This is a genomic window from Vibrio sp. CAU 1672 (assembly GCF_029223195.1).
In the GTDB taxonomy this organism is placed as follows: domain Bacteria; phylum Pseudomonadota; class Gammaproteobacteria; order Enterobacterales; family Vibrionaceae; genus Vibrio.
Genome location: NZ_JARHUF010000004.1, coordinates 53,710 through 169,052, shown reverse-complemented (window position 1 = coordinate 169,052; position 115,343 = coordinate 53,710). Strand labels below are relative to the sequence as shown.

At 50.5% G+C, this 115,343-nt stretch carries 99 protein-coding genes, 1 tRNA gene, 1 pseudogene and 1 riboswitch (1 of these 102 running past the window's edge); of the genes and pseudogenes, 46 read left to right on the top strand and 55 right to left on the bottom strand.

Annotated features, from left to right (window positions below; all coding sequences use genetic code 11):
- Positions 1-1,263, top strand: the 3' portion of a protein-coding gene (tolC, locus tag P2G85_RS06130) for an outer membrane channel protein TolC (protein ID WP_275863213.1). 60 nt of this gene lie to the left of the window's left edge; 1,263 of the gene's 1,323 nt are visible here — the last part of the coding sequence; the start codon falls outside the window, past its left edge; its stop codon occupies positions 1,261-1,263.
- Positions 1,264-1,373: 110 nt separating this feature from the next.
- Here the strand turns inward: tolC and hldE are convergent, their stop codons facing one another.
- The 3 genes from hldE to P2G85_RS06115 all read right to left on the bottom strand — a co-directional run bounded on the left by hldE (position 1,374) and on the right by P2G85_RS06115 (position 7,077).
- Positions 1,374-2,804 carry a bifunctional D-glycero-beta-D-manno-heptose-7-phosphate kinase/D-glycero-beta-D-manno-heptose 1-phosphate adenylyltransferase HldE gene (hldE, locus tag P2G85_RS06125; protein WP_275863212.1) on the bottom strand — a complete coding sequence of 477 codons (1,431 nt, stop codon included), beginning with the start codon at positions 2,802-2,804 and terminating at the stop codon, positions 1,374-1,376.
- Between the two features lie 46 nt (positions 2,805-2,850).
- Positions 2,851-5,706, bottom strand: coding sequence for a bifunctional [glutamate--ammonia ligase]-adenylyl-L-tyrosine phosphorylase/[glutamate--ammonia-ligase] adenylyltransferase (glnE, locus tag P2G85_RS06120; RefSeq protein ID WP_275863211.1), 2,856 nt, complete (start codon positions 5,704-5,706; stop codon positions 2,851-2,853).
- A 114-nt stretch (positions 5,707-5,820) separates the two neighbouring features.
- Positions 5,821-7,077, bottom strand: a complete 1,257-nt coding sequence (locus tag P2G85_RS06115) for a methyl-accepting chemotaxis protein (RefSeq protein ID WP_275863210.1) — start codon at positions 7,075-7,077, stop codon at positions 5,821-5,823.
- Between the two features lie 90 nt (positions 7,078-7,167).
- Between P2G85_RS06115 and P2G85_RS06110 the strand changes: the two genes are divergently transcribed.
- Positions 7,168-7,950 carry a potassium channel family protein gene (locus tag P2G85_RS06110; protein ID WP_275863209.1) on the top strand — a complete coding sequence of 261 codons (783 nt, stop codon included), beginning with the start codon at positions 7,168-7,170 and terminating at the stop codon, positions 7,948-7,950.
- Positions 7,951-7,985: 35 nt separating this feature from the next.
- Here the strand turns inward: P2G85_RS06110 and P2G85_RS06105 are convergent, their stop codons facing one another.
- Positions 7,986-9,518 carry an inorganic triphosphatase gene (locus P2G85_RS06105; RefSeq protein WP_275863208.1) on the bottom strand — a complete coding sequence of 511 codons (1,533 nt, stop codon included), beginning with the start codon at positions 9,516-9,518 and terminating at the stop codon, positions 7,986-7,988.
- A gap of 205 nt (positions 9,519-9,723) precedes the next feature.
- Between P2G85_RS06105 and P2G85_RS06100 the strand changes: the two genes are divergently transcribed.
- From P2G85_RS06100 to P2G85_RS06090, 3 genes are all read left to right on the top strand, one after another.
- The gene (locus tag P2G85_RS06100) at positions 9,724-10,404 is read left to right on the top strand and encodes a TIGR00153 family protein (RefSeq protein WP_275863207.1); all 681 of its coding nucleotides are present in this window, start codon (positions 9,724-9,726) and stop codon (positions 10,402-10,404) included.
- A 130-nt stretch (positions 10,405-10,534) separates the two neighbouring features.
- Positions 10,535-11,794: an inorganic phosphate transporter gene (locus tag P2G85_RS06095; RefSeq protein WP_275863206.1), complete on the top strand. Its 1,260-nt coding sequence runs from the start codon at positions 10,535-10,537 to the stop codon at positions 11,792-11,794.
- Between the two features lie 178 nt (positions 11,795-11,972).
- The gene (locus P2G85_RS06090) at positions 11,973-12,584 is read left to right on the top strand and encodes a TIGR04211 family SH3 domain-containing protein (RefSeq protein WP_275863205.1); all 612 of its coding nucleotides are present in this window, start codon (positions 11,973-11,975) and stop codon (positions 12,582-12,584) included.
- 67 nt (positions 12,585-12,651) lie between these two features.
- Here the strand turns inward: P2G85_RS06090 and P2G85_RS06085 are convergent, their stop codons facing one another.
- Both P2G85_RS06085 and P2G85_RS06080 read right to left on the bottom strand, forming a co-directional pair.
- Positions 12,652-13,278 (bottom strand): general secretion pathway protein GspB, encoded by a 627-nt coding sequence (locus P2G85_RS06085; protein ID WP_275863204.1) that lies wholly within the window; start codon positions 13,276-13,278, stop codon positions 12,652-12,654.
- Complete coding sequence (locus P2G85_RS06080; protein ID WP_275863203.1) at positions 13,278-14,900, bottom strand: ExeA family protein; 1,623 nt, start codon at positions 14,898-14,900, stop codon at positions 13,278-13,280. The genes P2G85_RS06085 and P2G85_RS06080 overlap by 1 nt, the downstream gene beginning before the upstream one ends.
- A 215-nt stretch (positions 14,901-15,115) precedes the next feature.
- Between P2G85_RS06080 and P2G85_RS06075 the strand changes: the two genes are divergently transcribed.
- Positions 15,116-16,336 carry a multifunctional CCA addition/repair protein gene (locus P2G85_RS06075; RefSeq protein ID WP_275863202.1) on the top strand — a complete coding sequence of 407 codons (1,221 nt, stop codon included), beginning with the start codon at positions 15,116-15,118 and terminating at the stop codon, positions 16,334-16,336.
- A 52-nt stretch (positions 16,337-16,388) separates the two neighbouring features.
- On the opposite strand, the gene P2G85_RS06070 is transcribed toward P2G85_RS06075, so the two are convergent.
- The 3 genes from P2G85_RS06070 to folB are packed head-to-tail and all read right to left on the bottom strand — an operon-like array spanning position 16,389 to position 18,047.
- Complete coding sequence (locus P2G85_RS06070) at positions 16,389-17,192, bottom strand: undecaprenyl-diphosphate phosphatase (protein ID WP_275863201.1); 804 nt, start codon at positions 17,190-17,192, stop codon at positions 16,389-16,391.
- Between the two features lie 16 nt (positions 17,193-17,208).
- Positions 17,209-17,691, bottom strand: a complete 483-nt coding sequence (gene folK / locus P2G85_RS06065; protein WP_275863200.1) for a 2-amino-4-hydroxy-6-hydroxymethyldihydropteridine diphosphokinase — start codon at positions 17,689-17,691, stop codon at positions 17,209-17,211.
- Positions 17,688-18,047, bottom strand: coding sequence for a bifunctional dihydroneopterin aldolase/7,8-dihydroneopterin epimerase (gene folB / locus P2G85_RS06060; RefSeq protein ID WP_275863199.1), 360 nt, complete (start codon positions 18,045-18,047; stop codon positions 17,688-17,690). Before folB ends, folK begins: the two co-directional genes overlap by 4 nt.
- Positions 18,048-18,250: 203 nt before the next feature.
- Between folB and plsY the strand changes: the two genes are divergently transcribed.
- Positions 18,251-18,847, top strand: a complete 597-nt coding sequence (plsY, locus tag P2G85_RS06055; RefSeq protein WP_275863198.1) for a glycerol-3-phosphate 1-O-acyltransferase PlsY — start codon at positions 18,251-18,253, stop codon at positions 18,845-18,847.
- Positions 18,848-18,868: 21 nt separating this feature from the next.
- Here plsY and P2G85_RS06050 read toward each other — a convergent pair whose 3' ends face one another.
- Positions 18,869-19,684, bottom strand: coding sequence for an alpha/beta fold hydrolase (locus tag P2G85_RS06050; RefSeq protein ID WP_275863197.1), 816 nt, complete (start codon positions 19,682-19,684; stop codon positions 18,869-18,871).
- Positions 19,685-19,862: 178 nt separating this feature from the next.
- Positions 19,863-20,879 carry a tRNA (adenosine(37)-N6)-threonylcarbamoyltransferase complex transferase subunit TsaD gene (gene tsaD / locus P2G85_RS06045; RefSeq protein WP_275863196.1) on the bottom strand — a complete coding sequence of 339 codons (1,017 nt, stop codon included), beginning with the start codon at positions 20,877-20,879 and terminating at the stop codon, positions 19,863-19,865.
- A gap of 229 nt (positions 20,880-21,108) precedes the next feature.
- On the opposite strand from tsaD, the gene rpsU reads away from it, so the two are divergent.
- The 10 genes from rpsU to P2G85_RS05995 all read left to right on the top strand — a co-directional run bounded on the left by rpsU (position 21,109) and on the right by P2G85_RS05995 (position 32,524).
- Positions 21,109-21,324, top strand: coding sequence for a 30S ribosomal protein S21 (gene rpsU, locus P2G85_RS06040; protein WP_001145625.1), 216 nt, complete (start codon positions 21,109-21,111; stop codon positions 21,322-21,324).
- A gap of 29 nt (positions 21,325-21,353) precedes the next feature.
- Positions 21,354-21,797, top strand: coding sequence for a GatB/YqeY domain-containing protein (locus P2G85_RS06035; protein WP_275863195.1), 444 nt, complete (start codon positions 21,354-21,356; stop codon positions 21,795-21,797).
- Between the two features lie 105 nt (positions 21,798-21,902).
- Positions 21,903-23,669 (top strand): DNA primase, encoded by a 1,767-nt coding sequence (gene dnaG, locus P2G85_RS06030; protein ID WP_275863194.1) that lies wholly within the window; start codon positions 21,903-21,905, stop codon positions 23,667-23,669.
- A gap of 99 nt (positions 23,670-23,768) precedes the next feature.
- Positions 23,769-25,637, top strand: a complete 1,869-nt coding sequence (gene rpoD / locus P2G85_RS06025; RefSeq protein WP_275863193.1) for an RNA polymerase sigma factor RpoD — start codon at positions 23,769-23,771, stop codon at positions 25,635-25,637.
- A 146-nt stretch (positions 25,638-25,783) separates the two neighbouring features.
- Positions 25,784-25,859, top strand: a tRNA-Ile gene (locus P2G85_RS06020).
- A 954-nt stretch (positions 25,860-26,813) separates the two neighbouring features.
- Positions 26,814-27,674 (top strand): endonuclease/exonuclease/phosphatase family protein, encoded by an 861-nt coding sequence (locus P2G85_RS06015; protein ID WP_275863192.1) that lies wholly within the window; start codon positions 26,814-26,816, stop codon positions 27,672-27,674.
- Positions 27,675-28,308: 634 nt separating this feature from the next.
- Positions 28,309-29,697, top strand: a complete 1,389-nt coding sequence (locus P2G85_RS06010) for a PTS transporter subunit EIIC (protein ID WP_275863191.1) — start codon at positions 28,309-28,311, stop codon at positions 29,695-29,697.
- Between the two features lie 338 nt (positions 29,698-30,035).
- Positions 30,036-31,043, top strand: coding sequence for a permease (locus tag P2G85_RS06005; protein ID WP_275863190.1), 1,008 nt, complete (start codon positions 30,036-30,038; stop codon positions 31,041-31,043).
- 9 nt (positions 31,044-31,052) lie between these two features.
- On the top strand, positions 31,053-31,289 hold the full coding sequence (locus P2G85_RS06000) for a thioredoxin family protein (protein WP_275863189.1): 237 nt from the start codon (positions 31,053-31,055) through the stop codon (positions 31,287-31,289).
- 185 nt (positions 31,290-31,474) lie between these two features.
- Positions 31,475-32,524 (top strand): DUF4382 domain-containing protein, encoded by a 1,050-nt coding sequence (locus P2G85_RS05995; RefSeq protein ID WP_275863188.1) that lies wholly within the window; start codon positions 31,475-31,477, stop codon positions 32,522-32,524.
- Positions 32,525-32,595: 71 nt separating this feature from the next.
- On the opposite strand, the gene P2G85_RS05990 is transcribed toward P2G85_RS05995, so the two are convergent.
- Complete coding sequence (locus P2G85_RS05990; protein WP_275863187.1) at positions 32,596-33,315, bottom strand: SIMPL domain-containing protein; 720 nt, start codon at positions 33,313-33,315, stop codon at positions 32,596-32,598.
- A gap of 489 nt (positions 33,316-33,804) precedes the next feature.
- On the opposite strand from P2G85_RS05990, the gene P2G85_RS05985 reads away from it, so the two are divergent.
- Positions 33,805-34,842, top strand: coding sequence for a TRAP transporter substrate-binding protein (locus P2G85_RS05985; protein WP_275863283.1), 1,038 nt, complete (start codon positions 33,805-33,807; stop codon positions 34,840-34,842).
- Between the two features lie 76 nt (positions 34,843-34,918).
- On the opposite strand, the gene P2G85_RS05980 is transcribed toward P2G85_RS05985, so the two are convergent.
- The 8 genes and pseudogenes from P2G85_RS05980 to P2G85_RS05950 form a co-directional block, all read right to left on the bottom strand.
- The gene (locus tag P2G85_RS05980) at positions 34,919-36,097 is read right to left on the bottom strand and encodes a sodium:proton antiporter (protein ID WP_275863186.1); all 1,179 of its coding nucleotides are present in this window, start codon (positions 36,095-36,097) and stop codon (positions 34,919-34,921) included.
- Between the two features lie 222 nt (positions 36,098-36,319).
- The gene (locus P2G85_RS05975; protein WP_275863185.1) at positions 36,320-39,073 is read right to left on the bottom strand and encodes a cation-transporting P-type ATPase; all 2,754 of its coding nucleotides are present in this window, start codon (positions 39,071-39,073) and stop codon (positions 36,320-36,322) included.
- A gap of 462 nt (positions 39,074-39,535) precedes the next feature.
- Positions 39,536-39,679: a hypothetical protein gene (locus P2G85_RS05970; RefSeq protein ID WP_275863184.1), complete on the bottom strand. Its 144-nt coding sequence runs from the start codon at positions 39,677-39,679 to the stop codon at positions 39,536-39,538.
- A 1,064-nt stretch (positions 39,680-40,743) separates the two neighbouring features.
- Positions 40,744-41,511, bottom strand: a complete 768-nt coding sequence (locus P2G85_RS05965; protein WP_275863183.1) for a hypothetical protein — start codon at positions 41,509-41,511, stop codon at positions 40,744-40,746.
- Between the two features lie 153 nt (positions 41,512-41,664).
- Positions 41,665-41,754: pseudogene (locus P2G85_RS21495) on the bottom strand (serine recombinase); the annotation flags it as partial.
- Positions 41,755-41,820: 66 nt separating this feature from the next.
- A complete protein-coding gene (locus tag P2G85_RS05960) occupies positions 41,821-42,351 on the bottom strand; it encodes a GNAT family protein (RefSeq protein WP_275863182.1) in 531 nt (176 codons plus the stop codon).
- 473 nt (positions 42,352-42,824) lie between these two features.
- Positions 42,825-44,657 carry a glutamine--fructose-6-phosphate transaminase (isomerizing) gene (gene glmS, locus P2G85_RS05955; protein ID WP_275863181.1) on the bottom strand — a complete coding sequence of 611 codons (1,833 nt, stop codon included), beginning with the start codon at positions 44,655-44,657 and terminating at the stop codon, positions 42,825-42,827.
- A gap of 114 nt (positions 44,658-44,771) precedes the next feature.
- The gene (locus P2G85_RS05950; protein WP_275863180.1) at positions 44,772-45,533 is read right to left on the bottom strand and encodes a DeoR family transcriptional regulator; all 762 of its coding nucleotides are present in this window, start codon (positions 45,531-45,533) and stop codon (positions 44,772-44,774) included.
- A 432-nt stretch (positions 45,534-45,965) separates the two neighbouring features.
- Between P2G85_RS05950 and pykF the strand changes: the two genes are divergently transcribed.
- Entirely contained in the window at positions 45,966-47,378 is a 1,413-nt protein-coding gene (pykF, locus tag P2G85_RS05945; RefSeq protein ID WP_275863179.1) for a pyruvate kinase PykF, read from the top strand.
- A gap of 142 nt (positions 47,379-47,520) precedes the next feature.
- Here pykF and P2G85_RS05940 read toward each other — a convergent pair whose 3' ends face one another.
- The 8 genes from P2G85_RS05940 to P2G85_RS05905 form a co-directional block, all read right to left on the bottom strand.
- Positions 47,521-49,401, bottom strand: a complete 1,881-nt coding sequence (locus tag P2G85_RS05940) for a diguanylate cyclase (protein WP_275863178.1) — start codon at positions 49,399-49,401, stop codon at positions 47,521-47,523.
- 112 nt (positions 49,402-49,513) lie between these two features.
- Positions 49,514-50,008, bottom strand: coding sequence for an acetolactate synthase small subunit (ilvN, locus tag P2G85_RS05935; RefSeq protein ID WP_275863177.1), 495 nt, complete (start codon positions 50,006-50,008; stop codon positions 49,514-49,516).
- A gap of 1 nt (position 50,009) precedes the next feature.
- Positions 50,010-51,734: an acetolactate synthase 3 large subunit gene (locus P2G85_RS05930; RefSeq protein WP_275863176.1), complete on the bottom strand. Its 1,725-nt coding sequence runs from the start codon at positions 51,732-51,734 to the stop codon at positions 50,010-50,012.
- Between the two features lie 449 nt (positions 51,735-52,183).
- Positions 52,184-53,992, bottom strand: coding sequence for a long-chain fatty acid--CoA ligase (locus P2G85_RS05925; RefSeq protein ID WP_275863175.1), 1,809 nt, complete (start codon positions 53,990-53,992; stop codon positions 52,184-52,186).
- 295 nt (positions 53,993-54,287) lie between these two features.
- Positions 54,288-55,247 (bottom strand): transcriptional regulator LeuO, encoded by a 960-nt coding sequence (gene leuO / locus P2G85_RS05920; protein ID WP_275863174.1) that lies wholly within the window; start codon positions 55,245-55,247, stop codon positions 54,288-54,290.
- A 515-nt stretch (positions 55,248-55,762) separates the two neighbouring features.
- On the bottom strand, positions 55,763-56,812 hold the full coding sequence (locus tag P2G85_RS05915; RefSeq protein WP_275863173.1) for an MJ1255/VC2487 family glycosyltransferase: 1,050 nt from the start codon (positions 56,810-56,812) through the stop codon (positions 55,763-55,765).
- A gap of 3 nt (positions 56,813-56,815) precedes the next feature.
- A complete protein-coding gene (locus P2G85_RS05910) occupies positions 56,816-57,364 on the bottom strand; it encodes a phosphatase PAP2 family protein (protein ID WP_275863172.1) in 549 nt (182 codons plus the stop codon).
- A gap of 119 nt (positions 57,365-57,483) precedes the next feature.
- Entirely contained in the window at positions 57,484-58,272 is a 789-nt protein-coding gene (locus P2G85_RS05905) for an SH3 domain-containing protein (protein ID WP_275863171.1), read from the bottom strand.
- Between the two features lie 527 nt (positions 58,273-58,799).
- Here P2G85_RS05905 and leuA point away from each other — a divergent pair.
- The 5 genes from leuA to P2G85_RS05880 all read left to right on the top strand — a co-directional run bounded on the left by leuA (position 58,800) and on the right by P2G85_RS05880 (position 64,538).
- Positions 58,800-60,347 carry a 2-isopropylmalate synthase gene (gene leuA / locus P2G85_RS05900; protein WP_275863170.1) on the top strand — a complete coding sequence of 516 codons (1,548 nt, stop codon included), beginning with the start codon at positions 58,800-58,802 and terminating at the stop codon, positions 60,345-60,347.
- Between the two features lie 78 nt (positions 60,348-60,425).
- On the top strand, positions 60,426-61,517 hold the full coding sequence (leuB, locus tag P2G85_RS05895) for a 3-isopropylmalate dehydrogenase (protein WP_275863169.1): 1,092 nt from the start codon (positions 60,426-60,428) through the stop codon (positions 61,515-61,517).
- 72 nt (positions 61,518-61,589) lie between these two features.
- Positions 61,590-63,008, top strand: coding sequence for a 3-isopropylmalate dehydratase large subunit (gene leuC, locus P2G85_RS05890; protein WP_275863168.1), 1,419 nt, complete (start codon positions 61,590-61,592; stop codon positions 63,006-63,008).
- Between the two features lie 12 nt (positions 63,009-63,020).
- Positions 63,021-63,623 (top strand): 3-isopropylmalate dehydratase small subunit, encoded by a 603-nt coding sequence (leuD, locus tag P2G85_RS05885; RefSeq protein ID WP_275863167.1) that lies wholly within the window; start codon positions 63,021-63,023, stop codon positions 63,621-63,623.
- Positions 63,624-63,755: 132 nt separating this feature from the next.
- A complete protein-coding gene (locus tag P2G85_RS05880) occupies positions 63,756-64,538 on the top strand; it encodes a DUF547 domain-containing protein (protein ID WP_275863166.1) in 783 nt (260 codons plus the stop codon).
- A gap of 117 nt (positions 64,539-64,655) precedes the next feature.
- On the opposite strand, the gene djlA is transcribed toward P2G85_RS05880, so the two are convergent.
- The gene (djlA, locus tag P2G85_RS05875; RefSeq protein ID WP_275863165.1) at positions 64,656-65,516 is read right to left on the bottom strand and encodes a co-chaperone DjlA; all 861 of its coding nucleotides are present in this window, start codon (positions 65,514-65,516) and stop codon (positions 64,656-64,658) included.
- A 273-nt stretch (positions 65,517-65,789) separates the two neighbouring features.
- Here djlA and lptD point away from each other — a divergent pair, with 273 nt between their 5' ends.
- The 6 genes from lptD (at position 65,790) to apaH (ending at position 72,547) form a co-directional block, all read left to right on the top strand.
- A complete protein-coding gene (gene lptD / locus P2G85_RS05870) occupies positions 65,790-68,135 on the top strand; it encodes an LPS assembly protein LptD (RefSeq protein ID WP_275863164.1) in 2,346 nt (781 codons plus the stop codon).
- Between the two features lie 63 nt (positions 68,136-68,198).
- Positions 68,199-69,482, top strand: coding sequence for a peptidylprolyl isomerase SurA (gene surA, locus P2G85_RS05865; RefSeq protein ID WP_275863163.1), 1,284 nt, complete (start codon positions 68,199-68,201; stop codon positions 69,480-69,482).
- On the top strand, positions 69,472-70,470 hold the full coding sequence (gene pdxA / locus P2G85_RS05860; RefSeq protein WP_275863282.1) for a 4-hydroxythreonine-4-phosphate dehydrogenase PdxA: 999 nt from the start codon (positions 69,472-69,474) through the stop codon (positions 70,468-70,470). Before surA ends, pdxA begins: the two co-directional genes overlap by 11 nt.
- Complete coding sequence (rsmA, locus tag P2G85_RS05855) at positions 70,467-71,273, top strand: 16S rRNA (adenine(1518)-N(6)/adenine(1519)-N(6))-dimethyltransferase RsmA (RefSeq protein ID WP_275863162.1); 807 nt, start codon at positions 70,467-70,469, stop codon at positions 71,271-71,273. The genes pdxA and rsmA overlap by 4 nt, the downstream gene beginning before the upstream one ends.
- Before the next feature lie 74 nt (positions 71,274-71,347).
- Positions 71,348-71,728 carry a Co2+/Mg2+ efflux protein ApaG gene (gene apaG / locus P2G85_RS05850; RefSeq protein WP_275863161.1) on the top strand — a complete coding sequence of 127 codons (381 nt, stop codon included), beginning with the start codon at positions 71,348-71,350 and terminating at the stop codon, positions 71,726-71,728.
- A 12-nt stretch (positions 71,729-71,740) separates the two neighbouring features.
- A complete protein-coding gene (gene apaH / locus P2G85_RS05845; protein WP_275863160.1) occupies positions 71,741-72,547 on the top strand; it encodes a bis(5'-nucleosyl)-tetraphosphatase (symmetrical) ApaH in 807 nt (268 codons plus the stop codon).
- 156 nt (positions 72,548-72,703) lie between these two features.
- On the opposite strand, the gene folA is transcribed toward apaH, so the two are convergent.
- The 7 genes from folA to rplU form a co-directional block, all read right to left on the bottom strand.
- On the bottom strand, positions 72,704-73,183 hold the full coding sequence (gene folA / locus P2G85_RS05840; RefSeq protein ID WP_275863159.1) for a type 3 dihydrofolate reductase: 480 nt from the start codon (positions 73,181-73,183) through the stop codon (positions 72,704-72,706).
- Between the two features lie 9 nt (positions 73,184-73,192).
- On the bottom strand, positions 73,193-73,666 hold the full coding sequence (locus P2G85_RS05835) for a threonine/serine exporter family protein (protein WP_275863158.1): 474 nt from the start codon (positions 73,664-73,666) through the stop codon (positions 73,193-73,195).
- The gene (locus tag P2G85_RS05830) at positions 73,663-74,433 is read right to left on the bottom strand and encodes a threonine/serine exporter ThrE family protein (RefSeq protein ID WP_275863157.1); all 771 of its coding nucleotides are present in this window, start codon (positions 74,431-74,433) and stop codon (positions 73,663-73,665) included. Before P2G85_RS05830 ends, P2G85_RS05835 begins: the two co-directional genes overlap by 4 nt.
- Positions 74,434-74,545: 112 nt before the next feature.
- The gene (locus P2G85_RS05825; RefSeq protein WP_275863281.1) at positions 74,546-75,544 is read right to left on the bottom strand and encodes an FUSC family protein; all 999 of its coding nucleotides are present in this window, start codon (positions 75,542-75,544) and stop codon (positions 74,546-74,548) included.
- A 196-nt stretch (positions 75,545-75,740) separates the two neighbouring features.
- A complete protein-coding gene (gene cgtA / locus P2G85_RS05820; RefSeq protein ID WP_275863156.1) occupies positions 75,741-76,913 on the bottom strand; it encodes an Obg family GTPase CgtA in 1,173 nt (390 codons plus the stop codon).
- A 232-nt stretch (positions 76,914-77,145) separates the two neighbouring features.
- Positions 77,146-77,403, bottom strand: a complete 258-nt coding sequence (rpmA, locus tag P2G85_RS05815; protein ID WP_021706852.1) for a 50S ribosomal protein L27 — start codon at positions 77,401-77,403, stop codon at positions 77,146-77,148.
- A 20-nt stretch (positions 77,404-77,423) separates the two neighbouring features.
- Positions 77,424-77,735, bottom strand: a complete 312-nt coding sequence (gene rplU, locus P2G85_RS05810; protein WP_000271393.1) for a 50S ribosomal protein L21 — start codon at positions 77,733-77,735, stop codon at positions 77,424-77,426.
- A gap of 257 nt (positions 77,736-77,992) precedes the next feature.
- Here rplU and ispB point away from each other — a divergent pair, with 257 nt between their 5' ends.
- Positions 77,993-78,964 (top strand): octaprenyl diphosphate synthase, encoded by a 972-nt coding sequence (gene ispB / locus P2G85_RS05805; RefSeq protein WP_275863155.1) that lies wholly within the window; start codon positions 77,993-77,995, stop codon positions 78,962-78,964.
- Positions 78,965-79,010: 46 nt separating this feature from the next.
- Here the strand turns inward: ispB and P2G85_RS05800 are convergent, their stop codons facing one another.
- Both P2G85_RS05800 and mdh read right to left on the bottom strand, forming a co-directional pair.
- On the bottom strand, positions 79,011-79,202 hold the full coding sequence (locus P2G85_RS05800; RefSeq protein ID WP_275863154.1) for a hypothetical protein: 192 nt from the start codon (positions 79,200-79,202) through the stop codon (positions 79,011-79,013).
- A gap of 116 nt (positions 79,203-79,318) precedes the next feature.
- A complete protein-coding gene (gene mdh, locus P2G85_RS05795; RefSeq protein WP_275863153.1) occupies positions 79,319-80,254 on the bottom strand; it encodes a malate dehydrogenase in 936 nt (311 codons plus the stop codon).
- Between the two features lie 367 nt (positions 80,255-80,621).
- On the opposite strand from mdh, the gene argR reads away from it, so the two are divergent.
- The 4 genes from argR to P2G85_RS05775 all read left to right on the top strand — a co-directional run bounded on the left by argR (position 80,622) and on the right by P2G85_RS05775 (position 85,804).
- The gene (gene argR, locus P2G85_RS05790) at positions 80,622-81,092 is read left to right on the top strand and encodes a transcriptional regulator ArgR (protein WP_275863152.1); all 471 of its coding nucleotides are present in this window, start codon (positions 80,622-80,624) and stop codon (positions 81,090-81,092) included.
- 383 nt (positions 81,093-81,475) lie between these two features.
- A complete protein-coding gene (locus tag P2G85_RS05785) occupies positions 81,476-82,444 on the top strand; it encodes a TAXI family TRAP transporter solute-binding subunit (RefSeq protein ID WP_275863151.1) in 969 nt (322 codons plus the stop codon).
- A gap of 298 nt (positions 82,445-82,742) precedes the next feature.
- A complete protein-coding gene (locus P2G85_RS05780; RefSeq protein WP_275863150.1) occupies positions 82,743-85,322 on the top strand; it encodes a TRAP transporter permease in 2,580 nt (859 codons plus the stop codon).
- Between the two features lie 44 nt (positions 85,323-85,366).
- Positions 85,367-85,804: a universal stress protein gene (locus tag P2G85_RS05775; protein WP_275863149.1), complete on the top strand. Its 438-nt coding sequence runs from the start codon at positions 85,367-85,369 to the stop codon at positions 85,802-85,804.
- 73 nt (positions 85,805-85,877) lie between these two features.
- Here P2G85_RS05775 and thiQ read toward each other — a convergent pair whose 3' ends face one another.
- From thiQ to mpl, 5 genes are all read right to left on the bottom strand, one after another.
- Entirely contained in the window at positions 85,878-86,582 is a 705-nt protein-coding gene (gene thiQ, locus P2G85_RS05770) for a thiamine ABC transporter ATP-binding protein (RefSeq protein ID WP_275863148.1), read from the bottom strand.
- The gene (gene thiP, locus P2G85_RS05765; RefSeq protein ID WP_275863147.1) at positions 86,576-88,168 is read right to left on the bottom strand and encodes a thiamine/thiamine pyrophosphate ABC transporter permease ThiP; all 1,593 of its coding nucleotides are present in this window, start codon (positions 88,166-88,168) and stop codon (positions 86,576-86,578) included. Before thiP ends, thiQ begins: the two co-directional genes overlap by 7 nt.
- A 13-nt stretch (positions 88,169-88,181) precedes the next feature.
- Positions 88,182-89,171 carry a thiamine ABC transporter substrate binding subunit gene (gene thiB / locus P2G85_RS05760; protein ID WP_275863146.1) on the bottom strand — a complete coding sequence of 330 codons (990 nt, stop codon included), beginning with the start codon at positions 89,169-89,171 and terminating at the stop codon, positions 88,182-88,184.
- 73 nt (positions 89,172-89,244) lie between these two features.
- Positions 89,245-89,391: riboswitch (TPP riboswitch) on the bottom strand.
- 67 nt (positions 89,392-89,458) lie between these two features.
- Positions 89,459-90,079, bottom strand: a complete 621-nt coding sequence (locus tag P2G85_RS05755) for a flavin prenyltransferase UbiX (protein ID WP_275863145.1) — start codon at positions 90,077-90,079, stop codon at positions 89,459-89,461.
- Position 90,080: 1 nt separating this feature from the next.
- Positions 90,081-91,454: a UDP-N-acetylmuramate:L-alanyl-gamma-D-glutamyl-meso-diaminopimelate ligase gene (mpl, locus tag P2G85_RS05750; RefSeq protein ID WP_275863144.1), complete on the bottom strand. Its 1,374-nt coding sequence runs from the start codon at positions 91,452-91,454 to the stop codon at positions 90,081-90,083.
- Between the two features lie 313 nt (positions 91,455-91,767).
- On the opposite strand from mpl, the gene fbp reads away from it, so the two are divergent.
- Entirely contained in the window at positions 91,768-92,784 is a 1,017-nt protein-coding gene (fbp, locus tag P2G85_RS05745; protein WP_275863143.1) for a class 1 fructose-bisphosphatase, read from the top strand.
- A 127-nt stretch (positions 92,785-92,911) separates the two neighbouring features.
- Positions 92,912-93,442, top strand: coding sequence for an inorganic diphosphatase (ppa, locus tag P2G85_RS05740; RefSeq protein ID WP_275863142.1), 531 nt, complete (start codon positions 92,912-92,914; stop codon positions 93,440-93,442).
- An 80-nt stretch (positions 93,443-93,522) separates the two neighbouring features.
- Here the strand turns inward: ppa and P2G85_RS05735 are convergent, their stop codons facing one another.
- The 5 genes from P2G85_RS05735 to P2G85_RS05715 all read right to left on the bottom strand — a co-directional run bounded on the left by P2G85_RS05735 (position 93,523) and on the right by P2G85_RS05715 (position 100,191).
- Entirely contained in the window at positions 93,523-93,885 is a 363-nt protein-coding gene (locus P2G85_RS05735; RefSeq protein ID WP_275863141.1) for a DUF2799 domain-containing protein, read from the bottom strand.
- A 28-nt stretch (positions 93,886-93,913) separates the two neighbouring features.
- A complete protein-coding gene (locus tag P2G85_RS05730; RefSeq protein WP_275863140.1) occupies positions 93,914-94,252 on the bottom strand; it encodes a DUF2799 domain-containing protein in 339 nt (112 codons plus the stop codon).
- Between the two features lie 63 nt (positions 94,253-94,315).
- Positions 94,316-94,663, bottom strand: coding sequence for a gamma-glutamylcyclotransferase (locus P2G85_RS05725; protein ID WP_275863139.1), 348 nt, complete (start codon positions 94,661-94,663; stop codon positions 94,316-94,318).
- 48 nt (positions 94,664-94,711) lie between these two features.
- Positions 94,712-98,485, bottom strand: coding sequence for a translocation/assembly module TamB domain-containing protein (locus P2G85_RS05720; protein WP_275863138.1), 3,774 nt, complete (start codon positions 98,483-98,485; stop codon positions 94,712-94,714).
- On the bottom strand, positions 98,482-100,191 hold the full coding sequence (locus P2G85_RS05715) for an autotransporter assembly complex family protein (protein WP_275863137.1): 1,710 nt from the start codon (positions 100,189-100,191) through the stop codon (positions 98,482-98,484). The genes P2G85_RS05720 and P2G85_RS05715 overlap by 4 nt, the downstream gene beginning before the upstream one ends.
- A 168-nt stretch (positions 100,192-100,359) precedes the next feature.
- Here P2G85_RS05715 and msrA point away from each other — a divergent pair, with 168 nt between their 5' ends.
- Entirely contained in the window at positions 100,360-100,998 is a 639-nt protein-coding gene (gene msrA / locus P2G85_RS05710; RefSeq protein WP_275863136.1) for a peptide-methionine (S)-S-oxide reductase MsrA, read from the top strand.
- 43 nt (positions 100,999-101,041) lie between these two features.
- On the opposite strand, the gene P2G85_RS05705 is transcribed toward msrA, so the two are convergent.
- The gene (locus tag P2G85_RS05705; protein WP_275863135.1) at positions 101,042-101,242 is read right to left on the bottom strand and encodes a DUF1107 domain-containing protein; all 201 of its coding nucleotides are present in this window, start codon (positions 101,240-101,242) and stop codon (positions 101,042-101,044) included.
- Positions 101,243-101,442: 200 nt separating this feature from the next.
- Here P2G85_RS05705 and P2G85_RS05700 point away from each other — a divergent pair, with 200 nt between their 5' ends.
- The 7 genes from P2G85_RS05700 (at position 101,443) to P2G85_RS05670 (ending at position 106,966) form a co-directional block, all read left to right on the top strand.
- Positions 101,443-101,994 (top strand): YtfJ family protein, encoded by a 552-nt coding sequence (locus tag P2G85_RS05700; protein WP_275863134.1) that lies wholly within the window; start codon positions 101,443-101,445, stop codon positions 101,992-101,994.
- A gap of 168 nt (positions 101,995-102,162) precedes the next feature.
- Positions 102,163-102,462: a DUF2607 family protein gene (locus P2G85_RS05695; RefSeq protein WP_275863133.1), complete on the top strand. Its 300-nt coding sequence runs from the start codon at positions 102,163-102,165 to the stop codon at positions 102,460-102,462.
- Positions 102,463-102,557: 95 nt separating this feature from the next.
- Positions 102,558-103,202, top strand: a complete 645-nt coding sequence (locus tag P2G85_RS05690) for a DUF2796 domain-containing protein (RefSeq protein ID WP_275863132.1) — start codon at positions 102,558-102,560, stop codon at positions 103,200-103,202.
- A 52-nt stretch (positions 103,203-103,254) separates the two neighbouring features.
- Positions 103,255-103,983: an ABC transporter ATP-binding protein gene (locus P2G85_RS05685; protein WP_275863131.1), complete on the top strand. Its 729-nt coding sequence runs from the start codon at positions 103,255-103,257 to the stop codon at positions 103,981-103,983.
- Positions 103,980-105,239 carry an ABC transporter permease gene (locus P2G85_RS05680; RefSeq protein ID WP_275863130.1) on the top strand — a complete coding sequence of 420 codons (1,260 nt, stop codon included), beginning with the start codon at positions 103,980-103,982 and terminating at the stop codon, positions 105,237-105,239. Before P2G85_RS05685 ends, P2G85_RS05680 begins: the two co-directional genes overlap by 4 nt.
- A gap of 7 nt (positions 105,240-105,246) precedes the next feature.
- Positions 105,247-105,738: a DUF3299 domain-containing protein gene (locus P2G85_RS05675; protein WP_275863280.1), complete on the top strand. Its 492-nt coding sequence runs from the start codon at positions 105,247-105,249 to the stop codon at positions 105,736-105,738.
- Between the two features lie 325 nt (positions 105,739-106,063).
- The gene (locus tag P2G85_RS05670) at positions 106,064-106,966 is read left to right on the top strand and encodes a TIGR03899 family protein (RefSeq protein WP_275863129.1); all 903 of its coding nucleotides are present in this window, start codon (positions 106,064-106,066) and stop codon (positions 106,964-106,966) included.
- Positions 106,967-107,188: 222 nt separating this feature from the next.
- Here the strand turns inward: P2G85_RS05670 and cysC are convergent, their stop codons facing one another.
- The 5 genes from cysC to cobA all read right to left on the bottom strand — a co-directional run bounded on the left by cysC (position 107,189) and on the right by cobA (position 113,054).
- Positions 107,189-107,809: an adenylyl-sulfate kinase gene (cysC, locus tag P2G85_RS05665; RefSeq protein WP_275863128.1), complete on the bottom strand. Its 621-nt coding sequence runs from the start codon at positions 107,807-107,809 to the stop codon at positions 107,189-107,191.
- A 15-nt stretch (positions 107,810-107,824) separates the two neighbouring features.
- A complete protein-coding gene (locus P2G85_RS05660; protein ID WP_275863127.1) occupies positions 107,825-109,558 on the bottom strand; it encodes an SLC13 family permease in 1,734 nt (577 codons plus the stop codon).
- Between the two features lie 206 nt (positions 109,559-109,764).
- Complete coding sequence (gene cysN, locus P2G85_RS05655) at positions 109,765-111,195, bottom strand: sulfate adenylyltransferase subunit CysN (RefSeq protein ID WP_275863126.1); 1,431 nt, start codon at positions 111,193-111,195, stop codon at positions 109,765-109,767.
- A 20-nt stretch (positions 111,196-111,215) separates the two neighbouring features.
- Positions 111,216-112,124 carry a sulfate adenylyltransferase subunit CysD gene (gene cysD / locus P2G85_RS05650; RefSeq protein WP_275863125.1) on the bottom strand — a complete coding sequence of 303 codons (909 nt, stop codon included), beginning with the start codon at positions 112,122-112,124 and terminating at the stop codon, positions 111,216-111,218.
- Positions 112,125-112,184: 60 nt separating this feature from the next.
- Positions 112,185-113,054, bottom strand: a complete 870-nt coding sequence (gene cobA / locus P2G85_RS05645) for a uroporphyrinogen-III C-methyltransferase (RefSeq protein WP_275863124.1) — start codon at positions 113,052-113,054, stop codon at positions 112,185-112,187.
- A gap of 270 nt (positions 113,055-113,324) precedes the next feature.
- On the opposite strand from cobA, the gene P2G85_RS05640 reads away from it, so the two are divergent.
- Positions 113,325-113,900, top strand: coding sequence for a Crp/Fnr family transcriptional regulator (locus P2G85_RS05640; protein WP_275863123.1), 576 nt, complete (start codon positions 113,325-113,327; stop codon positions 113,898-113,900).
- Positions 113,901-113,953: 53 nt separating this feature from the next.
- Here P2G85_RS05640 and dbpA read toward each other — a convergent pair whose 3' ends face one another.
- On the bottom strand, positions 113,954-115,333 hold the full coding sequence (gene dbpA, locus P2G85_RS05635; protein WP_275863122.1) for an ATP-dependent RNA helicase DbpA: 1,380 nt from the start codon (positions 115,331-115,333) through the stop codon (positions 113,954-113,956).
- Positions 115,334-115,343: the final 10 nt, after the last annotated feature.

Here is a 115,343-nt window from a genome sequence, read left to right as displayed (position 1 = left end):
TGGGCAGACTCCCTTGCTGAAATTTACGACTTAGCAAAACAAAATGATCCACAATTGCTCAGCGTTGCTGCGCAGCGCGATCGTGCTTTTGAAGCAATTACTTCTAGCCGCAGTGCTCTGTTACCACAGATCAACTTAACTGCCGGTTATAACCTGACCCGCGGTGATACCGATCTGGACGCGGGCGGCAGCGTTTCCAATGATAAAAATGCCCTTTCCGCCGGCATCAACTTTTCCCAGGATTTGTACAACCGCGCATCCTGGATCACCCTTGATACGACAGAGAAATCGGCTCGTCAGGCAGATGCGGCCTACGCGGCAGCGCAGCAAGGTTTGATCCTGCGTGTTGCCCAGGCGTATTTCGAAGTACTGCGAGCACAGGACAACCTTGAGTTTGTCCGTGCCGAAAAAGCGGCCGTCGGTCGCCAGCTGGAGCAAACCAAACAGCGTTTTGAAGTAGGGCTTTCAGCAATTACTGACGTACATGACGCACAGGCCCAGTACGATGCGGTATTGGCCGATGAAGTGCTGGCAGAGAACTCACTGATCAATAACTATGAATCACTGCGCGAGATCACCGGCCAGGAGCATAAGAACCTGAACATTCTCGATACCAACCGTTTCTCAGCCAGCGCATCGAAAACCGCTGCGGAAACCCTGGTTGAAGAAGCCAAAACCAAAAACCTGAGCCTATTGTCGGCCCGTATTACCCAGGACATCGCGCGCGACAAAATCTCGCTGGCCAGCTCCGGACACTTGCCGACCCTGTCTCTTGATGGTGGTTATAACTACGCCGACACCACCAACAGCTCGAGTGATAACACCACAGATAACTTCAACATCGGCGTGAACCTGGCGGTACCGCTCTACACCGGTGGCAACATCACTTCGCAGACCAAACAAGCAGAATTTGCTTATGTTTCGGCCAGCGAAGATCTGGAAGCCCAATACCGCAGCGTCGTTAAAGACGTGCGTGCCCAGAGAAACAACATCAACGCTTCGATTGGCGCACTGAAAGCCTATGAGCAATCGGTGATCTCTGCTAAGTCTGCGCTTGAAGCCACTGAAGCCGGTTTTGATGTCGGTACCCGTACCATTGTTGATGTACTGGATACCACGCGCCGTTTGTACGATGCCAACAAGAACCTGTCGAACGCTCGTTATAACTACATTCTGAGTGAGCTGCAATTGCGTCAGGCTGTGGGCACATTGAGCGAACAAGATATTTTGGATGTCGATGCTGGCCTGAAACCGTCACGATAATTCATTCCGCTCGAAATGGGATATAAAAAACGCCGGTGTCATCAGACCCGGCGTTTTTATAGCGACAGTTTTATACCCAGCTTTTTATGCTGAACCGGATGGAAATGGGATTACCCGCGCCCGCCCTTGATCGCATCAATGATCTCGGTGGTTGAACAGCCTTCCTCAAAGTTCAGCACTTTGACTGCCCCACCAGCAGCAATCACCTCTTTCCCGCCGGCAATCTCTTCCGGTTTGTAATCCCCACCTTTGACCAGCAAACTTGGCAGCACTTCTGAAATCAAACGTTGCGGCGTGTCTTCACTAAACGGCACAACCCAGTCGACAGCGCCTAACCCCGCCAGTACCGCCATGCGGCGATCGGTTGGGTTGACCGGACGACCCGGGCCTTTAAGACGCTTAACCGACTCATCCGTGTTCACCGCCACTATCAGACGATCGCCCAGTTTGGCCGCATGATTGAGATAAGAGACATGACCGGCATGCAGAATGTCAAAACAACCATTGGTCATTACGACTTTTTCACCTTTCGCTTTGGCTTTTTTCACTGCTTCGATCAGCGCCGCTTCCGTGATCACACCATAGTCGGTATCCTGGCTGCCGTGTACCGCTTCGGCCAGTTCAATTTCTGACAACGTTGACGTTCCCAATTTACCAACGACCACACCCGCCGCCGCATTCGCCAGGGCACACGCTTCTTCAAACGACTTACCTGCGGCGACTGAGCTGGCCAGTACGGAAATGACCGTATCTCCGGCACCGGTCACGTCGTAGACTTCTTTAGCCTGAGTTGGCAGATGGAAAGGCTCCTGACCACGGCGCAGCAGTGTCATGCCATGTTCACTGCGGGTGACCAGCAGGGCTTCAAAATCAAATTCATCCACTAAAGCCAGACCTTTCTCCACCAGCTCCTGCTCCGATCTAACCTGACCGACCACATCTTCAAACTCTTTCATGTTCGGAGTCAGTAATGTGGCGCCACGGTAACGTTCAAAATCGGCCCCTTTAGGGTCAATAAATACCGGAATGTTGGCCGCGCGAGCTTTCTGGATATAAGCCTGAACATGCTCGAGTGAACCTTTCGCGTAATCAGACATGATCACCGCTTTAACGTTCGGCAGTGCCGCATCCATGCGAGAGAGTACCGGCTCCGGATCAGTGTTTTCAAACTTGTCTTCAAAGTCTAAGCGCAACAGTTGTTGGCCGCGGCTCATCACGCGCAGTTTGGTAATGGTCGGGTATTCCGGCAAGGCAACAAAATCGCATTTGACTTTTAATGCGTGCAGCGTTTCGGTCAGCACCTTGGCCGGCTCATCGATCCCCGTCAAACCAACAATGTGAGCATGGCCCCCCAGCGAGGCGATGTTCATAGCGACGTTCGCAGCTCCGCCCGGACGTTCCTCATTGTTTTCTACTTTGACAACAGGCACCGGCGCTTCTGGAGAAATACGTCCGGTGGGACCATACCAGTAACGGTCTAGCATCACATCCCCGATGATAAGCACACCTGCACTGCTGTAATCAGGTAGAATTGGTTTCATTGTTGGTCTCCGAAAATTAAATCAGGGCAAGTTTAACACAGCCCCATTAAAGCTGAACAGTTGTGAGCCATTGCTGCCAGGCTTGTTTCACCCACTCTCTTTCCGCAACAAATTTATCTTCCGCCACATCCGCGTCTAAATTAAGTAAGTTACGCCGGTGAATTTCATCACGCATTGAGGTGTAGGCACGAGTGAGCAGCATCGCCTGATCTTCATCCATCACCCCTTGTGCGATCAGGGTTTCGAAAATCCGCACATTGTCCGACCAGCGCGTCAGCTTAGGTTTACTGTGACTGTAATTGAGCACCAAGTATTGCGCGAGGAACTCAATATCCGTGATACCGCCTGCGTCTTGCTTGAGCATGAACCGACCGGCCTTTTTCCCGCCCAGGTGGTCGCGCATTTTTCCGCGCATCTCCACCACCTCGGTTTTTAATCTGGCCTCCTCTCGTGGCAGGCACAACACATCATGCCGGATACGATGAAAGGCCGTCGCCAGCGGCGTGTCGCCATAAATCATCCGCGCCCGCACCAACGCCTGATGCTCCCAGGTCCAGGCTTCCTGATGCTGATACTCATCAAACGCATCCGTCGGGCTTACTAACAACCCCGACGCACCGGAAGGACGTAAGCGAGTATCCACTTCGTACAGAATGCCTGATGCGGTGCGGGTCGAGAAAATATGAATGATACGCTGTGCCAGGCGCAGATAGAACTGACGGCCATCAATCTCTTTCTTGCCGTCGGTGTACACATTGACCGGGCAGTCATGCATAAACACGATGTCCAGATCGGAATTGTAGCCCAGCTCCCAGCCACCGACCTTACCATAGCCAAGCACCGCAAAACCTTTGCCTTCGCGATCTTTCACATGCGTCGGCTCACCGTATTTTTCAGCAACTTGCATCCAGGCCTGCTGCACCACCGCTTCAACAATCGCCTCCGCCAGATAGGTTAAGTGGTCACTCACCTTCATCACCGGCAACACACCGGCGATATCGGCCGCTGCGATGCGTAAAATGCAGATCTGTTTAAACTGGCGCAGCGCTTCCATCTGCTGCTCCATGTCGTCTTCCGGAATACGGGCCAAAAAGTCACGCAGTTCAGTCCGGTATGCATCAAGCGGGATCGGGTTGTACAACTGCTGCGGGTCGATCAGTTCATCCAATAAGATCGGATAACGTGACAACTGCTCAGAGATCATTGGACTGGCGGTACATAAGCGGACTAACTGTACCAGTGCGGCAGGGTGCTCATCTAACAGCTCCAGATAGGTAGTCCGGGTACAAATGTTATGCAGCAGATGCAGCACGCGAGGCAAACCGAATTGCGCGTCCGGATGGGCATAGATGGCATCAAACACTTTCGGCATCAGTTTGTTCAGCACTTCCCGTCCACGCGGGCCAAGGGTCTTTTTCGCCAGATCGATTTTAAACTGCATAATGACTTTAGCCATCTCAGCAGCATGCTCTGTCTGGATATCCTGCTCCAGTACATGCTCCGTCACATCTGGTTTTTTGGCCATATCCCACAGTTCATGGAAATGGCGCGCCACTGTGCTGCCTTCGTCTTCTTCATCATCACCGATCAGGCTTTCAAACACAGCATGAACCTTAGCCATGTGCTGCTGTACGTTATGCTCGAGATCTTGCCAGGATGCCAGGCCCATCGCCGTGGCCAGTTTCAGGCGTTCTGTCTCACAGTCCGGCAGGGTTTGGGTCTGCTTATCTGCCATCGCCTGCAACAGGTTCTCCAGCTGACGTAAAAAACGATATGCGGTTTGCAAATCCGTCACCGCCTGGTGAGAGAGCAGTTCCAGTTCAGCGATCGCCTGCAAAGTGACCAGTAGCCCGCGCTGGCGCAGTGACGGTTCACGCCCGCCGCGGATCAGCTGAAACACCTGAGCGATAAATTCCACTTCGCGGATGCCTCCTGCACCAAGTTTGATATTATTACTCAAACCACGACGACGCACTTCACTGCGGATCATCGATTTCATCCGGCGCAATGCCTGAACTGCACTAAAGTCGATGTAACGGCGAAACACAAACGGACGCAGCATTTGGCGCAGTTCCTGGTACTGAGGATACATTTCCCGCCCCATCACGCGCGCTTTGATCATCGCATAGCGCTCCCAGTCTCGCCCCTGCTCCTGATAGTAATCTTCCAGTGCCGCATAGCTCATCACCAGCGGGCCACTTTCGCCGAAAGGGCGTAAACGCATGTCAACCCGATAGCAAAAACCATCAAACGTCTGCTGGTCAAGCGCTTTGATGATCCGCTGGCCTAACCGGGTAAAAAACTGGGCATTAGCGATGCTGCGGCGTACCCCCTGAGTTTCACCGTTTTCCGGATAGGCAAAAATCAGGTCAATGTCAGAGGAAAAATTCAGCTCGCCACCACCCAGTTTGCCCATACCAATGATTAACATTGGCTGCGCCTCTCCCGCCGCATTGGTCGGTGTCCCCCACTCTTGGCAACACGCCTGATACTGCCATTGATAGGTCTCAAAAATCATCGCTTCCGCCAGCTGAGATAAATGACTCAACGACTCATCCAGTGTCCAGCTGCGGGTATAGTCCTTCCAGGCGATATAGACCATTTCTCGGTTACGGAACTGACGCAACACGCGGTGACCGGCCATTTCGTCATCGCATTCCGCCAACAATGCAGCCAGTCGCTGGCGGTAACCGGCTGCGCGACTCTCATCGGCCAGCATCTGCGGCAACTGCGTCGCCAACACTTCATCCCGCTGCAGGGCTTCGACAATAAACCGGCTCAGTCCGGCCACATAGTGAAACTGTTCCACATGTTCACGCGGCCATAACGGTAAGTAACCAGACTCCTGGGCGGCCTGGATGGCGGCTTCAGCGCCAGGCACCAATGACGGGGGCAGTTGCATTGTTCTTCCTTGTGATTGAAACGAGAAGTATTAGTTATACCAGAGTTGCAGCAAATAAAAACGCCCACCAGGTTAATGTGGGCGTTTTATCAATACTCTAAAATGACAACGGTTTTACACTTGGAAAGATTTAATCTTCTGATCCAGTTCGGCCGCATTATTTTGCATCATCTCTGACGTTTCCAGCAGCTCAGTCACCACCACCACCGACGCTTCAACCAGCTCTCGGACGTTGGTCAGATTCTGGCTCATCTCTTCCGCCACACTGCTCTGCTGGCCTGCCGCAGTCGCGATCTGGAAGTTCATATCATTGATTTGGTTCACCTGGCCAACAATACCGTCCAGCTCACTACCGGCATTTGATACCAGCTCAACCCCTTCCGCCGCTTCGACCACACTTTTCTCCATCAGCTCAACTGCCGATGTTGCGCTTGATTGCAACTGAGTGATCATTTCCTGAATTTCAATTGTGGCCTGCTGAGTACGCTGGGCCAGGTTACGCACTTCATCGGCCACCACGGCAAAGCCACGTCCCGCTTCTCCGGCACGCGCGGCTTCAATCGCAGCGTTGAGGGCCAGCAGGTTGGTTTGCTCCGAAATCCCCTGGATGGTGCCAACCACGCTGCCAATTGCGTCAACGCGTTCTTCAACCTGATTCACCGCATCGGCCGACGAGGAAATATCCGACGACAGCTCACTCATTTTCGCTACCGTGCTTTGCAGGAACTGTTGACCGGTTACCGCCTGAGTTGATGCCTGTTCCGTCAGGGTAGAAGCCGTTTGCGCGTGCTCCGCTACCGTCTGCACGGTTGATGACATTTCACTCATGGCCGTAGCCAGTTGATCAATTTCATTAAACTCTTCCTGGGCTGACTCTTTGGTTTCCGACATGCTGAGCGTCATCACCTCAGTCAAGGTCGAGAGCTCATCCGAAGAGTTGACCTGAGTTTTAATCACATCATGCAATTGCTGACGCGTTTTCTCCAGCTCGCGAGCCACATCCCCGTATTCATCTTTACAGTCCATCTCGAACGGGACCGAAAGGTTTTTGCTCGCCATCAGTTTAATGGCATCATTCAGGTATTGCGTTTGGCGCAGCATCACGCGCGCAGCCGCCAGTAACAAGGCCACAAACACCGCGATTAATAATACGGTCTGCCAAACCACCTGAGTCAAATACGCTTCGTAGTGCTGCTGGGCCACTTGTTCACTGTGAGAAGCCGCCAACAGGGAATCGTAAAAAGTACTCGCATCCCACAATTGCTTGCCCACGATCAAAATGGTACTGAATACCATCAACATCACCAGTTTCGGAACGAGCCGAATATCGGAAATAACCCTTTCCCACGGCTTAAATGCCAGCTTTTCCATTGTCAGTTCTCCACCGAGTCTTATATAGTCTTTATATTACGCCAACTTAACGACGCACCTTTTTAATGTGCTATTTATTTCGAGCTTCGTATGAAAAGCAATGATATCAAAGACAACGCCAGACCGATGAGCCTACTGTCACTAATCTTGTCTTTCGTCGCATTATTTGTGATCTCAGGCCTACTATTTTTACCTCTGAATCATGAAACTCGTCAGATCCTTATCGGTCTCGATTTTATTATCTGTAGTATTTTTATTGTGCAGCTCAGTATAGATTTGATCCGGGCCACAGATCGTTGGTTATATTTCAAGCGGCACTGGATCGATTTTGTGGCCAGCATCCCAATGATCGAACCTTTACGCTATGCACGCCTGTTCCATATTCTGCGCGTCGTACTGGTGTTGCGTTCTTCACAGCACGTACTACAACAACTGAGGAACAACCGCAAAGAGACCACCATCGCCACTATCCTGCTCTTGCTGGTGATCCTGATCACTCTTGGTTCAAGCATGATGCTGTTTATCGAAGGGAAAAACCCGGAAGCCAATATCCAAACCGGTGCCGATGCCTTGTGGTGGGCGTTTGTCACCATTTCCACTGTCGGCTACGGTGACCATTATCCGGTCACCGACGTAGGCAAACTGCTGGCAGTGGTCATCATTGTCTGCGGCGTCGGTATCTTCGGTATGATTTCCGGTTTGGTCACCTCTATCCTTACCTCGCCAACCCGGCAACAAGACTCACTCGAAAAGCACCGGGAGCACGTGCTGCATAAAATGCTCGAACAGCAGCAACAGATCCTCAGCCGGCTGGAAAACATTGAGAGTGAAATGGAACAGCACAATCATCGGAGCGCAAAAAAGGACCCGTAGGTCCTTTTTAATATCACTTGGTTCTGCGGGCAAGCTTACTCCTGCCAGTAAGGCTGCGCTTCAAGGCTGATCGCGCGCGTTTGGTCCATGGCGTGCAAAATAGAGCGCTCTTGACGCTGCAGCCAACGCTCCAACTGCTCTTTTTCTGCACCTTCCAGTTTGTCGCCCAGCGGCTCTAAATGCTTGAGCATCAACAGATCATCGATGCCGTGCACCAGATCGGCCCAAGGCAGGCGGAAGCTGTTGCGCTCATCAAAATCATACAAACTGGCAAAACCGATACCGGTATACAAGTTACGCAGTAGACGATAACGCTGATCAACGTACTCCTGGGCAGACAAATCACGCTCTACCGGGAAAGCTTCCATCAGCTCAGCCCAGGTGCGATCCAGTTGCTTGATGGAAAACGCCATCACGTTGCTCGACATTTTATTGCGCGCTTTGTCGTCCAAAAATGGCTGCCAGCCACGCGCCAGGATCCAGCGGCTGAGATCCAGCAACAGCCCGGTGTAGCGGGCAGAATTAAGCAAAGTCAGCACCTCTTCCCGGCGGGGTAAGCTTTCCAGTTGCTCGGTCAGTTCGGCCACCAAAAACTTACGCGCGTCCAACTTACGCAGCACATTCCCTTTATCTTCGAGCAACTCTTCCAGGTGCGCATGCTCATCCAGCCATGCCAGCTCCTCTTCCAGCCATTTCAGCTCCTGACGTAAAATCGCACTGGCACGGCGCGGTACGATACTGCCAAACACGGTCAGCGTCTGACGAATAAAGCGGATAGCATTATTGATTTCACGTAGTGCGTCTACATTGTCAGATTCGGTATACAGCTGTTCATGGTAATGCCAGTGGGACAGCGCATGTTCTAACGAATTGATCAGGCAATACTCGACCGTGTCTGCCTTGGTCGTATCGACCAGCGACAACGGTTTCACTTTACTACCGCTATAGCCGGTCGCCAGGCGATAGCCTCTCGCCGCTTTACTTAGATTGCCCAAGCGCATTCCCCCGTGTTCACACAGACTGCGCGCCAGAGTAAACAGAGCATCAGTCTGTCCGGATTTCAGCTCCAGCTCCACTTCACAAATTGGCTCCTGGATTTCCGTGCCTTCTTCGTCCTGGGCAATAACCACTCCCTGATCAAACGCCACTTCCACCTGGCTGCCATCCGGCATGCCTATCAGCCATTGCTCACGGGTAAAGTTGGTCGAAAACAGCGGCATCAACTCAGACTGCAACGTCGCCCGGTCTTTCCCGGCAGGCCAAATATCTTCAGGGTGCAGTGTCAAATCCGGTTCATTACTGGTATGCTCAGCGTTAAATTCCGGACGCTGGTGCAAACCAGCAACCACACGCCCTGCGGTTTTGACGGTCTGGACGAACACCTCATCAAAACGGCGAATCCGTAAGCCGATGTCGTGCTTTCTTAACCAATTATCCGGGGTATCAAAATAGGTGTTACCAAGCTCTCGGCAACTGTGCTGAAGCGTCTTGGTTTCAGAAATTTTGTTACGTAAAGTTTCTGAAAATTCAGGAGAAACAAAAAACTTCAGTTCTATCTCGGTTTCCATAGTTGTACCTTTCAAAGCAGATAGAAACAGGATATTGCCTATTTTCGTACACGGCAAGAAAGAAATATCGCCGTAATGATGATCTAAAACAGTTTTAATGAGCCATTTAATGCGTTACCATGCGCGCCTTTATAGCCATCGCTCAACATTTCGCCACGAAATGGTGTATGTTCTTTTTAGGTTATAGTTATTAGGTTGAATGACCATGCCAGTAAATACAATTATGGGGTTATTTGCAAAGTCCCCAATTAAGCCTTTGCAACGCCACGTTGTGTGTGTCAACGAATGTTGTTCACACCTGGTTAAGTTCTTTGAAGTCTCTTCAAAGGGTGACTGGGAAAAAGCAGCCGAAATCCGTGCACAGATTTCTCACCTGGAGAAAGAAGCGGATGTGCTGAAACGTGAAATCCGTTTAAAACTGCCTCGCGGTTTGTTTATGCCAGTCGACCGGACTGACATGCTTGAGCTTCTGACTCAACAGGACAAACTGGCTAACCTTGCAAAAGACATTGCTGGCCGCGTATATGGTCGTCAGCTTGTCATTCCTGAAGCACTCCAACCAAACTTCCTCGCTTACGTTCAACGTTGCCTTGACGCCGCGGATCAAGCGCAAAAGGTGATCAATGAACTTGATGAACTGCTAGAGACCGGCTTCAAAGGCCGTGAAGTAACACTTGTTGCTGAAATGATTCATCAGTTAGACACTATCGAAGATGATACCGACGCAATGCAGATTGAACTACGCCGACAACTGATGGCGATTGAATCTGACATGAACCCGATCGATGTCATGTTCTTATACAAGATTCTTGAATGGGTAGGTGGTATTGCCGACCAGGCGCAGCGCGTAGGTGCTCGTTTGGAAGTGATGCTATCTCGATCTTAAAACATAAGTTAACGACATAACGAAGAGCATAATGAACCCGTGTCAGATGGACGATGAATATTTTCATCGTCTTACGGTTTGGCGCGCGTAAAATTTTGTTCCGCTTGTTATAAAACAACTAGGTATTACGATGGATATCCTTGCGAACTACGGCACTGTCCTGATTATTGTTGCAGCGATTTTTGGTTTCATGATGGCGATTGGTATTGGCGCGAATGACGTGGCTAATGCGATGGGTACATCGGTGGGTTCAAAAGCGCTAACCGTAAAACAAGCTATCATCATTGCGATGATCTTCGAATTTGCGGGTGCATATCTTGCAGGTGGTGAAGTAACCGACACTATCCGTAAAGGTGTTATCGAAACATCTCTATTTGCCCATCAGCCTGACGTTCTTGTCTACGGTATGATGTCAGCGCTTCTTGCTGCTGGTACTTGGCTACTGCTTGCTTCCTACATGGGCTGGCCGGTATCAACCACTCACTCAATCATCGGTGCTATCATCGGTTTCGCCTGTGTGTCAGTCGGCACCGAGGCCGTCGACTGGGGTAGCGTAAAGGGGATTGTCGGCAGTTGGATCATTACTCCGGTGATCTCTGGCTTCTTCGCCTATGTAATTTTTGTCAGTGCACAACGCCTGATCTTTGATACGGAAAACCCGCTGTTCAATGCCAAGCGCTTTGTCCCGGTATACATGTTTATCACCACTATGGTGATCGCACTGGTAACGATTAAGAAGGGCCTGAAACACGTCGGCCTGCACCTAAGCAACGGTGAAGCATGGATGTGGTCTGCGCTGTTTTCTGCCATCGTGATGGCAGGCGGTTACTATTACATCCAGAAGAAATTTGCCAACCGCGAAGACGATCATAGCTTCAGTGGCGTTGAAGGTATTTTCAGCGTGCTGATGGTCATCACAGCATGTGCAATGGCATTTGCTCACGGCTCAAACGACGTAGCCAACGCAATTGGTCCTCTTTCTGCCGTGGTATCAACGGTTGAACACATGGGCGAAATCACCGGCAAAAGCGCCATCGCATGGTGGATTCTTCCGCTGGGTGGTTTTGGTATCGTAGTGGGCCTGGCCACACTAGGCCACAAGGTAATGGCAACCGTCGGTACCGGGATCACTGAACTAACACCAAGCCGGGGCTTTGCGGCCCAGCTTGCGACTGCGTGTACCGTTGTACTGGCATCTGGTACGGGCCTGCCTATCTCGACCACTCAAACTCTGGTCGGTGCGGTTCTCGGAGTTGGTTTTGCTCGCGGTATCGCGGCACTTAACCTGGGTGTGGTACGTAACATCGTCGCCTCTTGGGTGGTCACCCTGCCTGCTGGTGCATTGCTGGCGGTCGTGTTCTTCTACGCGATTCAGGGTGCGTTTGCGTAACGCTCCCAGTCAGTAAAATGTAAACGCTTTGTCATTATTGACTCAAACGCACAGAAAGGGAGGCTTTGCCTCCCTTCTTTGTTGCACCGAAGTTTGAAACTGCATACTATTCGACTATTTCCGGCTCCAATCAATGGGTGCCAAAGCCGTATCTAAGAAAACCGTTAAGGGATTTACTGTGAAAAAACTTATCATCACGGTTCTGTTCACATTGCTTGCCGCACCAGCAGCATTCGCAGCGGATCGTTATATTTCTGATGACCTCTTCACCTTTATGCACTCTGGCCCAAACAACACTTACCGAATCATCGGTAGCGTCAATGCGGGTTCGAAAGTGAAACAACTGCAAACCAACCGAGACACTGGCTATACGCAAGTTAGCGATGAGCGCGGCCGTACCGGCTGGGTGCAAAGCAAGTTCGTTACTAAACAAGAAAGCATGGCCATTCGCCTGCCTCGCGTCGAGAAAGAACTGGCGGAAGTCAAAGCACAACTGGCGAATGCCCGTACAACGGCCGATGCAGAAAAGGCCGGGCTGGCCGATTCACTGGAAACACGTAACCAGCAAATTTCTGATCTGGAAAGCAAGTACTCTGAGATCAGCAACCAGCTGACTTCTGTGCAAACAGAAAACCGTGAACTACGTGCTAAACTGGATACCCAGAAAGACGACATGCTCCTCAAGTACTTCACCTACGGTGGTGGGGTTGCCGGTTTAGGCCTGCTATTTGGTTTGATCCTTCCACACATCATTCCGCGCAGGAAAAAATCACCAGCAGGCTGGGCGTAAGCTCCCTGACTACTAAGAAACAACAAAGAAAAAGGCCACAAATTGTGGCCTTTTTCTTATTGCACCGCTAGCCCTGCCACTCATACAGAGCCGGAATACGAATACGCTCGCCTTCAAACTCAACCACAACCGCTTGTGGCTGTATCTCCTGCAACACCACCACACCTTCGATCACATCGCCTTGATGGTATTCCACATTATTGATTTTCACCCATCGCCGTTTGCTGTCACTGGTGTACATGTGGGTCTGCAAATTCAGCGCCGGCAGACGCCCCTGCCAATGGTAGCTATCCCGTTCAAGATCATTCATCGCCGCCGGCGCATTATCTGAGGTTGCAGCCAGCGCATTTTCCACTTTACGTGCCAGTTCCGGAGCTAACGAAGAGAGATCTAATTCATCCAGTGATAAATCAACCTCATCGCTGTAATACGGCTTACTCGCTGCTGGCTCTCTTTCTGTCGCATCAGGAAGCTCTGCGATAGGCCAGTCACGTGAAAGCTGGGCCAAATGTGCCGGTTGTGGGTAACTCAGTTGTCTAAACGGTGATACCTCCCTGGATGGCGGCCGTGCAGGCGCCACCTCTTCAGCCGACGGCACAACATTCACCGGCAGATAGTTTAAGTGCCATGCCACCCCTAATGCGGCAGTACTGATGGGCAGCAATAATAACCCTAAATGCTTTGCTACAGACATTATGCCTCCTCACTGCTGCTGATCGCGTGTAACTGTGGTGCTTCAATTTGCACACTGCGTTGCAATCGCTGCAGAGTCCGCTGGCCAGCAATACCATCCACGCCCATTCCCTGCCAACGCTGAAACAGTTCCACTCGCTCTTGCAACGCCTGATCAAATGTCGAGGTCCCCAAAGGTGGTTCACCGACTGCTTGGGCCAATAAACCATCTAAAACCGCCACCGCCGGGCCGGTCATGTTAAGGCGCAGTGTTTCCCGCAGTGGTGCCTGCCACAGCTCAATAATGTTGCCTTGCCACATAGGCTGCAGCCACGCCGTTGGTAAGCGCAGGCGCTGTTGGCCGTTGAGAACCTCGACCTCTTCCTCCCCCAAAGCATAAAGCACCACGTAACCGACTTGCCCCTGGTAATTCAGTTCCAGAATCACTGGACGGTTTTGCTCTACCAGCTGCGTCCACGTGACCATTCTGCGTTCACAGCGCATGGTCGACTGAGGTTCAGATAAACATAAATTATCCCGCACTGAAGCCTGATATCCCCATAGGCGATACAGTTCATTGACCGCCAGGCTGGACTGGGTCTGCGCCAACAACTGGCCACGCTGTTTGGCACTGAGCTGTGTCTGCTCAACCACCTCAGCAACCACCGGTGGCGCAGCCGTAACAGTCGGTGACTCCACGGTACCGTCAAGCTTTGGCGGGAGCTGCTGAAGCGCTCCCCAGCCTACGAGAGCGGCAGCCATACACCCAATCAACGCGGTCCCCCAGGCTGGCCAGACAAACGCGCGCACGGGCTTATCTTGCTGATAAATATTAGCCTGAAACTGCATCACCTCTTCACAGGCACGCTGTACCACCTGCTTATCAAGCGCCGGGTTACCCTGGTGATAACTCAGCTGCAGCGCTTTATCACAGATCAGGTTGATCAGGCGTGGAATGCCATGGCTGTACTTCGCGATCATCTGGATTGAACTGCGGGCAAATAACTGCTGGCGGCCACCCGCGGTATGCAGGCGAAAGGCGATATAATCCGCCGTCTCTTTCTCATCCAGCGGCAACAGGTGGTAGCGGCCGGTGATCCGCTGCGCCAACTGGCGCAGTTGGGTGGTTTGCAGCAAGGTCTGCAATTCTGGCTGACCGACCAACAGTACCTTTAACAGCTTACGGGTATCGGTTTCCAGATTGGTCAGCAAACGGAGCTGCTCCAAGACCTCAGCAGACAAGTGCTGGGCTTCATCAATCACCAGCAATGTCTGCCAGCCCTGCTGATGGTTACTTAGCAGATAACGGTGAATGGCCTGGTTAAGCTGCTTCAGAGTTGCCTCTTCGGGATAACCCAGCCGGAACTCATCACAGATAGCTTCGAGCAAATCGCGGCTGGAAAAGGTCGGGTTAAGGATCAGCCCGGCTTTGGTGTTGTCGTTTAAGTTCGCCAACATGGCTTTGGCAACCGTGGTTTTGCCGGTGCCCACCTCGCCGGTCAGCATCGCAAAACCGCCCCCCTCACCCAAACCGGCCTGCAGGTGGGTGATGGCCTCTTTATGACGCTGGCTCAAATACAAATAACGCGAGTTTGGAACAATAGAAAACGGCAGCTCGACAAACCCAAAAAAGTCCTTATACATAGGATCTCCAACTCAAACCCAATCCCTACATTATAACGGGATCTCCCCAGGACGAGACAAAGTGACACCAGCAATTGTGAGCCTTTCATCCGGGACGCTAACCAAATCACACTTAGGACACGGCTTATCAGCCGCATCGCGTGAGTTGGATTTCAGGAAAAGTACCATTGCTTGCTACAATGTCCAATGCCATATCAACAATTTAAGAGGTCATCGTGCAAGTTTATTTAGTGGGTGGAGCAGTTCGCGATCAATTGCTCGGTATTGATAACTATGACAAAGATTGGGTGGTGGTCGGAACGACCCCGAACAACATGCTTGCACAAGGCTTTACTGCTGTCGGCAAGGACTTCCCGGTTTTTTTGCACCCACAAAGCAAAGAGGAGTACGCGCTGGCCCGCACTGAACGTAAATCAGGTCAGGGTTATACCGGGTTTGACTGTTTTTTTGATCCCGGAGTCACTCTGGAAGAAGACCTGCGCCGTCGCGATCTGACCATCAATGCTATGGCTATCGATGACGCCGGCATCCTGCATGATCCTTATGCTGGCCAGCAAGACCTTGCCGATAAAGTACTTCGGCATGTCTCGGAAGCCTTCATCGAAGACCCGTTGCGGGTATTACGTGTGGCACGCTTTGCCGCCAAACTGACACCACTTGGCTTTAGCATTGCTGACGAAACCATGCAGTTAATGCGTGATATGGTTCAGTCCGGGGAGCTGAGCACGCTAACCCCAGAGCGAGTTTGGCAAGAGTGGCACAAATCGTTATCGACCCCGAGGCCGGACGTATTCTTAGCGACACTACGTGACTGTAATGCACTGGCGGTAATATTACCCGAGCTGGACGCCTTGTTTGGCGTGCCCCAACCGGAAAAATGGCACCCGGAAATCGACACCGGCGTGCATACCCTGCTGGTCGCCCGTCAGGCAGCTCAGCTCAGCGCTTCGCTGCTGGTTCGCTTCGCCGCCCAGGTACACGACTTAGGCAAAGGCGTCACTCCCCCCAGCGAGTGGCCGAGCCATAAACGGCACTGTCATACCGGCCTGGCGCTCATCAAGCAGCTGTGCCAGCGGGTTCGGGTGCCGAACGAATTTCGCGATCTGGCGCTGATGGTGTGTGAACAGCACTCGAATATTCACCGCGCCGCCGAACTGAGGCCACAAACCATCATCAAAATCTTCAATAAATTTGATGTATGGCGTAAACCGCAGCGTTTGGCGGAGATCTTGCTGTGTTGCCAGGCCGATCATGCCGGCCGTCGAGGCTGTGAGCAGCAGGCCTACCCACAAGCAGAAATCATCACCCGAGCTTATCAGGCAGCGGCAGCGGTTGAGGTACAGGCCATTATCCGCGCAGGCTTCAAAGGCGCTGAAATTCGTGATGAACAGGAAAAGCGCCGGACAGAAGCAGTAAGAGTGGCACTCAACAAATAGCCAGAAAACAAAACGCCCGCTCATGGAGCGGGCGAAAATGGTTCAGGCCATGTTATGCGCTGAGCAAAAAAGCAAACAACCCCGCTCCCAGGATCAGGCGATAAATCACAAACGGGGTCATGCCCATACGTGAAATCATTTTGAGGAAAAAGTGAATACACAGGTAAGCGGCAACGAACGAAGTGAAGATACCGGTAAGCAAAAAGCCAACATGCACCGGTTCACCGCTGGTGACCAGCTTCAGGCCTAAGTAACTGCCTGCCAGAGTAATGATCGGAATCGACATCAAAAACGAAAAACGCGCCGCCGCTTCACGGGTAAAGCCGAGATACAGCGCCGCAGTGATGGTCGCACCGGAGCGGGAGGTGCCCGGGATCATCGCCAGCGCCTGAGCCACCCCGATAAACACGGCTTTTTTCCATCCAGTCTGGTATTCATCGGCATGTAACTGAGCCGTGTTGTCGACCCACCACAGCAGCAAGCCAAAGATGATCGTGGTGGTCGCAATGACATAGGCACTGCGCAGGTACACTTCAATGACGTCTTTCATCAGTAACCCAAACACACACGCCGGGATCGTGGCAATCACGATCATCCACGCCAGCTTAGCTTCTTTACTCCGCTCTCCCTGAAACAGCGAACCGAACAGGGCGCGAAACAGCGTGATCACTTCATGACGGAAATAGATCACCACTGCCGCCAGCGTGCCGACATGCACCGCTACGTCAAAAGCTAACCCCTGATCTTCCCAGCCAAGAATGGCTGACGGTAAAATCAGATGGGCGGAGCTGGAAATGGGCAAAAACTCGGTCAAGCCCTGGATCAGGGCTAGAAGAAAGGCTTCTAAATAACTCATTAAACTTACTCAAAAATCAAAAGGAAAGGAAAACTGGCCGTAAGGAATCGATGGGTTGCATAGCCTGCCAAACCTGGGCGACTGAACGGCCATCGCCGGGGATAAGTAAATCAGGCTGCAGATCATACATCGGCTTGGTTACGAAAGGATATTTGAAAATATCACTGCGAGGTAATTCCGGGTTTTGCGCCGAGACACAGTCACCAAACAGCACCACATCCAGATCCAGCGTCCGATCCTGGTACTTTTGCGCATCTTCGGCCCGTCCCCATTTGTATTCAATCTCGCGCAAGCGACGGACAAACTCATTCAGCGACAACTCCGTGTTCAGGCTGATAATAAAGTTGTAAAAATTCTGACTGCTAAATCCTATCGGTGCACATTCATATACCGGCGATACTTGCAGATCCACTCCCAGATGATGCAGCTCGCGGTAAGCCACCCGGGCATGCTTTTCTCTGTCAATATTGGTGCCGACACCGATATAGGTCGAGATCATGCCAGACCTCGCTCAATCACAACCCCCACAGCTCGCGCCTGAGGCACGGCACCCGGTTTAGCCAGGCGAATTCTTACCCAAGGCACAGCAAAACGCTGCATGATCAGCTCAGCGACTTCCTCCGCGACACGCTCGACCAGCAAAAAACGCCCCTGTTCAATATGCTCTAGTACCACCTCACTCACCTGCGCATAATCCAGCGCGTCCTGCACATTATCGCTCTGGCCGGCTGGCTGGTTGTTATGTGCCATTTCAATATCCAGCACCAGTTTCTGCTTGATTTGCTGTTCCCAGTCGTACACCCCAATCGTGGTGATCACTTCTAACTGTTCAATAAAAACTTTATCCAGAGCCATCTCTTGTCCTTCTGTTACAGAGGTCGGATACCCGCGAGGGTAAATTGATCGTAAACTTTGCTAAACCGCGACGCTTCTTTATATACAAGACATTACATATTGCAAGTTCTATCGCAAAGAGAGTTTTTTCAAAACACGATTTCGCGCTATGATAGCAAGTCAGCGGGAAATGGGCACCACATTCCAACCCACCAAGGACTTTTATGGACGCACTGGCACTGATAATGACAATGGCCGCCTATCTGCTGGGTTCGATTTCCAGCGCGGTGTTGATTTGTCGGCTGTTAAAACTGCCAGACCCACGTCAAGTCGGCTCACATAACCCGGGAGCGACCAACGTGCTGCGTATTGGCGGTAAGGGGCCAGCGTTAGCGGTATTACTGTGTGACATGCTCAAAGGCACCATTCCGGTCTGGAGCGGTTATTTTCTCGGTATCGACCCGATCATTCTGGGCGTGATTGCCATCGCCGCCTGCCTCGGCCACATGTATCCGATTTTTTTTCATTTCAAGGGTGGCAAAGGGGTCGCAACCGCACTCGGTGCTATTGCACCAATCGGCTGGGATCTGACCGGCCTGGTAATGCTCACCTGGCTGGCGGTCGCGATGCTGTTCCGCTATTCCTCTTTAGCCGCGCTTGTCACGGTATTAGTTACGCCATTTTATGCCTGGATGTTCAAGCCACAGTACACCTTACCCGTCGCGATGTTGTGCTGCCTGATCGTATTTAAACACCATCAGAACATTCGCCGCCTGCTGGCTGGTGAAGAGCCGAAAATCGGCGAAAAAAACTCGGCCTGACGCCGAGTTTGTTATTGACGCTTACGCATGAACTTTATTCAGGAAGCTGAGCAACATCTGACTGACAAACTCAGGCTGCTCTAACGAGCTGATATGGCCAGCGGCGGGGATCTCGACCAGCTCACTGCCGGTGATGCAATCGTGCATCAGATAAGACTCAAACACCGGACGCGGCTTATCTTCTCGGCCAACCGCAATCAGCGTCGGCAAAGCAAAGTTTTCCGCCGCTTCGATCATATCACGACGGCCAAACACCATTCGTCCCACACGAGCAACTTCCACAGCACGCTCGCCTTGCAAGGCTTCGAGGCGGTGCTTAAATGAGGCGACCAGCTCCGGGTTAGCCTGCTCGGCATCATTGGCAAAAAACAGCGGTACAACGGCAGCAGCGATCGGTTGTGGTACTGACTGCAACTGGCTGATGCTATCCAGCATCGCAAAGTACTTCTGATGGGTCACTTCCGGCTCCAGACCAATAAAGGTATCCATCAGCACCAGCGATTTGACCCGCTGCGGTGCCAGTGCAGCCAGTTCTGCGCCCCACATCCCGCCAACGGACAAGCCCACCACTGAGAATTGTTCAATCGCCAGATGATCCATCAACGCTAACATCTGCTGAGCGTAATCCCCCAAAGATCGAGTAGCAGCAGGCGCGGCATCCGATTCACCATGCGCCCAAAGATCCGGCACAATACACCGGTAAGACTGGCTTAACGCTTCAATTTGTGGCGCCCACATTTGGTTATCCCACAAGTAGCTGTGACCAAACAACAACACCGGACCTTCGCCTTTATCCAGGTAAGCAAGCTGCTGACCTTCAATTTCAAACTTGTTCATTGTTATATCCATTTCTTGTTCTTCCGTACAATCCTATCACTGAACCCAAGCAACACTGCTCGCATCAGTTAGGCTTTTACGCAAGGCCTTTCAATCAGATAACTAAAAATAAAGGCCTCTGATTCACAGAGACCTTTGTCATGTTGTATCTATTTCACCCCAGCAGGCGAAAATTTGATTAAGCGATCGGCGTTAGCTGGTCGATTGGCCAGCGCGGTCGCGCTTCAACCGACATATCCGCGACTTCACCATTTTTCAAACGCTGCATCCCGGCGTAAGCGATCATCGCACCATTATCGGTACAAAACTCAGTGCGTGGGTAGTACACCTCTCCACCGATTTTCTCCGCCAACTTTTCCAGCTCAGCGCGCAGGCGGCGGTTGGCACTCACACCACCGGCAATCACAATCCGCTTCATCCCGGTTTGCTCCAGTGCACGCTTACACTTGATCGCTAACGTGGCACACACCGCATCTTCAAATGCATAAGCGATATCAGCACGGGTTTGCTCATCGTCGCCATTGGCAGCAATAGTATTGGCGGTGAAGGTCTTCAAACCGGAAAAACTCATATCCAGCCCGGGCCTGTCCGTCATCGGGCGTGGGAACTTAAACCGGCCCGGGGTACCTTTTTCAGCCAGCTTAGACAGCAATGGCCCCCCGGGATAATCGAGCCCCATTAGCTTAGCGGTTTTATCAAATGCCTCACCGGCGGCATCATCGATCGATTCGCCGAGAATTTTGTACTCACCAATGCCTTTGACTTCGACCATCATCGAATGGCCACCAGACACCAACACCGCGACAAACGGGAATGGCGGTGGGTTATCTTCCAGCATCGGGGCAAGCAGGTGGCCCTCCATATGATGGACAGGCACCGCCGGCACCCCCCAGGCATACGCCACACTGCGGCCAATCGTCGCACCAACCAGTAACGCGCCCACCAGCCCCGGCCCAGCCGTATAAGCCACGCCATCAATGTCTTTCGGCGTCAGGTTCGCCGCCTTCATCGCCTCTTTGATCAGCGGAATGGTCTTCTTCACGTGATCACGAGAAGCCAACTCAGGTACCACGCCGCCGTAATCCGCGTGCAATTTCACCTGACTGTACAATTTGTGCGACAACAGGCCTTTTTCATCGTCATAAATGGCGATACCTGTTTCATCACAGGAAGTTTCAATACCGATAATGCGCATGGTTTTCTCAGTATGCTATCTATAAAAAGGAAATTTGGCGTCATATTACCTTGCCTTGTTGCGGCAAACAAATTTTGAACAGACAATAAGCGATAAAAGGCTTTACAAAACCCTGGTGATCGGATTAAAATTCCGCACCATTTTTGATCAAGCTGGTTAGAGACCAAACATTTGTGATTTGGTCTGTTGATTACCAGCGCTAACGAATAACCCCTGAGGTGAAAGGCATATGCCAGTAGTTAAAGTACGTGAAAACGAACCGTTCGACGTTGCTCTACGTCGTTTCAAGCGCTCTTGCGAAAAAGCAGGTATCCTTTCTGAAGTGCGTCGTCGTGAGCACTACGAAAAACCAACTACAGTTCGCAAACGCGCTAAAGCAGCAGCTCAAAAGCGTCACGCTAAGAAGCTAGCTCGCGAAAACGCTCGTCGCGTTCGCCTGTACTAATAACTGGACTCCGGTAAAGGAATTTAGTTATGGCTCTGATTGAACAACTCAAAGAAGAGCAAAAATCAGCGATGAAAGCCAAGGACAAACTGCGCCTTGGTACTATTCGTTTAGCTCTAGCAGCCATCAAGCAACGTGAAGTTGACGAACAGATCACTCTGGGCGATGACGACATTATTGCCGTGCTGACTAAAATGGTTAAACAGCGTCGCGATTCTGTCGCGCAATATGAAGCAGCAGGTCGTCAAGATCTTGCTGACGTGGAACAAGCCGAAATTACTGTTCTTGAGGATTTTATGCCTCAACCACTTACTGACGAGGAAGTAGCCGCATTGATTGACAACGCGATTACTGAATCCGGTGCAGCTGGCATGCAAGACATGGGCAAAGTAATGGGTGTTTTGAAACCACAGATTCAAGGCCGCGCAGATATGGGTAAAGTAAGCGGTTTAGTTCGCGCTAAGCTGGCTTAATACTCACACCCGATTGCAGCAAGCCGTGCTATCCTTTGGAACGCACGGCTTGTTTGTATCTGGATAACACATCCACACGCTTGATTTTCTTTTTTGTTAGGTTTTATGGCTGGACACATCCCCCGCAGTTTTATTGATGACCTTCTGGCTCGGCTTGATATTGTCGATATCATAGACGCACGGGTAAAACTTAAGAAAAAAGGCAAAAACTACGGCGCCTGCTGCCCCTTCCATAATGAGAAAACCCCCTCATTCAGCGTCAGCCAGGAAAAGCAGTTCTACCACTGTTTTGGCTGTGGTGCGCACGGCAACGCCATCGATTTCCTGATGGAATATGAACGGCTCGAATTTGTTGAAGCGATTGAAGAGCTGGCGTCTTACCTTGGTTTGGATGTACCACGCGAACAACGCAGTGGCGGCACTGGTCAGTTTAAATCCGGCCCACAAGCCAGCAGCAGCGAAAAGCGTAGCCTTTACGATCTGATGGCCAGCATTGCGCAGTTCTATCGCAACCAACTCAAGCAATCGGCAAGCAAAGTCGCGATTGAGTACCTGAAAGACCGTGGTCTGTCTGGCGAAATTGTGCAGAAGTTTGGCATCGGCTATGTCGCGGATGAGTGGGATTTAGTCCGTAAGAACTTCGGTCAGCACAAAGAGACCCAGGACATGCTGGTCAGCGGCGGCATGCTGATCGAAAACGACAAAGGCAACCGCTACGACCGCTTTCGCGGCCGGGTGATGTTCCCGATCCGCGATAGACGCGGGCGGGTGATCGGCTTTGGTGGCCGGGTGATTGGTGACGGCACCCCCAAATATCTCAACTCACCGGAAACGCCGATATTCCATAAAGGCAAAGAGCTGTATGGCCTTTACGAAGTGCTGCAAGCCTACCGTGAACCACCGCAGATTTTAGTAGTGGAAGGCTATATGGATGTCGTTGCACTGGCGCAATATGGCGTAGATTATTCTGTCGCCTCGCTCGGCACGTCAACCACCGGTGACCATTTGCAGGTACTGTTTCGCCAAACCGGTACTGTAGTGTGCTGTTACGACGGTGACCGGGCAGGCCGGGAAGCAGCGTGGCGCGCGATGGAAAACGCACTGCCTTACTTAACCGATGGCCGGCAGCTGAAGTTTATGTTTTTGCCCGATGGTGAAGATCCGGATTCCTTTATTCGCCAGCACGGCAAAGCCGCTTTTGAACAGCAAGTAACAAATGCGATGCCTTTATCTGAATTTATGTTCAACTCCTTAACCCAGCAAGTGGACATGAGCAGCAAAGAAGGCATGGCAAAACTGAGCACTCTCGCAGTTCCGTTGATCGATAAAGTCCCTGGCGGCACTTTACGACTATACTTGAGAGAACTACTTGGCCGTCGTCTCGGGCTGGTTGACGAACATCAATTACAACAGTTGATTTCTAAGCAAAACAAAGAGGAGCAACGCCCTCAACCGCACAAAGAAATCAAACGCACGCCAATGCGTGAGGTCATTGCGTTACTGATCCAAAATCCTCAGTACGCTAGCCTGGTACCCGACCTGACCAGTGTAAGGGAGTTATCCATACCCGGATTGAGTTTATTTGCCGATGTGCTTGATAAATGTCAAAGCCATCCCCATATAAACACAGGCCAATTGTTAGAGCATTGGCGCAATAGCCCAAATGAGACCCTTCTGTCTCGTCTTGCGAGCTGGGACATTCCGCTCGATGAAGACAATCAAGAAGAAATATTTTTAGACTCACTGGATAAAATTATTGCCCAGTGCGTAGAAAAACAAATTGAAACCCTGCAGGCCAAAGCAAGAACTGTCGGTTTATCAGCCGAAGAGAAAAGGGAGCTGCTAGCACTTATGCTAGATTTAAAAGCGTAACCCTGATTAATTAGTCAGCAACAATTTAATTTGTTATAGTAAGTGGTTTGCATTTCGCATACTGATTCCTTCACTAGATTACGAAGTTGGATACCGTCTATGGATCAAAATCCGCAGTCACAGCTAAAGTTACTTGTTATTAAAGGCAAGGAGCAAGGCTATCTGACCTACGCCGAAGTAAATGACCACCTACCTGCTGAAATCGTAGATTCAGAACAGGTAGAAGACATCATTCAGATGATCAACGACATGGGCATCAAAGTGGTAGAAACCGCGCCGGATGCCGATGACCTTGCGCTGAGTGATGACACAAACATTACCGATGAAGATGCTGCCGAAGCAGCCGCTGCTGCGCTTTCGAGTGTAGAGAGCGAAATTGGCCGTACAACCGACCCGGTGCGCATGTACATGCGCGAAATGGGTACCGTTGAACTGCTGACCCGCGAAGGCGAAATCGACATCGCAAAACGGATTGAAGATGGTATTAACCAAGTTCAATCGTCTGTTGCTGAATACCCGGGTACGATCCCATACATTCTCGAGCAGTTTGACAAAGTTCAGGCCGAGGAACTTCGCCTGACTGACCTGATTTCAGGTTTTGTCGATCCGGATGCGGATGAATCTGTTGGCCCAACCGCCACCCACATCGGCTCAGAGCTGGCAGAATCGGATCTGAAAGACGAAGACGAAACCGACATCGACGAAGAAGAAGATGAAGACGGTGATGAGTCAGATTCAGACTCAGAAGAAGACGTAGGTATTGACCCTGAGGTTGCTCTTGAGAAATTCAACCAACTGCGCAGTACTTACCAGAACCTTCAGCTGGCGATCAACGAATACGGTTCAGAAAGCCCGAAAGCAACGGTAGCCAACGAGCTGATGTTGGACGTGTTCAAAGAGTTCCGTCTGACACCGAAACAGTTCGACCATTTAGTGAATGAACTGCGCACGGCCATGGATCGCGTTCGTACCCAAGAGCGCCTGATCATGCGTGCAACCGTTGAATACGGTAAGATGCCGAAAAAATCGTTCATCGCCCTGTTCACCGGTAACGAGTCGACCGAAGCGTGGCTGGATGAAGTTCTTGCATCCGATAAGCCATACGCAGAGAAAATCAAACGTAATGAAGAAGAGATCCGCCGTTCAGTCACTAAGCTAAAAATGATTGAAGAAGAGACCTCTCTGAGCGTTCAAAACATCAAAGAGATCAGCCGTCGCATGTCTATCGGTGAAGCGAAAGCCCGCCGTGCGAAGAAAGAGATGGTAGAAGCCAACTTGCGTCTGGTTATTTCGATTGCCAAGAAATACACCAACCGTGGTCTGCAGTTCCTGGATTTGATCCAGGAAGGTAACATCGGTCTGATGAAAGCCGTGGATAAGTTTGAATACCGCCGCGGTTACAAGTTCTCGACCTACGCGACCTGGTGGATCCGTCAGGCCATTACCCGCTCTATCGCGGATCAGGCCCGTACGATCCGTATTCCGGTACACATGATCGAGACGATCAACAAACTCAACCGTATCTCACGCCAAATGCTGCAAGAGATGGGTCGTGAACCGCTACCGGAAGAACTGGCTGAACGCATGCAAATGCCGGAAGACAAGATCCGTAAGGTACTGAAGATCGCTAAAGAGCCGATCTCAATGGAAACCCCGATTGGTGATGATGAAGATTCGCATCTGGGTGATTTCATCGAAGATACCACGCTGGAACTACCGCTGGACTCTGCTACCTCAACCAGCTTGAAAGTGGCAACCAAGGATGTCCTGGCAGGCCTGACACCACGCGAAGCGAAAGTATTGCGCATGCGTTTTGGTATCGACATGAATACCGACCACACTCTGGAAGAAGTGGGCAAACAGTTTGACGTTACCCGTGAGCGTATCCGTCAGATTGAAGCGAAAGCACTGCGTAAACTGCGCCATCCAAGCCGCTCAGAAACGTTACGCAGCTTCCTCGATGAGTAATAAATGCGTCAGCAGATAGTAAAAAGGTGAGCCCAGCTCACCTTTTTTGTTATTTCTGGTGCTAAGTGGATAAAAACTAAGCGCAATTGGCCCTTTAGGTATCTAGACACCTTGCTGTGCTTCCCCTATAATCGTTGACCTATTAAGGCCCCTTAGCTCAGTGGTTAGAGCAGTCGACTCATAATCGATTGGTCCCCAGTTCAAGTCTGGGAGGGGCCACCAAATCCTGAAAGCCTGATGAGGAAACTCGTCAGGCTTTTTTCGTTCTGTTCAGGCCTGTAAGCCATCCAGGCTTGCTGTCAATAAATAGCAACCCACCAGCACCAGCGCCCCTCTCCACCGGTTGTGCATAAGGTGGCATTTTATGTCTCAGAATAGTCCTGCAGCCAAATCTAACCATAACCGCCGATACAACGAAACTTCGACGAACGACGTCAGTAACCGGATGACTCGAATCGAACTGGTCTAATTGCGCGTCCTACCATCAGAGCTAATGGGGGATCTTGTGATGCAGCAAGCGACATTATAAGCCATATAAGCCATCAACACCCCAAAGAGCGATGATCGTAACTTCAACTAAGACTTATCGATTATCCAAAGCCACAACGCTCTTGCAGTATAAAAAAACACGATGATGTATACAAACTTCAACAAGGCGGCCCCGATGCCGACTTTGAATAAGGTGGCAATAAAAGCCAGGATCGCTAGGGAAATGACAATTTTGTCAAATAACCCGATTCCTCTTTCTGATGACATAGGCTCTTTTTACTAACGGATGACTAAACTGGATATGTCCCGCGATCATACTACATAATGATCATTCGCCCTGATAAAAACTTAAGCGATTACGCAGTCATCCCCTCAACTCAGCTCCCTGCCAGACCGATCCTGCGCCAGGCTCTGCACTTCTTAGCTTCCGGGTTACCGATACACTGAATATACCGAGGCCAACCGCGCAATAATTTTCATTCAAAAAAAATAATTAAAACAAACTCATAAACACTTTACCCCTCCACCTCTCTTTTCAGCCATTTGAAGTACGTCGCAATTATTTGTGATCTGCAACAACAAGCGCATCAAAATTGCGTGATTATCATCACGGTAGAAAACTATATTTCGGATCAATAATTTACTAAACAAAATAACTAACTGCTTAATATTATCCAGAGGAAAGATATGAAATGTAAGAGCCTGCTAATTCCTTTATCTTTTGCCATAACCGCCACGGCAATGGCAGGAGGACATCGCGAACCTTATCAAGCCCAAACGAATTTGATTAATAAAGCTTATACTGAACAACAGGCACCTACGATTCGTGTTGCGACCTTCAATATGGCTGCTGCTCGTGTATCAACATTGACTGAAATTGCGCAAGCAATCAAAGCGCTAAATGCCGATATTGTGGCAATCCAGGAAGTTGACGTATTAACCGGCCGCAGCGGCAGTGTTGATCAGCCGAAACAACTGGCCAAGCTGACCGGGCTTAATATTGAGTTTGGCCGTGCGATTGATTTTGACGGCGGTCAGTATGGCCTGGCCATCGCTTCAAAACACCCTATCCTGAAAACTGACATCACTCAGCTTCCTTCCGGTAATCGTGAACAGCGGATCGCATTTGAAGCCCACATTGATGTTCCTGGGTTTGACGCGCCAATCACGGTTTTCAATGCTCATTTAGATACCAAAGAAGATCCAGCAATGCGGGTGGATCAAGTAAGAAAACTCAATGATACGGCGATTGATAGCCGCGGCATCAAAATATTGCTTGGCGATATGAACGATGTGCCCGAGTCTGCGACTTATCGGGAGCTTTCTCGCTACTGGAATAATATTACCGATGAAAACACGGACTTCCGCAGCTGGCCTGCCGGTAACCCAGAAATTCAGGTGGATTACATCATGACCAGCAAAGCACAAGTGTGGGCGATTAACGATGTAGTGGTACCGCAAAATACCGCGCCATATGCTGATATCAATTGGCCAGCGGTGACAGACCACCTTCCAATAATTGTTGACATGAAAATGATGGAGCAATAATTCCGACGGTTCCCCTGACCTGTAAATTTAAGGCACGACTTTGTCTAAGCCGTGCCTTAACCATTCACTTTCTGCTTTTATTCATACCTGTAGCATTGGCCACAATTTAAGTCACTAATGTAATGGCATTTTATTTTTAATTTGTATCCGTAATGATGCTCCATAATATTTGTCATCAATCCCCGGATGTAAATACACTAATACCGCGCTCAAGCCTGACTCTGGCAACCCCTAGGGGCTCATTTCCAGGCGATAGATCCAACGGCTTATCTGCCTTAATTTACCCAATTAAAAACAATACCTTAACCTGTTATCGCAGGCTCACCACCAGAAACCAACCAGCCACTAACTGCCGGGATATAGCCTGGCGTTAACTAGGCTAATCTTCACCGTCGCACCGCTTTTTTCGCAAACAACATTAACAAAACCGCATCAACCTGAAAGCGATCACAATTATTCGCTCTGGTTATAAAAACTCCATTTTATGTGAGGTCACTCGAATATTTTTTTATTTCACTCCTTAAAATAAACCGCAGTCGAGGGCAACATTCGACTCAGATCAAATAAATAAATTACTGAACTAATCGCTTTAATCTGTAGATTAAGCTCCATATTGAAACACGGGGGTGTAAATATGAACGTTTTCGGCACTATGCAGAAAATGGGGAAATCTCTAATGCTGCCGGTGGCATGTATGCCAGCGGCGGGGATTTTACTTGGCATCGGTGGTAACTCTGAGGTCGCAAAATTCTTACCTGAAATTGTCGCACAGATCATGACCGAGGCCGGTCTGGGTGTGTTTGCGAACATGGCGCTGCTATTCGCCATCGGTGTAGCTCTTGGCTTCACAAAAAATGATGGTGTTGCTGCACTGGCCGCTGCACTGGGTTACCTAACTATGTCTCGCGTACTTGGCGTGGTTGCTGAAGGCACCGATGTAGGTGTATTTGGTGGTGTAATCATGGGTTTAGTGGCAGCACAGCTGTTCAACAAATACCACAATATCAAACTACCGAGCTACCTGGGCTTCTTCGGTGGTAAACGCTTTGTCCCTATCGTAACGTCTCTGGCGGCGTGTATTGTTGCCGGTATCCTAGCGGTTGTTTGGCAGCCAATTGGCGCTGGTATTGCGGCGTTCTCACACTGGGCAGCTTACCAATCTCCAGAACTGGCTTTCGGCATCTACGGTTTTGTTGAGCGTTCACTTATCCCGTTCGGTCTACACCACATCTGGAACGCGCCGTTCTTCTACGAAGTTGGTTCATTCACAACAGCTGCTGGTGAAGTCGTAACTGGTGAAATCCCACGTTACCTTGCTGGTGACCCAACTGCGGGCAACCTGGCTGGTGGTTACATGTTCAAAATGTTTGGTCTGCCAGCAGCATGTCTAGCGATGTACATTACTGCTAAACCAGAGAACAAGCTAAAAGTAGCTTCTATTCTTGGCTCTGCAGCACTGACTTCATTCCTAACTGGTATCACTGAGCCAATCGAATTTGCCTTCCTGTTCGTTGCGCCAATCCTGTATGTTGCTCACGCTCTGATTGCAGCGACAGCATTCCCAGTGATGATCATGTTGGGCATCAAACACGGTACAACATTCAGCCACGGTCTGTTCGACTTCACGCTACTGTACGGCAACTCTTCAAACGGTATGCTACTGATTGCAATGGGCCTTGTATATGCAGCTATCTACTTTGTAGTGTTCACCACGCTGATCAAAGCACTGGATCTGAAAACAGTCGGTCGCGAAGAAGAAGATATGGGTGAAATGGCTGAGCTGGAAACTTCTGAGCAAGCACAACTGGTACTGGAAGCTTTCGGTGGCAAAGACAACATCGTTTCAATCGATGCATGTATCACTCGTCTACGCATGACAGTAAAAGATGAGACTAAAGTAAATCAGGAACGTCTGAAAGAACTTGGTGCCACGGCAGTTGTACGTCCATCTGAAAATAATATGCAGGCAATCTTTGGTACCCACTCAGAGATTCTGAAAGGAGAGATTGAACCTCTGCTGTAATATCCCCAAAAACAACTACATGAATGCTCCTGTAGAAGTTTGACCCCACTCCTCGGAGTGGGGTTTTTCGTTCTGGCCAGAAAATAGATGCCAGAGCGCGGTTTGCGGCGCTGCTTCACTGATTGGGAGATGCAAGCCGCTGTTAACCACGCGATACACCTAAAAAGACAATACCTGCCTCTGCCGCTTCACCAAGCAAATATATTCACCACTTCCGGCGAAACTCCCCCAAACTAACTAGAGAAGAACAACAACAACCACACCTATTCCGCCGGTTACGTGTGTTATGAAAAAACGTACGGACCATTCAGGCGAAATGTGCGGTTTGGGGAGCCGATATGTTTGAAATATTCAGCAGTTTAGCCGACTGGTTCACCTACCAGATTTTTGGTATGCAAACCGGCAGCAAGCTCGCCGCTGCCATGCATTTTTTTATCGAAGATACCAGCAAAATCATGGTGCTGCTGGTGGTGATGATTTATGTGATCGCCCTGTTTCGTGCCTCACTGAACATCGGAAAAGTGCGCCATTACTTAGCCGGAAAAAAACGTTGGTTTGGTTACCTGGCCGGCAGTTTTTTCGGCGCAATTACGCCCTTTTGCTCTTGCTCCAGTATTCCGGTATTTCTCGGTTTCACCTCCGCCGGGATCCCCCTGGGTATTACGATGGCATTCCTGATCACCTCCCCGCTGATCAACGAAATCGCGATTTTGCTCTTGTTCAGCTTACTCGGATGGAAGTTCACCCTGGTGTACCTGATCACCGGTATGCTGATCGGCGTATTAGGCGGCTGGTTGCTAGACCAACTTGGCGCAGAGCGCTGGCTACAACCACTAGCAGTTAAGGCCATGGATAAGGCGCACACCAACCCACCGGCAAGCAACTGCGGGCCTCCTTCCTCCGCTGACGGGGCTACAATGACATTATCCCTTCGCCATCAGTTCGCCAGGCAAGAGATGTATAACATTGTCGGACGAGTATGGAAATGGGTATTAATAGGTGTCGGTATCGGTGCTGGCCTGCATGGTTTTGTGCCTGACGGCTGGGTTGAAACACACTTGGGCGCAGGCCAGTGGTGGTCGGTACCGGCGTCAGTATTACTGGGCATTCCGCTTTACTCAAATACCACCGGAGTGATCCCAATTATGGAAAGCCTGCTCAAAAATGGCTTACCGGTTGGTACCACCCTGGCGTTCTGTATGAGCACGGTTGCAGCAAGTGTGCCCGAATTCGTTATGCTAAAACAGGTGATGCAATGGCGGCTGCTGGGGTTGATTTTTGCCCTGTTGCTGTTCGCATTCACGCTGATGGGCTGGATATTTAATTTGCCGTTCTGGCAGTTTTAGGAGATGAAGATGAAAGTATTTAAAGTTTTGGGTTCAGGATGTACTAACTGCGTTAAAACCGCGGAACTGATTGAACAGGTAGCCCAAGAACACGGCATTGACGTCCACGTTGATAAGGTTACCGATATGGAGGAAATCATGAATTACGATGTGTTGACCACCCCCGCCGTGGTGATGGATGGCCAGGTCATGCACTCCGGCAGCGTTCCGACACCCGATGCGGTATTAGCCTGGCTGAAAATCTGAACCCCGTCGGCATTATCCGGCCTCCCGGCAGGAACAGAGCATTAACTGCCTGTACAGATAATTCCTGCTGGGACGCCAACTTTCCCACTTTTGATAATTAACTTAATAATAACGGATAAATGACATTGCCAGGGCAAATCAATACTACCCTTTCCATACGTTTGTAAGGATTGCTCGAGGCTAATATGAAAAAAATAACTTATCCCCTACTCGCCATCTCTGGCGGTTTGTTGCTGGCTGGCTGCGGTGGCGACAGCTCATCTTCCTCGCCCGATATGACAACCTTTTCGCTTGGCGTGTCTGATGCCCCGGTTGATGATGCCAATAAAGTGGTAATGGGCTTTCAGGATGTGGTGCTGGTACCGATTGATCCGGAAACCGGTGAGCAAAACGGTGCTCATATCCTGATGGATGCACGTGAAAATGGTCAGCTCCGCCAGGTAGATTTGATGCAGTACCAGGGCAGCAATGCTGAGACCATCATCAGTGAGCAAGAGCTTGCTCCGGGTCATTACGCAATGTGCCTGTACGTCAAAGAGGGACGCCTGCTGGGCGATACTTCGACCTCATTCGTTGAAAAAACCGATGGCAGCATCAAAGGGCTGGTGGTCAATAACCAGGGCAGCTGTTATGGTTTCAAACCAGAACAAACTGATCAGGGCACACTAGTGTTTGCCAAGCCCAGTGAAGCGATTGAAATCGCAACTGGCTTCAACAGTTACATCGTCGAGTTTGATTTACGCCGCGGGCTGGCTGATCCACAAGGCCAGGATCATATGAACATGCAGCGCAACGCTGTTACTTTGGTCAATGCATCAGAATCCGGTCACATCATTGGTACGGTCAATCCCGTTCAGTACGATGCCTGTGTCGCCGACAGTGCGACCTTTAATGCGATCAATGATGTCGAGGCTGTGCATGCCATATATTTATACGCAGGTGCCATGGATCGAACCACCATGGGGGATATGGGCGCACCAGAACCGTATAACACCCCGGTGGCCATCGCCAGTGTCAACGATTCGGAAGATGAAGAAGGCAACCGCGTTTACGACTACGAATTTGGTTTCGTCGGCCCGGGTACCTATACCCTGGGCTACACCTGCACCGCGTACGTCGATACGCCGGAAAACCATGAAACCGCAGAAGACGGCTTCCTGATCTACCAGCACTACACTCCGGTTGAAGTCGTTTCAGGTGAGCATACCGAGCAAGATATCGATCCAATCCTGTAATGTTTTAACTCCGATATCGGCAATACGACACGCCGCGCCTGATAAGGCGCGGCGTGTTAGCCCGATACGCGTCAGTCCGATAAATAGTACTGAACCGTTGACACCACCCGGACTTTTTTGATTTGCGGAGTATTACTGTCCCGGCTGCTAATCGAAAACTGCCCTTGTGATGCCTGCTTGATCTTACCTAATGAACTCTGTGAATCCTTGGCAAATTTCAACGCCACCTGGCGCGCATTTTTGGTCGCCTCTTCGATCATCTCAGGTTTAACGTCATTCAACTGGGTAAAACTGTACTCAATGCGGTTCTCATAAGGATCCTGATTAAACACCACCCCTTGCTTGCCCAACTGGCCAATACTATTGATCGCCATTCGCACCACTTCCACCTCTGTACTGTAGACAGTCAGTGTCTGCGACGCCAAATAACGAAACTCCGCATCGCGCTCGCCGCCGTACTGCTGGGCTTTACGGTCGATCACTGACGGCGATGAGAGCGAAACCCGGCTGCGGTTGATGCCATGATCAGCCAAAAAGCTCATGATCAGTTCAGTTTGTTGATCGATTTGATCAAACATGGCACTCATGTCGTTGCTCGCCACGGTAAATTTGATTGGCCATATCACCGTATCAGCCGGATACTCTCTTTCCGACAGCCCTTTCACTGTCACCACTCTTTCATACGCTTTATACTGAATCGCCGTTTGCTGAATGAAAAAACCCAGCATGCCTAAGCCAATGATCACACTTAAACCCAACCAGATAGCACTCTTATTAGAAACGCCCTTCATTTATCCCCCTGAATATCACTTCCGAACCAACGCAATGTCCAAGATAGCGCAGTTTCGCCACCAAAAGCCCAATCCGGGGCACAGTTTTGCCCTCCGCTGATGCGGCAAATCTGACTACAACTAACAGGCTATGCATTGATAATTGCTGACTTCCGGCCTGGACTTGGCCTTACAACGCACCAGAGGCAAGGCAATGAAAGCACCGCCACGCGGGTTTGTTGCCGTGATTACCGCAACACTTTTTAAATGACGATTTCACACTCTCCCCCCGCCATCTATTCACTGAAATTACCCAGCCCATGCATAACAGGCAGAGGCTTCGGCTGAATACCAACGACATGCCAGCAGGTTACTCTGCTTCGTTCATCGCTACACATCAGCAGCAGCATTGATTCGTTAGCCACTTATACCGACTCTATTGATGAAATAATAACCACAACAAGGAAGCCAAACATGCTCAAGCTATTACCCCGCTTGTTCCCCAAACTGATGATGCTGCTGATCGCCCTGCTCCCCTTCCAGCTACAAGCGAAAGAGACCGTCTATCACCTGAAACTCGCCGAAACATGGGGCCCCAATACCCCGATCCTCGGTGACGCCAGTAAGAACATGGCCAGACTGGCGGAGCAGATGTCCAATGGCCGGCTCCGGATCCGCATCGATTCGGCCAACAAACACAAAGCGCCGTTTGGGGTGTTTGATATGGTCAAATCCGGCCAGTATGATCTCGGCCACTCCAGCTCTTACTACTGGAAAGGCAAAGTCCCCAACACGCTGTTTTTCTCTTCGATGCCATTTGGCATGATAGCAACCGAACAGTACGCCTGGTTTTATCGTGGCGGCGGTATGGAGCTGATGGCGCAGGTCTACGCGCCACACAATCTCCTGTCATTCCCGGGAGGAAACTCCGACATTCAGATGGGCGGGTGGTTTAAAAAGGAAATTCACTCGCTGGATGATTTACAGGGCCTGAAAATCCGTATTCCCGGTTTTGCCGGTGAAGTCATGGCAAGGGTCGGAGCCAAACCGACCAATATTGCCCCGGGCGAGCTGTATACCTCACTGGAGCGTGGCACGATAGATGCGCTGGAATGGGTGGGTCCGGCCTTTGATCTGCGCATGGGATTTCAAAAAATCGCGCCATACTACTACACCGCCTGGCATGAACCCGGGTCAGAAACCCAGTTTCTGGTCAACAAAAAAACTTGGGCGAAACTACCTGAAGACCTGCAAGTTATCCTGGAAACCGCGTTCCGTGTTGCCGCTTTCGATATGTACACTCAAGCCGTGGATGCCAATGCCAGCAGCTGGGCAACAATGCAGGCGGAGTACCCCGACATAAAGGTGCGAGATTTCCCGCCCAAAGTACTGCAGGCAATGCGACAGGCCACGACCGCTCTGCTGCAGGAACAGGCGAATAACGATCCGTTGGCCAAACAAATCATTGATTCACAGGCCAGCTATCTGAGCAAAGTACGCGCATGGACCGATATTTCTTCTAAAGCTTATTTGGACAGTGCCCAATAAACCATCTTAACCTCTACGCAATAAAAATGCCGATCACTCACGGTGATCGGCATTTTACCTTGGGGGCCAATCGACTTTATGCCTGCACCCGGACGGGCGGCTGGATCAGAGCCTCTTGCTGATGACCTTCAATCAGTCGTTTAACCAGCAGAATAAACCCTCCGGTCATCACCAGGTTCAATGCCAGAGCCAGCATAGAAATGGTAAGGACCGGCCCGCCAAATCCATAGCCGATACTGATCATGATCACCCCAGCACCAACTTCACCACGCGGGCACATCGCCAATGACAGAGCCAGACGCTCCCTAAGGCTGGCCACCTTGCGGTAACAAAACAGCGGGAACATTTTGCCTACATTGGCGATAAGGGTAATGATCAACACGTGTTTGGCAATTTCGCGGATCCCCATGGAATCCAGCCCAGCGGTGACACTGGTGTTTTCAGGCGAAATGGCTACCGGACCAAACACCTGTGGTAACGAGAGGCCCACCAGCACCATAAAGCACCCCGCGACCACGGTTGATATCTTTTCATCACGTTGGGATTCATGTTGGGACTTCATCAGACATCCCAGGACAAATGCCGGAAGTAACACTTCAAAATGCACTTTCGTTCCGAGATAGAAAAGCTCACAGCCGAACGTGATCACCACAGAGTACAGCAACACCATCGGCGCACTGGATGGGATCGCCCACTGGTGCAGATAGAGATAGCCCGCCGCCAGCATTGCAATCATCAGCAGCAGCATCAGACCCATCATCGGATTCCAGCCGACCACGAGGATCGACAGCGGGATCATCAGTAGCACCGTATCCAAGTCATCAAAAATCGCCAGTACTCTCGCTTTGGCAAATACCCACGTAGCACCCAAACCTGCCGCCGCGAGCATCGCAAACAGCACACCGGCAGAGGTAGGCGCGGCAAAACGGCCGATAATGAACAGCTCCTTCCACACCTCACTGCTGGTCCACATGGTCTGCGGAAACAACACCAGCAGAAAATAGAGAACCACACCAATCCAGGGGAAGGTCGCCGTCGTCATCGCGACGACGTAATCCCAGCCATATTGCCTTAAATTGTTTTTGTCGATCTCAAACTCTCGCCCGACGTTAATCATGATGTAGCTCAATGCTACCATGGTCAGCGCAAAGATAACTGGCTGGATGCTGGCGTAGCTGTCAATGGTCGCTGGCAAAAGCTGTGACATGATCAGGCCAGCCAATAACAAAATTGAATAGGTGATAACTTTGTACACGAATAGCTCCAAAAAAAAAGAGTAGCCACGGCTATCAATGGCTACTGCTGGGAGTAATGGCCGACCTAGCTCTGGCAGCTTGATATCATGGTCAGCCCGGCAAATAACCCTAGGAAAAACTTGGCAAAAGAACGATTGGCTTTATCTTCATCTCGCATATATCCCCCTTGTTTTCACGCTTGATTGATACTGGCATGAGGCGGTTAACCTCATGCCGGGAAGTTAGACAAACTTAATTTTGGTCAGCTCTTTCACCCCGGATAACACCAGCGTCGGCAGTGACGAAGCCAGGATAATACCTATCAGGTGGGCTGCACTCAGCGCCTGTGTGGCAAAAATAGCCTGACCCACTCCGCTATAAATCACACCAAGTGACAAGCTGGCAGAGATGGCCACCGCACCAAGCAGTTTTTTGTTGGTGAATGGATTTTTGCGATACAGCGAGCTGAACGTTCGTGAATCAAACAGGTGCCAGAGCTGAGCAAACACCAGCATCGCAAAGGCCATGGTTTGTGCATATGCCGCGCCGTGACCGGACTGCAGTGCCCAACTGAAGGCCAGGTAGCTCATGCCGCCCAGAGCCAGGCCACGAATCACAATCCGGGTACCAAGATGGTCAGCAAAGAAACTCTCATTACGCTTGCGCGGTTTACGTTCCATCAGATCTTTCTCTTCCGGTTCTACCCCCAATGCCAGTGCTGGCAGGCCGTCAGAAACCAAGTTGATCCATAAAATCATCAGCGGTGTCAGCGGCAGGATCACCGCCGGTCCCATGGCTAAAAACGCAATCAGGATCACGGAGACTTCACCTACGTTGGCCGTCAGTGCCTGGCGGATAAACTTACGCAGGTTATCGAAGATCTGGCGTCCCTGACGCACTGCTTTGACAATCGTGCTGAAGTTATCATCAAGCAGGATCAGATCACCCGAATCTTTAGCCACTGAAGTACCGGTAATGCCCATCGCGACACCAATATCCGCTCTTCGCAATGCAGGCGCGTCATTCACCCCATCCCCGGTCATGGCGGCAACTTCATTATTTTCTTGCTGAGCCTGAACAATCCGCAGTTTGTGCTCTGGGGTAACGCGGGCAAACACCGCCACTTTCGGGCAGATTTCACGCAGCTTGTCGTCACTCATTTCATCCAGCTCGGCTCCGGTGACCACCAGATCCTCTTCACTACGGATAATGCCTATTTCGCGTGCAATCGCAGCGGCGGTCAGCGCATGGTCACCGGTGATCATGACGGTACGAACGCCTGCGTCGTAACAGCTGTTCACCGCATCACGCACCTCAGGACGAGGGGGATCCATGATGCCGAACAGACCGAGGATGGTGACGTCTTTTTCCAACTCCTCATGATCTTTCTCCAGATCCGCATCTGACAGCTCACGAACGCCTACCGCAAGGGTGCGCAGTGCCTGGTGGGCAAAGTCCTGGATCGCAGCCTCATAGCTTGTAACAAGCTCTTCTGCCGGGTTGCTGGCAAGAGCCAAACTACCATCGGTAGCACATGGGGTACGTGCTACCACGGCACCGTTGACCATAAAGCCAGAGGCATTTTTCAGGACCACATCGGGCGCCCCTTTAATTGCCAGGAAGTGTTTACCATTCGCCGCTCGCACTATCACCGAAGCCATCTTACGTGCCGAGTCGAACGGGTATCGTTCCACTACACTGAATTTTCCGCTGTCGAGCAGCTCGCGCTGTTCAAGTCCTGCTTTTGCTGCCGCGACAATCAGGGCACCTTCGGTTGGGTTACCGCGCACTCTTGAATTGTCACCATCCTGAATATACTCCGCATCATTACACAGCGTCGCGACAGTCAGGCCATGCAGCATTTCCGGGCTGTCACTGACCCGGGAGGCATGGGCAACCGGCTTGAACTCACCTTGCGGTGAAAAACCTTTGCCCGTCACTTCCCAGTAGCGGCCACTGGCATCATACGCTTTCATTACCTGCATTTGGTTCTGGGTCAGGGTGCCGGTTTTATCGGAGCAGATCACGGTGGTCGAGCCCAGCGTTTCAATCGCTGATAACTGTTTCGCCAGGGCGTTGTTTTTCACCATCTGGGTCGAGCCCATCGTCAGCACGATAGAGATCACGGTTGGCAAACCTTCAGGGATCGCCGCCACCGACAGAGAAATACCAGTATTGAGGATTTCCAGCCATGGCATGCCATACATCAGGCCAATGACGCAAATCACCCCAACGATACCTAACGCGGCCACCATCAAAATTTTCGCGATGGTGTCCATCCGCTCCTGCATCGGCGTTTTGGTTTCTTCAGTATTGGCCATCATATCGGCGATATGGCCGACTTCAGTTTGCATACCGATGGCAGTGACCAGTCCTAAGCCAGTACCAGAGGTCACGATAGTGGTCATAAAGCCCATATTAACCTGATCGCCCAGCCCAATATGTTCATCGTCCAGTTTCGCGGAGGTCTTATCCACCGGCTCAGATTCACCGGTTAACGCCGCTTCATCAACCGAAAGCCGGTTGGCTTCAATAATACGTACGTCAGCCGCAAGAATATCACCGGTACTGATCTTTAAAATGTCGCCCGGCACCAGTTCTTTCGCCGGAACATCCACCCATTCGCCATCACGTCTTACCTGGGCGCTGGGCGCTGCCATTTCACGCAGCGCTTCCATGCCTTTCTGCGCCTTGAACTCCTGCCAAAACGCAATAATGGCATTAATAAAAATAATGACGGTAATCGCAACCGCATCCACCAGGTGACCGGTAAAGAAAGAAACAACCGCGCCAATGGCCAGAATAAAAATCAGCGGGTTCTTAAACTGATGTACAAACAGCTCCAGGGCTGATTTCTTATCCTGCTCCTGAATCGTATTGGCACCATACTGTTCCTGACGGTTTTTGACTTCTTCAGCAGACAAGCCCTGCTCAACCGTTGACCCCATCATCGATAAAGAGGTGTCAACCTGTTCGGTAAACCACTTTTTTGTCATTGTCTTCTCCAACTCGGATTATTGCCTGCCATTGCTTCGTTTAATGTCATGGCAGAAAATAAACATTACCTTCTTAATTACAAATTATATATTCAGGCTGAAAATATAATTTGCATTTAGAATAAATTAATTTTTATTTAAATTACCCCAAAGCAATATTATTGTAATTAGATATCGAATCAGAAAAACAGTGTTCAGAATGCTTCCTTGATCAAAATCAATTATTCGCACCACTCCATTTAAAAAGCACATTTAAATTGAAACCAAATACAAATAAGAGCCAGTTCTAACAGAATTTACACATCTACTTTTCCGAAATATTGCGAAATGTTTCACACTAAGCCATATAAATTAGAAATAGTACGGATGTAGCAATAAGCAGCACTTATTGATGAACTATGGCCACAAAAAAAGAGCGGCTATTTCTAGCTGCTCTTTTTATTAGAGGTAAACAAATGATGGTTATTCGTTACCTTCCAAGCCCATGATTAGCGCCGGATCCGCGGCATTAACACCTGTGGCTACGGTCAAACCTGCCAGCAAGATAAATAGTGCGTATTTGCCAGCAATAATCATCATACCAATTGTATTTATGATTTTATGCATAGAACTACCTCTCTAAGTAGAGAAAAGAATTAAAGGCCTATATAGCTTTTGTTATATATTATCCAAATCAGGGCAATATGTAACCATTGTCAATGTGTAAAAAATGAACTTTAAAGAAGAAGTAAGAAGGGCGTCATATTTATTTAAATGACAAAATATTCAATTACAGGCGTCCATTAATTAATAATATATTTCCCAAGCAATCATTCAAAATACAAACAAACTTAAACATATAATTTAGAATAATTCATAATTCCTGGTATTAGTTATCCCTTAATTCTTAGCGACAAATTATCTGCATTTAATTTCCAGGCTTGGCTACCTTTCCGCAACTGCTGCCAGCTGACTTTCATGATGCCATCGTGTTCAGCTGGTCTTACTGTCAATGCCTCCAGATCAACCAGCAGGTGCTTCATTCAGGATTACGTGTCCCCTTACAGCTCCCCCCCCTAAACGCTATGGCAGACGCACAGAAGGCCAATATTGTATCGTGCTACCTCAGCAGCAAACGACGCGGCGCACACAGCCCGCCCAATAACATTACCACTGATACGACGGCATGCAGCCTCAGGCCCGTCGTTCTGAATGTTCCGAATAACCCGTTAAGGTACACGCCCAGGCTGAAAACAGCCCGTTATACGCTCTTTTATAGCGGTTTCCTACAATGCTTTTTTTAGGCGAAATAACATGGAGACAAACTGGATGGGATAAAAAAGCCGAGGCACATGGCCTCGGCTTTTGCTTACTGTCGGAGGACAATAAACTTTGATCGAAACGTGCCTTTTCAAGCGATTCGTAGGCTATAAAAAGCTAAAGTTTGATCATTTTTAAGATGTACTGCTACCAGATGCACTGTGGAAATGACAATAAATTTTGCTCAATCTCTAACAAGCTTTTGGACAAAACCTTGTCAGTTACATTACTAAATTAGGATGTAACTGATTAGATGAAGTATGGGAAAGTAACGCTAACTTAACCGTACGGGAACAGTTGGCTAAAATTTGAAATGGAGCGAAACTTAGCCAACTATTTTTTATCCTTTTGAGCGACTTGCTATGTGTTGTCTAAGGGCAAATAGTGCTCCAACGTTGGGCGCTTTGCAAGACACCAGTTGCACGAACACAATCTGCAAACTCGTTACTACACAATCTTGCCCAAGGTTCAACAGTATCTGAATGATGAAAGAGTGAGCATGTGTAACTTATTTGACCACCTTGCAAGCTTGAATTTGCAAAAGAAGCAATGCATTCTGAGTCCGCTTGACAAAGATTAAAACAACTTTTCCCAGTGTCACCTAGCTCATCCTCTAAAGGTATAGTTGTGGTGTTAGCAATGAAACCACCCTCTAAGATCCAGTAGAATTCGCCATATCTTGGCTCAACACTCAACAGGCCATTATTCGGCTCCAAGTTGCAACTAACCGCATTTTGTCCATCTCCAACGTCAAACGTAGATCCAATTTCTGTCAGTGTACCAATTGGGTTAGTATGACTAGCGGAAGGACAACCAGTGGGGTATTCACCTAAATTCGCAAGAGCTTCGCAAATATGCTGGTGATTGAAATCAGCATCGGGATTTTGAGTCACCTGTGTTTGAAAAGTGCAATCTTTAACATCCCAGACACCATCAGCATTAATGTCTTCTTCTGGATCATTGATTCTGTTGGAATTAGAATCCCAACAATTAATTCCATCAAGACCATCGAGACCAACAGTACCAGACTTACCATCATCTCCCTCAAGCGGACAACCAGTAAGCAGTATGGGAGTTAGTAAAAAAAGCAATGCTTGTTTAAAAATTCTATTATTGAGTATTGAGTATTGAGTATTCATAAGCTTATCTCCAATCCGTAAGATTAAAACTATCCATCACTGTACTTATAAGCCATAACCCCTTTCACTATCAATGAGATATTTCATGAATTGATAGGTAAGTATAATTTCTATGTTATTTATAGCGTACCTGTAGTGGATTAGGGGTATGAAGCCCAATGAACGTTCAATTGCTAACTTCTTCGCCACCCGTATTGCTGTACGATCCGAAACATTGGTGAGTTTGGCGGTATCACTTCCTGATTTAGTTCCATCGAATTACGCAACAAAGCCCAAATGTGAGTTCAGCATACGTTGGCAAGTAGCTATTTAGTTGCGATTTTTCCACTCAGACTTAAGCACGCCATACTTTACAGAATCGTAGTATTTCCCTTGATAATATCGAACCTTGCGTAACACAGCTTCTTGTTTAAAACCAATTTTTGAGGCGAGTGCCATCATTCTTGGGTTACCAGACCATGTTGTCATACCCACACGCTCAATAAAATGATTCTCAAATAAATAATCAACCCAAAGAGAGATCGCTTCGGAAGCTATTCCGTTGCCCCAATATTCTGAATCATAGATAACAACACCCGCCTCAAGCCAACGAGTTCTTTCACACTCCCAGTAACTGTTTACCGTCCCTACGGGTACATTATCAAATGTTACAACTTGTAGGCTAGCCCCCTCTAGAAGTCTTTGAAACACGCCTGTTTCGAAAACTTCTATCGTTGGATGAGTGTATGGAAAATATGGTCCATTGAACTTAGTCCACTCGTCATTTGATGTGATCAATAAATACAAGACTTGTAGTTCATTGGCTCTAGCGGGACGAATTTGGACTCTACTTTCTTGCACAATTACTCCTTGTTATTGTTGTTGACCAGCTTTATAGGCCTGATTATCTGATTTATGTTGCTACCTTCTGTTATGAAACTCAATAGATATCATTCCTTGTGTGAATAACTGAGCGTTTCGAGTTAGAGTCACGGCACATTACCGTACAAATACCAAAAGTACTTATTAGATTTATTTAGTCTAGTGCCGCCTTAGCGAGATAGTACACCCTTTGGGTCTAAGAAGGTTTGGGGCAGAAGTGCTTCAGAGTGATTTTTGCAAGAACCTCTTGCAAAATTGAGGGGGTGGAGTTTGTCCAACAAGCTGTTGGACAATTGGGCAAAGGCGTGTTTGCTATAGTCGGTTCACATCACCTCTGCCAAGTGAACTGATAAAGGAAAAGTGACAAACTTAATTGTAAATGATCAGACTTAATTGGAATCGAACAAACTATATTGTCTTCCGACACTTACAACGATAATAACAGTAACAAATTACTCAACCGTCACCGCTTTTGCCAGGTTACGCGGCTGGTCAACGTCGGTTCCCTTGATCAGCGCCACATAGTAAGACAGCAGCTGCATCGGGATGGTGTAGTAGATCGCTGCAGTAATTTCACTCACGTGTGGCATGGTGATGATCTTCATGGTTTCGTCCGCTTCAAAGCCAGCGTTCTCATCGGCAAACACATACAGCAGGCCACCACGGGCACGCACTTCTTCAATGTTCGACTTCAGTTTTTCCAGCAGATCGTTGCTTGGAGCAACCACAACCACTGGCATATCGGCATCAATCAGCGCCAGCGGGCCGTGTTTCAGCTCACCGGCCGCGTACGCTTCAGCGTGAATGTAAGAGATCTCTTTCAGCTTCAACGACGCTTCCATCGCGATTGGGTAAAACTCACCACGACCAAGGAACAGGGTGTGATGCTTGTCAGCAAAATCTTCTGCCAACGCTTCAATGTCTTTTTCAAACGCCAGTGCCGCTTCAATCTGTTTTGGCAACGCGTGCAGCGCATCAACGATCTCTTGTTCTTTCTCTTGGCTGATGCGGTTTTGCTGCTTACCCAGCGCCGTGACTAACATCAGCAGGGCAGAAAGCTGAGTGGTGAACGCTTTGGTCGATGCCACACCGATTTCCACCCCCGCACGGGTCATAAAGGCAAAGTCTGACTCACGCACCAGTGAAGAGCCCGCGACGTTACAGATGGTCATCGCCGCCATGTAGCCTTTCTCTTTTGCCAGACGAAGCGCCGCCAGGGTATCAGCCGTTTCACCCGACTGAGACAGCGTGATCAACAGGCTGTTAGGACGGGTCACAAATTTGCGGTAACGGAACTCAGACGCGATCTCCACATCACAGCTGACACCGGCAATGTCTTCAAACCAGTAGCGGGCCGTCATACCGGCATTGTATGAGGTACCACAGGCTACGATCTGCACGTGTTCAACCTTACTCAGGATCTCTGCGGCATTCACTCCAATCGCTTCGGTCACTACCGAGTCGGCGGTGATACGGCCTTCCATGGTATTGATCAGCGCGGTCGGCTGCTCATAAATCTCTTTCTGCATAAAGTGGCGGTACTGGCCTTTGTCACCGGCATCATGTTCCGCGTTAGATTCTACGATTTCACGCTCAACACGCTCACCTTTCTCATCAAATACCGTCACTTCGCGACGAGTGATTTCAGCCACATCGCCCTCTTCCAGGTACATGAAGCGGCGAGTCACGTTAAGCAGTGCCAACTGGTCTGAGGCAAGGAAGTTTTCTCCGACGCCAAAGCCGATCACGATCGGGCTGCCAGAGCGTGCCACGACGATACGTGAAGGATCGTTACGATCCAGTGCAACTGTACCGTATGCCCCCTCTAGCTGCTGCGCGGTTTTTTGTACTGCTTCCAGCAAGGTTTCAGAAGTACGAAGCTCCCACTCCACCAGGTGAGCAATCACTTCAGTATCAGTCTGAGATTCAAACACGTAGCCACGCGATTGCAGTAGCTCACGCAACTCTTCGTGGTTTTCGATGATGCCGTTATGCACCACGGCGATATCGCCCGACATGTGTGGGTGGGCGTTAGCTTCCGAAGGCTCGCCGTGTGTCGCCCAGCGGGTATGGGCAATACCTGTACCGCCAATCACTTTTGCTTCTTCTACCGCATCCGCCAGTTCTTGAACTTTACCCAAGCGACGAATTCTGGTCAGGTTGCTTTCACTATCGACAATCGCTACCCCCGCCGAGTCATAGCCGCGGTATTCCAGACGACGTAAACCTTCCACCAAAATTTCAGCAACATCTCGTTGTGCAACTGCACCGACGATTCCACACATGTGTTTATCTCCGTTTATGGTTTTATGCTTCCCCGACCGCGATCTGATAAAAAGCAGCAAGCAGTGCTAAGTTGGGCTGAGGGAAGTGAATATGAAAATAGTTGTCTATTTAAATTAGGCGCAAATCACTTTTACGCCACACTGTTCGATTTTCGACTTATGGTCAGCAGACAATTCTGCATCGGTGACCAGGACATCAATCTGCTCCCACGCCAGTTCGAGGTTGGGGATCTTACGTCCGATTTTTTCCGATTCAATCATCACGATCACTTCGCGCGAAACTTCCGCCATCACCTTACTTAAGCCAACCAGTTCATTAAACGTGGTCGTGCCGCGTTCTAAATCGACGCCATCAGCACCAATAAACAGCTGATCAAAGTCATAAGCACGCAGCACAGATTCGGCGACTTTGCCCTGAAACGATTCCGAATGTGTATCCCAGGTGCCGCCGGTCATCAGCAGGGTAGGTTCACTTTCCAGTTCATTCAGGGCGTTGGCCACATGTAGTGAATTGGTCATCACCACCAGACCGCGCTTGTCATTCAGTTGCTGGATCAACGCCGCGGTGGTACTGCCACTGTCGATAACAATGCGATTATGGTCACGGATCAAGGATGCAGCCGTTTTAGCCAGATTTAGCTTTCGAGTCGAAACATTGGGCTGGAGCTCTTCATGGATGACTTCGGTCGGGATGGCAATCGCCCCGCCATATCGGCGCAGCAGCTGGCCATTTTTTTCTAATGACGCCAGATCCTTTCTGATGGTGACTTCTGAAGTCTCAAACCGCTGGGAAAGTTCATCGACGCTCACCTCTCCCTGCTCACTGACTAGGTTGGAAATCGCGTGTCTTCTTAGTTGGGTGTTTCGTTTCGACATTGTTAGTTTGAACAATAAGTTTCGATTTGAAACTTATTATAGTCAAACCGAAACTTATTCGTCCATTTATTTTGAACCAAAAAATTAATATTTCTCGATAAAACCTTGTCCTAAGACAATTCTTAGACAGTGATATTGGATTCATTCAGTGGTAGAATTCGCGACCGAAAAGAAAAAAAATTACAGAAATGACCGTTATTTTTTTGCAACTTTCTGCATATAAAGTGGAGCCAGTCACAAAAAGATAACCAAAATTGCCCAACGCTTGGTCATAAAATGACTAAACTTGGTGAAAGACTTTCAGAATCTGAAGCGTGAAAAAATAGCATTAACGGTGAAATGGCAGGCACTAAATGTCATTGTAATTCCCTCCGCTTCAGTAGTAATAACCAACTTTCAAATTGTAACTATACTTACCGGAGAGTATCTTCCATGAAAAAGACCAAAATCGTTTGTACGATTGGCCCTAAAACTGAATCTGTAGAGAAACTAACTGAACTAGTAAATGCAGGCATGAACGTAATGCGCCTGAACTTCTCTCACGGTGACTACGAAGAGCACGGCACTCGTATCGCGAACTTCCGCAAAGTAATGGAAGCTACAGGCAAACAACTGGCAATCCTTCTAGATACTAAAGGTCCAGAAATCCGTACTATCAAACTAGAAGGCGGCAACGACGTTGATCTAGTAGCTGGTCAAGAATTCACTTTCACAACTGACACTTCAGTTGTAGGTAACAAAGACAAAGTTGCAGTAACTTACGCAGGTTTCGCTTCTGACCTGAACGCTGGTAACACTATCCTGGTAGACGACGGTCTGATCGAGATGGAAGTTATCGCAACAACTGACACTGAAGTTAAGTGTAAAGTTCTTAACAACGGTGCTCTAGGCGAAAACAAAGGTGTTAACCTTCCAGGCGTTTCTGTAAACCTACCAGCTCTGTCTGAAAAAGATAAGAACGACCTTAAGTTTGGTTGTGAGCAAGGCGTTGACTTCGTAGCGGCTTCTTTCATCCGTAAAGCTTCTGACGTTCAAGAAATCCGTGACGTACTGGCTGCAAACGGCGGCGAGAACATCCACATCATCTCTAAGATCGAAAACCAAGAAGGTGTTGATAACTTCGACGAGATCCTAGAGCTTTCTGACGGCATCATGGTTGCTCGTGGTGACCTGGGTGTTGAAATCCCAGCTGAAGAAGTAATCTTCGCTCAGAAAATGATGATCGAGAAGTGTAACCGTGCACGTAAGATGGTTATCACTGCAACTCAAATGCTTGATTCTATGATCAACAACCCACGTCCTACTCGTGCGGAAGCAGGCGACGTTGCTAACGCAGTAATGGACGGTACTGACGCAGTAATGCTTTCTGGTGAAACTGCTAAAGGTAAGTACCCAGTTGAAGCAGTAACTATCATGGCTCAAATCGCTAAACGTACTGACTCTGTACTACAAGCTGAGCTAGGTTCTCGTCTGGACAGCCCACGTCTACGCATCACTGAAGCAGTATGTAAAGGCGCAGTAGACACAGCTGAGAAACTGGCTGCTCCACTGATCGTTGTTGCAACTGAAGGCGGTAAGTCTGCACGTTCAGTACGTAAGTACTTCCCAACTGCAAACATCCTGGCTCTAACTACTAACACTAAGACTGCTGCACAGCTGGTTCTGACTAAAGGTGTGACTCCAGTAGTTGTTGATTCTATCCAGAGCACTGACGCGTTCTACGTAGCGGGTAAAGAACTTGCTCTAGAATCTGGTCTGGGTAACAAAGGCGATATCGTTGTGATGGTTTCTGGTGCTCTAGTCGCTTCAGGTACAACCAACACTGCTTCTGTACACGTACTATAAGACTGAAGAATTCCATCATCAGTTAAATGAAAAAGAGGGCTTCGGCCCTCTTTTTGTTTATGTGTAGGATCAGACGGATGCTTTTACACCATAACTGCTTCTCTGCTACCTGAGAATCAAGACCTGCCCAAGCCACAAATTCTCAGGCGATGTCCGCGTAGCTCTCACACAGTGATACGCAATTTCTACCTGAGCTTTTCGACTCATACAAAGCAATATCGGCACACTTATAAGTGCGAGTTTGATTTGCAGTTAAATCACTAAAGCCGACACTGATGGTCACTGAAAGCTGTGGATGACGCTCAACCGCCTTTCTCAGCCGGTTCAACACAATCACACCCTCCTCGATATTGGTATGTGGCATGATCACCGCGAACTCTTCCCCGCCGACCCGGGCCACGAAATCAGTACTACGTACCCCTCTCGACAGCACTTCGGCCACCAGGCGGATAACATTGTCCCCTTCATCGTGGCCGCATTGATCATTAATCCGTTTGAAATGGTCAATATCAATCAGCGCAAGGCATGCCGGCGGCACCTCCGGATAACGCTCCATCATGTTGGCCTGCTGCATTAACTGCTCTTCAAATTTACGTCGGTTCCATAGTCCGGTTAAGCCGTCTTTTTCACTCAAATGGCGTAATTGCTCTTCAAGTTTTTTACGCTCGGAAATATCAACCAACGAAATGATGTAATAACTGACTTTACCCGATGTTGCCTTGATCGCTTGAATGCGCATAATGGCGGTGAAAATATGGTTGGCCTGGGTCCGGCAACGCACCTCCCCTTCCCAAGTACTTTTTTCACATAGTATCTGGCGAATTTGAGTAATATGGTTTTCATCTTCCGGTAAAAAAATCAGATTGTGCGCATGCCAGCCCTCAACACGATGATTCGCATAGCCCATCATGTTTTCAAATTCTTGGTTAACCAGCATGATCCGGTGGAAGGTATCAGTGATCACTACCGCGCTCATACCATCCAGTGCCGCGCGGGCCAGCTTGGCTTCAATACTGTAACGACGATAGTGGGTAGCTAAAGCGGTCACCGGCAGGGCAAAGATCAACATCGAGCTGAGAACAAAAAACGCCTCTTGCATCAAACCGGCGGCATCTTTCTCAGCGCGAGCCTGTAACTGGTATTCAGAGAGATCAATCAACAGGTAAAACTCTTCTCCTAGCTGAAAGTGCATATGCTGATAAACCAACAATCGCTCTTCACTCTCGATGTAGCCGGAAGGCATCTGCTCTATACGCTGCCATATTGCAGGGGATTGTTTTTTGAGATTGAACTGCGCACGTTCCGGAAGTAATTGACCATACAGCTTTCCGGAATACGGACTGGCAATATAATTGCCTTGCTTGTCCAGCATCTCGATTTGGAACCCGCTCGCAAGTGAGTAATTTAAACGCTCAGTTAAATAACGTACATCCAGATGGAAAAACAAATATCCTTTGCGCTCACCATTGACTGCAATAGGCAGCATCACCCTGAGAAAAGGGTGGTAAGGATAAGTAAACTGACCATCAGTTTGGCTCAACTCCATCGGCCAGGATCCGACCTGGAAATCTTGCAGTCCCTGGGCATACTTAAAATACAGACTAGACGATTGATCTTTCAGCTCCAAGGCTGGCTCTGCGATACCGGTGGTCACATCATAGTTAATACCGACTTTCTCATGCCCGGCTAAATCGACAAAACGCAGTTGGGAAAAACAATTCTGATTAATGGCAACCGAACTCCATACCTCTTCCAGTACAGAGAGATTGACGCGGGAGGGAGCCTGAATGTAGTCGTACAAGCTCTGGCTATGTCCGAGCAGATCACTGATTGACGCAATCTGAGCCTTGAGGTCATTATACTTATTCCCGGTATAAGCCAACTGTTGCAAGGCATCTATCGCGGTATTCTGTACATTTTCCTTCACCAACGCTTGATACTGTTGGTGATAATAGATCGCGGTAAAGGCGCTAAAAAAAAGCGTGGTCGTCAATAAAGATCCAATCAATCTCCTTATTTTCACGTTACTCCCATGCCTTATCAATCATTCAGGCCGAGATTATAGCACTAATTACTCTGCTCAAAATAAAAAAGCCACCGGTCAGGGTGGCTCATTTCAAACCATTGCCAACGATTTAGGGCTTAAGGGAACGTTCTCCGCGGGCAATTCCAACCACGCCGCTACGCGCCACTTCCACCACATCAGTCACCTCAGCAATAGCCTGGAGGAATGCATCCAGTTTTTCACTGGTGCCGGTCAGCTGCACAGTATACTGAGAAGCAGTGACATCAACGATCTGACCACGGAAAATGTCTGCGGTACGCTTTACCTCTGCCCGAGCGAATCCGCTGGCTTTCACCTTGACCATCATCAGCTCACGCTCAAGATGCTCAAACTCTGTCACTTCTTGTACTTTGAGGACATCGATCAGTTTATGCAACTGCTTCTGAATTTGTTCCAGCTGCATTTCGTCCGAGGTCGTCGTGATGTTGAGGCGCGATAACGTTTCATCATCGGTGGGTGATACCGTGAGTGATTCAATGTTATACCCCCGCTGAGAAAACAAGCCGACAACACGAGACAAAGCACCAGGTTGGTTTTCCAATAACAGTGAAATTATATGTCTCATATCAGGTACGCTCCGTTTTACTCAACCACATCTTATCCATTCCCTCGCCTTTGATTTGCATCGGGTACACATGCTCCGTTTCATCAACATTGATGTCGACAAACACCAGACGATCTTTCATATCCAGCGCTTTTTGCAGCCCGGCTTCCAGTTGGTCAGGGGTTTCTATGCGAATTCCTACGTGACCGTAGGCCTCGGCAATCGCCGCAAAATCAGGCACCGAACTCATATAAGAGTTCGAATGGCGCCCCTGATAAATGATGTCTTGCCACTGTTTGACCATACCTAAGAAACGATTATTCAAGTTAATGATTTTCACCGGGATGTCATACTGCATCGCAGTCGACAGCTCTTGGATGTTCATCTGGATGCTTCCGTCTCCCGTGACCACCACCACTTCTTCGTCGGGTTTAGCAAACTTGACCCCCATGCCGGCCGGTAGGCCGAACCCCATGGTGCCAAGACCACCGGAGTTGATCCAGCGTCGCGGTTGGTTAAACGGATAATACAACGCGGCAAACATTTGGTGCTGGCCGACGTCCGATGCGACATATGCATCACCATGAGTCAGCCGATGCAGTGTTTCAATAACTTGCTGTGGCTTGATCCGCTCCGGTGAGGTTTCATAAGCCAGGCAATTGCGATCGCGCCAAACCTGGATATCCTCCCACCATGCCGCCAACGCCTGCGGATCATTACTGCCGTCCTGCTCATCAAGTAACTGGACCATAGTGGCCAGCACCTGCTCTGCTGAGCCAACAATCGGCAGATCCACCTTAACGTTTTTCGAAATCGATGACGGGTCAATATCAATATGCATGACCTTAGCATCAGGGCAGTACTTGGCGAGGTTATTGGTGGTCCGGTCATCAAAACGCACCCCGATACCAAAAATCAGATCGGCATTGTGCATCGCCATGTTGGCTTCGTATTTACCATGCATCCCCAACATACCGAGCGAATTCTGGTGGGTACCGGGAAACGCGCCCAATCCCATCAAAGTACTGACCACCGGTAAGTTAAGCTTGTCCGATAAGGTGAGAATTTGCTCGTGGGCCCCGGCAATCACGGCACCACCACCGATATACAACACCGGCTTTTTCGCTTCCAACAGCGCTTTCAGCGCTTTTTTGATCTGCCCTTTATGTCCGTTGGTCGTCGGCTTATACGAGCGCATGGAAAGGGTTTCAGGATACTGATAAGGGAGCTTATTCAGCGGGTTCATTACATCTTTGGGTAAATCAATCACCACTGGACCTGGTCGGCCTGTCGTCGCAATATAGAACGCTTTTTTAATGGTTTCCGGAATGTCTTCTGCTTTCTTGACCAAAAAGCTGTGTTTTACCACCGGACGCGACACGCCGACGATATCACATTCCTGAAAGGCGTCATTGCCAATCAGATTATTGGGCACATTACCTGAAATCACGATCATCGGGATCGAATCCATATATGCGGTCGCGATACCGGTAATCGTATTGGTTGCCCCCGGACCGGAACACACCAGAACGACACCTGGCTTACCGGTAGCACGTGCATAGCCATCAGCCATGTGCGTCGCCGCCTGCTCATGGCGAACCAGGACGTGCCTGATCTGATCGGTTTTGGCGTGCAGTGCGTCATAGATATCGAGTACCGACCCACCCGGATAACCAAAAATTTGTTCCACATTCTCTTCGATCAGAGACTGCACTACCATCTCTGCGCCTGACAACATCGCTGTCATAGTTGCTCTCCTTACCAGTACACCTCACCGTCAGGTCAACGGTTTGGGCTGGAATTACATAGTCTAGGTCTTATTCGTAGCCTAATTCGAAAGATATCCACTTTTCGGCTATGTCTTGCGTCTGTCATAACAAAACGCAAGTTAACGAAACAAATGTAACGTTTTATTTTCACCAGGTCTAATGAGAGATTGATCGTGTTTTAAACAAGATCCTGTAAATAAGCACACTATAAGGGCTAGCCGCTGAATAAACCGCCATCAACAACATCTTGTTTAAAAACTGGACTAAAAAAAAGCATATTATTTGGTCAGACGGCCAGACCTGAGGTAGGAAATAAAACATGAAGCATGCAGGTGCCAGCAACTGGGGGAAAAGCAAAAATCCCCTGACGGCAGCGGGCTGCCTGCAGGGGATTTATTCACAAAATCGACATCAAACTCAGAGATAATCAGTGCTTAATCGGCTTATCATTGTACATTTCTTCGATTTCATCCTGATATTTATCGTTAATCACTTTACGGCGCAGTTTTTGCGTCGGGGTCAACTCACCCGCATCCATTGAGAACGCCTGTGGTAACAGTTTGAACTTCTTAACTTGCTCAAACTTAGCTAGCTCTTTTTGCAGTTCATTGACGCGTTTCTCCAGCATTTCAACCACCTCGTGGTTCTTAATCAGCTCTACCCGATCCTGGTATTTGATGTTCAGCTCTTTGGCATACTCTTCAAGAGAATCAAAGCATGGCACAATCAAGGCCGAGACAAACTTGCGCGTATCCGCGATCACCGCAATCTGTTCAATAAAGTGATCTTTACCGATCGCACCTTCGATCATCTGCGGGGCGATGTACTTACCACCGGATGTTTTCATCAACTCTTTGATCCGGTCGGTAATAAACAGATTGCCGTTCTCGTCAATATGCCCGGCATCGCCGGTTTTTAAAAAACCATGCTCATCAAAGGTTTTGGCTGTCTCTTGCGGCATCTTATAATAGCCACGCATCACCATCGGACCGCGCACCAGGATCTCATTGTTCTCGCCAATCTTCACCTGTGCACCCGGCATAGCCATACCGATCGAATCGGGATCAAAGCACTTATCATCCCAGCAAGAGATGGTGGCCATGGTTTCGGTCATGCCGTAACCCAGCTTGACGTTAATACCAATCGCGTGGAAGAAGCGACCAATGGTTTCATCCAGTTTGGCGCCACCACACGGCATAAAATTGATCTGTCCGCCCAGCAACGCACGCATTTTGCTCAGCACCAGTTTATCGGCTAAGCCATGGGCTCTACGCAGCATAAGCGACGGCTTGCGCTTATCTTGGTGACACACCGCCATTTTCGCCCCCATGTTCACCGCCCAGGTAAACAGGACCTTACGATGGATCGGCGCTCTGGAGACTTTCTCATGAATCGCAGAGAAGATCTTCTCGTAGAAACGCGGCACCGCACACATCACGGTCGGGCGCACTTCGCTCAGCGCCTCACGCACTTGCGAAGTATCTTGCAGGTAGCAGTTAGTGGCACCTTTGTAGAGTACATAGAAGGTCCAGGCACGCTCAAAAACGTGGGACAATGGCAAGAAACACAAGGACACATCCTGTTGCGATAACAGCAAACGTTGATCATGGCCTTCCAGCTGCGCGGCAATATTGGCGTAATCCAGCATCACGCCTTTCGGCTGGCCGGTGGTGCCTGAGGTATAAATCAGGGTGAACAGATCATCGGCGCACGCTTGGGCTAAGCGCGAATCAAGCTCTGGCTGCAGGCTTTCATCGGCCTGCGCCATGAACGCCTGCCAGGAGCGGGCAAACTCGTGCTCCCCCAGGTCGATCTCCTCGGACATCGCTACCACCAACTCCAACTGCTCACACTGAGCAAAAATGCTGACGGCCGCATCAAACTGAGCCTGTTCACCGACAAACAGAACTTTAACGTCCGCATCCTGAATAATATATGCCGACTGCGCTGCAGTGTTGGTCGGATAAATCGGCACCGTGACACCACGCAATTGCATTGCGGCAAAATCCGCAATCGTCCATTGCGGCATGTTATTGGAGAAAATTCCGATTTTGTCCTGAACGCCCAATCCTTGAGCCAAAAGTGCAAGTGAGAGCCTGTCCACCTGCTGACCAAACTGCTGCCAGGCAATCCCCTGCCACGCACCGTCAACTTTATGTTTGAGTGCGATGCGATGACCGCTATTGGCAATTTGCTCTCGAATACGTTTTACGATGTGAAAATCTAACTGGGCCATCTTCTACTTACCTTTAGGCTTACAGGTGTAAGCTTTTTTGAGCGCACAAGTGTAACCCCGGCACATAAAAACGCAACTGACAGGTATCAAACTTATTGAGATTAAGCGAGCACTGTCACTAATGTGGTTAGCTAACCGTTCAGACTGCTGGCTAAACGCCTAACCTAAGTACTTGTTTTGATTAAATAACCAGCAAATAAAAAGCCCCTACGGCTCGTCCTGCAGCAGGGGCAAAAATTTGTAAACGATGATTACACATTGAGCCTGCACACCCTGGCTGACCCAGACAATAACTTTATTTTACCGCCACCACTTCACCACAGGTGACCATAAGCAAATCACGCAACCAGATATGGCCTTTGTCTTTTTCACTTGATTCATGCCAGCTCAGGTAACCGCTGATTTCCTTGTTCTCAAACGGGAACTCCAAAATTTGTAACTGTTCGCTGTTAACCGCATTTTCCGCCATCCAGCGTGGGGCGATAGTGATCAGCTCTGACTGACCTACCACATACAACAAATTACTCAAACTGGAACCTTCATAATAAGCCTGGCAATCCAGCTCACGATACGCCTGTTCAGAGAAGCTGCGTTGGCCATGCACACGTGACAACTTAGCGTGTTTCTCGGTAATCAATGCGCTGGTTGTCACACTACCTTGAATGCGTGGATGGCATCTCGCCGCGATCACCACCAGTTCATCTTTGAAAATCTCTGTGCTGGAAAAGCCTTGCTCGTCAAAACGGGCATAATCGATAACAAAATCGATTTCCTGATAACGCATTCGCTCTGATAACTGACGGTCAAATTCCGCATCCAGATGCAATTGGACATTCGGCGCTTGTTGCTTGATATTGGCCATGATTCTTGGCGCAAAGCGCATATCACACGGACTGCAGATCGCCAGTTTAAACAAGCGCGTCGACGTTTCAGACTCAAACACCGAACTTGGCAACTCATTGCGGATCAGTTGCAATGCCTGGCGGATCGGGCCAAATAACTGGCGGGCGCGTTGGGTCGGCTGGATACCACGTCCCTGACGCATGAACAGCTCATCATTGAACATCACTTTCAAGCGTGCCACCGCATTACTCACTGCCGGTTGTGACATGCCAAGATTATGCGCAGCACGGGTAATATTTTGCTCTTGCATAACCGCATCAAACACGGTCAGCAGATTCAGGTCGACACCTCGCAATGTGCTCTCCATACGATAGCTGGCAATTGCGCTCATCGCATCTTTCTTGTCTAACATTTTTGTACGCCTCTCAGGTAATCATCAAAGTGCTTTTGAAACTTGTTATTGAATAAGCCACCACTGCACACGCTTAAATGTGTCGGCAGCTCCAAATACTTACGAAATAGAAAACCAAGTTTGTTGTTATATTTAGCGTCCGGATGTTTCCGGTTCGATGCGTACTATCCACGAATCAATCATGCTTTCGCAACTCGATTGACAATTAATCACTAAATTTTAGCCAATTAGGTATTTTATTCTTATATATCATTAACATAGGAAAATATAAAAAAAATATAAAACAGCTAAATGTTACTTAGCCATGAACCATTGAGATGAGTGATGACAAAAGCCTGACAAAAAACCACCCATAAACCACACCAATTAATCGAGCCAACTTCCACAAAGCGAGCGCGATATCTCTGTGCATAAATAATTCGCACAATTAAAGCGGGTATTGTTTGAGCAGTGAATAGAAATGAAACTGAGGGCATGAATATGCAGTAGGCCAGAATACGGCCCACTGCGTTTGGTTACTCTATGTGGGTTGCGTAACTCGGGAAGTCGACCTGCTCCCACAACTGGCGTGACAACATGTCCGCTGAGCCCCAGCTTCCCTGCATAATCCAGTCGACGATCGCCTGCGCCACATCCGGGTATTTAACGCTTTCAGCTTGCTGTTGTCCCAACCAGTGGCGAACGGTGGAAACGTCCAAGTGGTCCATCGTCCCTGCCAGCCCGAGCGCTTCCAGCGTCGCAACATTACTCTGTTGTTCAAACTGGCCAGCCAGTGGTTTGAGTAACAGTTTTTTCCCCAGCGACAGCGCTTCAGAAGGCAGTTCGAACCCGCCGTTAGCAATCACACCGTTACAACGATGCAGGTGGTGTTGAAAGCTGTGATAGCACAGGGGTCTGAGTTCGACATTTTCCACCCATTCAGCTTCAATCACATCTGGGTGATAACAGACAAAGTTCTGTTGAGTAAAGTGGAACAAAAGTTCACAGATGTCATTGATCGCTTCAAACGGCAGGTAAACCAACACAAACGCTTCAGTGCAATTATCCAGGGCATGAGTACGCACGATGGGTGGCAGCAGCGGCTGGTCAAAGTGGTACCAGTGCAGGCCCAGGTAATATCGGGCCGGAGCAAAATGAGCAATGACCGACTTATCAAACCAGTTAGCCCCTTTAAGCGGAACGGGATAACGAAACGCATTTTGATGACTGATGCCAATACATGCTTTGTTCTGTTTACGCGCCGCCCAGGCAGAGATTGGTTCAAAGTCATTGAGCACCAAATCGTAGCCTGAAAGATCCAAGTCGCGTACCTCTTGTACGAATTCAATCAGATTATTGTTGAGTGCCGTTTTAGCGAAATTGACCGCACCTTTCTCGGTAAAAAAGGTAAAGCCGCGCCGGGTTTGGTATTTACCAAAGGCCGCCATGGAAAAATACTTGTGCGGGTCACGACCGGAAAAAAGATAATCAACCTGGACATCCTGGGTGTTAAACGCCTCAGACATAGCCCGGGCTCGGGCAATATGGCCATTACCGGTACCTTGTACCCCATAGAGAATTCTCATCACCTACCCCCCGACCATCTCAATCGCCACAACGCCACACAGGCTGCCCAGCAAGGCCCCGACCAGAACATCAGTTAAAAAGTGCACGCCAAGCAGAATCCGTGCGGTGCCAATCAGGCTCGCCCAAACCATGGCGGCCACAGCCAAGTGGGGATAAGTGTGGCTGATGAGTACCGCCATCAAAAAACCGGCCGCAGTATGTCCCGAAGGCAAACTATAGCGATCAGAAGGGGTAATAAAGGCAGGCAACAGTGCGCTCAACTCTTCAGGACGGCGACGCTTAAAACTGTGTTTAAGCGCCCAATAGACAGGTAACTCAATGGCAAAGGCCACCAGTCCGGTCAGCATAAACCATTGGCCCTGTTGTTTATCCACTAACCACGCCAACAGGCCTAAAACCAGATAAAGATGGCCATCACCACTATGGGAAATGCTTTTACTGATGTTCGCCACCTGTTGACTAAACCGGTGGCGTAAACACAAGCTGGAAAACGCGAAGTCCAGCTTGGCAATGCTGGCTATCGGCTGGGTTAGCGTTTCAAAATCTCGCATGCGACCTTTCCTTACTTTGAACACTTTATAGTAAGCAAAGTAGGGGGGAAACGTGACAGCGACATGACGAGATGTTGGACAATTAATGACAGTGCCAGCGCAGAGCAGATGCCCTTTGACTAACTGCTGGTCGAGCCGGGTGCAGAGACATCGATGTACCAAATTTTGCGTTGCTTGCGGCAGGCTCTGAACTGGCCGGGGGTACGGTCGCCATCTTTACTGAGCTGGTAACTCAACTGGCGGCAGCGGTGCTGTCCCAGCCAGTGCCGCCTGATGAACTCCTCATTTATCAGGCCTGGCGCGGCAGAGACTTGCATCGCATGCGGCGGCGTTGACACAATGTCACGCTGTTCAATGTTAGCGCGCGCGTAATCCCGGTGAACATATCCCCTCACCACCCCTTTCTGGCCAACCAGCAACCAAGGCTGAGCCTTAGTTTGGGCGATGACATTAAACACCTCGCCCCGCTCCAGAGTGTCAATGACCTGCCCGCCCCCATTGGGTGCCGAATGGATCTTCACTGCCGACTTGGCCCGATACGGAACATCCACCAGCTTCAACTCGGGTGCAATCGCAACATCACTATTCGACAATGTCGTCATTTCAACATGCTCTATCTCGGCTGACTGAACCGTTATCAACCAACGAGCATAGGTATCGGGATCTTTACCTTTCCACTTCGGCCGCGTTTCTGACTCCAGCGCGACCAATATTTGCTTGAGAAAGGCCTCGCGGCCACTCTGGCTGAGATACAAGTCCATCTGCTCATTTAACACTAATACGTGTTGCGCATAGCTATCCGTGACCGGACGCTCAACTGGCGCGACCTGAACTTGAGATGACAGCATCTGGCACCCTGACAGGCTTACGCCGACTGGAACAAATAACGCTACAAGCCAACTTTTCACGCCACGCATAAACTCCCGCCTTACCTTTAGCAAAAAACCTTCCATATCAATAACATCATTCGCACCAGAGACGAAAGTGATTGATGCGCATAATCAATATCCAATGAGTCTTTTATGCTCTCGATCACATAAGTACTTCTTACTTTTCAAGGTAGATTTTCCAGCGGTTAGGTGTGCCTCGCGTAATGTGAAGCTCCGCAAACCCCGCTTTCTGCTCCGGCACGTGGCTGAAGAAAAGCAAATCAATATGAATAAAAAATCAACTTTAGGGTTGACGCACCGATGTGAGTGCGGTACTAATTTGTTTAACAAAACTTGTGGAACGCTTAACCAATGATGTCAGCACATTTTTCTATCCTGCTAAACCTCCTCCTGATCGTGACCAACTCGCGCGGGTAGGCTGTGGAAGAAAAATAACCACACAGATTAACAAGAACCCGCACTCAGATGCGGGTTTTTTTGTACCTGAACACCGGAAGTAAACGATTAACTGGATTGAAATACGTACAATCAGTAAGGAAGCAAACATGAACGATCAAGTCATTATATTCGACACCACACTGCGTGATGGCGAACAAGCGTTATCAGCAAGCTTGACGGTTAAAGAAAAACTGCAAATTGCCTATGCGCTTGAAAGGCTGGGCGTTGATGTCATCGAGGCCGGTTTCCCGGTCTCCTCCCCGGGGGATTTCGAGTCGGTTCGCACCATTGCGCAACACATTAAAAACAGCCGGGTTTGCGCCCTTTCGCGTGCCGTTGCGAAAGACATTGACGCCGCTGCCGAAGCGTTAAAAGTAGCCGATGCATTTCGTATTCACACCTTTATTTCCACTTCCACCGTGCACGTTCAGGACAAACTGCGCCGCAGCTACGACGACGTGGTGGAAATGGGGGTCAAAGCGGTCAAACACGCCCGTCGGTACACCGATGATGTCGAGTTCTCCTGTGAAGATGCCGGTCGCACACCGATCGATAATTTGTGCCGTATGGTCGAAGCGGCCATTGATGCCGGTGCCAGCACCATCAATATTCCGGACACCGTCGGCTACACCATCCCCAACGAGTTTGGCGGCATTATCCACACCCTGTTTAACCGGGTGCCCAACATCGATAAAGCGATCATTTCGGTACACTGCCATGACGACCTGGGCATGTCCGTCGCCAACTCGATTGCCGCCGTTCAGGCCGGCGCCCGCCAGATCGAAGGCACCATCAATGGCATCGGTGAGCGAGCCGGAAACTGCTCACTGGAAGAAGTGGCCATGATCATCAAAACGCGCCAGGAACTACTGGGCGTGCATACCGGGATCAAACACGATGAGATCCACCGCACCAGCAAACTGGTCAGCCAGCTGTGTAACATGCCGATCCAAAGCAATAAAGCCATCGTCGGTACCAACGCGTTCAGCCATTCATCAGGCATCCACCAGGATGGGATGCTGAAAAATAAAAACACCTACGAAATCATGACACCCGAGTCGATTGGCCTGAAAAATCAGGCCCTGAACCTGACCAGCCGCAGCGGCCGCGCCGCCGTGAAAAGTCACATGGACGGCATGGGCTATAAAGAAGAAGAGTACAACCTGGACGCGCTGTACGAAGACTTCCTGAAACTGGCTGACCGCAAAGGCCAGGTGTTTGATTACGATCTGGAAGCGTTAATGCACTTCTCCAATCTGCGCGAAGAAGACGACTTCTACAAACTGAACTACCTGAGCGTACAATCTGGCAGTGTGATGGCGACCACCAGCATCAAGATGCAATGTGGCGATGAGGAAACGTGTGAAGCCGCTGTCGGCAACGGCCCGGTCGATGCGCTATACCAGTGTATCTATCGCGTAACCGGCTATGACATCGTGCTGGATAAATTCGACCTGACCGCCAAAGGCGAAGGAGAAGACGGTTTGGGCCAGGCCGACATCATTGCCAACTACAAAGGCCGCAAATACCACGGTACCGGCGTTTCCACCGACATTGTCGAAGCGTCTGGCCAGGCGCTGCTGCACGTGATCAACAGCATCCACCGCGCCGATGAAATTGAAGAAATGAAACGTAAAAAAATTGCCACCGTATAGTTTCCTGAGCACCTCCCGGTGCTCAGAGCCAAAATGAAGACAAACGCAGCATAAAATTAGTTAAGTTAAAGGATTACCATGACAGACAAAGCATACAAAATTGCCGTATTGCCCGGTGACGGTATTGGCCCAGAAGTGATGGCGCAGGCTCATAAAGTGCTGGATGCAATCGAGAAAAAACACAGCATTAGCTTTCAGCGTGACGAGCACGATGTCGGCGGGATCGCCATCGACAATCACGGCTGCCCACTTCCAGAGAGCACCGTAACAGCGTGCGAAGAGTCTGACGCGGTGCTGTTCGGCTCCGTCGGTGGACCTAAATGGGAGCACTTGCCACCCAACGATCAACCAGAGCGCGGCGCGCTGCTGCCTTTGCGTAAACACTTCCAGCTGTTCTGTAACCTGCGCCCGGCGCAAATCCACTCAGGCCTGGAGGCTTTCTCACCACTGCGCGCAGACATTTCTGAGCGTGGTTTTGACATCGTGGTAGTACGCGAACTGACTGGCGGGATTTACTTTGGTCAGCCAAAAGGCCGCGAAGGTGAAGGCGCGAACGAAAAGGCGTTTGATACCGAGGTGTATCACCGTTTTGAAATCGAGCGCATCGCCAAGATCGCTTTCGAGTCAGCACGCCTGCGCCGCAAGAAAGTCTGCTCCATCGACAAAGCGAACGTACTGCAAAGCTCTATCCTGTGGCGTGAAGTGGTGGAAGAGATCGCCAAAGATTACCCGGATGTTGAGCTGTCGCACATGTACATCGACAACGCAACCATGCAGCTGATCAAAGACCCTGCACAATTCGACGTGATGCTGTGTTCCAACATCTTCGGTGACATCATCTCGGATGAATGCGCGATGATCACCGGCTCGATGGGGATGTTACCGTCCGCCAGCCTGAATGAGAGCAAATTCGGCCTGTACGAGCCAGCAGGCGGCAGCGCGCCGGACATCGCCGGCAAAAACATCGCTAACCCCGTCGCACAAATTCTTTCAGCCGCACTGATGCTGCGTTACAGCCTGGGTGAAGAAGCCGCGGCACAAGATATCGAAAGCGCGGTGTCTAAAGCACTGTCCGCCGGTGAGCTGACCGGCGATCTGGCCGGTGACAACCCGGCACTGTCGACGTCAGAGATGGGCGATAAAATCGCTGAATACATCCTGAACTCGTAACACCGACAACATTGATAATAACTATTTGCTCCTGATCAGCCGTTGTCAGGAGCTGCACACAGGATTGTGATAATGGGCAAAACACTATATCAAAAAGTCTACGACGCACACGTGGCCGTCGCAGCCGAAGGGGAAAACCCGATTCTTTATATCGACCGCCACTTGGTTCATGAAGTCACCTCACCACAGGCATTCGATGGCCTGCGTGAAAAAGGCCGTAAAGTGCGCCAGGTAGGCAAGACTTTTGCCACCATGGACCACAACGTCTCCACCACCACTAAAGACATTAACGCTTCGGGTGAGATGGCGCGCATCCAGATGGAAACGCTGTCAAAAAACTGTGAAGAGTTTGGCGTGACGCTTTACGACATCAACCACAAATACCAGGGCATTGTGCACGTCATGGGCCCAGAGCTGGGTATTACCCTACCGGGTATGACCATCGTTTGTGGTGACTCGCACACCGCTACCCACGGGGCGTTTGGTTCGCTGGCTTTTGGGATCGGTACTTCTGAAGTTGAGCATGTACTGGCGACGCAAACACTCAAACAAGCTCGCGCAAAAACGATGAAAATCGAAGTGCAAGGCAAAGTGGCACCGGGCATTACCGCTAAAGACATCGTGCTGGCAATCATCGGTAAAACCACGGCTGCTGGCGGTACCGGTTACGTCGTGGAGTTCTGTGGCGAAGCGATCACTGACCTTTCGATGGAAGGGCGGATGACCGTATGTAACATGGCGATTGAGCTCGGGGCAAAAGCCGGCTTGATTGCTCCGGATGAAATCACCTTTGAATACATCAAAGGGCGTAAGTTCTCTCCTCAAGGTGCTGATTTTGACGCAGCCGTTGAATACTGGCAAACACTGAAAACCGATGATGATGCCGAATTTGATGCCGTCGTAACGCTCAACGCAGCCGAGATCAAACCACAAGTGACGTGGGGCACCAACCCGGGCCAGGTGATCGCAGTTGACCAACCTATCCCATCGCCTGACAGCTTTGCGGATCCGGTTGAAAAAGCATCCGCAGAAAAAGCTCTGGCTTACATGGGCCTGGAAGCGGGTAAATCGCTATCAGAGTACAACGTCGATAAAGTCTTTGTTGGCTCTTGTACTAACTCACGTATTGAAGACATGCGCGCAGCCGCCGAAGTAGCCAAAGGCCGTAAAGTCGCAGCTCACGTTCAGGCACTGATCGTTCCGGGCTCGGAGCAGGTAAAAGCGCAAGCAGAAGCAGAAGGTCTGGATGTGATCTTTAAAGAAGCCGGCTTCGAGTGGCGCCTGCCAGGCTGTTCAATGTGCCTGGCGATGAACAACGACCGTTTAGGTCCACATGAGCGTTGTGCTTCTACTTCAAACCGTAACTTTGAAGGCCGCCAGGGCCGTGACGGCCGTACCCACTTAGTGAGCCCGGCAATGGCCGCCGCTGCAGCGATCGCTGGTCACTTTGTTGATATTCGTGAATTGACTTTTTTTGATAAACAGGACTAGGGGAGAACCATCATGTCAGGTTTTAAGCAACATACTGGTTTGGTTGTGCCTTTAGACGCCGCCAACGTCGATACCGATGCCATCATTCCCAAGCAGTTCCTACAAAAGGTTTCTCGCCTTGGTTTTGGTAAACACTTGTTCCATGACTGGCGCTTCTTAGATGACGCTGGCGAACAGCCAAACCCGGAATTTGTGATGAACGCGCCACGTTACCAGGGCGCGTCTATCCTGCTGGCGCGCGAAAACTTCGGCTGTGGCTCTTCGCGTGAGCACGCGCCATGGGCGCTGGCGGATTACGGCATCAAAGCGATGATTGCCCCAAGCTTCGCCGATATCTTCTACGGCAACTCAATCAACAACCAAATGGTACCGGTGCGCCTAACAGAACAAGAAGTGGATGAGATCTTCCAGTTCGTTGAAGCGAATGAAGGCGCACAAGTAGAAGTGGATTTGGAAGCGAATAAGGTTCGCGCCAACGGCAAAGAGTACTGCTTTGAAATCGATGAATTCCGTCGTCACTGCCTGCTCAATGGCTTAGACAACATTGGCTTGACGCTGCAACATGAAGACAAAATTGCCGAATATGAAGCCAACATTCCGAGTTTCCTACGCTAAAACGCTTTAGTAAATGGACAAGTAAAAGGTTGGCACTCGCCAACCTTTTTATTTTGTGAACGTAGATTAAGGAAAGAAAACAAGCACTAAACAGGTCTACACTAACATCAAAAGTTCACCAAAGGTCTCTCTATGAAGCGTCTGTTATTGCTATTGTGCACCCTATTCTCTTGCTCCGTTTTTGCTGCGCCGAAAGCCGACTTGTGGCCTTACTGGAAGCAGTCGAATGAAGCCAACCAATCGCCAATCTCCCATCAGGAATGGCAGCAACTGCTGGATAATTACCTGGTTGAGCAAGGCGAAAACACCCTGTTTCGCTACAGCAAAGTCTCTTCCGCCGACAAAACTCAGCTGAAGCAGTACCTTCAGCGCCTCGCGCAAATTGACCCGCGCCAATACAACAAAGCCGAGCAATACGCGTATTGGGTCAACCTCTACAACGCCATCACCATTGATCTGATTCTGGATAACTACCCGGTCAAATCGATCACCAAACTCGGTGGGCTATTTAGCTTTGGCCCATGGGATGAGCATGTCGTCAATATTAATGGCAAAGAGCTGACTTTGAATGATATCGAACACCGCATTCTGCGCCCGATCTGGCAAGACCCGAGAACCCACTATGCGGTTAACTGTGCAAGCTTGGGCTGCCCGAACTTACAACTCCAGGCATTCACCGCCGCCAACACCCAAGCACTGTTAGACCAGGCTGCCAGAGCGTTTATCAACAGCCGCAAAGGGGTGACCATCAAAGGGAATACGGCACGACTGTCTTCGATTTACGATTGGTTTGCCGACGATTTTGGTGGTGAAGCTCAGCTATTCAGACACATCGGGCAGTATGCGCCACAATACCAGGACTTCTCCGGACGTGTGAAATATGACTACGACTGGGACTTGAATCAAGCCGACTGATGTAATCTAGGTGCGCAGGTCACACAGCTTTCGGTCACCAATAACCCAAACGCCAAAAAGGGCACCAAGTGCCCTTTTTGAGCTTCACCGCGAAGCTATTACTTAAAACCATCGCGACTACTTGAAACCTTTGACCTTCTTGATCAGATCGTAAGCATTCTGAATTTCCTGCGATTTTTCTTTCGCCACATTCATCATTTCCGGCGGCAGACCTTTCGCCATCAATTTATCGGGATGGTGCTCGTTCATTAGTTTGCGGTAAGCACGCTTGACGGTTTTACTGTCCGCATCCGAAGCTACATCCAGAATCTTATAAGCATCGGCCAATTGATCCGCTTGTGAAGCCTGTTGCCAACCCCCACCAGAAGACTGGTATTGACCTTGATGCTGACCATGGAAGCCCCCCTGGCTTTGGAAACGAAACGCGGCTTCTTGCATATGTAAGCGTCGCTCCAGTTGCTCGGAAGAGAAACCCAAGCCCCGGGCTATCTTATGCAAGACATTTCTTTCACTGGGGTGGATTTCACCATCGGCAAACGCGGCCGAAATTTGTAACTCCAAAAAAAACTGCATTAAATCAAAACGACCGCCAGAGGAAATTTTGACCTTTGCCAGCACCTCTTCGAGCGGAAAATCACTCTGCTTGCCTTCACGAAAGGCATCTTGTGCCGCCCGGCGCTGCGCACCATGCAGGTTCATCCGGTCCATCATCGCTGACGCCAGCTGGATCTCTTCCTTAGTGACCTGCCCTTTGGCTTTAGCTAAATGCCCCATCACGGCAAACGCCGCTTTAAAAAATTCCTCCTGGCGCTGAGCCTGGCTGGGCCCCTGACCAAATCCGCCAGTGGAAAACCCGGCCTGGCTTAAACGGCGAGCCTTATCAAACTGGTGGCCAATAAACAGCCCAATCAACAAGCCAAACGGCCCGCCGAGGAGCAAACCAAAAAAGGCACCGAGAATTTTGCCAAAAATACGCATTATGTGTTCTCTATCAATGAATTTTTAACGACGACGACGGTCTTATAGTGCTGGACGCGATGATTTCCTTTATGATAATGGAATTACTTTAATTTCGGCCAGGTCATTTCACCTGTCTATCTTTTTCTTTGCAGCGATGTTCAGGCAATTATGTCTCAGCTCGCAAACGCTCTGAGATAAATGCCGTGATTGTTGATTCATCTGGCTACATCGCTAAGGTATAACAATACCCTATAGCCATCGAGTAGTAGTGACACAGGAAAGTTCAATTCAATGCAACATTTCTCCCGCACATTTTTAGCGGCCTCTATCAGTACCGCCTTGTTTGTACCCACCACTCAAGCTCAAGCGAATATCCATGATAGTGTGCAGGAAATGCCCACCACAGATCAATGCTTGGTTGATCCTACTGGTGAGGAGGACGCACTTAATCGCCCTATTATGGTTCAAGCCGATTCCTTGCAAGCGATCAACGGCGACAAAGCGATGTATTCAGGCAATGTCGAAGTCACCCAAGGAAAAAAAACCATTACCGCAGACAGTGTAACCCTGCACCAACTGGACAACGTGGTGATCGCCGAAGGAAACGTGACCTTCAACGACGGGCAAGTAAAAGCCAGCTCGGATCGTGTGGTTAACGACATCGAGCAAGACACCTTTTCGCTGGAAAACACCCAGTACCAGTTTTTGTGTCGCCAGGGCCGCGGCAGCGCCGCCTACATTGCCCGGACCGGCCAGTCAGTCTATGAACTGGAGGATGGTTCGATCACCTCCTGTCCGGAAGGCGATAATGCGTGGCGCCTGGTCGCCTCTGGCATCGATGTCGACCAGGATGAAGAAACCGCGACATTGCATCATCCTCGCTTTGAGATCCTTGATGTACCGGTGTTTTACGTCCCTTACCTGACCTTACCGATTGGCAATACCCGTAAAACCGGCTTCCTGTTCCCCTCACTGTCGTATGGCTCCAGTGATGGTATGGAAGTCGAAGTGCCATTCTACTGGAACATCGCGCCCAATTACGACTTAACGCTGACCACGCTCTACATGCAACAGCGTGGTACCAAGCTGGATTCAGATTTCCGTTACCTCACTGACGGCTGGGGAAACGGGGAAATCAAAGGCGAATACCTGTCGAACGACAGCAAGTACCAGGATGACGCACGCTGGGGCTACCAGTTTAAGCACAACGGCATTATTGACAAACAGTGGGTGGTCAAACTCGATTACTCCGAAGTCAGTGATATTGACTACTTCCGCGATCTGAGTTCAGACATTGGTAAGCGTGAAGACGGCCAACTGGTACAAGAGGGGCAAGTCCAATACCGTTCAGACTTTTGGGATGCTTCACTGACAATACGTGACTTCCAGATCCTGCTCAAAGAAGAGAACCAGCCGTATCGCCTGCTGCCGCAGTTCGATCTTAACTTTTATACCCCCTTGTGGGGACCTTACCTGAATTTCGATGTCAAAAGCCAGGTCAGCCGCTTCGACACCAGTGACACCGCCAGGCCGGATGCCACCCGGGTGCACATCGAGCCGGGGTTAACTGTCCCGATCTCGACCTCCTGGGCATCATGGATCACCGAAGCTCGCGTGTTATCCACTTACTATTCTCAGGACATTGATAAACTAACCGATGCCAGCCTGAAAAATCAGCTCGACGACAACGTTTCCCGGGTGATCCCCGAGTTACGCTCACGTGCGCAGCTGCACCTTGAGCGCGAAACCAACCTGCTTGAGGGCTATACGCAAACACTGGAGCCACAAATCCAGTACCTGTATGTCCCTGAAGAAGATCAAACCAATATTTATAACTACGACACCACATTACTGCAGACCGACTATTACGGCCTGTTCCGCAGCCGCAAATACAGCGGGATCGATAAAATCGCTTCTGCCAACCAGCTCAGCTACGGGGCAAGTACACGCTTCTTTGACCAGGGTTACAAAGAGCGGCTCAATATTTCGTTTGGCCAAATCTACTATATTGATAAGAAGACCAAGCTGAGTAATAGTGCCAACCAACCGGATGAGACAACCAACTACTCGTCATGGGCGATTGAAACTGACTTCAACTATGACGATTTCTTGTTTTACCATGGCGGAATTCAATACGATATCGACCTGAGTGCAATGCAGCTGGCTAACAGTACCCTGGAGTATCAGTTCGACGGTGGTTTTATTCAGGGCAACTACCGCTACGTGACTCGTGACTATATTGAAGACACCATTATTCTGGAAAACCTCGATACCATCACCCGTAAAGGGATTTCCCAGGCCGGTATCGTGGCCGCCTATGACATCAACCGCAACTGGTCAGCCAGCGGGCAGTATTATTATGATCTGAATGAGAAGACCGATCTGGAATGGCTCGCCGGCCTGCGTTATCAGTCAGACTGCTGGTACATCGGTTTAACCTATTCGAACCAACTGCTGGACTGGGATAACGCCATCATCGGTGCCGACGGAGCCTCACCAGAATATGAGAACAACATCAGCGTAAACTTTGGTATTCAAGGCTTTGCGACCAGCCTGCGTAAAGTGACAGCGGCGAAAGAACTGGAAGGCTCGGATAACGCGATCAAATACGGTCGTCCATTCTATCTGAACAATTAAGCAAAATAAGCGTCTTAAGCATACATACTGACGCTCATGCCAATATTAACGACGGAATTTTAGATGAAAATTTGGAAATCAATCTTATTCACTACCCTACTTTCTTGTGGCGCTGTGGCAGCCCCACAAGAGCTTGATAAGGTTGCAGTCATTGTCAACAATGGTGTTATCCTACAAAGCGATATCAACACCGCCACCAAAACCTTACAGGCCAATGCCGAGCAAAGTGGCAAAAGCCTGCCAGCAAAAGAACGGCTGCAGGAACAAGTCGTTGAAAAGCTGATCATGGATACCTTGCAAGCGCAAGAGGCTGAGCGCATTGGCGTACGAATCGATGACAACCGCCTCAACCAGGCCATCGAAGAGATCGCCCGCGAAAACAACCAGAGCGTCAGCGAGTTCTCTGCCACAGTCCAACAGCAAGGCTTAACCTACTCCGAGTTCCGTGAACAGATCCGTAAAGAGATCGCCGTCTCTGAAGCACGTAACGCACTGGTTCGTAGACGTATTAATATTTTGCCCGCCGAAGTGGACAGCTTAGCCGAACAACTGGCCAAAGAAACCAACGCCACGGTGCAATATAGAATTGCCCACATTCAGCTGCGCTTTTCAGACTCCCAGGACAAATCTGAAATCGAAGCACAAGCCAATACCTTGGCCGAACAGCTAAAGGCGGGGGCAGACTTCACCGAAATGGCCTACACCTACTCAAAAGGGCCGAAAGCCCTGCAGGGTGGTGACTGGGGCTGGATGCGTAAAGAAGAGATGCCAACCATCTTTGCCGATCAGATCAAAATGCAGACCAAAGGTAGCATCATTGGCCCGTTCCGCAGTGGTGTCGGCTTCCATATCCTGAAACTGGAAGATGTCAAAGGCTTAGAAACCGTAGCTGTTACTGAAGTAAATGCCCGCCATATCCTGATCAAGCCAACGTTAATCTTAAGTGATGAAGGGGTACAGAAGCAGTTAAATGATTTTATTCGCCGTATCCAGGCAGGTGAAGCGACATTCGGTGAGCTGGCCCAGCAATACAGCCAGGATCCGGGTTCTGCCGCGCAAAACGGTGAGCTGGGTTATCAAACGCCCGATCTGTATGTGCCAGAGTTCAAGCATCAGGTTGAAACGCTCCCTGAGGGTTCCATCAGCCAGCCGTTTAAAACCGTGCATGGCTGGCATATCGTCGAAGTGCTTGACCGCCGTGAAGTCGACCGTACTGACTCGGCGATGAAAAACCGTGCTTACCGTATCCTCTTCAACCGTAAATTTAACGAAGAAGCAGGAGCCTGGCTGCAAGAGCTGCGTGCCAGCGCCTTTGTAGAAGTGGTGGACGACAATGATGACAACTAATTCAATCCGCAGAATCGTGGTAACCGCTGGTGAACCGGCGGGCATCGGCCCTGATCTGGTATTAGCGCTCTCCAGGGAGGACTGGGCGCATCAAATCGTGGTATGCGCCGACAAGCACATGCTGCAGCAACGTGCTAAGCAGTTAGGCATTGAAGTCGAACTGCAAGACTACCAGCCTGCTCAGGCACCGCAAGCACAACGAGCCGGTACCTTAATTGTTGATCATGTAGAGATATCCGCCGAGTGTGTACCGGGCCAGCTTGATGAAGCCAATGGCCACTACGTATTAAAAACACTAGAAAGAGCCGCTTTAGGCTGTATGAATGACGAATTTGATGCTATTGTCACCGGCCCTGTACATAAAGGGGTGATAAACCGTGCAGGCGTCGCATTCAGTGGGCATACCGAGTTCTTTGCAGAGAAGTCCAACACCCCTCTGGTAGTCATGATGCTGGCAACCGAAGGTCTGCGTGTGGCTCTAGTCACCACTCATATTCCTTTGGCCTACGTATCTAAAGCGGTCACGCCAGAGCGACTGGAGAAAATCATCGATATTCTCCACCGCGATCTGGTGGAAAAATTTGCTATCTCACAACCCAACATTTATGTTTGCGGATTGAACCCCCATGCGGGCGAAGATGGCTGTTTAGGCCGTGAAGAGATCGAAACCATCACTCCGACACTGGAAAAAATTCGACAAGAAAAAGGAATCAATCTGATCGGCCCACTGCCGGCAGACACCATTTTCAATGAAAAGTATTTAAACGATGCGGATGCGGTTCTCGGCATGTATCACGATCAAGTATTGCCAGTATTGAAATACAAAGGCTTTGGTCGTTCAGTCAACATCACGCTTGGTCTACCCTTTATCAGGACCTCTGTAGACCATGGCACAGCATTAGAACTGGCAGGGACCGGTAATGCGGATACAGGGAGCTTCCGAACAGCGCTCACGCATGCGATAGAATTGGTAGAGAATAAACAATGAGAAATGATGTCCATTTAGGGCACAAAGCGCGTAAACGTTTTGGTCAAAACTTCCTGAACGATCCATACATTATTGATGGCATCGTATCAGCCATCAACCCAAAACCAGGGCAAAACCTGGTCGAGATCGGCCCGGGTCTGGGGGCGATTACTGAGCCGGTAGGTCGCGAAGTCGACAAGTTCACCGTGATCGAACTCGACCGCGATCTGGCAGAACGCCTGCGTAACCACCCGGAACTGGCAGACAAACTGACCATTCATGAAGGTGATGCCATGCGCTTTGACTTTGCCCAGCTGGTGAAGCCAAACAACAAGCTACGCATCTTTGGTAACTTACCGTACAACATCTCCACCCCATTGATGTTCCACCTGTTTGAATTTCATAAAGACATTCAAGACATGCACTTTATGCTGCAAAAAGAGGTGGTCAACCGCCTGGCTGCAGGACCCGGCAGTAAAGCGTATGGACGCCTGACGGTTATGGCACAATACTATTGTAAAGTGGTGCCGGTATTGGAAGTTCCGCCGACCGCGTTTGTTCCGCCACCAAAAGTAGACTCTGCCGTGGTACGCCTGATGCCATACGAAGAGCTGCCTTACCCGGCCAAAGATCTGCAGTGGCTCGACCGGGTCTGCCGTGAAGGTTTCAACCAACGACGCAAAACCGTGCGTAACTGCTACAAATCACTAATAAGCTTAGAAGAGCTGGAAACACTGGGGATTAACCCGAGTATGCGTCCTGAAAACCTGACGCTAGAACAATTTGTTGCAATGGCCAACTGGCTGGCAGACAAACACCAGTAATAGCTTAACTGAATAAGCCAAACCCTGGCCGGTTTGGCTTATGATAGTGGTAACGCCATTCCCAAGGAGTGAACATGGACGTCATTCAACCTTGCATCAAGATTCAAGTCCACAGCAAATACATTGCTGACCAATCGAACCCTGATCTTAAGCGCTTCGTGTTTGCCTACACCATCACCATCAAAAACCTCAGTCAGCAGACGGTTCAGCTACTCGGTCGACGTTGGCTGATCACCGATGCCAATGGCAAGCAGATGACTGTTGAAGGAGAGGGTGTGGTTGGCCAGCAGCCTTTTATCGAAAGCAACGATGAATACACCTACAGCAGCGGAACTGCGTTGGAAACGCCGGTAGGCGTCATGCAGGGACATTACCTGATGCTGGATGAGAAAAACCAAGATTTTGCCGTGGAGATAGAACCTTTCCGTCTCGCGGTACCAAACGTATTAAATTAAGCAGGAGATATTGTGGCAACCTATATTGTTGGTGATATTCAAGGCTGTTTTGATGAACTGCAATGCCTGCTTGAGCTTGCGCAGTTTTCTCCCCAACACGATCAACTCTGGTTTGCCGGCGATCTGGTCGCCCGCGGCAACAAATCACTCGAGACGCTGCGTTTTGCCAAGTCGCTCGGAAACAGTGGCCGTGTGGTGCTGGGTAACCACGATCTGCACCTGCTTGCCGTTTCTATCGGCATTAAGAAACTGAAAAACAAAGATAAAACCGCAGCTATCTTTGCCGCTCCGGACAAAGAAGAACTGCTGCACTGGTTGCGTCATCAACCCCTGTTCGCGGAGCATGATGAGTTTGTCATGAGCCATGCGGGTATCTCCCCGGAATGGGATTTAGCCACAGCACGCACCTGCGCACGCGAAGTGGAAGCCATTCTGCAAAGTAGCAACTTCCCGTGGCTGCTCGAGAATATGTACTGCAACACCCCCGATCGCTGGACGCCTGACTTAAACGAATTGGAGCGTTATCGCTATACCATCAATGCTTTTACCCGGATGCGCTTTTGTCATCTGGATGGCCGTCTGGATATGGACTGCAAATTACCGCCTAGCGAAGTCGCAGAAAGTGAGCTACTGCCCTGGTTCGAGCTGCCACAGCGGATCGCATTACATAAACCGGTATTATTCGGCCACTGGGCCGCATTGGAAGGCTATCACGGCGAGAATGTTATCGGCCTCGACACCGGTTGTGTCTGGGGCGGGAACTTAACCATGCTCCGTTGGGAAGACAAGCAGCTATTTGAACAACCCGCACTGGGTTAACAGTAAGACGGCCCAGCCCGTCACGCGAAGCCGGTTTAAGCGCACATTCACAACCCAATATGCGTGCACTGACGGAGCGGAAGCTTGCTGGCCTCCCTGGGCCCGCTACAAAACAAAAAAACACCGCTAATGCGGTGTTTTTTCTGTCTCAGGCAGTTACTTCTCTAAAATGATAAAACGCATAGCGTAAGCGTTTTTCTCATCTGCCTGATAGGTTTCCGAGTAGCTTGGTTTAAACTCACAGCCCCACTCCGGGAACTGGGTGTCACCTTCAACCTGAGCATCAATGTCGGTGATATAAAGCCGATCTGCCATTGGCAAACACGCCGCATAAACGGCGCCGCCACCAATGATCATCACTTCCTCAGCATCACCCGCAGCCTCGAGCGCCTGTTCAATCGAAGTCACGGTAGTCACTCCCTCAATACTGAGTGATGCATCTCGACTGATGACGATATTCACCCGCCCCGGCAGAGGACGCCCAATCGATTGATAGGTTTTACGCCCCATCACCACCGGTTTGCCCATGGTGCAGCGCTTAAACCAGGCAAAATCTGCCGGCAGATGCCAGGGCATTTGGTTGTTTTTGCCAATGATACGGTTGTCTGCCATCGCGGCAATCATACTGATGATCATGCTGGGTCCTTATACTATGGGCTTGCGGCGATAGAATAACAGTCCCGGAACCGCCAGGCCAACGGCTAAACCAGCAATAATAAACATCGCCTTAAGAAAGTTTTCCATACAGGTAGCAAGCAGTTCATGTGAATAGCCTAAATGGTTGATTTCAACCATCGCGATCATCGCTTTATAGGCAAACACACCTGGCACCATAGGGATCAGGGCCGCGACCGTAAAAACTTTAGGGTGAGCCAGCAATCGGTGCGACCAATGCACCCCGATAAGGCCAACCAGCGTCGCCGCAAAAAACGTCGCCCACTCAATAGGAAAACCAAACTGCATCATTAAATAACGGCTACCATGGCCGATTGCCCCACCAACCGCACAATAGACTAACGCCCTTTGTGGTACGTTAAACACCATCGCAAAACCCACCGCTGGAATGGCGGCGAAAAACATGTCATTGGCCAGGCCGATTAAGACATCCATCACGTTCATAAGCTCATCCACCCCCAGATCCCTGTCACCCCCATCGCCGCGACAATGCCCAGGCATGTCGCCAGCGTGAGTAAACTGGCCATCACAAAACGGGCAATACCCATGTTAATGTGACCTTTTAGCATATCAGCAACTGAATTAATCAATGGGAAACCCGGGACCAACATCAATACGGACGACGCCATAACCACGGTGGGCAAATTACCGATGTTATATATCACCGCCTGCGCAGAGATCAGGGTGGTGACAAATGCTGTAGCGGCAAAGTTAAGCAGCGGATTAAAATGACGGTGACCGACTTCCTGACGAACCGTCATGCCGCCAGCAGAGGCAAGAAACGTCATCCAGAAGACTCCCCAGTCGCCTCCGGCCAGACGAGAAAACGCAGCACAGGACAAACCGATCATCCCCACTACCAACCAGCGGTTATAGCGTTCCGGACTGATCTCATTTAACTTCTTCTGGGCCATTGCGTGATCCAGCAGTCCGTGCTCAATCATGATGCAGATGCGCTGAATTTGCGTCACCACGCGCATGTTGATGCCACGGTCTGCGCAGCTTCGGGTAGTCGTCACACAATGGTGGCCCATCACAGTGGTCACCACCAGGGCATTGGCCGATAACGCCACTTCGACATCCGAAACACCACAAGCCAGCCCGATACGGCGCATGATGTTGCTAACCAGAGCGCTTTCCGCGCCATGTGCCAGCAACATTTGTCCAGCCTGAGCCACCAGACGAGAAATCGCCCTCTGTTTAGAATCCATTCCAGTTCTTGATCATCAAATAAACGAAAGAACGTCATTTTATAGAATTCTATCATCAGGGTGAACCAAAAACTGAACAGAGGTTGACCAAAAACAACAAACTTGTGAAGAGCTATTCGTGTGACAAGTTTAATGAATATATCAATAACTTCCTTAAACTGATTAAATCTTCCATCAACTTCAGATTAAGCCAAAGATACCCGTTAATACTCGCCTCTTCACCCGAGATCTTGGGCATACTGGCCTTCAGCTCCTGCATGCTGGTTTCGATGTCCTGTCCGGACATCTCTGAAGTCAGGGCTCCTGTGAACATCAGGTTAGATAACGCATAAAACTCCTGCTCAATCGTCTTCTGACATTCGGTCAACGGCTTCGACCACAGCATATTGAGGTGACTGCTTCGATCACTCCAGTAAGAGCTATTCAGCAGCTCTATGGAGTACAAGGTATTGCGTACCTGCACCTGGATGGCTTCCAGTAAGTGGCCGCTTATTTTCGATTCTTTCACTGATGGTGAGATAAGCGTACGCAGGGTGTTCATCTCTTTCATCAACCTCGGTTGATAGCGTTCAATGTCTGGCTTATCAAGAATATTGGGCGAGGTAGAGATATGATAAATTGTCGCAAAATGCTGTAATGTACGACCTAACCGCATTCGCCAGTGAATAAACGCCCGCTGGGGATAGATCAGACAAAACAGTACCGCTAGCGCACAGCCCACGGTAACATCCAGGCCACGCCAAAGTGCCACTTCGACATCGTGATTGCCAGCACCGGTAGTCACCGCCAACGTGATTCCGATCAGCAAGCAGACATATGGACGTTTCCCCATCGCAAAATACGCACTGAGGAACATCACCAAGCCGCACCAGATATACATCATCACCAGCGCATACTGGCCGAGCGAGATGGCTATCACTCCGGACAACGCCCCCAGCATAGTGCCCATCGTGCGATGCCAGGCCCTAGGTAAGACATTACCCAGATACGAAATTGGGCCAATGACTACCACTAATGTTATAAGTATCCAGGTGCTTTCAGGAAGCTGCAGGTAAGAAGTTAATGCAAGGGTAATGACGAAGGCGGTGGCAATTCTGATGCCGTGAACCACTCGATAATATTTAAATATCAGCCTATCGATTTCTGATATTCGTCGGTTTAAATCCACTTTTTGGCAGTCCTTTCACCCATTATGATCTGATCGTACGGTTAGTTTGCCAGAGCAAGAATGAAGTGCAAATGCTCTGAACAAAAAAAGCTGCAAAGTAACTTTGCAGCTTTTTTGTCAACAAGCGATGGCAAGCAATCTATTCACGGACATAGATAACGTGACCGTCATCTTCATCGTCGTCCCAGTCATCCCAGTCGTCATCATCTTCAGTGATCACGTCTTTTCCGGCCATGGCGTCTTTGTGGTAATCATCCCACATAAAGTTAACTTTTTCTTCTTCCGTCACTTCTTGATCTTCGCGTGGCAGATTTTCCATAAAGTCAGCTAACTTGTAACACAGCTCTTTAGTCCCCTGCTTGTTGATAGCCGAGATCTTAAAGTACTCATCTTCCCAGCCCAGCGCATCGAGGATCTCCTGGATCTTGGCGTCCGCCTCTTCCTGGGGCATCAGATCGACTTTATTAAACACCAGCCAGCGTGGTTTTTCTGCCAGCTTTTCGCTGTATTGCTCCAACTCATCAATGATCGTCAGCGCGTTTTGCACCGGATCAGACTGATCGATCGGCATAATATCGATCATATGCAGCAATACACGGCAACGCTCAAGATGCTTCAGGAAGCGAATGCCTAATCCAGCACCGTCTGCCGCCCCTTCGATCAAGCCCGGAATGTCTGCGACAACAAAGCTTTTCTCTGGCACAACACTCACGACACCCAAACTAGGGATCAAGGTGGTAAACGGATAGTCTGCGACTTTCGGCTTCGCCGCTGATACCGAACGGATAAAAGTCGATTTACCGGCATTCGGCAAGCCCAGCATACCTACGTCTGCCAGCAACAGCAGTTCCAGGCGCAGTTCACGGATTTCGCCTTTGGTACCCAAAGTCTTCTGACGTGGCGCACGGTTAACCGATGACTTGAAACGGGTATTCCCCAGGCCATGCCAGCCACCTTTCGCAACCATGATTTTTTTGCCGTGTTCTGCCACTTCAGCAACAATTTCATTGGTGTGGATATCGACGGCACGGGTTCCGACCGGAACACGCAGCACTTTGTCTTTACCACGTTTACCGGTACAGTTACCACCTCGGCCGTTCTCACCACGCTCAGCTTCATAAAAACGTTGGAAACGGTAATCAATCAGGGTATTTAGGTTTTCGTCGGCTTGGATATATACATCGCCACCATCACCGCCATCGCCACCATCCGGGCCACCTTTGGTGACAAATTTTTCACGCCAGAAACTGACAACACCGTTGCCGCCGTCACCAGCCTGAACTTTCACTACCGCTTCATCTACGAACTTCATCTTTTACTCCGACTACTTCGCGCGTGGATTTAATCAAGATTGTCATGCTACATTTTAGCAGATGACAGATCTAAGTTCCCAGCGACCACCTAAAGGTCTCAGGCGAGAAACTTCGATATGTCGACTGTCTGTGCACAAGCAGCACATAATATCGGCTTGAGCATCCTGATATATATAAATAAAAAACCCCGCCGTATCGGCAGGGCTTTTGAATTCAGCTAGAATCGTAAAATTACTCAGCTTCGATGCTTACGAATTTACGGTTCTTAGGACCTTTCGTCTCGAACTTAACTTTGCCGTCAGTTAGAGCGAATAGAGTGTGGTCTTTACCTAGGCCAACGTTGTTACCAGCGTGGAACTTAGTACCACGTTGACGAACGATGATGTTACCTGCAAGAACAGATTCACCACCGAAACGCTTAACACCTAGACGTTTGCTTTCTGAATCGCGGCCGTTACGAGTAGAACCACCAGCTTTTTTGTGTGCCATTGTTAAACTCTCCTAATAGATTAAGCGTTGATACCAGTGATCTTCACTTCAGTGAACCACTGACGGTGACCCTGTTGCTTACGAGAGTGCTTACGACGACGGAACTTAACGATTTTAACTTTATCGCCACGACCGTGTTGTACAACTTCAGCAACAACTTTGCCGCCCTCTACAAGAGGAGCACCAACTTTGATGTCTTCGCCGTTAGCAACAAGCAGAACTTTATCAAATTCTACAGTTGCACCAGTTTCAACGTCTAATTTCTCTAAACGAAGAGTTTGACCTTCGCTTACACGGTGTTGTTTACCACCAGATTGGAAAACAGCGTACATATTTTACTCCGCTTTTTCCGCACAGCCTTTTCGATAGGGTGTGCGCTTAACTAATCATCAATAGGGCGCAGATTCTACAGAAGAGATGCCCCTAATACAAGCCATATTTTGAAATAATTGGCGAAAAGCTAATCGCCAAATAAAAGTGCGGCAATCATGCCCTTTAGTGATGTATTAATCAACGTTTTTTAGTGTATTATTCGACAATTATATAAAACCAATAAGCCTTGCAGGGTCTAACTTCAGCCGGATATACGATGGATTTTAAAACTATCCAAGCGCTTACTGCCGATGACATGGCAAAAGTGAATGAAACAATTCAAGCCCAACTCAATTCTGATGTCTCTCTAATCAACCAACTGGGGTTCTATATCGTCAGTGGTGGAGGCAAGCGTCTGCGGCCCATTCTCGCGATTTTGTCTGCGCGTGCTCTCGGGTACCAAGGGCAAGACCACACCATGGCCGCCGCCTTTATTGAATTTATCCATACCGCCACGCTGCTGCACGACGATGTCGTCGATGAATCAGACATGCGACGCGGCAAAGCCACGGCCAATGCTGCATTTGGTAACGCAGCCAGTGTATTGGTTGGGGATTTTATCTACACCCGCTCTTTCCAGATGATGACCGAGCTCAACTCAATGAAGATCCTTAAGTTGATGAGCGAAGCCGTTAATGTCATCGCCGAAGGTGAAGTGCAGCAACTGATGAACTGCAACGATCCCGAAACCACTGAAGACAATTACATGCAGGTGATCTATTCCAAAACCGCCCGCTTGTTCGAGGCCGCCACCCAAATCGGGGCAATCTTAAACAACGCCTCACCGGAGGTCGAACTGGCCCTGCAGAATTACGGCAAATACCTGGGCACGGCTTTCCAGCTTATCGATGATGTGATGGACTACACTGCTGACGGCAAAGAAATGGGAAAAAATGTCGGTGATGATCTGGCTGAAGGCAAACCGACCCTACCGTTACTGCATGCGATGCGTAACACCTCCCCAGACAATGCGGCACTGATCCGGGGTGCGATAGAGAACGCCAATGGCATGGCGCATTTAGACGACATCCTCGCTATTATGCAACAGACCCGATCGCTTGAATACACCAAACAGAAGGCGCTGGACGAGGCTGACAAGGCTATCGCCGAGTTAAGCATTCTGCCAGCCTCAGAATACAAAGACGCCCTGGTCACGCTGGCTCACCTGGCGGTGAAACGCAGCAAATAACGGCGCGGAAAAAGAACCAGGAATAGCTGCGCTCCTCCTGGTTTGATTAGTAGTAGTGCTCGCTGCCGCCATGTAATTGTGGGTTGTCTTCTATTTCGTCAAAACTGAGCGCTAACTGTTCGTCCGATCCTTGCTTGATCAGCAATACCGTTTCAGCTTCGCGATCCACGACCAGTATCTTGCCCACTCCCTGCTGGCACTCGACCATCATCCCTTTGCGGATCCGACTTGCTTCCATGATCTTTTACCTCGACGCGTTGACAAATGCTCTTTTTCTTACGCAGCGAGAGCAGAAAGGATCAAAAAAGCCGATCCAAAGATCGACTTTCAGCAACACAAAATATCGCGCAGGGCTTAGCTTGCGAACTCAATCCCGATGCTGATATCGCTGTTCAATGTGTCCAGCATGCCATCCAGGGCCGCTTGCTCATAGGCACTCAAGGCACCGTAGCTCAACACTTCCTCAACACCGTTTTTACCCAGTTTGACCGGCTGGGCAAAGAATGGCGCATGGGCACCGTCGCCTTCCACGTACGCGCACTCAATTACCGCTTCTTCGCCCTGCAGTGCTTTGACCAACGCCAGACCAAAACGGCATGCGGCCTGGCCCATCGAAAGTGTCGCACTACCACCGCCAGCTTTGGCTTCCACAACCTCTGTACCCGCGTTTTGGATACGTTTAGTCAGTGCTTCCACCTCTTCCGCGCTGAACTCCACTCCTTCAACCTGAGATAGCAATGGAAGAATAGTCACACCAGAATGACCACCAATAACCGGAACACGGATATCGCCTGGATCTTTATCTTTCAGCTGCGCGACAAACGTTTCAGAGCGAATCACATCAAGTGTCGTTACACCAAACAGCTTACGTTTATCGTAAACACCGGCCTTTTTCAGCACTTCTGCTGCAATCGGAACCGTTGTGTTAACCGGGTTGGTGATGATACCAATGCAAGCGTTAGGGCAAACGACCGCGATCTTCTCAGCCAATGACTTGACGATGCCAGCGTTCACATTAAACAGATCCGCACGATCCATACCTGGCTTACGCGCCACACCGGCAGAAATCAGCACCACATCAGCGCCATCTAGGGCTGGGGTTGGATCTTCACCGGCATAGCCTTTGATCGAAACAGGGGTAGGGATATGACTGAGATCCGCTGCCACACCCGGAGTTACTGGAGCAATATCGTAAAGGGCTAAATCAGAACCAGCGGGAAGACGGTTCTTAAGTAGAAGGGCCAGGGCTTGACCGATGCCACCAGCGGCACCAATAACGGCTACTTTCATGTAGTTCTCCTTGAGATTGATTCTCTTATAAACGTATTTGTAGGGTATTTTATAAACAGCTATGACAAACCTAACTAAATCACAACTTGATTACAATCAATTAACGCTCGCTTTGCGACCTCGCGCAACTCATTGTTCTCGTGCCACAAATATAGGGGGATTATTGTGTTATTTATTTGAAATGACAAGAAAATCAATAAACAAAGTTGGGGCGGAAAAACTGCTTTCATAAAATAACAGACAGCCATTCCGTATGCGTTTTACAGTGATGAAATTAACATATTGCTGTGACCTTTTGGCATCGGATGAATATCTATGCGAAAATATGCAAAATTACTGACACGCAAGTAAGAGATTCAACACAATTATGCGCAATTCGGAAAAACAAGACAGCTTAGTTCGCGCTTTTAAAGCCTTATTAAAAGAAGAAAGCTTTGGCTCCCAAGGAGAAATTGTTGATGCACTCAAACAGCAAGGTTTTGAGAGTATTAACCAATCCAAAGTCTCTCGGATGCTGACCAAATTTGGCGCGGTACGTACCCGCAATGCCAAAATGGAAATGGTCTACTGCCTCCCAGCCGAACTGGGGGTTCCTACAGTTAGCAGCTCTTTGCGAGAACTGGTGCTGGACATTGATCGCAACAACGCCTTAGTTGTCATTCATACCGGTCCAGGTGCCGCGCAGCTGATTGCCCGCTTGCTGGACTCACTGGGTAAATCGGAAGGTATTCTGGGCGTTGTCGCCGGTGATGATACTATTTTCATCACCCCGACCCTGTCAGTCACCACAGAACAACTATTTCTTTCTGTGTGTGATTTGTTTGAATACACAGGCTAAGTGATTGAAACGGGCTATAATTCGCGAGGTGGATTGTAGCCCGTAAATGATGTAAAAACCATGCTACCATTGATGGATTTCTCACTAAAATCAACGTGATCCAGATCACAGTACGGAATTTTTAGCGATCTTGCTCCCAAATAACATAAGACATTGATATAAAAAGAACAATACGTTCACCTACCCACCAAACATTTGTCTATCCTTTAGATTAATTCGCTAATTCTTTTAACAACTGGATAATTTTCTGCCAATTTTTTGTTATGATTCGCTCGCTTTTACAAACGATTGGATTGAAAAGTATGCCGTTTCCGAATGGGAAACTCCTGAAACTGACTCAGGTTATTTCAGGGTTAATAACGAGTATAAAGGAAGGGAAATTCATGGCATTTAACAAGCTTATTAAAGTAGGTGCGATTACCGCTGTAGTAATGGGTGCAGGCGCCGTTAACGCTCAAGAGTTCATTACTATCGGTACCGGCTCAGTCACTGGGGTGTATTACCCTACCGGCGGTGCTATCTGTAAGTTGGTCAACAAAGGTCGTAAAGAGCACAATGTACGTTGTTCTGTAGAAGCGACCGGTGGATCAATCTACAACGTCAACACCATCCGTGCCGGTGAGCTGGATTTTGGTATTGTACAGTCTGACTGGCAATACCACGGCTATAACGGAACCAGTAAGTTTGCTGAACAAGGCCCGTACAAAAAATTACGCGCAATGTTCTCTCTTCACACCGAACCTTTCAATATTATCGCCCGTGCCGATGCTGGCATTGACAATGTCAAAGACCTGAAAGGCAAACGCGTTAACATTGGTAACCCGGGATCCGGTGACCGTGCGACAATGGGCGTGGTCATGGAAGCGATGGGCTGGACCAATGACAGCTTTAAACTGGCATCAGAACTGAAAGGCTCTGAACGCTCTCAGGCATTGTGTGACAACAAAATTGACGCGTTCATTTACATGGTCGGCCACCCGAACGGCTCGATCAAAGAAGCAACCACCTCATGCGATGCGAAACTGGTTTCTGCGACCGGCGCTGAGATCGATAACATCGTTGCGAAAAACCCCTACTACGCCTACAGCACGGTTCCTGCCGGCATGTACCGCGGTACGGATGGTGACGTCAACAGCTTCGGTGTCGCCGCCACTATGGTAACCACGTCGGATGTGTCTGATGAAGTGGCGTACAACGTGGCCAAAGCCGTATTTGAGAACTTCGATACCTTCAAGCGCCTGCACCCAGCTTTTACCAACCTGAAAAAGGAAGAGATGGTCAAAGCCGGTCTTTCAATCCCTCTGCATCCTGGTGCAGTAAAATACTACAAAGAAGTCGGCCTGCTTAAGTAAGGCCATGACATCACAATCAGCCAGCAGCACACCAGCTCCTGGCTGAAGCGTGTGTTGGAGCCATCTTTCCGTTGGTGGTTTCAACATACCTGCGCACTATTCCGTTTCACTACTAATTTGAAGCGCATTCCCAAGAAAAATACATCTGGCATGACTGCTCTCCCACTCATTCGGTGGTGCGTAAAGCCAGAGATCATTCGAAAAGCAATTCTTGCCGCATTCACTACACTGATATAGGCGAGATGGGGTTCTCGAAAACAACAACATCGACAGGACCATCAATAATAAGGAAAAGTACATGGCGACGAATAACACTCCGTCACAAGATGTGCAAGAAATGGTGGCACAAGCAGATACCGGAGCACGCAGCCCACAGGGTTTGCAAGGACGAATCCTCTGGTTTGTCCCGCTTTGCTGGTCACTTTTTCAATTATGGTATGCCTCGCCGCTGCCATTTGTTTTTAATTTTGGCGTGTTAAATGATACCGAAGCGCGTGCAATTCATCTGACATTTGCGATTTTCTTGGCCTTTACCGCTTATCCGGCGACGAAAAATTCCTCCCGAGACACCATTCCCGTCATTGATTGGGTGCTCGCTTTGGCCGGCAGCTTTGCCGCCGCGTATATTTATCTGTTTTACACCGAGCTGGCGGGACGTTCCGGAGCGCCAACCACCCTGGATATTGTCGTCGCCGTCACCGGGATGGTATTGCTGCTGGAAGCCACGCGTCGTGCGTTGGGGCCCCCTCTGATGGTGGTTGCAGCTGTGTTCCTGACCTATACCTTTGCCGGTCCGTATATGCCGGATGTGATTGCCCACAAAGGGGCCAGCCTGAACAAAGCGATGTCACACCTGTGGCTGACAACCGAGGGTGTGTTCGGCGTGGCGCTTGGGGTATCCACCTCATTTGTGTTCCTGTTCGTCCTATTTGGTGCCATGCTCGAGCGCGCTGGTGCCGGTGCCTACTTTATTAAAGTCGCCTTTTCTCTGCTCGGCCACATGAAGGGCGGCCCGGCGAAAGCTGCCGTGGTCGCTTCTGGCCTCTCTGGCTTGGTCTCCGGCTCTTCCATCGCCAACGTCGTCACCACGGGTACCTTTACTATCCCGCTAATGAAACGGGTCGGTTTTCCCGGCACCAAAGCAGGGGCAGTCGAAGTCGCCGCCTCCACCAATGGTCAGTTAACACCACCGATCATGGGCGCCGCGGCGTTTTTGATGGTCGAGTATGTGGGTATTTCTTATGTAGAAGTGATCAAAGCGGCCCTGTTACCGGCACTGATTTCCTATATCGCCCTGATTTACATTGTTCACCTGGAAGCCTGCAAAGCGGGCATGACCGGCTTACCTCGTCGGCATAATCCTACCCTGTTACAAAGCTTACTGTCGTTTACCGGCACTATTTTAGGCCTGTGCGTATTGAGTGCTCTGGTTTACTACGGTGTGGGATGGACCAAAGATGTCTTCGGTGCTGCCGCCACGCCGATCGTAACCGTCGTGTTGCTACTGGCCTATGTCGGACTGGTAAAAATCTCGGCCAATCACATCCAAGATGGTGCGATCGAAATTGATGCCGAGCTGACCGAAGTACCGGATCCCGGCCCAACCATCAAGTCGGGCTTGCACTACCTGTTACCGATTGTCGTTCTGGTGTGGTGTTTGACGGTTGAGCGCTTCTCTCCGGGTCTGTCTGCATTTTGGGCGACGGTGTTTATGATCTTTATTCTGCTGACCCAGCGTCCGTTAATTGCGGTTCTGGCCAAAACCGGAAACCTGGGCCAGCAAACCAGAGACGGCGCTATCGACCTGGCAGAAAGCCTGGTATCTGGCGCGCGTAATATGATCGGTATCGGTGTGGCAACCGCGGCGGCCGGTACCGTGGTCGGGGTGGTAACACTGACCGGGATTGGCCTGGTGATGACCGATTTTGTCGAGTTTATCTCCGGTGGCAGCGTGATTATGATGCTGGTGTTCACCGCGGTGATCAGCCTGATCTTAGGTATGGGACTGCCAACCACAGCCAACTACATCGTTGTTTCGACATTGATGGCTCCGGTGATCGTAACATTGGGTGCAGCCCACGGTTTGATCATCCCGCTGATTGCGGTGCACTTATTCGTGTTTTACTTCGGCATTCTGGCTGACGATACCCCGCCGGTTGGTTTGGCCGCTTTTGCCGCCGCTGCGATTGCTAAATCCGATCCGATCCGGACCGGTATTCAGGGCTTCACCTACGACATCCGAACCGCGATTCTGCCGTTTATGTTCGTGTTCAATACCCAACTGCTGCTGATGGGCATTGATACCTGGTGGCACCTCACCTTAACGGTGATCTCTTCAATCATCGCGATGCTGATCTTTTCGGCCGCCACCCAAGGATGGTGGTTCACCAAAAACAAATGGTGGGAAACCCTGCTGCTGCTGATCCTGACATTCTCATTTTTCCGCCCGGGGTTCTGGTGGGACATGCTCTACCCGGCCAAAGTTCTTTCTCCCGGAGTTGAGATAGCGCAAATTACCGAAACGCTGCATGTAGGAGAATCCATAGAGTTACGGGTGGCCGGTGAGAACTTAGAAGGGGATTACGTCGAAAAAACCGTTCGCCTGCCATTTGACGACAACGCAGTCGATGCCGAAAGCCGGATTGCCTCAATGGGGCTGATGCTGAACGAAACTGACGGCAAAATGATCGTGGATATGGTGGAATTCGGCAGCCCGGCAGAATCTTCCGGTATCGATTTTGACTGGGAGATCAAATCGGTGGTGCAGGATGCCGATCGCCCGATGAAAGAGTGGGTATTTGTACCTTGCCTGCTGATATTGCTGGTACTGGCCATGAATCAAAAACGTCGTGCTCGTAAGGAACAATTGAGCGCATAACCGATGAGGCCCCTGGCTGATGGGGCCATAATGAGAGACAGAGAATGTATAAACAAATTCTGGTTCCGGTTGATCTGAATGATCAAGGTTTTTCAGACCGCGCGGTAGAACTGGCGGTGTGGCATGCCAAACAAGCCAATGCGGAAGTACACCTGCTGAACGTACTGCCGGGGATTCATATGTCGATGGTGGCTTCCTATTTCCCGAAAGATGCGGCCAAAAAAATGAAGCAGGATGTGAAGAAGCAGCTGCAAGAGTTTGCCGACAAACACATCGATGATCAGGTGGTATATAAAATCCACGTTGCGGAAGGCAAAGCGTACGCGACCATTCTGGAATACGCCGAACGCCTCGGGGCCGACTTGATCATCATGCCAAGTCACAAGCGCTCGAAAATCGACAAAGTAATGCTGGGTTCGGTGGCCAGTAAAGTGGTGGAATACTCCAAAATCAACGTCATGGTCGTCAAGCCACAAGCGTAACCGCGTTGTTCAGCATGCCCGGCGTGTCGGCTGACTTACCGGGCAATCACCGGCCTCACGCTGGCTGTATCCGCTAGCCTGCCGCGCGGATAAAACTCTGCAACAGAGCGGGCTGCTGCGCGTCCGTCAAAGTGTCAATCGCGCCAGATGCGATCACTTGATTTTGCGCCACGAAAGCAAAATGGCTAGCAATCGCCCTGACGTCACTCAGGTGATGGGTAACCATCAATACCGTAATGCCGCGTTCTGCCGCTAAGGCACTTACCAGCGCCAGCATCTCTTCACGTAATACCGGGTCTAACGCCGAAAACGGCTCGTCCAGCAACCAGATGTTATGCGGTTGGACAAAACAACGCGCCAGTGCCACCCGCTGACGTTGCCCTCCGGAAAGCTGCTCCGGCAAACGATCCAACAACTCGGCGACCCCAACCTGCCGCGCAGCCTGCTCCACTTGCTGTCGTTGTGCTTTGCTCAGCTTCAAACCAGGATGCAGCCCCAGACTAATATTGTCACGTACCGTCAGGTGAGCAAACAGGTTATGCTCCTGGAACAACATGGAAAACGGCCGCAAATAAGGCTCTTGCCGGATGACTGATGTGCCATCCACACGGATATCGCCCTGCTCCGGTTGAATAAACCCTGCCACCAGAGCCAGCAGGGTCGACTTCCCCGCCCCGCTTGGTCCCATCAGGGCAACGATCTGTCCGTCAGCAAGCCGCAAATCGAAATGAAACACTTCATGCTGATAACGGTACACAACCTTATCCAGCTCTAACATCTGGCTTTCTCCTTGGTTTTCAACACTCTTTCAACCACGCTAAAACACCCCAGGCTCAATGACAACAACACCAGCGATACGACGGCTGCCGCCTGCATTTGATAACTGCCGAGGAGTTGAAACAGGTACAGCGGCAGGGTGCGAAACTCCTGCCCGCCAAACAGGGCTATGGCACTTAAATCACCGATGGAAAACATAAAACTGATAGCAAAAGCATGGGCAAGCGGTTTACGCAGCGCCCGCGATTCAACCACAACAAACCGCCGCCAGCCGCGCATGCCCAGACTGGCACACAGCAGATGATATTGCTGCTCAATATGCTGCATCGGTTGCGCCAGCGTCTTGATCACGTAAGGCAACGCCATCAGACCATTGACCACTATCACTACGATAAACGCCAGACTGAACACGTCGCTGAAGCTGCGCAACAATAAAAACAGCCCGGTGCTGATCACCAGCCCCGGGGTGACTAAGATGATCGTTCCGATCAGTTCGATCTGATCTGCGCGGGCATTCTGGTATTGCAGCCGCCAGCGGCGGCTGGTGAGTAAAATCGCCACCCCCGCCAACAGTGCCAGCGTACTGGCGCTCAGCGCCACTTGCAGCGAGTTAAGCAGAGCCGACCAGAAACGCTCATCGCTCAGTACGCGCAACAGTTGCTCATTGATCCCGCTCCATATCACCGTCGCCAAAGGCGGCACCACCAGTAAAAAACTACCGGTGATCCAAACGCTGTCCCAGGCTTTTGACCACCGATGATCCCTGGTCAGGTAACGCTGGCGCGTGATGCTGCCGGCACTTACTGCTACTGGCTTGGTCAGCTTCTGCACCGCCACAGCCAACACACCACACAACAGCATTTGCCACAGGGCCAATAAAGCGCCGGCCTGCAGATCAAAGTCAAATTTGATCGCCTGATAAATGGCCAGTTCGATGGTGGTCGATCTGGGGCCGCCCCCCAGAGCCATCACGGTAGCAAAGCTGGTGAAACAGAGCATAAACACCAAGCCACTGACATGCGGCAACTGCTGCCTTAAGCGCGGCCACTCCACCCATTTAAACTTATCCCAATGGCTCATCCCCAGATGGGCACACAGCTTGTGCTGCTCAGCCGGTACCGATTCAAGCGCCTGTAGCAATAACCGCGCGGCGTAGGGCAAATTGAAAAACACATGTGCCAACAAGATCCCGTTTAATCCGTAAATGGAAAAGGGCAGTTCTCCTCCCCGCCCTTGCAGCCACCCGGCGAGCAAACCACTATTGCCATAAATCGCCAACAGGCCAAATACCCCGACCAACACGGGTAGAACCAGAGTGGAAGCAAACAGCTTAAGCAGAATAGACTTGCCGATAAACTCACGTCGCGAAAGAGCGTGTGCTACGGGGATGGCAAAGCCGACACTAAGCAAGGTGGACAGAAACGCCTGGTAAAAACTGAACTTTGTGACGTGCCGGTAATAGGGATCGGCCCAGATCACAGACACGTCCAGCGAGGGAGCTTCGATGATCAGTGCGCCAAGAGCTGAGATCACAAAGGTCGCGATGATCATCGCGACCCCTATGCCGATAAATGGAACCCGGTTCAAAATGACACCCGACTCAGAACGTCAGCGCACTTTGCCATTCACGGACCCAGGAGCGACGCTTTGCCGCCACTTCATCCGCACTGAAACTCAGTGACTTACCCGGAACCTTGAGGGTATCAAAACCTTGTGGCAATGCCACGTTCGTGACCGGATACATCCAGTTACCGGTCGGCATCGCCGATTGAAATTCATCGCTGAGAATAAAATGCATAAAGGCGTCCGCCAACTCAGGGTTACGGGCAGCTTTCACTTTAGCAGCCACTTCAACCTGCATGTAATGACCTTCAGCAAAATCCGCGCTGGCGTACTTGTCATCATTTTCTGCGATCAAGTGATACGCCGGCGAGGTGGTGTAAGACAGCACCAGATCCGATTCGCCCTTAAGGAACATCGAATACGCTTCAGACCAGCCTTTGGTTACCGTCACGGTCTTCTTCGCCAGCTTCTGCCAGGCTTGCGCTGCCTGATCGCCATATACCGACTTCATCCACAACATCAGGCCCTGCCCCGGTGTCGAGGTACGGGGATCCTGATAAATCACTTTCAGATCATCACGCTCTTCGACCAGCTCGCTCAGGCTTTTCGGCGGATTGGCCAGTTTCTCTTTGTTATACACAAAGGCAAAGTATCCATAGTCATAGGGTATAAACGTACTGTCACTCCAGCCGTTTGGCAAAGTGACTGCCGAGGTATCGACCTGGTGTTCGGCGAGCAAACCGGTCTGCTTGGCTTCAGCCATCAGGTTGTTGTCCAGCCCTAACAGGATATCAGCCTTGCTGTTGTTACCTTCCAGACGCAGACGATTGAGGATAGAGACGCCATCATCCAGGGCGACGAAGTTTACCTGGCAATCACACTGGCTTTCAAAAGCCTGCTTGATTTTAGGCCCCGGGCCCCAGTCAGAGGCAAAAGAGTCATAGGTATAAACGGTTAAGGTGTCGTTCGCAGCCAGAGCCGACGCGGACATCAGGCTAAGGGCAATCAGACTAAGAGTGGTTTTCACGGCTCGCTCTCCATTGGTATTGCATGGGCATAACTAGAGCGGCACAGGGGTTGAGATGGGTATCAAGGAAGTTCCCGTATCCAGACTCAATTCCTACGCCAGCATTATCTGGTTCAGGTCGACGGGTCCCTCGGTGTGGTTTGGTACACCAATGAGGTCTCAGCATCCACAGGTATTGATCCGCTCAATCCCCGGTGGCTCGGCTCCCCGATGAGTAGGAAAGATTGTAATGTTATTTCGCCTGATAAGCTACTTGTCGATCACGACGGGGCGCACGCCGTGCAGATTTAGCCGCGTTGATCGTAGCCCCAGCGCGGCACCAGCCCCTGCTCAATGCCCAGATGATCCAAAATACGCGCAACCATAAAATCGATCAGATCCTCAATCGACTGCGGTTGGTGATAAAAGCCCGGCGCCGCCGGCATGATGGTTACCCCCATTTGCGACAACTTATGCATGTTCTCCAGATGCAGGGTGGAGAACGGCGTTTCCCGGACGACCAGGATCAGCTGCCCGCGCTCTTTGAGCACCACATCGGCGGCGCGCTCAATCAAATTATCCGACATACCGTGGGCAATCGCTGCCACACTGCCAGCCGAACACGGGCACACCACCATCTGTTTCGGTGCGGCCGACCCGGACGCAACCGGTGAAAACCAGTCATCTTTGCCACACACCGTCAGCCTGTCCGGATCGCACTTAAGGTGCGCCGCCAGCGCTTGTTGCGCCGCTTCCGGACCACTAGGCAGTTTAAGCTGATGTTCGGTCGCCATGACCACCCGGGCAGCAGAAGAGATCAGCACATAAACGTGGTAATCTGCTGCCACCAAACACTCGAGAAGACGCAAGCCATATGGCGCGCCCGACGCCCCGGTCAGGGCTAATGTAATTGCTTTCTGCTGTGCCATGTTATTCGATGCCCGATCCGGCTTTGTATTGCAATTGTTCCAGTAACTTGGTGTGGATGCCACCAAAACCACCATTACTCATGATCAGGATACGATCCCCGGGTTGAGCGCTGGCAACGATCTTCGCCACTAAGTGATCAATATTGTCGTCCACCAGCGCCGGTTGCTGGCATTGATTTGCAATGTCTTGCACCGACCAGTCAATGTTGTCGGGCTGGAACAGGAACACTTCATCGGCAGCCTGTAATGAAGCCGCCAACGTCTGTTTGTGCACGCCGCGCTTCATGGTGGCAGAACGAGGTTCCAACACCGCTAAGATACGCTGCTCACCGACCTTATTACGTAATCCACCCAGCGTCAGCGCAATCGCGGTCGGATGGTGAGCAAAATCGTCATACACCTGTATCCCCTGGACTTCTCCTTTCAGCTCCAGACGACGCTTGGTATTGATAAAGCGCGCCAGTGCCTGACACGCCAGTTCCGGAGCCACACCAACATGCCTGGCGGCAGCAATCGCCATCAGTGCGTTATCCACGTTGTGGTCGCCGACCAGACCCCACTCCACAGTACCGACCTTGTCACCTTGCAGAGCAACATCGAACTTTGAGCCATCGACAACTAACTTATGCGCCTGCCAGTCACCATCAACGCCGGAGAACTGTTGCTCCGTCCAGCAACCCCGTTTGATCACATCCTGAAGCGCCGCATCCTGCAGCGGCGCCAGGATCAAACCATTACCTGGGACTGTGCGCACCAAATGGTGAAACTGCCGCTTGATCGCTTCAAGATCGTCGAAGATGTCCGCATGATCGAACTCAAGGTTATTCATGATCAACGTACGCGGGTGATAGTGCACAAACTTTGAACGCTTGTCGAAAAAAGCACTATCATATTCATCCGCTTCGACGACAAAAAACATGCTTTCGCCGAGCCTGGCCGAGACGCCAAAATTACCCAGCACACCACCAACCAGAAAACCGGGCTGATAACCACAATCTTCCAGAATCCAGGCCAGCATGCTCGCGGTGGTTGTTTTACCATGTGTACCGGATACCGCCAGCACCCAGCGGTCATGCAGCAAAAATTCCTGCAACCATTGCGGGCCGGAGGTATAACGCAGGTTGTGGTTCAACACGTATTCCACACACGGATTACCGCGGCTCATCGCATTGCCTATCACCACCAAATCCGGTTGCGGCTGAAGTTGAGCAGGGTCAAATCCTTCAATAATTTCAATACCTTGAGACTCAAGCAAAGTACTCATCGGCGGATAGACATTGGCATCGGACCCCGTCACCTTATGACCCAACTGACGGGCTAATATTGCGGCGCCGCCCATAAAGGTGCCACAGATACCCAGGATATGAATGTGCATAGAAGAAAACCTTATCATGCGTGCAATGAGAGCATTCATTATCACCATCTCTGCCAGAAAAGCGAGCCACTTCCTGTGCTTCTTGCACGGCCTTCCACAAATCTGACCGGATTGCGCAGAGACTGAGCGCTTTACTTAAGCCATTGAAATTCCCCCCACAACTCAACAAATAAATTGCGAAGTCAAGCAGTTACTTCATTACCATTAAAAAGATCGGCGATTTACACTAACAATCAGCGTAATCGTTTAACATCCAACAAGAGATGCCCTATTGCGCCCCACCCCCACAGAAACGAAAATGTAAGGATATACCATGTCAGGAATGCGCACCCTAGGCGAATTCATTGTTGAAAAACAAGCGGATTTTCCCCACGCCAGCGGTGATCTCTCATCTCTTTTAGCGTCCATTCGCCTCGCTGCCAAAATCGTCAACCGCGAAATCAATGCAGCCGGCCTGGGTGATATCACCGGAGCGGTCGGCACTGAGAATGTACAAGGCGAAGACCAACAGAAACTTGATGTTTATGCGAATGACAAGTTCAAAGCTGCGCTTGAAGCGCGGGATCAAGTATGCGGCGTCGCCAGTGAAGAAGAAGATGAAGCGGTCGCGTTCAATAAGGAACTGAATAAGAACGCCAAATATGTTGTGCTCATGGACCCACTCGATGGCTCTTCGAACATCGACGTCAACGTGTCTGTCGGCACGATTTTTTCCATCTATCGGCGCGTCTCCCCGATTGGCACCCCGCCAACCGAGGAAGACTTTCTCCAGCCCGGTAACAAACAAGTCGCGGCCGGTTATGTGATTTACGGTTCATCAACCATGCTGGTTTACACCACAGGTAACGGTGTCAACGGCTTCACATACGATCCTTCGATTGGCAGCTTCTGTCTGTCCCATGAAAACATGATGATCCCTGAAGATGGTAAAATCTATTCGATCAACGAAGGTAATTACGTGCGTTTCCCTGTTGGGGTGAAAAAATACATCAAATACTGTCAGGAAAATGTGCCTGAAGACGGTCGCCCATATACGTCCCGTTACATCGGCTCATTGGTGGCGGATTTTCACCGCAACCTGCTCAAAGGGGGGATCTATCTTTACCCTAGTACGCAAAGCCACCCTCAGGGCAAACTGCGCTTACTTTACGAATGTAATCCAATGGCGTTCCTGATTGAGCAGGCAGGCGGCATTGCCTCCGACGGCGTCAACCGCATCATGGACCTGAAACCAACCGAACTGCACCAGCGTGTACCTTTCTTTGTCGGTTCGAAGAACATGGTGAAAAAAGTCGAAACGTTCCTTGAACTGCATCGCGACGAAGAATAATTTCAGACCTTTGTCCAACACGGCAGGTATTTACCTGCCGTATTTTTATCGCTAAAGTGAATTGTTGAAAAATTAGCCAGATCGCGCTAAAAACAGCCGCTGATGATCATAGAGAAGGAATATTCAAATGAGCCTGAACAACGTTCCCGCAGGTAAATCCCTGCCTGAAGATATCTACGTCGTAATTGAAATCCCCGCCAATGCCGATCCGATCAAATACGAAGTCGATAAGGATTCTGGTGCGGTGTTTGTCGATCGCTTTATGTCGGCACCGATGTTCTACCCGTGCAACTATGGCTATGTGAACGAGACGTTATCACTGGACGGCGATCCGGTGGATGTTCTGGTGCCAACCCCCTACCCGTTAATGCCGGGATCCGTCATTCGCTGTCGACCGGTCGGGGTGTTAAAAATGACCGATGAGTCAGGTGAAGATGCCAAGGTGGTGGCCGTCCCGCACAGCAAGCTGTCTCAAGAGTACGACCACATTCAAGACGTTGGCGACCTGCCAGAGCTGCTCAAAGCCCAAATCACCCAGTTCTTTGAGCGCTATAAAGAGCTGGAGGCGGGTAAATGGGTCAAAGTGGATGGCTGGGCCGATGTGGAAGCGGCTAAAGCCGAACTCCTCGAATCTTATCAACGGGCACAGAACCAATAAGTACACCTTGATATCCAAGATCGTTGATAACACAGAAAAGAGCAGCGCAGTGCTGCTCTTCTGCTACCTTATAACATCATCTACAGCGGGTCTGCGGCAGACGAGAAACGTCCGGCATCGTAATCACGCCGGAAGAATGGGTCGACATCATCACAAATCCCGAAATAAGGACGCCCAATCACACCGAGCATATATGCGCTTTGCTCACAATACTCTCGTTTACCTTCCTGATAACCAGCCTGATAAACCATAATCAGCTCCGGATAGGCCTTATTGCTATTGCCCAGCTCGGCCATGCGCTCTTCAGACAATGCCCGCAGTCCGTCTAGCGCCGATTGTTTACCGAAGGCCCGCCAGTCAGCTGCATCCATTGATGAGGGTAACTGCGTCTGCACACAGGCCGAGAGCATTAACATTACCACGGCTGGTATCACTAATCGCATCATCACTCCTTAACCATCAGGCCCGGCGTTAGTAACGCTTGCTGCCTCGTAATGTCTTTCCAAGCTCGTACTCACGGTGGAAGCGGTCATCCACGTCATCACAGATGCCACGGTAATAACGCGTACTTTCACCCAGAGAAAACGCATCCTGAGCACAGTAATTTTTTCTACCTGCTTCGTACCCTTTGCTGTATGCCGCATAAAGCTCGTCGTCTTTGTGAAACTCGTGCTCAGCGAGCTTGGTGTAGCCGGCTTCAGCTCGCTGGATTCCGTACTGTTGCCATTCCATGCTGTCATTGCTGCTTGGCGCCTGAGAAGACGCACACCCTGCCAGCACCAGCATTAAAACCGGTGATAGATATTTCATCTCAGACCTCCTGAGTCCTTGTACATATCACCACTGTTTTTACGTGACTCGTTGAGGGATAGTTCACACCCGCTGACACCAGTCTCCGGAGGCGATCTCTTCATTCAACAACTCGGAATCCTGATACAGATAAATCCACGCCTGACCAAAAGGTGTACTGATACTTTCGCGGCGGTATTCCACCGGCACATCTTCGAGCTTATCCAGCGCGTGCAGGGTCTCATCATCAATCAGGTATACTTCTCCAAGAATCGAACGCTGCCCATGCGAAACCGCCGGGCACAGGCCCAGATCATACAAGGCAAACTGAGCATCCGTTTCATGATGGCCCAAAAACTGCGCCGTGCGTAAAAAGTGGTGGTTAGACTCACCCTGACGCAAGGTTCCGTAGACAAACACCAAATGCTGCATAACTGCTCCTTGTTGAGCGCCGGATAGGAAGCCGGCCCCCCACCCGAGTTAGTCAAATTCAAACTGGTAAAGTAAGTCGACTGCACTGTCGACACCGGAAACCGCTTCCAGATACAGATCCTTCATCAAGCGATAGCGCACGGTAAACTCACCCATCGAGTTAAAAATCCCCACGCCATATTTCACCTGTAACCCCGGTAAAATATAACCACTCACCGTAACCTGAGAATCATCACCAGAACCGGCCGTATCCAGCTGCAAGTCCTGTACGCCAAACGCCTCACCAATTTCCCCGACCACTTGACCACTCTTGGCCAGACTCAAACCGATTAAGGTGGTTGTCATGGCGTTGCCTCCGGACTCGGCATCAATATTCTGACCTCGTAGTAAATAAGATAGCGCATTTGCCTGCGGCATCGCAGGTTCAGAGAAAATTTCTACCTCAGGTTCACTGGCAGGGCCGGTGACCCGTACGCCGGCAATCACATCATCTTGAGTGTTATCCGGGTTGCGGACCGCCTTAAATGAGACATACGGCTGATCCGCCGGGCCATTCATCAGGATCTTACCTTCACGGATCAGCAAATCCTGTCCAAAGGAGCGATACGAGCCATCAATGATATTCACTTCACCGACAATAAATGGCCCTTTGTCTTTTTGCGTCACATTCAGTTTGCCACGCAGGTTGCCTTTCAGGCCAAATGCTGACAATTTGAAATCATCACCGATCCTGATGTTAACATCGGTTTCAACATTGAACGGGATGACCTCTTCACCATTGATGGGCTGGCCGTGTTTATCCAGCAGCACCTGATCCGCAGAGACACCGACCGCACTCGCTGGCAGCTCTTCAATAGCGATGCGTCCCCATGGCAGGTTAATGTCGCCGGTCACTTTCGCCAGCTTAGGAGTAACATCAATGATCATGTCCGGCTCAACCGTGATCTTCACCATCGGCGGCAGATCAACGTTCAAGGCCCTGGCAAACACATGCGCATTAAGGCGCCAGTCTTGCAGATCCTGCCAGTCTGCCGCACCGGTGACTTCCAGTTTGCCATCCGGAGTCTCGATCCCGGCCCTCAAGTCGGCCTGGTGGCCGTTAAAGTCGATGACCACATTGCCTTGCTCGACATCTACTTGGGTCACCTCACCTTTCAGCATGAGTTGCTCTAAAAGCAACTGCCCCCGGACTTGCGGATGCTGGGCATTGCCGGATAAGGCCAGATCCGTGTTAATGTTGCCCCGGAACAAACTGTACTCCCCTCCGCCGAGCAAGGGAGCTAAAAAGTCCAGCTTAAAGGTGGACAGCGCCAGTTTACCGTCAATCAGCGGCTGTTCAGATGACACCGCCTCCAAGGTCACATTACCACTCAAATCCCCATTGTCAGTAACATCCAGCAACCAATCGGCTTGCAGGGTATCCTGCGCCAGGTTGGCATTAACCTCCACGCTGTCCCAGCCCAGGCCTATCGGCTGCTCAAGCGCCTGTTCAACCTGACCAGGCGGCAGTTGCAAACTAAGCGTCACTTCTGGCAGCGCTTTTGCCGCCCAGCGGGCAAACAACTGAGCATTCACCTGCCCCTGTAGTCTGGTCTGCTTGGGGATGAAATGCTCAACCTGGGCGAAGTCAAAATCATAAACCGCCAGCTTCGCCTCTCCTGACTCTCCCAGCGTAGTATCTTCACTCAGGCAGAGCCGCGACTGTGCCTGCAGCCAGCAATGCGCCTGCACATCCGCCGTTTGTTTGGCGAGATTGAGCGCAATGTCGGTCGAACGTTGCAAACGCCATTCCCCCTGGACACTGCTCAGTTGCATCCGGCGCAGCGCCCCTTGCCACAACATCTCGGGTTGCTGCTGGAGACGCCCTTCAATACGCAAACTGGTAGAAAGCAAATCAGAAATCACATCTAAAGTCAGGGCATGGGACTGCTCATCGCCGGATAAGGTCAATGCGACCTCATCGACCACGATGTCATCATAATTAATGTTCTTTGCCACCAGTGTCAGGTCGGCCTCAGGCGAAAACACCGGGCTGACATCACCTTGCAGCAACACGCTTTCGACTTGGGCTTGCTGCTGCCAGTTCAGGCGATTTAACGCCAGATCCAAACGAATATCAGGCTGCTTTAACGGCCCGCGCAACGCAATTGAGCCTTTCATGTCACCCTTGAGCTCAGGTACGCTCTTCACAAACTCCGGGACATTCACCTCCAGATCCATCATCCAGCGTTTATCTAACCGGCCTTTGGCGTGCAACTGGTTAGGGCCGTGCGACAGGACCAACCCCTGAGAGTTGAGTTTGTACTCGCCGTTACCATTGCGGTCTTCGGCATCCAGCTGCCCGGCAACATGCAGTGGGTAACCACGCAGTATGCCGTTGATGTCCAGCTTGGGTAAGCTGATCTGCCAGCCTCCCTGCTCCGTCAGCGAGCCCGATGTGGCAACCTGCCCACTGATGTCCCCCTCCGCCTGTGGCCACTGCAATCCCGGCTGAATATGGCTTAAGTCCAGCTCAGCTTGCCAGTTGAGCGGCGCTGCCCAGTTCGCCATGATCTGGCCAGACAGCTCACCGCCAAGCGTTTTAACCGCCAGTTGCTCAAGGTCGATCTGCTCCAGCGAGCCCTGACCTTGTAAAACGATATCCAGTTCGGGGATGGTTTTTCCGCTGACGACCGTTTCCAGTGCAAGGCGGTAACGCTCCAGTGAACCACTGGCAGTCAGGCTCGGCAGCATGATCTGATAATCACTTTCACCGTTCAGTGGCCACTGAGCCTCAACCTGTCTGAGCGAAATATCAAACGGCAGTTGCTTTTTAAGCGGCTGCAACTGAGCGGCAATCTCCGCCTGTACCCGATCAGCTAAGCGCGCCTTAAGCTTAAGGTTGCCCACAGAGCCGGAGGTCGACAACGACAGCCTTTGCCCCTCAAACTCAGCCTGCTTGAGCAAAACGTCAAGCCGGGCGCTGAGCGGATAGTCACCAGAAAGCGTAACCTGACTGCTGAGCAAGGCTTCAACTTGTGGCATGTCCAGCTCAAGGGTGGTGACATTGACTTGATCGCCACCCGCTTGAGCAGTTAAGCCGAAGTGATTGACCTGCAAGGGTTGCTCACCAGTCAAATGAAAATCATGAATGTCGATACGCCTGGCATCGACCGTCAGGGGAAGCCTGATTTCGGGCAGAACAATGTCCTGGCGCACCTGTGGCTCAGGCTCAGCGGCCAGCGGTTCGGCGCTCTCCTCCGGTGACTGTACTGCTGCAAGCAGCAGATTAATCGACTGCCAGTGCGTTGGCGCAATCACCAGGCGATCACCCTGCATCGACAATGCCGTCGCAAAACTCTGCCAGTCAACATGATGACCTAGAATATTCAGTTCAACCTGGTTGAGCCGGACCTTATTGACAAAAATTGGCAGTGGCGTACTGACCGACTGCAGCGCTGGCGCGTCCTGTGGTGGCGATTGTTCCGATGCTGGTAGGGCTGGCATCTGCACATTAACCCCCTGTAGCAACAGTTCATCTACGCACACTTTAGGGTCAAAAAAACAGCGGAAGTTAACCGCTAACGCCAGACTCTCAACCCTGGCATCAAGGTTAAGCGAGTCATTGACAAAACTGACATCCTGCAGTTCAAAACGCGGGAACAAAGCGCCCTGCACCTGACCGACCTTCAGTGATGGCAGGGCTTGCTCTGCCCCCCAGCTGAGCAGCTTTAGCCCCGGGTGAGTAAACAGGACGGTACCAAGCAGTAACGCCAGTAACAGCACCAGGCCGAAAAAACTGAGTGAGAGCCATTTGGTCCACTTAAGTGCACGCTTCATCATAATTCAGGCCCCAGGGAGAAGTGGATACGGAACTCGTTATTCGGTTTGGCATCAAGCCCCCAGGCAAAATCAAAGCTGACCGGCCCAACCGGTGATGCCCAGCGGATCCCGACCCCGGTCCCCGCTTTCCACTCCGGGGTATCGTTAAATGCATCACCGTAATCATAGAAAGCCGCCAGCCACCACTTATCATAAATCCGATACTGGTACTCTAACGTACTGCTTGCGGTGTACTTAGCGCCGGTCAAGGCACCACTTTCATCGCGCGGCGAGATCGACTCATAACCGTAACCACGTATGTTGTTGTCACCACCGGCGAAAAACCGCAGCGACGGAGGCAACTTATCAAACTCATCGGTGACATTGGCCCCGCCCTCAAGGCGGAACAATCCGCGGTGATCCGTACCGATCCCCCGGATCCATGCCGTACGCCCCAGAACGCGGAGCACCCGGGTCTCTGACAACAGGGCAGGATCAGCGTACTCCAGGGTCACGATTTGCTTGTCGCCCCACATGGGCATGTTCCCGCCACGAGTACGGGTACGGGAAAAAGTTACCCCCGGCAAGACAAAATTCACCCCGTCTTCCTGCAAACCCTGAGAATAGTTCTCATAGAGGTGGCGGACAAACAACGTTTTGTGCCAGCCGCCATCACTCAGCCAGTGGCGCTCAAGTGCCAGGTTGGACTCCAGGCTCTGGGTATCCCGGTTATCTAAGTGTTTCAAACCAAACTGCAGCTGATAGTACTGGCGCAGTACATCGTCCATCGGGATTTTATAGCCCGCTGTCACCGTCTGCTCAGGTTTGGACAATGATAACGCCGTATTAAAACTGTGCCCGCGGCTGCTGACCCAGGGTTTTTTCCACTTTAAGGTTCCCCGTACGCCCACATCGGTGGAATAGCCGATACCGGTTTCGAGCTGGTTTCTTGCCGCCGGTTGCAGCGAGACGTTAACCGGCAGCTCGCGTCCTTCATCCAACTGGCTCAGATCCGGTTCAACAAACACCGATGAAAACCAATCGGTATTCGACAGGTTCTGGTTGTACTCGCCGATCTGGGAGACTAAATAGGGCTCACCTTGTTCAAACGGCCTCAGCGAAGCCACCCGGTCTTCCCAGATTTGGCTGCCACTGATGGCTAACGGGCCAAAATGGTAACGGATGCCACTGCTGTAATGTAAGCGAACATTGGCTTGATTCAGCTCCGGAATCACCTCCAGCCGGCTCAAGGTGAAGTCACCTTTAAAGTAACCTTTCTGCAGTGCCAAATTGCGAATGCCCGATTTAAGGCTGTCATACTCACCATGGTGAAGGATGGCGCCGGCACGCAACGGGGAACGGGCAATCAAATCGAGAAACTCTTGGTCTTGGTTGGCTTCGCCTTCCAGCACCACATCAAAATCAGCGATGATCACCGGTGGCCCCGGATCAACCGTCACGATCAGTTCATCATCATTTGGAATAGCGTATGAAATATTGGCATGATAATAGCCGAGCGCATTCAGCGCATCGGTGATACTTTGTTCTAAGCGGGACTGAAAGCGCAATGAGATCGAATAATCCTCCTCGGGAATCGAAGTTACATACGCGTCCACATTATCTTTTAGCGCCCCTTCTAGCCCCTCTATCGAAAGAGAGATTTCAGCGTGAGCACCATGAGGGAAGATAAGCAGGCTGACAACAATTGGGAGAACTTTTCTTATCATGCTTTTTTTAATCGGATAAGGTTAAATTAACGTAAACAATCATACCGCCAATTACAGGCTAAGTCTGTAATATAAATAGCTTTCCGTCATTGTGTGTCAGCGCCGCCTCAGACTCGATCAGAGTGACAACCTTTGCCGATATAAGACATGTACACAAGGACACCTAACATGCTCAACAAACAGACCATGATCAGTATAGATGATGCCCTGCCAGGCCGGGACGAGCCGATGGCCATCAACGACGTTCACTTCGTGAATCACACCCGCTTAACCGCTCAGCCCGACGAGCATCAACAACAGATTTTACTGGCCATGGGCTGCTTCTGGGGGGCTGAACGCTTGTTTTGGCAACTAGAGGGCGTGATCTCAACCTCCGTCGGCTACGCCGGCGGGTATACCCCCAATCCAACTTATGAAGAGGTCTGCAGCGGAAAAACAGGGCATGCCGAAGTGGTCCGGGTGATTTTTGATGAGCGAGTGCTCACTTTACAACAGCTTCTGGCGACATTTTGGGAGCAGCACGATCCCACCCAGGGCATGCGCCAGGGGAATGATCTCGGCACCCAGTACCGCTCCGCTGTCTATACTTATTCCCCACACCAACAAACCATTGCCGAAGCTTCTAAACAGCGCTACCAACAGGCGCTGACGGAGGCGCAGCGCAGCGCCATCACCACCGAAATTGTACCGGCAGGCCCGTATTACTACGCCGAAACCTACCACCAGCAATATCTGGCCAAAAATCCTCAGGGCTACTGTGGTTTAGGCGGCACCAGTGTTTGTTTTCCGCCGGACCTTCAACCATAGACACAAAAAAAAAGCGACCAGATCGCTCTTTTTCTCCATCAGATCATACTGCCAGTGTGGCGATCAATTGATTCACTTCTTTAAACACCGACAACTGTTTCGCATCATTAATATCCGGTAGCAGCACTTTTCCATTATCAAAACGGAACTCACCAATACCATCAATCGCAAAGGTACCTTTAAACCACGTCTTAACAAAGCGCGCCACCTGATGGGGACGATAGACCGCAAACTCACGTAACATAACCAACCTCAATATCCTTTTGAGTGCATATCAACTGCTCTATTCCGGCAATCGTTGCGTCGCGCCTATTCTAGCAAATATTAACGCCTGCGCAACATTACCAAACCTTGTACGTTAAATTATTGTTAATGACGGTCTACATTTTTATTCAGTGACAGGCTATAATCGGAGCGTTTTAACCACATATGGAACATAACAATATGAAAACTAAGACTCTCCTCCCGCTTTTGTTCGCATTTTCTCCGGGCCTGGCCCTAGCCCATAACCTCTCGGTCGGCAGTACGCTCCCAAGTGCCGAAGTGCAAGCTTACGGTGAAATCGTGCTCCAGGGTGACGGCACAGCCTTTCAACCTTGGGCGACACAACACATGACCGGTAAAGTCCGTGTGATCCAGGCGATCGCCGGACGCAGCAGCGCCAAAGAAATGAATGCCCCGCTGATGACCGCGATCACTGCGGCACAGTTTCCGCCAGAGAACTACCAGACCACCACGATTATCAATCAGGATGACGCCATCTGGGGGACCGGTTCATTTGTCAAATCGTCGGCCCAAGACAGCAAAAAAGAGTTTCCCTGGTCGTCAATGGTGTTAGATGAAAACGGCATCGTCGCTAGCTCCTGGGCGCTGCAGGAACAAAGCTCCGCTATCATCGTGCAAGATAAGCAAGGCAAGATCTTGTTCATCAAAGAAGGCGCGCTGTCTACCGATGAGATCAACCAGGTGCTAGGTCTTATCAAGCAGAATATCTAAATCGCTACTGGTTCCTTGCTCACCGTGGGGCAGGAACCCCTCTCTCCCCGGCTTTAAATCCGCCTTCTCCGACCTACCGACATAATTTGCGCCAGACTGACAAAAGAGTGAACTTTTAGCGAAAATGGATGTTATATTATAACATTGGGTATCATATTGGGCTGTAGGATGCATTCTCGCTGGCAAGCAATCACACATCATTGGCGTCGCACTGTTGTACTGTTCAGTGTCGCGTTGCTGATTGCATGGAACTTTGCCACCATCTCCCATCAGCTCGATCTGGTGCCAGAACACCACAGCCACCACCACTGCCAAATGTTTGCCGGAGCACAACATGGCCTGGCGCAAGCCCTGCCGGCACTCACGACACCACCAGTTCAACATTCGGCGCACTCAGATTACGCAGAAAGGCAAGCTCATTCTCACAAGGTCCGTCACACGGCGCGTGATCCCCCGTATTTTGCTTAATCATCAGAATATCCATACCAAAACACCACGGCGTTACTCGGGCGTTTCTTCGCACCATTACGCATTTATGATTAAAGTAAAATTAGGATTACACCATGCCATCTAAATCTGCTTTGGCTCTTGTTATCGGCCTGTCTCTATCTGCTACGGCAGTTGCCGATGAATACCGTCAGCACAGTGCTCACGTTCATGGACACGTTGAACTCAACATTGCCCAGGACGGCAAAGATCTTTTAGTTGAAGTCACGGCTCCGGGGGCTGATGTTGTCGGTTTCGAACATGCACCGGAAAATGCCAAGCAAGAACAGGCGCTGAAACAAGCAATGGCGACGTTAGAGGACGCCAGTGCCCTGTTCACCATCAACGCACAAGCAAAGTGCCAAGTTGCACAAGCACACGCGACACATACACTCGGTGGTAATGGCCACGACAAACATGCGCACAGCGACCAACAACACGATGAACACCACGATCATGATGAACATGCACACCATGATCATGATGACCACCATGACCACGATAATCACAATGACCATGAAGATCACGGCCACGCGGGTCATGGCGAGTTCAGCGTTGAGTACCGCTTCCTGTGTGAACAGGTTGCAGAGCTGAGCAACATCAAAACCGGGTGGTTCGAGCATTTCCCGGGCACAGAATCGATCAGTGTCAACCTGTTCACTGACACGACTCAGTCCGCCACCAGGCTGAGTAAAGAGAACGCCCAGATCGCAATCAAATAACTCAATCAGCGTGTAAGTACCCACTTACACGCTATTGCTTTGGTGATTAACTATGACGGATACCATCTCCAACGTTGTGGAGCTTAATGATGCCCGGTTTGTCTGGCCCGGCTCAGATAGCACGACCATTAATATCCCGCACTTGCATATTGCTACTGGCGAACATGTCTTTATCAAAGGCCCGAGTGGGTGCGGCAAATCGACGCTGCTGGCCCTGCTGACCGGCATTAATACCCTCAGCTCTGGATCTTTATCTGTATTGGGTACGGATTTGGCGGGCTTAGCCGCGAGTCAAAGAGACAAGTTCCGTGCTGAGCACATCGGTTATATCTTCCAACAATTTAACCTGCTGCCATATTTAAATGTGGTTGAAAATGTCCTGCTGCCCTGCCAGTTTAGCCAGGCAAGGCGCAACCGGGTTGCGCCAGGTGCCTCGTTGCAAGCCCTGACCGAGCATGCCACAGGGCTGCTGGCACGGCTTCATCTGCCCGAAGAACTGCACACCAAACCGGTTTCTGAACTGAGCATTGGTCAGCAACAACGAGTCGCTGCAGCCCGTGCGCTGATGGGCCACCCAGGGTTAGTAATTGCTGATGAACCAACCTCAGCGCTGGATCATGACAACAGAATGGCCTTTATTGAGCTGCTGATGGAACAAGCCAACCAGGTCAATGCCACCTTAGTGTTTGTCAGCCATGACCCGACCCTCGAGTCGTTGTTCGATCGCACGATCAACCTGCCTGAAATTAACCAGTGCAGTACTACGGGAGGCCTGTCATGAGCGCTGTTGCCAGACTGGCATGGAAGAGCCTGATGAACCGTAAAGCAACCGCCTTGCTCACCGTGATGACGGTGGCGATTTCCGTCATCTTGCTACTCGGGGTAGAACGCATCCGGACTCAGGCCAAACACAGCTTTGCCAACACCATCTCCGGTACGGATCTCATTGTGGGTGGCCGTTCTGGTTCGGTTAACCTGCTGCTTTACTCAGTATTTCGCATTGGCAATGCAACCAACAATATCGACTGGAAAAGCTACCAGGAATTCAGTAACCATCGCGCCGTGGATTGGGCAATTCCGATTTCACTGGGGGACTCGCACAAAGGGTTCCGGGTGATGGGAACCAACGGCAGCTACTTCGAACATTACCAGTACGGAAGTAAGCAACCACTAACCTTCTCTCAGGGTAAGCCATTCCACGGCTTATTTGAGGCGGTGCTCGGCTCGGATGTCGCCAAGCAACTTGGCTATCAGATGGGGAGTGAGCTTGTCATTGCCCACGGTATCAGCGATGTCGGCTTCAGCCGCCACGACAACCTGCCCTTCACAGTGGTGGGCATTCTTGCGCCCACCGGAACGCCGGTTGATAAAACGGTTCACGTTTCACTCGAGGCCATTGAGGCAATCCATGTCGGCTGGGAAAGCGGTGCGCGTCTGGGTCCCACCCCCAGCGCCGAAGAACTTGATGCCCGAGACTTTCAGCCACAACAGATCACTGCGATGTTAATTGGCCTGAAGTCGCGCATCCAGACTTTTGCCCTGCAAAGACAAATCAATACCTATCCACGGGAGCCTCTGAGTGCGATTATGCCCGGAGTAGCCCTGCACGAACTGTGGGGCATGATGTCGGTTGCAGAACAAGCGCTGATGGCCGTCTCCGGCTTTGTCGTTGTGGCAGGCCTGCTCGGTATGCTCAGCAGCCTGCTCACCAGCTTACAAGAACGACGGCGTGAAATGGCGATCCTGCGTGCGATGGGCGCTCGCCCCCGCCACGTGTTCTCGCTATTGATCAGTGAAGCAAGTTTACTCACCGCATCTGGCATATTCTGTGGCGTGGCCGGACTGTATGGCCTACTGGCACTGGTACAGCCGATCGTACAACAAACCTACGGGATACATCTGGCGTTAAGTACACTCTCATCATATGAGTGGATGTTACTGGGTTTTGTGCAGTGCGCAGGCATTGTAATTGGTTTCATTCCGGCGCTCCGCGCTTACCAGCAATCATTGAGTGACGGAATGACAATAAGGATTTAAGGACATGATGATTAAAAGATATTTAAGTGTTATCGCACTATTTTGGCTCACTGCGGCTCCGGCAATGGCCGACCAGCCGCTGAAACTGGATTGGATCGACTTGGTCCCGGAGTCTGAGCGTAACCTGTTTGACAGTGTCGGTATGCCGGCCATGGATCATTCGGGTGAGGCGGTGCAGCAATCGAAAATGGGCAACGTTCGCCCGGAGTTGAATGGCAGTGAGGTGAAAATTCCGGGATTCGTGATCCCTCTGGAAGGCGATGCCAACATGATCACCGAATTTTTATTGGTGCCTTACTTTGGCGCGTGTATTCACGTCCCGCCGCCGCCGCCAAACCAAATTATCTATGTCAAGTTTCCGGCTGGCGCGCCAGTACAAGAGCTGTGGGATGTGATTTATGTGGTCGGTACGTTAAAGACCGAAGTAATGAACCATGAACTGGCCGAAACTGCATACATTATCGAGGGTACGGCGATTGAGGCCTACGACGACCAGTAGTCCCTAACCTTACCATAAGCACCGGGCGTCGATTGGCGCCCTTTGTAGCGGCTCAATGAATATACTGGGATAAGTAGACTAATACCGCGACATACAACACCAAAAGAAGCGCTATCGACAAGTGCTTTTTCGCTTTATTCTCTCCGGAATACTTCATAAGCCCTCCTAAATAACGATAACAACCTTAACAATTTATTATCATCTTGAGTAGCCCAATTTTGTAAAAATGCCGACCAGCTTCACTGGCTGAGCGCTGCGTTCCGGTGTACATTGGATGCGGTGATGGCACTTTTCTCCATCACGCTTGCTCTTGGTAGGAAGAAGTATGGCTGAATCAACTAAACAACCCGTCGTTATCGAACATCAACCCCATGCCGGTAAAGATACGCAAGACAAGAAGTCGAGCTATATCAAAGACAGTGCCACCCGTATTCTGGCCATCGCGCAAAGCCACGGCGTCGATGCTCTGCTGCAATCCGAGCCGCCTGCCAAACCTGCATTGGAAAGGGCCCAGCTGCGTGCGCAGCGCTACCAGGAGCTCAGACAAAAAAACCTGGAAAAAGTCCTCAAGCTGGCTCACGGCAGTTGCCGGGATGAGACCGCCGGCGAGCCCGACCAGGACTGGCTACACCGTTTTTTTGATATGGCACAGGACATCCACAACCCGTCGATGCAGAAACTGTGGGCCCAGGTACTCAAGCGTGAAGTAACCAACCCGGGTTCAACCTCGGTCAAATCACTGAAAATTTTGCGGGACATGACGCCCAAGGAAGCGCAGATTTTACAACGCGCTGCAACACTGGCCTGCAGCTTTGGCGGCGAGCAAAGTCGCAAACTGCTACTGGGATATAAAGCCCACAATGGGTTGTTCCGGCTGGGGAAAAGAGAACAGAGTCAGCATATCAACCTCGGCAGTTTCCAGTTACCTTACTCAAGCTTGCTGGTGTTGATCGAGCTTGGTTTACTGCACAGCACCGAACTGGAGTCCGGTGAGATTGGCGTAGAGACCCCACTGCATCTCAGCTATCAAGGGAAAAATTTAGCGCTGCAGGCCAACAGCAAAGGAGTTCGTTTGCTGTATTACCGCTTCACTCCCACCGGCAACGAACTGTGCACGCTACTGGGTCATAAAGCCAATCCCCAATACCAAGACCAGCTCATTAGCTTGTTAAATCAGAAGTTTATCGTTAACTCAGAGGGTGGCGGCAGCGTCAGTCACAGCGTGTAAACCACGCTTAAGGAGCTTTAGGTCACCGGTGACCCAAAGCTCCTTAAGCGGTTCCGTGACCTTTTCCGGCGATGTTTCACGAGCCCGTGAGCTGGTTGCACAACCTTTTGGCCAACTATGATCCAAAAGCTTCCCAAGCAGCTCAATGACCTTTTACCCACCGATGATCCAAATGCTTACCAAGCGGATCATTGGGCCAACATTCAACGCGCGCAGGACAGGCTAAGCGCAGATCACACCAAGGCGTGTTAGCTCATTTAGGCACAACTCCACCAGCTCATCAACACGCTTATCACCGGCAGGCAAATCGATTTCCGGCCGCTCCGGCGCTTGGTACTCTGAATCAATCCCGGTGAAGTTGGCAATTTCCCCGGCGCGGGCTTTACGGTACAAGCCTTTGGGATCGCGCTGTTCACACACGGCCAACGGCGCGTTGACAAACACTTCGATAAACTCACCCTCCGGCAACAGCTCGCGCACCATCTGACGCTCGGCACGATGAGGAGAAATAAAGGCCGACAGTACGATCAGTCCGGCATCCGCCATCAGTTTAGCCAGCTCTCCGATCCGGCGGATGTTCTCGCGCCGGTCTTGCTCAGAGAAACCTAAATCACTGCACAAACCGTGACGAACGTTGTCGCCGTCCAGCAAATAAGTATGGTAGCCAAGTTGTACCAGACGGGTTTCCAGGGCTCCGGCCACGGTGGATTTACCGGCCCCGGACAGGCCGGTAAACCACAATACGGCCGGCTGCTGCTTTTTCAGCTGCGCCCGGGTGTGTTTGTCGACAGCATGCTCATGCCAGACAATATTTTCATCTTTTTGCACTGTCTCAGCAGTCATAACGTTTCCTTGTAATCAAAGCGGATAAAACGGGAAAAAAATCGGGATCAGGGTCAGGACCAGCAGCGAATAGACAATCGAAATCGGCACTCCAATCCGCACGTAGTCGCGCAGGGTATAATTGCCGACGCTGTACACCAGTAAATTGGTCTGATAACCATACGGCGAGATGAAGCTGGCGCTGGCACCAAACAACACCGCCATAATAAACGGCATCGGATCAACACCATAAGCCACGGCCATGCTGTAGCCGATCGGAAATGATAACGCCGCCGCCGCATTGTTGGTGACCAGCTCGGTCAGTACCAGGGTCATGATATAGGTTGCGACCAGAGCGCCAAACACGCCCCATCCATTGAAGGCTTCAATGAACATCTGCCCCATCTGCTGGGATAACCCGGAAGAGATCATCAGTTGGGCGATCGACAGGGCCGAGCCGACAATCACCACAATATCGACGGGAAAACGCCGCCGCAGTTCACCAAGCTGGACAATGCCACAGGCGAGCAAGCCAAACAGATACACCGCCAGGCCCTTAATGATCGGCACCCAGCCCAGCAGGGCAAGCCCGATCACGGCGGCAAAGCCCAACAACACCAACGACGACTTATGCGCATCCAAACGGGCGCTGGAGTCAAGATCATTGAACAGGACAAACTCTTTACCGTGCAGGCGGCGCTCGGTCTCAAACCGCTTGCCCGGCACCAGCACCAGGGTGTCACCCGGTGCTAACGCAATGTTGCCCAGCCCCCCTTCGAGGCGCTCATGACCACGCCGGATGGCCACCACGACCGCATCAAAGCGATCGCGGAAGCGGCTCTCTTTCAGCGTCTGGTGACAAAACGTCGCCGAGGAACTGACCACCACTTCAATAAAGTTCTGCCCGTTCAAATGCTGCTGGCCAAACAGGGTCAGTCCCGGAATTTCCTGTAAGGTCGCAACGCTTTCCACATCACCGCAGAACAGCAGGCGGTCTTTGGCCTGCAACACAAAATCCGGCCCTACCGACGGGACACTGACCCCATCGCGGATCACCTCGGCAAGGAAGAGCTTGCGCAGAGCACGCAGGTTGTTGTGTGCAATTGTCCGCCCCACCAGAGGCGAGCCGGGTTCAACCCGGGACTCAAGAAAGTAAGGTAACTCCTCCTGACCCAGGTCATCATAATTAGGCAATAAGTAGCTCAGCGGGATCAGGATCAGTACCCCACCAACCAGCACCGCCAGCCCGATCGCACTGGGAGTAAAAAACTCCAGGCTGGGCAGACCAGCATCTTCGACAAAACTGTTGATGATCAGATTGGTGGAAGTGCCGATCAGGGTTAACGTTCCCCCGAAGATCGCCGCATAAGAGAGCGGGATCAGCAACCGTGACGGTGCGTGCTGGCGGTTGCGCTTGATCGCCCCGATCAATGAAACCACCACCGCGGTATTATTGGTAAAAGAAGACAACAATGCGGTGGAAAATCCCAGCTTGGCCACCACACTGCCCAGACGCCCTTCGGATATATTGCGGCTCACCCAGCTGATCAGTAGGGTTTTTTCCAGCGCGCTGGAGGCGAGGATCAGCAACACCAACGTCAGCAATGAAGAGTTGGTAAAGTTGGCCGCCACGCTGTTCAGTTCCACCATCCCCGCCAGAAAAGCGACAAACGCTGCCCCGGCAAACACATGACTGGGTTTGATTTTCGTCACGAGCAAACAAGTGATAATGCCGAGCAAAATCGCTAAAACAAAGCCTTGTTCCCACATAACTTATGCCTGATCCTTACCCAACATCCACAATGCCGGAATGACGTGTATACCCCGCCAGTGCAAGGGAGCACACTGTCCTTGCCAGGCAGAAACTGAAACCAAAAGCTAAAGAAAGCCCATTGAGTGTGCCGGATGCCGGTACGCTGACAGGCCAGAAAGACCTTGCATTGAGACGCCACCGCGCCCCAATGCGGCCAGCCGCGTTACGGCTTGAGTAACTGGCTGATGTCTTTGACTTCCCAGTGCGGGAAGTGCTTACGTACCAACGCGTTAAGCTCAAGTTCAAACGCAGAGACATCCGTCGAGGCACGCTGCAATGAGGTTAAGCTCTCGCGAACCAGGCCGGCCCCGACCGTCACGTTACTCAACCGATCAATGATGATGAAACCGCCGGTATCTGCGCAGTCCTGATAGTTATCCAGCGCGACCGACTCGGTCAGTGACCACTCACACCGGCCAATTCCGTTCAGTGGCAGCTCGCCGGCACTGTGGGTTTCGAGGCTGTTGATGTCGTATTGATGACGGATGGCCTCGACACGGCCCAGCGTTTTCTTGCCAGCAATCTTAATGTCATAGTCACGCCCCGGTTGCAGCGGCTGCTCGGTCATCCAGACCACATCGGCCAGCAGGTGGTTACTGGACGCCACTGGCGCACTGTCTAACACAATCAAATCGCCACGACTGATGTCGATTTCATCGGCCAGGGTCAGCGTCACCGCCAGGCCGGCCTGCGCTTGTTGCAGATCACCGTCAAAAGTGACGATGCGCTCAACCGTCGAGCTTTTACCGGAAGGTAACGCCTTAACGCGATCCCCAACCTTGATCGAGCCGGATGACACGGTGCCGGCAAAACCACGGAAATCGAGATTCGGGCGGTTAACGTATTGCACCGGGAAGCGGAACTCACCCGCGCCTTTCTCTTGATCTACATCGACCGTTTCCAGCAACTCCAGCAGTGACGGGCCGTCAAACCAGGCCAGATTCTGGCTCTTATCCACCACGTTATCGCCTTCCAGGGCGGAGATCGGGATGATCTGGATGTCGATATCGCCACTGAGTTTTTCTGAAAACGTCAGGTATTCTTCACGGATCTGCTCAAAACGAGCCTGTGAGTAATCCACCAGGTCCATCTTATTCACCGCCACCACAAAATGCTTCAAACCGAGCAGATTGGAAATAAACGAGTGGCGACGGGTTTGATCCAATACCCCTTTACGTGCATCAATCAGGATCACCGCTAAGTCACACGTCGACGCTCCGGTCGCCATGTTACGGGTGTACTGCTCATGCCCCGGTGTATCCGCGATGATGAACTTACGCTTTTGGGTCGAGAAATAACGGTAGGCCACATCAATGGTAATGCCCTGCTCACGCTCCGCCTGCAGGCCGTCGACCAGCAAGGCCAGATCGGGGCGTTCACCGGTGGTACCGACACGCTGGCTGTCGTTATGTACTGCGGCAAGCTGATCTTCGTAAATCTGTTTGGAGTCATGCAGCAAACGACCAATTAAGGTACTCTTGCCATCATCTACCGAGCCACAGGTCAGGAATCTGAGGAGTGACTTGTACTGGTGTTGTTTTAGGTATCCTTCGATACCAAGCTCGGCTAACTGAGCTTCAACTGCGCTATTCATTTTCTTTCCTTAGATCCTTGTTAGAAGTAACCTTGACGTTTTTTCAGCTCCATCGATCCGGACTGATCGTGATCGATCGCCCGCCCCTGTCGCTCACTTGACGTCGCCACCAGCATTTCTTCAATAATCCCGGTCAGCGTATTGGCCTCAGATTCGATCGCCCCTGTCAGCGGGTAACAGCCCAGGGTACGAAAACGCACGCTCTTGTGTTCGATCTTCTCACCCGGCTCCAGCTGCATACGATCATCATCAACCATGATCAACATGCCATCGCGTTCCACTACCGGACGTTTGTCGGCCAGATACAACGGTACGATCTCAATGTTCTCCAGGTAGATGTACTGCCAGATATCCAGTTCGGTCCAGTTAGACAGCGGGAAGACGCGGATGCTCTCGCCTTTGTTCACCTGACCGTTATAGGTTTTCCACAGTTCCGGACGCTGGTTTTTCGGGTCCCAGGTGTGGTTCTTATCGCGGAATGAGTACACCCGCTCTTTAGCCCGTGACTTCTCTTCATCGCGACGTGCGCCGCCAAAGGCCGCATCGAAACCATACTTGTTCAGTGCCTGTTTGAGGCCCTGGGTTTTCATAATATCGGTATGCTTGGATGAACCATGCACAAACGGGCTGCATCCCATCGCCAACCCTTCCGGGTTTTTGTGTACCAGCAGTTCAAAACCGTATTTCTCCGCCGTACGATCGCGGAACTCGATCATCTCTTTGAACTTCCAGTCGGTATCAACATGGAGCAATGGAAAGGGAATCTTACCCGGGTAAAAGGCTTTGCGTGCCAGATGCAGCATGACCGACGAGTCTTTGCCAATCGAGTACATCATCACAGGGTTATCAAACTCCGCAGCCACTTCACGGATAATATGAATACTCTCCGCTTCGAGCTGTTTAAGGTGAGTTAAACGTTGTTGGTCCATGGTTCGTTTTTCCTTGTAAAGCTTGCAGGCTTGTTTCATCCTTTACTCTTGCGTTTGAGACTATAGCGAATGGGCAACGGCACTCTCTGAGGCCTGAGTCGCCGCTGAAAACCAGTCCAGCTTGTGTGCCAGTTGCACCACTTCGCCGATGACGATCAGCGATGGTGACTGGGCATCCTGTGCCAGCTCAGCCAATTGAGACAACTGGCCGGTAAATACCTTTTGCTGCACCTGGGTACCACGTTCGATGATCGCAACCGGCGTTGTCGCTGAACGGCCGTGTTTAATCAGTTGTTGCTGAATGTGCTGGGACTTCATCAGGCCCATGTAGATCACCAGCGTCTGGTTGCCGCGTGCCAGCGTCGACCAGTCCATCGCGTCACTGTCTTGTTTCAGATGGCCGGTAACAAACAGCGCAGACTGAGCAAAATCGCGATGGGTCAGTGGGATCCCGGCATAGGCGGTCGCCCCGGCAGCCGCGGTGATCCCCGGCACTACCTGAAAACGGATCCCGGCTTCGGCCAACACTTCCAGCTCTTCGCCGCCGCGGCCAAAGACAAACGGATCGCCGCCTTTGATCCGCACTACACGCAGGCCCTGCCGGGCGAAATCAACTAACAACTGGTTGGTTTTGTCTTGGGGTACACTGTGGTGACCGGCGCGTTTGCCGACACAAACCAAAGTGATATGACTTGGGATCAGCTCCATGATTTCTTCAGACACCAGGTAGTCGTACAGCACGACATCCGCCTGCTGCAGGCAGTTGAGCGCTTTGATGGTCAGTAACTCAGGATCACCTGGCCCCGCCCCCACCAAGGCCACTTCACCCGGCTGTAATGGCTGTCTGGCATAGCGAGACACCGATGGAACAGGATTGTTCGCCACCAGTTTTGGCTTCTGTACTGGGAATGGGGTTACGCTATCTGCCATGTGCTTACTCATTGTCCTTTGAAATCGCTGTAAGGGGCATTATGGCGGGCTGGTCATATTACCTGAAATTCTAAAATTTCATTTTTTATTCAAAAAACTGCTAAGAAGCTTTTGTTTGGTCTCATATAAAAATTGCCTCAGCTCAGTTCACTGCGGGCTGAACTAACGGGTTCAATGTCGGTGATGCTTCAGCACGCGGTGGAAAGAGAGACGTGGACGTGCGGGAAAAACGGATTACAATGAGGGCAAATGGATTAACTTTACACTGCGATGCAAAGCAATATTATCTCTCGCTTATCTGCACAGGGGTTCAGCGAAACCGAGGCAGCACAGATTGCCGCTCACGGTGAATGGCTGGAACTGCCGACACGGCATATTCTGAATCATCAGGGGGACTTCTGTAGCCATATTTACTTCATTCAGCAAGGCCTGTGCCACGCCAGTTATCTGACGGAGAACGGCAAAGCGTTCAGTAAGGAGTTTTACTGGGAAAATGATTGGATAATTGGCTTTGAAGGGTTAATCAAACAGCAAGCCTCCCCCTACCTGCTGGAAACGCTGACCCCGTGCCAGTTGTTCTGTCTACCGATTGAGGCCCTGCAGCAATGGCGCGCTGAGCGGCACCCGCTGTATCTGAAGCTGCTGGAAACCCAGCTGATGTACAAAGAAAACAAAGAGCGCTTTATGTTGCTCTATACCCCGGAAGAACGTTACCAGCTGTTCTGCGAGCATTACCCGGATTTGCAACAGCGGATAACTGACAGCCAGATTGCGGCATATCTTGGCATCACGGCCATCAGCTTAAGCCGGATAAAATCGCGCCTGAAGAAAAACAGCGCAGACTAAAAACACCAAAGGCGCTTCATTCGAAGCGCCTTTGGTTTTATGGGGTTATCCGATTATTTCAGAATGCGAGCACGGAACTGACGGCCTTTCATCTTGCCGTGACTGATGGTCTGCAGCGCTTTCTTTGCCACTGACTTTTCTACCGCCACATAAGCGCGCATCGGGAACAGGTGGATCTTACCCACTTGTGCGCCAGAGATACCGTTTTTACCGGTCAGGCAACCGAGGATATCACCAGCACGTACTTTCTGTTTCTTACCACCATCGATGTTAATCGTCACCATTTTCGCCTGGTATGGCTGTTGCTTAGATTTCGCGGGCAGCGTCGCCGGCACCACATCCATCTCCAGGTATTCTTCAATACGGGCAACGCGCAGGCCGTCTTTCTCGCCAAAGAAGCTAAATGCCAGCCCTTTACTGCCAGCACGGCCAGTACGGCCGATACGGTGCACGTGCACTTCTGGATCACGCGACAGTTCAAAGTTGAACACCGCATCAAGGTTATCGACATCCAGACCGCGCGCCGCCACATCGGTTGCGACCAGAATCGAGACGCTCTTATTGGCAAACTGCAGCAGTGCCTGATCACGCTCGCGCTGCTCAAGGTCGCCGTGAATATCTATCACGCTGAAACCTTTGTGATGCAGTTCATCGGCGACATTCTGTACTTCTTTTTTAGTATTACAGAACACCACGGCGGATTCCGGCTGATGGGTTAACAGCAGATCGGCCAATGCTTCATCACGCGCCTCAGAACCTTCTACCTGGTAAAAGTACTGCATAATACTTGACGTGTCGTGGGTCGACTCCACTTTGATTAACTCTGGCGACTGCATGATCCGCTGAGCGATTTGTTCGATCTTCTCAGGGAAGGTGGCACTGAACAACAGTGTTTGACGCTGCTTCGGCGCCGCGTCAATAATGGCATCCAAAGCATCCTGAAAGCCCATCTCCAACATCCGGTCCGCTTCATCCAGCACCAGGGTATTCAGCTCGGCAAGATTGATCCGCCCTTTTTCCAGATGATCTAAAATACGCCCCGGAGTACCAACCAGAATATGGGCGCCATGCTCCAGAGAACCGATCTGCGGCCCCATTGGCATGCCCCCGCACAATGTCAGCACTTTAATATTATGTACACCACGACCCAAGGTACGGATCTCTTTGGCGACCTGATCCGCCAGCTCACGGGTTGGACATAGCACTAAAGACTGTACACGGAACCGCTTCACATTTAAGTTAGACAGCACCCCAAGGCCAAACGCGGCAGTTTTCCCTGAACCCGTCTTCCCCTGCCCAATCACGTCACGCTGGTTTAAAATCGCCGGCAGACTCAGTGCCTGGATCGGTGTCATATGGGTGTAATTGAGTGACTCAAGCGTGGCAAGTAGTGCCGGGCTTAGCCCCACTTGGTCAAAAGTTTGTTTGCTCACAGGGAAGGAA

What these genes read in the sequence shown, in the direction of transcription:
- P2G85_RS05675 (WP_275863280.1), top strand. Translation starts at nt 105,247, where the DNA reads ATGATTAAAAGATATTTAAGTGTTATCGCACTATTTTGGCTCACTGCG.
- ppa (WP_275863142.1), top strand. Translation starts at nt 92,912, where the DNA reads ATGAGCCTGAACAACGTTCCCGCAGGTAAATCCCTGCCTGAAGATATC.
- P2G85_RS05685 (WP_275863131.1), top strand. Translation starts at nt 103,255, where the DNA reads ATGACGGATACCATCTCCAACGTTGTGGAGCTTAATGATGCCCGGTTT.
- P2G85_RS06115 (WP_275863210.1), bottom strand. Translation starts at nt 7,077, where the DNA reads ATGGAAAAGCTGGCATTTAAGCCGTGGGAAAGGGTTATTTCCGATATT.
- P2G85_RS05970 (WP_275863184.1), bottom strand. Translation starts at nt 39,679, where the DNA reads ATGCATAAAATCATAAATACAATTGGTATGATGATTATTGCTGGCAAA.
- glmS (WP_275863181.1), bottom strand. Translation starts at nt 44,657, where the DNA reads ATGTGTGGAATCGTCGGTGCAGTTGCACAACGAGATGTTGCTGAAATT.
- P2G85_RS05830 (WP_275863157.1), bottom strand. Translation starts at nt 74,433, where the DNA reads ATGGATTCTAAACAGAGGGCGATTTCTCGTCTGGTGGCTCAGGCTGGA.
- rsmA (WP_275863162.1), top strand. Translation starts at nt 70,467, where the DNA reads ATGAGAAATGATGTCCATTTAGGGCACAAAGCGCGTAAACGTTTTGGT.
- lptD (WP_275863164.1), top strand. Translation starts at nt 65,790, where the DNA reads ATGCAACATTTCTCCCGCACATTTTTAGCGGCCTCTATCAGTACCGCC.
- P2G85_RS06085 (WP_275863204.1), bottom strand. Translation starts at nt 13,278, where the DNA reads ATGTCTGTAGCAAAGCATTTAGGGTTATTATTGCTGCCCATCAGTACT.
- cysD (WP_275863125.1), bottom strand. Translation starts at nt 112,124, where the DNA reads ATGGACCAACAACGTTTAACTCACCTTAAACAGCTCGAAGCGGAGAGT.
- fbp (WP_275863143.1), top strand. Translation starts at nt 91,768, where the DNA reads ATGTCAGGAATGCGCACCCTAGGCGAATTCATTGTTGAAAAACAAGCG.
- P2G85_RS06035 (WP_275863195.1), top strand. Translation starts at nt 21,354, where the DNA reads ATGGCTCTGATTGAACAACTCAAAGAAGAGCAAAAATCAGCGATGAAA.
- leuO (WP_275863174.1), bottom strand. Translation starts at nt 55,247, where the DNA reads ATGTTAGACAAGAAAGATGCGATGAGCGCAATTGCCAGCTATCGTATG.
- P2G85_RS06005 (WP_275863190.1), top strand. Translation starts at nt 30,036, where the DNA reads ATGTTTGAAATATTCAGCAGTTTAGCCGACTGGTTCACCTACCAGATT.
- P2G85_RS06015 (WP_275863192.1), top strand. Translation starts at nt 26,814, where the DNA reads ATGAAATGTAAGAGCCTGCTAATTCCTTTATCTTTTGCCATAACCGCC.
- P2G85_RS05930 (WP_275863176.1), bottom strand. Translation starts at nt 51,734, where the DNA reads ATGACAGCGATGTTGTCAGGCGCAGAGATGGTAGTGCAGTCTCTGATC.
- hldE (WP_275863212.1), bottom strand. Translation starts at nt 2,804, where the DNA reads ATGAAACCAATTCTACCTGATTACAGCAGTGCAGGTGTGCTTATCATC.
- plsY (WP_275863198.1), top strand. Translation starts at nt 18,251, where the DNA reads ATGGACGCACTGGCACTGATAATGACAATGGCCGCCTATCTGCTGGGT.
- ispB (WP_275863155.1), top strand. Translation starts at nt 77,993, where the DNA reads ATGGATTTTAAAACTATCCAAGCGCTTACTGCCGATGACATGGCAAAA.
- leuC (WP_275863168.1), top strand. Translation starts at nt 61,590, where the DNA reads ATGGGCAAAACACTATATCAAAAAGTCTACGACGCACACGTGGCCGTC.
- P2G85_RS05950 (WP_275863180.1), bottom strand. Translation starts at nt 45,533, where the DNA reads ATGTCGAAACGAAACACCCAACTAAGAAGACACGCGATTTCCAACCTA.
- rpmA (WP_021706852.1), bottom strand. Translation starts at nt 77,403, where the DNA reads ATGGCACACAAAAAAGCTGGTGGTTCTACTCGTAACGGCCGCGATTCA.
- rpoD (WP_275863193.1), top strand. Translation starts at nt 23,769, where the DNA reads ATGGATCAAAATCCGCAGTCACAGCTAAAGTTACTTGTTATTAAAGGC.
- P2G85_RS05705 (WP_275863135.1), bottom strand. Translation starts at nt 101,242, where the DNA reads ATGTTACGTGAGTTTGCGGTCTATCGTCCCCATCAGGTGGCGCGCTTT.
- P2G85_RS05775 (WP_275863149.1), top strand. Translation starts at nt 85,367, where the DNA reads ATGTATAAACAAATTCTGGTTCCGGTTGATCTGAATGATCAAGGTTTT.
- cysC (WP_275863128.1), bottom strand. Translation starts at nt 107,809, where the DNA reads ATGACTGCTGAGACAGTGCAAAAAGATGAAAATATTGTCTGGCATGAG.
- P2G85_RS05640 (WP_275863123.1), top strand. Translation starts at nt 113,325, where the DNA reads ATGCAAAGCAATATTATCTCTCGCTTATCTGCACAGGGGTTCAGCGAA.
- folB (WP_275863199.1), bottom strand. Translation starts at nt 18,047, where the DNA reads ATGGCTCTGGATAAAGTTTTTATTGAACAGTTAGAAGTGATCACCACG.
- P2G85_RS05995 (WP_275863188.1), top strand. Translation starts at nt 31,475, where the DNA reads ATGAAAAAAATAACTTATCCCCTACTCGCCATCTCTGGCGGTTTGTTG.
- P2G85_RS06110 (WP_275863209.1), top strand. Translation starts at nt 7,168, where the DNA reads ATGAAAAGCAATGATATCAAAGACAACGCCAGACCGATGAGCCTACTG.
- rplU (WP_000271393.1), bottom strand. Translation starts at nt 77,735, where the DNA reads ATGTACGCTGTTTTCCAATCTGGTGGTAAACAACACCGTGTAAGCGAA.
- cobA (WP_275863124.1), bottom strand. Translation starts at nt 113,054, where the DNA reads ATGGCAGATAGCGTAACCCCATTCCCAGTACAGAAGCCAAAACTGGTG.
- rpsU (WP_001145625.1), top strand. Translation starts at nt 21,109, where the DNA reads ATGCCAGTAGTTAAAGTACGTGAAAACGAACCGTTCGACGTTGCTCTA.
- P2G85_RS05785 (WP_275863151.1), top strand. Translation starts at nt 81,476, where the DNA reads ATGGCATTTAACAAGCTTATTAAAGTAGGTGCGATTACCGCTGTAGTA.
- dnaG (WP_275863194.1), top strand. Translation starts at nt 21,903, where the DNA reads ATGGCTGGACACATCCCCCGCAGTTTTATTGATGACCTTCTGGCTCGG.
- P2G85_RS05835 (WP_275863158.1), bottom strand. Translation starts at nt 73,666, where the DNA reads ATGAACGTGATGGATGTCTTAATCGGCCTGGCCAATGACATGTTTTTC.
- P2G85_RS05910 (WP_275863172.1), bottom strand. Translation starts at nt 57,364, where the DNA reads ATGCGAGATTTTGAAACGCTAACCCAGCCGATAGCCAGCATTGCCAAG.
- folK (WP_275863200.1), bottom strand. Translation starts at nt 17,691, where the DNA reads ATGATCTCGACCTATATCGGTGTCGGCACCAATATTGACAGAGAAAAG.
- P2G85_RS05725 (WP_275863139.1), bottom strand. Translation starts at nt 94,663, where the DNA reads ATGCAGCATTTGGTGTTTGTCTACGGAACCTTGCGTCAGGGTGAGTCT.
- folA (WP_275863159.1), bottom strand. Translation starts at nt 73,183, where the DNA reads ATGATCATCAGTATGATTGCCGCGATGGCAGACAACCGTATCATTGGC.
- P2G85_RS05975 (WP_275863185.1), bottom strand. Translation starts at nt 39,073, where the DNA reads ATGACAAAAAAGTGGTTTACCGAACAGGTTGACACCTCTTTATCGATG.
- P2G85_RS05800 (WP_275863154.1), bottom strand. Translation starts at nt 79,202, where the DNA reads ATGGAAGCAAGTCGGATCCGCAAAGGGATGATGGTCGAGTGCCAGCAG.
- P2G85_RS05715 (WP_275863137.1), bottom strand. Translation starts at nt 100,191, where the DNA reads ATGATAAGAAAAGTTCTCCCAATTGTTGTCAGCCTGCTTATCTTCCCT.
- P2G85_RS06000 (WP_275863189.1), top strand. Translation starts at nt 31,053, where the DNA reads ATGAAAGTATTTAAAGTTTTGGGTTCAGGATGTACTAACTGCGTTAAA.
- P2G85_RS05695 (WP_275863133.1), top strand. Translation starts at nt 102,163, where the DNA reads ATGCATTCTCGCTGGCAAGCAATCACACATCATTGGCGTCGCACTGTT.
- apaG (WP_275863161.1), top strand. Translation starts at nt 71,348, where the DNA reads ATGGACGTCATTCAACCTTGCATCAAGATTCAAGTCCACAGCAAATAC.
- cysN (WP_275863126.1), bottom strand. Translation starts at nt 111,195, where the DNA reads ATGAATAGCGCAGTTGAAGCTCAGTTAGCCGAGCTTGGTATCGAAGGA.
- P2G85_RS05670 (WP_275863129.1), top strand. Translation starts at nt 106,064, where the DNA reads ATGGCTGAATCAACTAAACAACCCGTCGTTATCGAACATCAACCCCAT.
- pykF (WP_275863179.1), top strand. Translation starts at nt 45,966, where the DNA reads ATGAAAAAGACCAAAATCGTTTGTACGATTGGCCCTAAAACTGAATCT.
- leuA (WP_275863170.1), top strand. Translation starts at nt 58,800, where the DNA reads ATGAACGATCAAGTCATTATATTCGACACCACACTGCGTGATGGCGAA.
- P2G85_RS05985 (WP_275863283.1), top strand. Translation starts at nt 33,805, where the DNA reads ATGATGCTGCTGATCGCCCTGCTCCCCTTCCAGCTACAAGCGAAAGAG.
- mdh (WP_275863153.1), bottom strand. Translation starts at nt 80,254, where the DNA reads ATGAAAGTAGCCGTTATTGGTGCCGCTGGTGGCATCGGTCAAGCCCTG.
- P2G85_RS05660 (WP_275863127.1), bottom strand. Translation starts at nt 109,558, where the DNA reads ATGTGGGAACAAGGCTTTGTTTTAGCGATTTTGCTCGGCATTATCACT.
- glnE (WP_275863211.1), bottom strand. Translation starts at nt 5,706, where the DNA reads ATGCAACTGCCCCCGTCATTGGTGCCTGGCGCTGAAGCCGCCATCCAG.
- cgtA (WP_275863156.1), bottom strand. Translation starts at nt 76,913, where the DNA reads ATGAAGTTCGTAGATGAAGCGGTAGTGAAAGTTCAGGCTGGTGACGGC.
- P2G85_RS05755 (WP_275863145.1), bottom strand. Translation starts at nt 90,079, where the DNA reads ATGGCACAGCAGAAAGCAATTACATTAGCCCTGACCGGGGCGTCGGGC.
- leuB (WP_275863169.1), top strand. Translation starts at nt 60,426, where the DNA reads ATGACAGACAAAGCATACAAAATTGCCGTATTGCCCGGTGACGGTATT.
- tsaD (WP_275863196.1), bottom strand. Translation starts at nt 20,879, where the DNA reads ATGCGCATTATCGGTATTGAAACTTCCTGTGATGAAACAGGTATCGCC.
- argR (WP_275863152.1), top strand. Translation starts at nt 80,622, where the DNA reads ATGCGCAATTCGGAAAAACAAGACAGCTTAGTTCGCGCTTTTAAAGCC.
- P2G85_RS06100 (WP_275863207.1), top strand. Translation starts at nt 9,724, where the DNA reads ATGCCAGTAAATACAATTATGGGGTTATTTGCAAAGTCCCCAATTAAG.
- P2G85_RS05720 (WP_275863138.1), bottom strand. Translation starts at nt 98,485, where the DNA reads ATGATGAAGCGTGCACTTAAGTGGACCAAATGGCTCTCACTCAGTTTT.
- P2G85_RS05730 (WP_275863140.1), bottom strand. Translation starts at nt 94,252, where the DNA reads ATGAAATATCTATCACCGGTTTTAATGCTGGTGCTGGCAGGGTGTGCG.
- P2G85_RS05915 (WP_275863173.1), bottom strand. Translation starts at nt 56,812, where the DNA reads ATGAGAATTCTCTATGGGGTACAAGGTACCGGTAATGGCCATATTGCC.
- thiQ (WP_275863148.1), bottom strand. Translation starts at nt 86,582, where the DNA reads ATGTTAGAGCTGGATAAGGTTGTGTACCGTTATCAGCATGAAGTGTTT.
- leuD (WP_275863167.1), top strand. Translation starts at nt 63,021, where the DNA reads ATGTCAGGTTTTAAGCAACATACTGGTTTGGTTGTGCCTTTAGACGCC.
- ilvN (WP_275863177.1), bottom strand. Translation starts at nt 50,008, where the DNA reads ATGAGACATATAATTTCACTGTTATTGGAAAACCAACCTGGTGCTTTG.
- P2G85_RS05990 (WP_275863187.1), bottom strand. Translation starts at nt 33,315, where the DNA reads ATGAAGGGCGTTTCTAATAAGAGTGCTATCTGGTTGGGTTTAAGTGTG.
- P2G85_RS06095 (WP_275863206.1), top strand. Translation starts at nt 10,535, where the DNA reads ATGGATATCCTTGCGAACTACGGCACTGTCCTGATTATTGTTGCAGCG.
- P2G85_RS05965 (WP_275863183.1), bottom strand. Translation starts at nt 41,511, where the DNA reads ATGAATACTCAATACTCAATACTCAATAATAGAATTTTTAAACAAGCA.
- P2G85_RS06080 (WP_275863203.1), bottom strand. Translation starts at nt 14,900, where the DNA reads ATGTATAAGGACTTTTTTGGGTTTGTCGAGCTGCCGTTTTCTATTGTT.
- msrA (WP_275863136.1), top strand. Translation starts at nt 100,360, where the DNA reads ATGCTCAACAAACAGACCATGATCAGTATAGATGATGCCCTGCCAGGC.
- mpl (WP_275863144.1), bottom strand. Translation starts at nt 91,454, where the DNA reads ATGCACATTCATATCCTGGGTATCTGTGGCACCTTTATGGGCGGCGCC.
- P2G85_RS05880 (WP_275863166.1), top strand. Translation starts at nt 63,756, where the DNA reads ATGAAGCGTCTGTTATTGCTATTGTGCACCCTATTCTCTTGCTCCGTT.
- P2G85_RS06070 (WP_275863201.1), bottom strand. Translation starts at nt 17,192, where the DNA reads ATGAGTTATTTAGAAGCCTTTCTTCTAGCCCTGATCCAGGGCTTGACC.
- djlA (WP_275863165.1), bottom strand. Translation starts at nt 65,516, where the DNA reads ATGCGTATTTTTGGCAAAATTCTCGGTGCCTTTTTTGGTTTGCTCCTC.
- pdxA (WP_275863282.1), top strand. Translation starts at nt 69,472, where the DNA reads ATGACAACTAATTCAATCCGCAGAATCGTGGTAACCGCTGGTGAACCG.
- surA (WP_275863163.1), top strand. Translation starts at nt 68,199, where the DNA reads ATGAAAATTTGGAAATCAATCTTATTCACTACCCTACTTTCTTGTGGC.
- P2G85_RS05680 (WP_275863130.1), top strand. Translation starts at nt 103,980, where the DNA reads ATGAGCGCTGTTGCCAGACTGGCATGGAAGAGCCTGATGAACCGTAAA.
- P2G85_RS06105 (WP_275863208.1), bottom strand. Translation starts at nt 9,518, where the DNA reads ATGGAAACCGAGATAGAACTGAAGTTTTTTGTTTCTCCTGAATTTTCA.
- P2G85_RS05780 (WP_275863150.1), top strand. Translation starts at nt 82,743, where the DNA reads ATGGCGACGAATAACACTCCGTCACAAGATGTGCAAGAAATGGTGGCA.
- P2G85_RS06010 (WP_275863191.1), top strand. Translation starts at nt 28,309, where the DNA reads ATGAACGTTTTCGGCACTATGCAGAAAATGGGGAAATCTCTAATGCTG.
- P2G85_RS06050 (WP_275863197.1), bottom strand. Translation starts at nt 19,684, where the DNA reads ATGAACAAGTTTGAAATTGAAGGTCAGCAGCTTGCTTACCTGGATAAA.
- P2G85_RS05700 (WP_275863134.1), top strand. Translation starts at nt 101,443, where the DNA reads ATGAAAACTAAGACTCTCCTCCCGCTTTTGTTCGCATTTTCTCCGGGC.
- P2G85_RS05690 (WP_275863132.1), top strand. Translation starts at nt 102,558, where the DNA reads ATGCCATCTAAATCTGCTTTGGCTCTTGTTATCGGCCTGTCTCTATCT.
- P2G85_RS05925 (WP_275863175.1), bottom strand. Translation starts at nt 53,992, where the DNA reads ATGGCCCAGTTAGATTTTCACATCGTAAAACGTATTCGAGAGCAAATT.
- P2G85_RS05735 (WP_275863141.1), bottom strand. Translation starts at nt 93,885, where the DNA reads ATGCGATTAGTGATACCAGCCGTGGTAATGTTAATGCTCTCGGCCTGT.